At 67.6% G+C, this 113059-nt stretch carries 102 protein-coding genes and 16 pseudogenes (2 of these 118 only partly in view); 77 read left to right on the top strand and 41 right to left on the bottom strand.

The features are described from left to right. On the top strand, window positions 1-547 hold the 3' portion of the coding sequence (locus tag ACIPWY_RS31795; RefSeq protein WP_393705959.1) for an FAD-dependent oxidoreductase. The gene continues 5 nt to the left of window position 1, outside the view; the window shows 547 of its 552 coding nt (coding positions 6-552); the start codon falls outside the window, past its left edge; it ends in the stop codon at window positions 545-547. Window positions 548-573: 26 nt separating this feature from the next. Here ACIPWY_RS31795 and ACIPWY_RS31790 read toward each other — a convergent pair whose 3' ends face one another. Next, window positions 574-1209: an ATP-binding protein gene (locus ACIPWY_RS31790; protein WP_393705958.1), complete on the bottom strand. Its 636-nt coding sequence runs from the start codon at window positions 1207-1209 to the stop codon at window positions 574-576. Window positions 1210-1427: 218 nt separating this feature from the next. Here ACIPWY_RS31790 and ACIPWY_RS31785 point away from each other — a divergent pair, with 218 nt between their 5' ends. The 3 genes from ACIPWY_RS31785 (at window position 1428) to ACIPWY_RS31775 (ending at window position 2592) form a co-directional block, all read left to right on the top strand. Then, entirely contained in the window at window positions 1428-2024 is a 597-nt protein-coding gene (locus ACIPWY_RS31785) for a TetR/AcrR family transcriptional regulator (protein WP_362909074.1), read from the top strand. A 125-nt stretch (window positions 2025-2149) separates the two neighbouring features. Next, window positions 2150-2380 carry a hypothetical protein gene (locus ACIPWY_RS31780; RefSeq protein ID WP_362909073.1) on the top strand — a complete coding sequence of 77 codons (231 nt, stop codon included), beginning with the start codon at window positions 2150-2152 and terminating at the stop codon, window positions 2378-2380. Beyond that, entirely contained in the window at window positions 2377-2592 is a 216-nt protein-coding gene (locus ACIPWY_RS31775; protein WP_362909071.1) for a hypothetical protein, read from the top strand. The genes ACIPWY_RS31780 and ACIPWY_RS31775 overlap by 4 nt, the downstream gene beginning before the upstream one ends. Before the next feature lie 504 nt (window positions 2593-3096). Here ACIPWY_RS31775 and ACIPWY_RS31770 read toward each other — a convergent pair. Then, complete coding sequence (locus ACIPWY_RS31770) at window positions 3097-3993, bottom strand: LysR family transcriptional regulator (RefSeq protein ID WP_393705957.1); 897 nt, start codon at window positions 3991-3993, stop codon at window positions 3097-3099. 83 nt (window positions 3994-4076) lie between these two features. Between ACIPWY_RS31770 and ACIPWY_RS31765 the strand changes: the two genes are divergently transcribed. From ACIPWY_RS31765 to ACIPWY_RS31750, 4 genes are all read left to right on the top strand, one after another. Continuing rightward, complete coding sequence (locus tag ACIPWY_RS31765; RefSeq protein ID WP_393705956.1) at window positions 4077-5237, top strand: serine hydrolase domain-containing protein; 1161 nt, start codon at window positions 4077-4079, stop codon at window positions 5235-5237. A gap of 1 nt (window position 5238) precedes the next feature. Further along, window positions 5239-6663 carry a cytosine permease gene (locus ACIPWY_RS31760; RefSeq protein ID WP_362909065.1) on the top strand — a complete coding sequence of 475 codons (1425 nt, stop codon included), beginning with the start codon at window positions 5239-5241 and terminating at the stop codon, window positions 6661-6663. A gap of 215 nt (window positions 6664-6878) precedes the next feature. Next, window positions 6879-7112 (top strand): haloacid dehalogenase-like hydrolase, encoded by a 234-nt coding sequence (locus ACIPWY_RS31755; protein WP_401536093.1) that lies wholly within the window; start codon window positions 6879-6881, stop codon window positions 7110-7112. Window positions 7113-7185: 73 nt separating this feature from the next. Next, complete coding sequence (locus ACIPWY_RS31750; RefSeq protein ID WP_393705954.1) at window positions 7186-7563, top strand: hypothetical protein; 378 nt, start codon at window positions 7186-7188, stop codon at window positions 7561-7563. Window positions 7564-8210: 647 nt separating this feature from the next. Here ACIPWY_RS31750 and ACIPWY_RS31745 read toward each other — a convergent pair. Beyond that, window positions 8211-9248, bottom strand: a complete 1038-nt coding sequence (locus tag ACIPWY_RS31745) for an NAD(P)/FAD-dependent oxidoreductase (protein ID WP_401536091.1) — start codon at window positions 9246-9248, stop codon at window positions 8211-8213. Between the two features lie 234 nt (window positions 9249-9482). Between ACIPWY_RS31745 and ACIPWY_RS31740 the strand changes: the two genes are divergently transcribed. Next, on the top strand, window positions 9483-9761 hold the full coding sequence (locus ACIPWY_RS31740; RefSeq protein ID WP_393705127.1) for a hypothetical protein: 279 nt from the start codon (window positions 9483-9485) through the stop codon (window positions 9759-9761). Window positions 9762-9766: 5 nt separating this feature from the next. Here ACIPWY_RS31740 and ACIPWY_RS31735 read toward each other — a convergent pair whose 3' ends face one another. Continuing rightward, on the bottom strand, window positions 9767-10444 hold the full coding sequence (locus ACIPWY_RS31735) for an alpha/beta hydrolase (protein ID WP_393705129.1): 678 nt from the start codon (window positions 10442-10444) through the stop codon (window positions 9767-9769). 155 nt (window positions 10445-10599) lie between these two features. On the opposite strand from ACIPWY_RS31735, the gene ACIPWY_RS31730 reads away from it, so the two are divergent. Together ACIPWY_RS31730 and ACIPWY_RS31725 are read left to right on the top strand one after the other, a co-directional pair. After that, on the top strand, window positions 10600-11604 hold the full coding sequence (locus ACIPWY_RS31730) for a GntR family transcriptional regulator (RefSeq protein WP_401536087.1): 1005 nt from the start codon (window positions 10600-10602) through the stop codon (window positions 11602-11604). Then, complete coding sequence (locus ACIPWY_RS31725) at window positions 11511-11717, top strand: substrate-binding domain-containing protein (protein ID WP_393705279.1); 207 nt, start codon at window positions 11511-11513, stop codon at window positions 11715-11717. Before ACIPWY_RS31730 ends, ACIPWY_RS31725 begins: the two co-directional genes overlap by 94 nt. 1273 nt (window positions 11718-12990) lie before the next feature. Here the strand turns inward: ACIPWY_RS31725 and ACIPWY_RS31720 are convergent. Then, window positions 12991-13941 (bottom strand): LysR family transcriptional regulator, encoded by a 951-nt coding sequence (locus ACIPWY_RS31720; protein WP_393705131.1) that lies wholly within the window; start codon window positions 13939-13941, stop codon window positions 12991-12993. Between the two features lie 89 nt (window positions 13942-14030). Between ACIPWY_RS31720 and ACIPWY_RS31715 the strand changes: the two genes are divergently transcribed. From ACIPWY_RS31715 to ACIPWY_RS31700, 4 genes are all read left to right on the top strand, one after another. Then, window positions 14031-14951: a zinc-binding dehydrogenase gene (locus ACIPWY_RS31715; RefSeq protein WP_393705133.1), complete on the top strand. Its 921-nt coding sequence runs from the start codon at window positions 14031-14033 to the stop codon at window positions 14949-14951. Then, a complete protein-coding gene (locus ACIPWY_RS31710) occupies window positions 14948-15940 on the top strand; it encodes an alpha/beta fold hydrolase (RefSeq protein WP_362910690.1) in 993 nt (330 codons plus the stop codon). Before ACIPWY_RS31715 ends, ACIPWY_RS31710 begins: the two co-directional genes overlap by 4 nt. Then, on the top strand, window positions 15937-16683 hold the full coding sequence (locus ACIPWY_RS31705; RefSeq protein WP_362910688.1) for an SDR family oxidoreductase: 747 nt from the start codon (window positions 15937-15939) through the stop codon (window positions 16681-16683). Before ACIPWY_RS31710 ends, ACIPWY_RS31705 begins: the two co-directional genes overlap by 4 nt. A 388-nt stretch (window positions 16684-17071) precedes the next feature. Then, window positions 17072-17704 carry a hypothetical protein gene (locus ACIPWY_RS31700; RefSeq protein ID WP_362910686.1) on the top strand — a complete coding sequence of 211 codons (633 nt, stop codon included), beginning with the start codon at window positions 17072-17074 and terminating at the stop codon, window positions 17702-17704. Window positions 17705-18262: 558 nt separating this feature from the next. On the opposite strand, the gene ACIPWY_RS31695 is transcribed toward ACIPWY_RS31700, so the two are convergent. The 4 genes from ACIPWY_RS31695 to ACIPWY_RS31680 all read right to left on the bottom strand — a co-directional run bounded on the left by ACIPWY_RS31695 (window position 18263) and on the right by ACIPWY_RS31680 (window position 20205). Beyond that, window positions 18263-18751 carry a hypothetical protein gene (locus ACIPWY_RS31695; RefSeq protein ID WP_401536083.1) on the bottom strand — a complete coding sequence of 163 codons (489 nt, stop codon included), beginning with the start codon at window positions 18749-18751 and terminating at the stop codon, window positions 18263-18265. A 75-nt stretch (window positions 18752-18826) separates the two neighbouring features. Next, the gene (locus ACIPWY_RS31690) at window positions 18827-19177 is read right to left on the bottom strand and encodes a PRC-barrel domain-containing protein (protein WP_362910683.1); all 351 of its coding nucleotides are present in this window, start codon (window positions 19175-19177) and stop codon (window positions 18827-18829) included. Between the two features lie 357 nt (window positions 19178-19534). After that, window positions 19535-19708, bottom strand: coding sequence for a hydrophobic protein (locus tag ACIPWY_RS31685; protein WP_393705143.1), 174 nt, complete (start codon window positions 19706-19708; stop codon window positions 19535-19537). Window positions 19709-19881: 173 nt separating this feature from the next. Then, window positions 19882-20205: a transposase gene (locus ACIPWY_RS31680; protein ID WP_401536142.1), complete on the bottom strand. Its 324-nt coding sequence runs from the start codon at window positions 20203-20205 to the stop codon at window positions 19882-19884. Here ACIPWY_RS31680 and ACIPWY_RS31675 point away from each other — a divergent pair. Beyond that, window positions 20197-20862, top strand: a pseudogene (locus ACIPWY_RS31675) (IS5 family transposase); the annotation flags it as partial. The gene ACIPWY_RS31680 and the pseudogene ACIPWY_RS31675 overlap by 9 nt on opposite strands. On the opposite strand, the gene ACIPWY_RS31670 reads toward ACIPWY_RS31675, so the two are convergent. Next, window positions 20863-21675 carry a hypothetical protein gene (locus ACIPWY_RS31670; protein ID WP_393705287.1) on the bottom strand — a complete coding sequence of 271 codons (813 nt, stop codon included), beginning with the start codon at window positions 21673-21675 and terminating at the stop codon, window positions 20863-20865. 788 nt (window positions 21676-22463) lie between these two features. Between ACIPWY_RS31670 and ACIPWY_RS31665 the strand changes: the two genes are divergently transcribed. From ACIPWY_RS31665 to ACIPWY_RS31650, 4 genes are all read left to right on the top strand, one after another. Beyond that, entirely contained in the window at window positions 22464-23306 is an 843-nt protein-coding gene (locus tag ACIPWY_RS31665) for a hypothetical protein (protein ID WP_401536080.1), read from the top strand. 265 nt (window positions 23307-23571) lie between these two features. Next, window positions 23572-23805: a hypothetical protein gene (locus ACIPWY_RS31660; RefSeq protein ID WP_393705147.1), complete on the top strand. Its 234-nt coding sequence runs from the start codon at window positions 23572-23574 to the stop codon at window positions 23803-23805. A gap of 232 nt (window positions 23806-24037) precedes the next feature. Continuing rightward, the gene (locus ACIPWY_RS31655; RefSeq protein WP_393705149.1) at window positions 24038-24448 is read left to right on the top strand and encodes a hypothetical protein; all 411 of its coding nucleotides are present in this window, start codon (window positions 24038-24040) and stop codon (window positions 24446-24448) included. Window positions 24449-24768: 320 nt separating this feature from the next. Continuing rightward, a complete protein-coding gene (locus ACIPWY_RS31650) occupies window positions 24769-25305 on the top strand; it encodes a hypothetical protein (RefSeq protein WP_362910675.1) in 537 nt (178 codons plus the stop codon). 121 nt (window positions 25306-25426) lie between these two features. Here the strand turns inward: ACIPWY_RS31650 and ACIPWY_RS31645 are convergent, their stop codons facing one another. The 3 genes from ACIPWY_RS31645 to ACIPWY_RS31635 all read right to left on the bottom strand — a co-directional run bounded on the left by ACIPWY_RS31645 (window position 25427) and on the right by ACIPWY_RS31635 (window position 27528). After that, the gene (locus tag ACIPWY_RS31645) at window positions 25427-25618 is read right to left on the bottom strand and encodes a hypothetical protein (RefSeq protein ID WP_393705151.1); all 192 of its coding nucleotides are present in this window, start codon (window positions 25616-25618) and stop codon (window positions 25427-25429) included. A gap of 219 nt (window positions 25619-25837) precedes the next feature. Continuing rightward, the gene (locus ACIPWY_RS31640; RefSeq protein ID WP_393705153.1) at window positions 25838-27040 is read right to left on the bottom strand and encodes a M20 family metallopeptidase; all 1203 of its coding nucleotides are present in this window, start codon (window positions 27038-27040) and stop codon (window positions 25838-25840) included. Window positions 27041-27129: 89 nt separating this feature from the next. Further along, window positions 27130-27528 (bottom strand): hypothetical protein, encoded by a 399-nt coding sequence (locus ACIPWY_RS31635; protein ID WP_393705155.1) that lies wholly within the window; start codon window positions 27526-27528, stop codon window positions 27130-27132. Between the two features lie 783 nt (window positions 27529-28311). Here ACIPWY_RS31635 and ACIPWY_RS31630 point away from each other — a divergent pair. From ACIPWY_RS31630 to ACIPWY_RS31610, 5 genes and pseudogenes are all read left to right on the top strand, one after another. Then, window positions 28312-29268 (top strand): MerR family transcriptional regulator, encoded by a 957-nt coding sequence (locus ACIPWY_RS31630; RefSeq protein ID WP_401536074.1) that lies wholly within the window; start codon window positions 28312-28314, stop codon window positions 29266-29268. Window positions 29269-29358: 90 nt separating this feature from the next. Next, window positions 29359-29559 (top strand): annotated as a pseudogene (locus ACIPWY_RS31625) (FMN-binding negative transcriptional regulator); the annotation flags it as partial. 47 nt (window positions 29560-29606) lie between these two features. After that, a pseudogene (locus ACIPWY_RS31620) lies at window positions 29607-29852 on the top strand (2Fe-2S iron-sulfur cluster-binding protein); the annotation flags it as partial. 51 nt (window positions 29853-29903) lie between these two features. Further along, a complete protein-coding gene (locus ACIPWY_RS31615; RefSeq protein WP_401536071.1) occupies window positions 29904-30797 on the top strand; it encodes a dihydrodipicolinate synthase family protein in 894 nt (297 codons plus the stop codon). A 17-nt stretch (window positions 30798-30814) separates the two neighbouring features. Continuing rightward, window positions 30815-30928 (top strand): annotated as a pseudogene (locus tag ACIPWY_RS31610) (flavin reductase family protein); the annotation flags it as partial. Between the two features lie 263 nt (window positions 30929-31191). Here ACIPWY_RS31610 and ACIPWY_RS31605 read toward each other — a convergent pair. Next, window positions 31192-31692, bottom strand: coding sequence for a hypothetical protein (locus ACIPWY_RS31605; protein WP_401536069.1), 501 nt, complete (start codon window positions 31690-31692; stop codon window positions 31192-31194). A gap of 102 nt (window positions 31693-31794) precedes the next feature. Here ACIPWY_RS31605 and ACIPWY_RS31600 point away from each other — a divergent pair, with 102 nt between their 5' ends. Then, window positions 31795-32877, top strand: coding sequence for an integrase core domain-containing protein (locus tag ACIPWY_RS31600; RefSeq protein ID WP_401536067.1), 1083 nt, complete (start codon window positions 31795-31797; stop codon window positions 32875-32877). Between the two features lie 32 nt (window positions 32878-32909). On the opposite strand, the gene ACIPWY_RS31595 is transcribed toward ACIPWY_RS31600, so the two are convergent. Next, the gene (locus ACIPWY_RS31595; RefSeq protein WP_401536065.1) at window positions 32910-33320 is read right to left on the bottom strand and encodes an ATP-binding protein; all 411 of its coding nucleotides are present in this window, start codon (window positions 33318-33320) and stop codon (window positions 32910-32912) included. 357 nt (window positions 33321-33677) lie between these two features. Between ACIPWY_RS31595 and ACIPWY_RS31590 the strand changes: the two are divergent. After that, a pseudogene (locus ACIPWY_RS31590) lies at window positions 33678-34513 on the top strand (RNA polymerase sigma factor SigF). Between the two features lie 76 nt (window positions 34514-34589). Here the strand turns inward: ACIPWY_RS31590 and ACIPWY_RS31585 are convergent. The 3 genes and pseudogenes from ACIPWY_RS31585 to ACIPWY_RS31575 all read right to left on the bottom strand — a co-directional run bounded on the left by ACIPWY_RS31585 (window position 34590) and on the right by ACIPWY_RS31575 (window position 36403). Then, window positions 34590-35003 carry an FhaA domain-containing protein gene (locus ACIPWY_RS31585; protein WP_401536063.1) on the bottom strand — a complete coding sequence of 138 codons (414 nt, stop codon included), beginning with the start codon at window positions 35001-35003 and terminating at the stop codon, window positions 34590-34592. A gap of 370 nt (window positions 35004-35373) precedes the next feature. Then, a pseudogene (locus ACIPWY_RS31580) lies at window positions 35374-35930 on the bottom strand (VanZ family protein). A gap of 80 nt (window positions 35931-36010) precedes the next feature. After that, window positions 36011-36403 carry a DUF2267 domain-containing protein gene (locus ACIPWY_RS31575; protein ID WP_362910659.1) on the bottom strand — a complete coding sequence of 131 codons (393 nt, stop codon included), beginning with the start codon at window positions 36401-36403 and terminating at the stop codon, window positions 36011-36013. Window positions 36404-36985: 582 nt separating this feature from the next. Between ACIPWY_RS31575 and ACIPWY_RS31570 the strand changes: the two are divergent. Further along, window positions 36986-37181, top strand: a pseudogene (locus ACIPWY_RS31570) (sigma-70 family RNA polymerase sigma factor); the annotation flags it as partial. 283 nt (window positions 37182-37464) lie between these two features. Here ACIPWY_RS31570 and ACIPWY_RS31565 read toward each other — a convergent pair. Then, window positions 37465-38196 (bottom strand): GAF domain-containing protein, encoded by a 732-nt coding sequence (locus tag ACIPWY_RS31565; protein WP_401536059.1) that lies wholly within the window; start codon window positions 38194-38196, stop codon window positions 37465-37467. A 60-nt stretch (window positions 38197-38256) separates the two neighbouring features. Here ACIPWY_RS31565 and ACIPWY_RS31560 point away from each other — a divergent pair. Then, window positions 38257-38909 (top strand): annotated as a pseudogene (locus ACIPWY_RS31560) (ISAzo13 family transposase); the annotation flags it as partial. Window positions 38910-39810: 901 nt separating this feature from the next. On the opposite strand, the gene ACIPWY_RS31555 reads toward ACIPWY_RS31560, so the two are convergent. Both ACIPWY_RS31555 and ACIPWY_RS31550 read right to left on the bottom strand, forming a co-directional pair. Then, window positions 39811-40002 carry a hypothetical protein gene (locus ACIPWY_RS31555; RefSeq protein ID WP_401536057.1) on the bottom strand — a complete coding sequence of 64 codons (192 nt, stop codon included), beginning with the start codon at window positions 40000-40002 and terminating at the stop codon, window positions 39811-39813. A gap of 215 nt (window positions 40003-40217) precedes the next feature. Beyond that, the gene (locus ACIPWY_RS31550; RefSeq protein ID WP_401536055.1) at window positions 40218-43376 is read right to left on the bottom strand and encodes an RHS repeat-associated core domain-containing protein; all 3159 of its coding nucleotides are present in this window, start codon (window positions 43374-43376) and stop codon (window positions 40218-40220) included. 1541 nt (window positions 43377-44917) lie between these two features. Between ACIPWY_RS31550 and ACIPWY_RS31545 the strand changes: the two are divergent. Both ACIPWY_RS31545 and ACIPWY_RS31540 read left to right on the top strand, forming a co-directional pair. After that, a pseudogene (locus tag ACIPWY_RS31545) lies at window positions 44918-45601 on the top strand (phosphoesterase); the annotation flags it as partial. A gap of 101 nt (window positions 45602-45702) precedes the next feature. Beyond that, complete coding sequence (locus ACIPWY_RS31540; protein ID WP_401536146.1) at window positions 45703-46323, top strand: diacylglycerol/lipid kinase family protein; 621 nt, start codon at window positions 45703-45705, stop codon at window positions 46321-46323. A 329-nt stretch (window positions 46324-46652) separates the two neighbouring features. On the opposite strand, the gene ACIPWY_RS31535 is transcribed toward ACIPWY_RS31540, so the two are convergent. Beyond that, window positions 46653-46970 (bottom strand): hypothetical protein, encoded by a 318-nt coding sequence (locus tag ACIPWY_RS31535; protein WP_362910654.1) that lies wholly within the window; start codon window positions 46968-46970, stop codon window positions 46653-46655. A gap of 299 nt (window positions 46971-47269) precedes the next feature. On the opposite strand from ACIPWY_RS31535, the gene ACIPWY_RS31530 reads away from it, so the two are divergent. The 6 genes from ACIPWY_RS31530 (at window position 47270) to ACIPWY_RS31505 (ending at window position 52683) form a co-directional block, all read left to right on the top strand. Next, window positions 47270-48145 carry an STAS domain-containing protein gene (locus ACIPWY_RS31530; RefSeq protein WP_362910652.1) on the top strand — a complete coding sequence of 292 codons (876 nt, stop codon included), beginning with the start codon at window positions 47270-47272 and terminating at the stop codon, window positions 48143-48145. Between the two features lie 47 nt (window positions 48146-48192). Continuing rightward, window positions 48193-48555, top strand: coding sequence for an STAS domain-containing protein (locus ACIPWY_RS31525; RefSeq protein WP_393705185.1), 363 nt, complete (start codon window positions 48193-48195; stop codon window positions 48553-48555). Further along, the gene (locus tag ACIPWY_RS31520; RefSeq protein WP_401536052.1) at window positions 48539-49015 is read left to right on the top strand and encodes an ATP-binding protein; all 477 of its coding nucleotides are present in this window, start codon (window positions 48539-48541) and stop codon (window positions 49013-49015) included. Before ACIPWY_RS31525 ends, ACIPWY_RS31520 begins: the two co-directional genes overlap by 17 nt. A gap of 23 nt (window positions 49016-49038) precedes the next feature. After that, the gene (locus tag ACIPWY_RS31515; protein WP_393705189.1) at window positions 49039-50025 is read left to right on the top strand and encodes a SpoIIE family protein phosphatase; all 987 of its coding nucleotides are present in this window, start codon (window positions 49039-49041) and stop codon (window positions 50023-50025) included. Next, the gene (locus tag ACIPWY_RS31510) at window positions 50022-51284 is read left to right on the top strand and encodes a PP2C family protein-serine/threonine phosphatase (RefSeq protein ID WP_401536050.1); all 1263 of its coding nucleotides are present in this window, start codon (window positions 50022-50024) and stop codon (window positions 51282-51284) included. The genes ACIPWY_RS31515 and ACIPWY_RS31510 overlap by 4 nt, the downstream gene beginning before the upstream one ends. Before the next feature lie 250 nt (window positions 51285-51534). Beyond that, on the top strand, window positions 51535-52683 hold the full coding sequence (locus ACIPWY_RS31505; protein ID WP_362910646.1) for a globin domain-containing protein: 1149 nt from the start codon (window positions 51535-51537) through the stop codon (window positions 52681-52683). Window positions 52684-53011: 328 nt separating this feature from the next. Here the strand turns inward: ACIPWY_RS31505 and ACIPWY_RS31500 are convergent, their stop codons facing one another. Further along, window positions 53012-54184, bottom strand: a complete 1173-nt coding sequence (locus ACIPWY_RS31500) for a PP2C family protein-serine/threonine phosphatase (RefSeq protein ID WP_362910645.1) — start codon at window positions 54182-54184, stop codon at window positions 53012-53014. 578 nt (window positions 54185-54762) lie between these two features. On the opposite strand from ACIPWY_RS31500, the gene ACIPWY_RS31495 reads away from it, so the two are divergent. Beyond that, complete coding sequence (locus tag ACIPWY_RS31495; RefSeq protein WP_393705196.1) at window positions 54763-55236, top strand: MarR family transcriptional regulator; 474 nt, start codon at window positions 54763-54765, stop codon at window positions 55234-55236. 175 nt (window positions 55237-55411) lie between these two features. Here ACIPWY_RS31495 and ACIPWY_RS31490 read toward each other — a convergent pair whose 3' ends face one another. The 5 genes and pseudogenes from ACIPWY_RS31490 to ACIPWY_RS31470 all read right to left on the bottom strand — a co-directional run. Further along, a complete protein-coding gene (locus ACIPWY_RS31490; RefSeq protein ID WP_401536047.1) occupies window positions 55412-56020 on the bottom strand; it encodes a hypothetical protein in 609 nt (202 codons plus the stop codon). 416 nt (window positions 56021-56436) lie between these two features. Next, the gene (locus ACIPWY_RS31485) at window positions 56437-56940 is read right to left on the bottom strand and encodes a MarR family winged helix-turn-helix transcriptional regulator (RefSeq protein ID WP_393705199.1); all 504 of its coding nucleotides are present in this window, start codon (window positions 56938-56940) and stop codon (window positions 56437-56439) included. A gap of 610 nt (window positions 56941-57550) precedes the next feature. Continuing rightward, window positions 57551-57640 (bottom strand): annotated as a pseudogene (locus tag ACIPWY_RS31480) (hypothetical protein); the annotation flags it as partial. A gap of 35 nt (window positions 57641-57675) precedes the next feature. Further along, a complete protein-coding gene (locus ACIPWY_RS31475; RefSeq protein WP_401536043.1) occupies window positions 57676-57960 on the bottom strand; it encodes a hypothetical protein in 285 nt (94 codons plus the stop codon). Between the two features lie 176 nt (window positions 57961-58136). Then, window positions 58137-58394, bottom strand: a pseudogene (locus ACIPWY_RS31470) (maleylpyruvate isomerase N-terminal domain-containing protein); the annotation flags it as partial. Window positions 58395-58565: 171 nt separating this feature from the next. Between ACIPWY_RS31470 and ACIPWY_RS31465 the strand changes: the two are divergent. The 3 genes and pseudogenes from ACIPWY_RS31465 to ACIPWY_RS31455 all read left to right on the top strand — a co-directional run bounded on the left by ACIPWY_RS31465 (window position 58566) and on the right by ACIPWY_RS31455 (window position 61136). Continuing rightward, on the top strand, window positions 58566-59468 hold the full coding sequence (locus ACIPWY_RS31465; RefSeq protein WP_393705200.1) for a hypothetical protein: 903 nt from the start codon (window positions 58566-58568) through the stop codon (window positions 59466-59468). Window positions 59469-59595: 127 nt separating this feature from the next. Then, window positions 59596-60671 (top strand): annotated as a pseudogene (locus ACIPWY_RS31460) (IS630 family transposase). Between the two features lie 33 nt (window positions 60672-60704). After that, window positions 60705-61136, top strand: a complete 432-nt coding sequence (locus tag ACIPWY_RS31455) for a DUF6003 family protein (RefSeq protein WP_401536041.1) — start codon at window positions 60705-60707, stop codon at window positions 61134-61136. 79 nt (window positions 61137-61215) lie between these two features. Here the strand turns inward: ACIPWY_RS31455 and ACIPWY_RS31450 are convergent, their stop codons facing one another. The 3 genes from ACIPWY_RS31450 to ACIPWY_RS31440 form a co-directional block, all read right to left on the bottom strand. After that, the gene (locus ACIPWY_RS31450) at window positions 61216-62109 is read right to left on the bottom strand and encodes an RNA polymerase sigma factor SigF (RefSeq protein ID WP_393705283.1); all 894 of its coding nucleotides are present in this window, start codon (window positions 62107-62109) and stop codon (window positions 61216-61218) included. Window positions 62110-63395: 1286 nt separating this feature from the next. Next, complete coding sequence (locus ACIPWY_RS31445; RefSeq protein ID WP_393705201.1) at window positions 63396-63764, bottom strand: STAS domain-containing protein; 369 nt, start codon at window positions 63762-63764, stop codon at window positions 63396-63398. Between the two features lie 380 nt (window positions 63765-64144). Continuing rightward, window positions 64145-64663 (bottom strand): transposase, encoded by a 519-nt coding sequence (locus tag ACIPWY_RS31440; protein WP_393705202.1) that lies wholly within the window; start codon window positions 64661-64663, stop codon window positions 64145-64147. A 14-nt stretch (window positions 64664-64677) separates the two neighbouring features. On the opposite strand from ACIPWY_RS31440, the pseudogene ACIPWY_RS31435 reads away from it, so the two are divergent. Beyond that, window positions 64678-64934: pseudogene (locus ACIPWY_RS31435) on the top strand (5-methyltetrahydropteroyltriglutamate--homocysteine methyltransferase); the annotation flags it as partial. Between the two features lie 336 nt (window positions 64935-65270). Here the strand turns inward: ACIPWY_RS31435 and ACIPWY_RS31430 are convergent. Then, on the bottom strand, window positions 65271-65393 hold the full coding sequence (locus ACIPWY_RS31430) for a hypothetical protein (RefSeq protein WP_393705203.1): 123 nt from the start codon (window positions 65391-65393) through the stop codon (window positions 65271-65273). A gap of 51 nt (window positions 65394-65444) precedes the next feature. On the opposite strand from ACIPWY_RS31430, the gene ACIPWY_RS31425 reads away from it, so the two are divergent. Both ACIPWY_RS31425 and ACIPWY_RS31420 read left to right on the top strand, forming a co-directional pair. Continuing rightward, window positions 65445-65675, top strand: a complete 231-nt coding sequence (locus tag ACIPWY_RS31425) for a hypothetical protein (protein WP_393705204.1) — start codon at window positions 65445-65447, stop codon at window positions 65673-65675. Window positions 65676-66153: 478 nt separating this feature from the next. Further along, window positions 66154-66973, top strand: a pseudogene (locus ACIPWY_RS31420) (IS5 family transposase). 102 nt (window positions 66974-67075) lie between these two features. Here the strand turns inward: ACIPWY_RS31420 and ACIPWY_RS31415 are convergent. Beyond that, window positions 67076-67450: a DUF427 domain-containing protein gene (locus ACIPWY_RS31415; RefSeq protein WP_393705205.1), complete on the bottom strand. Its 375-nt coding sequence runs from the start codon at window positions 67448-67450 to the stop codon at window positions 67076-67078. Between the two features lie 42 nt (window positions 67451-67492). Further along, window positions 67493-67849, bottom strand: coding sequence for a VOC family protein (locus ACIPWY_RS31410; protein ID WP_393705206.1), 357 nt, complete (start codon window positions 67847-67849; stop codon window positions 67493-67495). A gap of 199 nt (window positions 67850-68048) precedes the next feature. Here ACIPWY_RS31410 and ACIPWY_RS31405 point away from each other — a divergent pair, with 199 nt between their 5' ends. From ACIPWY_RS31405 to ACIPWY_RS31390, 4 genes are all read left to right on the top strand, one after another. Then, window positions 68049-68768, top strand: a complete 720-nt coding sequence (locus tag ACIPWY_RS31405; RefSeq protein ID WP_362910412.1) for an SDR family oxidoreductase — start codon at window positions 68049-68051, stop codon at window positions 68766-68768. Window positions 68769-68807: 39 nt separating this feature from the next. Beyond that, entirely contained in the window at window positions 68808-69554 is a 747-nt protein-coding gene (locus ACIPWY_RS31400; protein ID WP_362910414.1) for a glucose 1-dehydrogenase, read from the top strand. A 107-nt stretch (window positions 69555-69661) separates the two neighbouring features. Continuing rightward, a complete protein-coding gene (locus ACIPWY_RS31395; protein ID WP_393705208.1) occupies window positions 69662-70516 on the top strand; it encodes an alpha/beta fold hydrolase in 855 nt (284 codons plus the stop codon). Between the two features lie 183 nt (window positions 70517-70699). Beyond that, window positions 70700-71284: a TetR/AcrR family transcriptional regulator gene (locus tag ACIPWY_RS31390; RefSeq protein WP_393705209.1), complete on the top strand. Its 585-nt coding sequence runs from the start codon at window positions 70700-70702 to the stop codon at window positions 71282-71284. Window positions 71285-71488: 204 nt separating this feature from the next. On the opposite strand, the gene ACIPWY_RS31385 is transcribed toward ACIPWY_RS31390, so the two are convergent. After that, on the bottom strand, window positions 71489-72091 hold the full coding sequence (locus ACIPWY_RS31385) for a TetR/AcrR family transcriptional regulator (RefSeq protein ID WP_362910420.1): 603 nt from the start codon (window positions 72089-72091) through the stop codon (window positions 71489-71491). Window positions 72092-72253: 162 nt separating this feature from the next. Here ACIPWY_RS31385 and ACIPWY_RS31380 point away from each other — a divergent pair, with 162 nt between their 5' ends. The 3 genes from ACIPWY_RS31380 (at window position 72254) to ACIPWY_RS31370 (ending at window position 75379) form a co-directional block, all read left to right on the top strand. Continuing rightward, complete coding sequence (locus ACIPWY_RS31380; RefSeq protein ID WP_362910422.1) at window positions 72254-72655, top strand: nuclear transport factor 2 family protein; 402 nt, start codon at window positions 72254-72256, stop codon at window positions 72653-72655. A 198-nt stretch (window positions 72656-72853) separates the two neighbouring features. Further along, window positions 72854-73852, top strand: a complete 999-nt coding sequence (locus ACIPWY_RS31375; RefSeq protein WP_393705210.1) for an LLM class flavin-dependent oxidoreductase — start codon at window positions 72854-72856, stop codon at window positions 73850-73852. Window positions 73853-75121: 1269 nt separating this feature from the next. Continuing rightward, window positions 75122-75379 carry a hypothetical protein gene (locus ACIPWY_RS31370; protein WP_393705211.1) on the top strand — a complete coding sequence of 86 codons (258 nt, stop codon included), beginning with the start codon at window positions 75122-75124 and terminating at the stop codon, window positions 75377-75379. Between the two features lie 14 nt (window positions 75380-75393). Here ACIPWY_RS31370 and ACIPWY_RS31365 read toward each other — a convergent pair whose 3' ends face one another. Continuing rightward, window positions 75394-75603: a hypothetical protein gene (locus ACIPWY_RS31365; protein WP_393705212.1), complete on the bottom strand. Its 210-nt coding sequence runs from the start codon at window positions 75601-75603 to the stop codon at window positions 75394-75396. A gap of 262 nt (window positions 75604-75865) precedes the next feature. Between ACIPWY_RS31365 and ACIPWY_RS31360 the strand changes: the two genes are divergently transcribed. The 16 genes and pseudogenes from ACIPWY_RS31360 to ACIPWY_RS31285 form a co-directional block, all read left to right on the top strand. Next, window positions 75866-76162 (top strand): hypothetical protein, encoded by a 297-nt coding sequence (locus ACIPWY_RS31360; protein WP_393705213.1) that lies wholly within the window; start codon window positions 75866-75868, stop codon window positions 76160-76162. A gap of 464 nt (window positions 76163-76626) precedes the next feature. Further along, window positions 76627-78102, top strand: a complete 1476-nt coding sequence (locus tag ACIPWY_RS31355; RefSeq protein ID WP_393705214.1) for an amidohydrolase family protein — start codon at window positions 76627-76629, stop codon at window positions 78100-78102. Beyond that, a complete protein-coding gene (locus ACIPWY_RS31350) occupies window positions 78099-79211 on the top strand; it encodes a M20 family metallopeptidase (protein ID WP_393705215.1) in 1113 nt (370 codons plus the stop codon). Before ACIPWY_RS31355 ends, ACIPWY_RS31350 begins: the two co-directional genes overlap by 4 nt. A gap of 130 nt (window positions 79212-79341) precedes the next feature. After that, window positions 79342-80193, top strand: coding sequence for a GNAT family N-acetyltransferase (locus tag ACIPWY_RS31345; protein ID WP_393705216.1), 852 nt, complete (start codon window positions 79342-79344; stop codon window positions 80191-80193). After that, the gene (menC, locus tag ACIPWY_RS31340) at window positions 80190-81296 is read left to right on the top strand and encodes an o-succinylbenzoate synthase (protein ID WP_326773172.1); all 1107 of its coding nucleotides are present in this window, start codon (window positions 80190-80192) and stop codon (window positions 81294-81296) included. Before ACIPWY_RS31345 ends, menC begins: the two co-directional genes overlap by 4 nt. A gap of 76 nt (window positions 81297-81372) precedes the next feature. Beyond that, complete coding sequence (locus tag ACIPWY_RS31335; protein ID WP_362902041.1) at window positions 81373-83028, top strand: helix-turn-helix domain-containing protein; 1656 nt, start codon at window positions 81373-81375, stop codon at window positions 83026-83028. Between the two features lie 140 nt (window positions 83029-83168). Then, complete coding sequence (locus tag ACIPWY_RS31330; RefSeq protein WP_362902039.1) at window positions 83169-84425, top strand: MFS transporter; 1257 nt, start codon at window positions 83169-83171, stop codon at window positions 84423-84425. 74 nt (window positions 84426-84499) lie between these two features. Continuing rightward, window positions 84500-85393, top strand: a complete 894-nt coding sequence (locus tag ACIPWY_RS31325; protein ID WP_393705217.1) for a serine hydrolase — start codon at window positions 84500-84502, stop codon at window positions 85391-85393. A gap of 140 nt (window positions 85394-85533) precedes the next feature. Next, window positions 85534-86925 (top strand): serine hydrolase domain-containing protein, encoded by a 1392-nt coding sequence (locus tag ACIPWY_RS31320; RefSeq protein ID WP_393705218.1) that lies wholly within the window; start codon window positions 85534-85536, stop codon window positions 86923-86925. After that, window positions 86922-87821, top strand: coding sequence for a serine hydrolase (locus ACIPWY_RS31315; RefSeq protein ID WP_393705219.1), 900 nt, complete (start codon window positions 86922-86924; stop codon window positions 87819-87821). The genes ACIPWY_RS31320 and ACIPWY_RS31315 overlap by 4 nt, the downstream gene beginning before the upstream one ends. Further along, window positions 87818-89407 carry an ABC transporter substrate-binding protein gene (locus tag ACIPWY_RS31310; protein WP_362902031.1) on the top strand — a complete coding sequence of 530 codons (1590 nt, stop codon included), beginning with the start codon at window positions 87818-87820 and terminating at the stop codon, window positions 89405-89407. The genes ACIPWY_RS31315 and ACIPWY_RS31310 overlap by 4 nt, the downstream gene beginning before the upstream one ends. Continuing rightward, window positions 89407-90399: an ABC transporter permease gene (locus ACIPWY_RS31305; RefSeq protein ID WP_362902029.1), complete on the top strand. Its 993-nt coding sequence runs from the start codon at window positions 89407-89409 to the stop codon at window positions 90397-90399. Before ACIPWY_RS31310 ends, ACIPWY_RS31305 begins: the two co-directional genes overlap by 1 nt. Then, complete coding sequence (locus ACIPWY_RS31300) at window positions 90399-92330, top strand: dipeptide/oligopeptide/nickel ABC transporter permease/ATP-binding protein (RefSeq protein WP_393705220.1); 1932 nt, start codon at window positions 90399-90401, stop codon at window positions 92328-92330. Before ACIPWY_RS31305 ends, ACIPWY_RS31300 begins: the two co-directional genes overlap by 1 nt. Next, window positions 92327-93319 carry an ABC transporter ATP-binding protein gene (locus tag ACIPWY_RS31295; protein ID WP_393705221.1) on the top strand — a complete coding sequence of 331 codons (993 nt, stop codon included), beginning with the start codon at window positions 92327-92329 and terminating at the stop codon, window positions 93317-93319. The genes ACIPWY_RS31300 and ACIPWY_RS31295 overlap by 4 nt, the downstream gene beginning before the upstream one ends. Further along, window positions 93316-96672: a serine hydrolase gene (locus ACIPWY_RS31290; protein WP_401536023.1), complete on the top strand. Its 3357-nt coding sequence runs from the start codon at window positions 93316-93318 to the stop codon at window positions 96670-96672. The genes ACIPWY_RS31295 and ACIPWY_RS31290 overlap by 4 nt, the downstream gene beginning before the upstream one ends. Window positions 96673-97169: 497 nt before the next feature. Continuing rightward, window positions 97170-97608 (top strand): annotated as a pseudogene (locus ACIPWY_RS31285) (integrase); the annotation flags it as partial. Between the two features lie 250 nt (window positions 97609-97858). Here ACIPWY_RS31285 and ACIPWY_RS31280 read toward each other — a convergent pair. The 4 genes from ACIPWY_RS31280 to ACIPWY_RS31265 form a co-directional block, all read right to left on the bottom strand. Then, window positions 97859-98341, bottom strand: coding sequence for a hypothetical protein (locus ACIPWY_RS31280; protein WP_401536021.1), 483 nt, complete (start codon window positions 98339-98341; stop codon window positions 97859-97861). Between the two features lie 113 nt (window positions 98342-98454). Next, complete coding sequence (locus ACIPWY_RS31275; RefSeq protein ID WP_401536019.1) at window positions 98455-100332, bottom strand: alpha/beta hydrolase; 1878 nt, start codon at window positions 100330-100332, stop codon at window positions 98455-98457. Window positions 100333-100334: 2 nt separating this feature from the next. Further along, window positions 100335-100781, bottom strand: a complete 447-nt coding sequence (locus ACIPWY_RS31270) for an amino acid ABC transporter permease (protein WP_401536017.1) — start codon at window positions 100779-100781, stop codon at window positions 100335-100337. A gap of 198 nt (window positions 100782-100979) precedes the next feature. Then, entirely contained in the window at window positions 100980-101414 is a 435-nt protein-coding gene (locus ACIPWY_RS31265) for a hypothetical protein (protein ID WP_401536015.1), read from the bottom strand. 193 nt (window positions 101415-101607) lie between these two features. On the opposite strand from ACIPWY_RS31265, the gene ACIPWY_RS31260 reads away from it, so the two are divergent. The 5 genes from ACIPWY_RS31260 (at window position 101608) to ACIPWY_RS31240 (ending at window position 105583) form a co-directional block, all read left to right on the top strand. Continuing rightward, window positions 101608-102063, top strand: a complete 456-nt coding sequence (locus tag ACIPWY_RS31260; RefSeq protein WP_401536013.1) for a hypothetical protein — start codon at window positions 101608-101610, stop codon at window positions 102061-102063. 185 nt (window positions 102064-102248) lie between these two features. After that, window positions 102249-102527, top strand: a complete 279-nt coding sequence (locus ACIPWY_RS31255) for a hypothetical protein (RefSeq protein WP_401536011.1) — start codon at window positions 102249-102251, stop codon at window positions 102525-102527. A 1101-nt stretch (window positions 102528-103628) separates the two neighbouring features. Next, a complete protein-coding gene (locus ACIPWY_RS31250) occupies window positions 103629-104540 on the top strand; it encodes a helix-turn-helix domain-containing protein (protein ID WP_401536009.1) in 912 nt (303 codons plus the stop codon). Between the two features lie 155 nt (window positions 104541-104695). Beyond that, the gene (locus tag ACIPWY_RS31245; protein ID WP_401536007.1) at window positions 104696-105193 is read left to right on the top strand and encodes a hypothetical protein; all 498 of its coding nucleotides are present in this window, start codon (window positions 104696-104698) and stop codon (window positions 105191-105193) included. 45 nt (window positions 105194-105238) lie between these two features. Next, complete coding sequence (locus ACIPWY_RS31240; RefSeq protein ID WP_362928364.1) at window positions 105239-105583, top strand: DUF2750 domain-containing protein; 345 nt, start codon at window positions 105239-105241, stop codon at window positions 105581-105583. On the opposite strand, the pseudogene ACIPWY_RS31235 reads toward ACIPWY_RS31240, so the two are convergent. Then, window positions 105580-105990 (bottom strand): annotated as a pseudogene (locus tag ACIPWY_RS31235) (transposase); the annotation flags it as partial. The gene ACIPWY_RS31240 and the pseudogene ACIPWY_RS31235 overlap by 4 nt on opposite strands. Before the next feature lie 283 nt (window positions 105991-106273). Here ACIPWY_RS31235 and ACIPWY_RS31230 point away from each other — a divergent pair. The 5 genes from ACIPWY_RS31230 to ACIPWY_RS31210 all read left to right on the top strand — a co-directional run. Next, window positions 106274-108544 (top strand): DUF262 domain-containing protein, encoded by a 2271-nt coding sequence (locus tag ACIPWY_RS31230; RefSeq protein WP_401536005.1) that lies wholly within the window; start codon window positions 106274-106276, stop codon window positions 108542-108544. Between the two features lie 447 nt (window positions 108545-108991). Then, the gene (locus ACIPWY_RS31225) at window positions 108992-109492 is read left to right on the top strand and encodes a hypothetical protein (protein ID WP_401536003.1); all 501 of its coding nucleotides are present in this window, start codon (window positions 108992-108994) and stop codon (window positions 109490-109492) included. A 132-nt stretch (window positions 109493-109624) separates the two neighbouring features. Next, on the top strand, window positions 109625-110494 hold the full coding sequence (locus ACIPWY_RS31220) for a nucleic acid/nucleotide deaminase domain-containing protein (protein WP_401536001.1): 870 nt from the start codon (window positions 109625-109627) through the stop codon (window positions 110492-110494). 47 nt (window positions 110495-110541) lie between these two features. Then, a complete protein-coding gene (locus ACIPWY_RS31215; protein WP_401535998.1) occupies window positions 110542-112131 on the top strand; it encodes a hypothetical protein in 1590 nt (529 codons plus the stop codon). A 100-nt stretch (window positions 112132-112231) separates the two neighbouring features. Then, a protein-coding gene (locus ACIPWY_RS31210) for a nucleic acid/nucleotide deaminase domain-containing protein (RefSeq protein WP_401535996.1) crosses the window boundary here: on the top strand, window positions 112232-113059 show its 5' portion. 690 nt of this gene lie beyond the right edge of the window; 828 of the gene's 1518 nt are visible here — the first part of the coding sequence; its start codon is at window positions 112232-112234; the stop codon falls past the right edge of the window.

Here is a 113059-nt window from a genome sequence, read left to right as displayed (position 1 = left end):
CCTCGCCGAGGCCGGGAACATGCTGAACAGCGTGGAGTTCGACCCGCCCCTGCCCGAGACCAAGCGGACCGCATCGCAGGACCGGCACGCGGGCGCCGGCAGGAAGTCCTTCGAGAAGGTGAAGGGCGACACCGGCAATTTCAGCGTGCTCGCCCCCGAGGCCCAGGCGGTCAACTGGGCGGTGACCTACGCCCGCGATCCACAGGGGACCTGGCTGATCGTGTTCTCCGCCAACCCCGAACGCCTGCACATGAGCGCCTTCGACGACACCGCCGGCATGCAGGAGGCACTGCAGCCGCTGCTGCCCGGCGTCGAGGTCGAATCCGTCGTCGGATGGGACTGGGCCAGCGACCCCCTCGCCCTGGGCACCTGGTGCATCTACCGCCCCGGACAGCTCGCACAGGTGCTGCCCGACCTGCGCACCACCGAAGGCCGGCTCTTCTTCGCGGGCGCCGACTCCACGGCCGCCTGGCGGTCCTTCATCGACGGGGCCATCGAGAGCGGCTACCGCGCCGCCCGCGACATCGACAGCCACCTGACCGGCTGACGCCGGCAAAAGCAGCCGAGACCAGCTCAGTCGGAGGCAGACGAGCTCTCTGGTGGAGGCGTCTGCGTCAGCATTTCGCACCACGTGGTCTTGCCGGTGGCCGTACGGGTGCTGCCCCAGGCGTCCGCGAGCAGGTCGAGGAGTTCCGTGCCGCGTCCGCCTTCTGCGTCGATGTCGACGACGCGGCGTACGGGGCCGCCGGGGTCAGTGTCCTCGACCTCGCACCGCAGCCGGGAGTCGCGCACCTGCAGGTTGAGCCGCAGAGGGCCTCGCGTGTGACGCAGGGCGTTGGTGACCAGTTCGCTGACCAAGAGCTCGGCGGTGTCTGCGAGGTCCTCCAGATTCCAGTCGCCCAGTTGGGCGGTCACCTGGTGCCGGGCCTGGCGGACCGAGGTCAGTTCCCGCGGTACAGGCCATGAGGCGTCCCAGGCGGTTGCGCGGGCGCGGGGCCTGTCAAGCGGCCGCAGAGGCTCCAGGGTGCGCGACCAGAGAGCCAGGTTACGGGCGACCCACGATGCGCCTGCGCCCTGCGGAGACGAACCCTTCCCCTGTGCCGAATCCGCGGCGCCCTTCCGCCCCGACTCCTCAAGTCGGCGGCGGTAAAACCGGGCAAAGCATCCCCGGTGAGAGGTCGTGGAGGGGGCGATGGCCTGGGAGGCCATACGGATCAGTCCCTTCTGAAGCCCTGGCCACCATGGCCGCCAGGCAGGCGCAGGGCCGTCGATGACCGGGCCGGGCATGCACCAGATCCTGCGTCACGTAGCACTCGCTACGCTTACGAATATACACGTAGCAGGTGCTACAGTAAATACCTGGCGAAAACTTACGAATCAGGCATTCGGGATTGATTCGTCTCGCGCAGCTGCAGCTGGGAGCCTTCATGCCACGCCCGCCCGACCCGGCCAGACGACGCGCCCTGCTGAACCAGGTCCGTGACTACGTGATCCGCAACGGCCTGGCCGACCTTTCCCTTCGCCCGCTGGCCCGGGCCCTGGGCACCAGCGACCGCATGCTCTTGTATTACTTCGGAACCAAGGAACGCATGGTCGCCGAGGCACTCGCCCTCGACGAGAGGCGACCGCTCCTGCGCGCCCGGAATCTGCTCAGCCCCACCACCTCCCCCGAGAACCCTGCGCGGCTCCGCCGCTTCGTGGAGCAAACCTGGCGGGAACTCAACGCCCCGGACATGCGCGCCTGGCTCCCCCTCTACCTCGAGATCATGACCGTCAGCGTGCTCCATCCCGACCGGTACGGGCCCGTCATGCGCGACGTGCTCACTGAGTGGACGGGCCTGTTCAGCTCCGTCTTCCGCGGCCTGGGCATGACGGAGGCCCGAGCCCGAACGGAGGCCGACCTCCTGGTCGACGCGACCTTCGGCCTGCTCATTGCACCGCTGACCGACGGCGACTGGGACCGAGCTGACGCAGCCTTCTCCACCCTTCTCGACCGCCTCGAACCCGGCTGGCACAACACCTAGAGAAGGCCGGCAGCCGACTGGCCTTCTCGCCGTGGCATAGGGCCATCGGCGCAGGCGCAATCCGAGACGCGCAATGCACTCTGTCTCTTTGCCTTCGAATTCGAACATGCGATCTACTCGAAGGCATGGACCCCAATACCTTCCCTCGCGACCTCGTGGAGGCCCAGACGGCCTGGTACGACGCGTACTGGCAGCTCGCCAGCGCCTCACCCGCCAACGGCACCGCTGCTTACCGCCGACGCCTGCAGGAGCTGTCCAGGATCATCGCCGGGCACCCGTACTGGCAGACGCCCGCCGGCACGCCTGCGGCCCGCATGGCCCTCAAGGAGCTCGCCCGCATCCAGGTGCGGCCGTGACGCTCACCGACCGCCAGATACGCATCATCCGCAGTGCCCGGGAGTGGATCACCCAGTACGGAGAAGCTCCCTCCGTCCGCGACCTCGCCGCGGCGGTCGGGGTCTCCTCCTCGTCGTCGATCGCTTACCAGTTGCGGAAGCTGCGCGAGCAGGGAATTGAGGTGGAGACCCGCGGCCGCCGCAGCGGGCGATGCCCGTACTGCGGGCACTGATCCTGGGCAGGCATCCGTCAGGTCCACCTACGTGCCCTCACCTGATGAAGTCACCGCCGCGCAGACCCGATGGCGGCTGGACGAGGAAGCAACTCGCCGATTGGGGAGTGCCGTGGCCGCCGCCCCAGGGTCGGCGCAAGCATCTTGAGGCCAAGTGGCGAGGCGAGGACGTTTCACCGCTGCAGAACCCACAAGACCCCGATCAGGACGCCCTGTTCTGGATGCGCCTCCGCCAGAGCCTGTCAGCATTCCGCTGCACCCGACGTAGCGGTCCTGCGTGCGAATCTGCGGACTGACCAGCCTCCCTTTCCCCTAGCTTTCCGCTTTGGCTTCGATCACTTCTCGCGACAGCGTTTGTTAACGAGTTTTGACGGCATCGTCCGGTCGGGGGCTTCGCGGATCGTCATGAGTTTTGAAGGCACCTGCTGATTGAGGTGAGTCGGGTCGGCGGCCAGGCGCTGACCGTGCTTGCCTCAGCCCTGGCCGCGCACCCGGCCCTGCGCCTCAGATCGCTTCGGCCTCGGGGCGGACGACCTGCTCGGCAAAGGTGCCGAGTCGCGTGGCCAACTGCTCGAGCGCGGCGGCCGCGTAGTGGTCGGGGCTCCAGCATGCGTGGATGGGGAGCTGGACGGGAGCGCCATCGGTGTCGAGGACGAGGACGGGACGAGTTCCGAACCGCGGCAACTCGGTCCCGATCGCGACGCCACGCCGCCCTGCAGCCAGGGCGTGGCGCATCTGTTCCCACGGGACCTCTGTGTGGCGTTGATACCGGAGTCGGGCCGCGATGACAGCTGCGTCGAGAACGGTGCGTGTCGGGTCCGTTCGGCCCGGAAGGAGGAGAGGCTGCTCCATCAGCTCGTCCAGCGTGACGCTGGTGTCGCGGGCCCAGGGGTGGCCCGGGTTGACGTAGGCGTGGAGCGGCACGCGGGTGAGGTGTTGCCAGGCAAGGCCGCCCGCGGGGGGCACGTTCGCGGCGATGCCGAAGTCGTGTCCGGCGGCGACCGCCTCGTGCACCTCGTCGCCGAGGACCGAGACGACGGCGATGAACGGGTCGTCGTCGTCGAGGGTGGCGACGAACGGAGCGAGGACGTAGTCCAGTGTGGTGGGGGCGGCCACGCAGGAGATCCGGGTCAGTTGTCCGTCGGCCAGCTGTCCCGCGACCGTCGTCAGCCGGTCGGCCCGGGTGAGCAGGTCGCGCGCCACGTCGAGCGTGTGGCGGCCCGCGTCCGTGAGGGACAGCCGATGGCCCTTGCGGCGGAAGAGCGTGACGCCGAGGTCGCGCTCCAGGCGCTGGATCTGGCGGGACACCGCGGGCTGAGCGATGTGCAGTTGGTCGGCGGCGGCCGTGACGGTACCGAGTTGCGCGACAGTCAAGAAGCACCGCAGGTGTCGTAGCTCCATGCCTCATCATGCCGAAACAGCATCATGATGGGTAGTAGTTAGGTCTTGGACAGCAGTAGGTGACCGGGATCACCATCTCCTCCATGGCCTCCTCAGACATCTCGTCCGGCAACTGGCTCACCCCACCTCACCACCGACTCGGTCTGCACCGGGTCGAGGACGTGGTCCCCTGCACGGCCATCGCTCGCGGTGAGGCACCGGTACGCATGCTGGTGCCCGCGAGTGAGCCCTTGGACTGGGACCTTCTGACCGTTCCGGGCCCCCGAGGGGGGCCGATCAGCGCAGAGGAGTTCCTCGCTGGCACGCACACCGACGGCATCCTCGTGCTGCGCGGCGACACGATCCTCGCGGAGCGCTACTTCGGTGAGTTCACCTCCGCGTCTCACCACATCGTGATGTCCATCTCGAAGTCGTTCGCCGGCATGCTGGCCGGGGTGCTGGCCGCCGCCGACCTCCTCGACCTCGAGGCGACCGTCCCGACGTACGTCCCGGAGCTGGCGGCGGGTTCGTACGCCGGTGCCACCGTGGGGCAGCTGCTCGACATGACCGCGGCGCCGCACTACGACATGTCGTACCTGGAGCCCACAGCAGAGGTTCACGCGGGCGACCGGGCTGCCGGATGGCGGCCGCGCCGGCCCGAGGACGTGGTCGGCACCCGGCCGTTCCTGGCCCAGTTGCGCGGCGCCGGCCGGCACGGCGCCGACTTCCAGTACTGCTCGGGGACCACCGACGTCCTCGCGTGGGTGCTCGAACGCGTCGGCGGCGCGGGCTACGGCGAGCTGATGCGGCGACATCTCTGGTCGTGGATCGGCGCCGAGGACGACGCCTTCGTCACGGTCGACGACCACGGAACGCCCTATGCGTGTGCCGGGATGGGGATGCGACTGCGCGATCTCGCGCGATTCGGGCGCCTGATTCTCGACGACGGGTGGCGCGAGGGCACACCCGTGGTGCCGGCTGACTGGATCGCGCGGACGCGCCGCGGGGGGCACTTCGCGACCACCGCTGAGTCCGACTCGGCTGCGGGTGGCACCTACAAGAACCAGTGGTGGATCCCAGGCGACGACCACGGGTCCTTCTACGGTGTCGGCATCTTCGGCCAGTACCTCTGGCTCGACCCGCAGAGCGACGTCGTCATCGCGAAGTTCTCCGCCACCGACCAGCCGGTCGCCGACACACCCGCTCACCTGGACGCGCTGGGCGCCATCGCCCGCGCGGCCGCCCTGACCCAGCAGGAGGCGTGAGATGGACCGCAACCGATCACGCGGCGAGTCGATCGAGCAGCACTCGATCGACTACGTCCCGCCCGAGGAGCGCCACGGCAAGCCGTGGCACCTGTTCACGGTCTGGTTCTCCAGCAACGTGCAGATCACCGGGTTCGTCACCGGCGTCCTGGCGGTCACCCTCGGACTCGACCTTCCCTGGGCCGTCGCCACGATCCTGATCGGCAACCTCGTCGGTGCCGTGTTCATGGCCTACCACTCGATCCAGGGTCCCCGTCTGGGCGTGCCGCAGATGATCCAGAGCCGTGCGCAGTTCGGATTCCTCGGCACGCTGCTGCCGGTCGTGATCGTGCTGTGCATGTACATGGGATTCGGCATCGAGGGTGGCGTCATCACGGGGCAGGCCTTCGCGAACTGGGCCCACATCTCGTTCACCTGGTCGGTGATCATCCAGGGCGCGGTCCCAGCGGTCATCGCGATCGTCGGGTACAAGGTCATCCACCTGTCGACCCGGGTGGTCAGCGTGGTCTCGGCTCTGCTGTTCCTCGCCCTCACCATCGCGTTGGCCGGTCACCTGCCGGAACACCTGCCGAGCGGCCCGACTCCGTCGTTCGGCACCGTCCTGCTCGTCATATCGATCTTCGTCTCGTGGCAGCTGACCTGGGCGCCGTACGTCTCGGACTACTCGCGCTACCTCCCCGAGGACACCCCGTCGCGGACCACGTTCCTGTGGACCTACGCCGGCTCAGCACTCGGCTCCTCGTGGGTGATGATCCTCGGCGCGTTCGCCGCCACGATCAGTGCCGAGGCGGTGGGCAACGATGCCATCGGCATGCTCAGCCAGCAGATCCCGGCGTTGAGCTCAGCCATCCTGCTCGCCATCGTCATCGGCATCGTCCCTGCCGGCGTGTACGGCTACTACGGTATGTACCTCACCGCGATCAGCGCCTTCTCGGCCAAGGGCCACGGCTCAGCGACGCCGCTGGTGCGCGCCGTCTTCATCGTGGTGAGCGCCGCGCTCACGATCGCAGCCACTCTGATGGCAAGCGGCCACATCCTGAGCACTGTTGAGCACATCACGTTGTTCCTGCTGTATCTGCTGGTGCCGTGGACCGCCATCAACCTCACCGACTACTACGTCGTACGGCGCGGCCACTACGACGTCGGCGAGCTCTTCCGGCCTCGGGGCGCGTACGGCTTGGTGAACTGGCCGGCCGTCGTTGTCTATCTGGTCGCCATTGCGGCGCAGATCCCCTTCATCAGCAGCAGCCTCTACACCGGGCCGCTGGTCGACTACCTGGGCGGCGCTGACATCTCCTGGATCGTCGGCCTGCTGGTGGCGACGGTGCTGTACCTGGCCAATACGCGGCGTACTCGAAAGGTCTCGCAACCCGTCGGCGCGCGGGCATCGGCACCCGGCTCGGACGCGCCGCTTTCGGTCGACTGAGCGTCCAAGGTCTGCGCAAGCCGCGACGGGGCTGCTCGCCGGCGAGGTCAGGCGAAGGGATCCCGATGGGCGTCGATGGGGGCCGTCGCGTGCTGCGTGCGGGAATGGGGGCTGCTGCTGGTCGTGACGGTGTGACCTTGGCAGGATGCTCCGGATCGTCGTCACCGTCCGATCGGGCCGGCGATGCGAAGCTGGTCAGGTCTCGGCAGTGCGTAGTGCCGAGCACGACGAACCGCAGGGACTTCGAGCGTTTCGCGCAGGCTCTCGCCAAGCAACACAGTCAGCATTCCGGGGTGTTGAGGGAGCGCGGCTCCGCGCTGCCCGGCGCGGCCGCGGCCCTTGACGCCCTCAGCGCTGCGCATGTACGACAGACCGTAGTGACTGGCAACGTCCGCGCAGTCGCACAACTCAAGCTGAACGCCTTCGGCCTCGACACACACATCGACTGAGACGCTGGCGCGTACGGCGAGGACGCAGACCTCCGACCCGCCCCAGGGCGAGCTGCTCAAGCTCGGCCACCACGTGGGCACTTCCACTATCCGCAGTGTCCTGAGGCGCCAGCAGATACCCCCGGCACCCCAGCGGCAGACCGACACCACGTGGCGGCAGTTCCTGCGCTCCCAGGCCTCGACCATGCTCGCCGTCGACTTCTTCCACGTCGACTGCGCGGTCACCCTGCGGCGGCTGTGTGTGTTCTTCGCGATGGAAGTCGGCAGCCGCTACGTGCACATCGGCGTGACCAGCCATCCGGACGGCCGTGGACCACGCAACAGGCCCGGAATCTCATGGCCGACCTCGGCGACCGGGCATCCAAGTTCACGTTTCTCGTGCGGGATCGGGCAGGTCAGTTCAGTGCGTCGTTCGACGCTGTCCTGGCGGACGCGGGCATCGCCGTGGTGAAGATCCCTCCACGTAGTCCACGGGCGAATGCGTACGCGGAGAGGTTCGTGCTCACCGTCCGCTCGGAGGTTACCGATCGGATACTCATCTTCAGCCAGCGGCATCTACGGCTGTCCTGGACGAGTACGCCAAGCACTACAACGGACGCCGACCCCACCATGGACAACAACTGCATCCGCCACGGCCCGACCACCCCATCGCCAGTCCTAGCCACAAACGGATCAAGCGCCGACAACGCCTCGTCGGCCTCATCAACGAATACGAGCGGGCGGCATAGACACGCAGCTCAGCGCAGGTGACCCTGTTCTGGAACCCAACAGGTACTCGTTGATCAAGCCCCCAGGACGGACCGTCTCCGTCATGCCGCAGTGCCAGCACTTCCGCGTCCTTGGCCACGCTGCTGCACAGCACCGCAGCAGGCACCGTGATCAGATTCCGGACCAGCGCGGTGACAACCGCCAGCGACATCCGCAGATCGCCCCAGAGCAGTCGAGCCCGCTTCGCCAGGATCAGCAAACGTACAGGCCACAGCAGCGAATCATATGTCCGAGCGGGACAGGTTCGTGCGCTTCCGGGCCGAGGACTGGCCCCACTGACTGGAGCCACTGAACTCCGACCTTCTTGATCAATTTCGTTGAGAAGTGCTGTCAGTGGGCGTGCGGGCGACAACGTCTTAGCTCGGGGGCTGACCTGCCGGTCACGAGTTCGTCTGCGATGAGTCGTCCGGCGGTGGGCGCCAAGGTGATGGCGGAGTGCATGACGGCGACGTAGACGGATCGATCGTGTGTCACGTATCCAATGACGGGTCCGTGCGCAGGCATGGGGCGTTGGCCGGTGCGGTAGCCCAGCAGGCGGCACTGGTCGCTTCCTTGGAAGGTCGTCTTCAGGCGCTGGAGCGCGTCTTGCGCTGACTGCTCCAACGCTGTTGTGCCTTCAACGTGCGGCACGACTAGCAAGAGGTCGCCGTCCCGTACCTCTCGGACCTCGAAATCTGGGCTGGCCACAATGGTCTTGACCAATCCAGGCGGTGCTGTGACCCGCGCGAGGGTGGCCGGGGAGGCGGCAATGGCCAGGTCGGCCGATAGCGGCTCGCAGAGCTCGGGGACGCCTGTTCCGGCTGTGAGCACGACGGTTGCGGCGGTGTGGAGTCCGTTCGAGGTCAGCACTCCCTCGACGCGTCCGTTGGTCACCTGCAAGGAGGTGACCGCGGTGTTGTGGAGCACGGTTGCCCCGTGGTCGCCGGCGGCTGCCGCGAGTGCGTGGGCCAGTGCCGTTGGGTCGACGCCTACGTCGCTCGGGGTGTGGATGGCCTGGTCGGGTGGGTGTCGGAGGTTGGGCTCCAGGGCTGCGATGTCACTTCGCCCGATGCGGAACTGGCCTGGCCCCGCCCGTGAGTCCTGCGCCGGTGTGTCGGACCAGGACAGCGAGCCGGTCCGGCGGACGTCGATGTGGGGCAGTTCGTCTTCCAGGCGTCGGTAGTCCGCCCGGACGTACTCGCGGAGGTCTTGTGCTCCACCGGGCCAGTGGCCTCCCGAGCTGCGGATCCACGCGAAGGAGTCTCCGGTGACCCCGGTGGCCGGTGCCCTTCCTTGCTCGATCAGAGTGACCGGGACGCCCCGACGTGCCAGGTGGTAGGCCACTGAGGAGCCGACGATTCCCGCACCGACAACAACAACGGCAGACATGAGGTCCCTCTCGACAGGCCAACGACCGTTCAGGCTGTGGCTGCAGCCGTTGAAGCACAGTCAGGCCGCTGCCGGGATAGTGCAACGGGATTTGCTGCGACTCGTCTTGTTCAGCCGGCTCCGGCCACGGCCCACCCAGGGCCCGACGGACGGTCCTCCATGTCACGTTGAGCCACCCCACCTGGATCTTCTAGCACCCACCACTCGTTTGATGAAGTGCAGAGAAGGAAGAAGGTGCGGCACTCGGACACGGTCGACGCGGACGTCGTCGGGTACGTGGGCCCGGCGTCCCGGCCACACCGGGTGGCGGTGCAGCTGCCGGACGGAAGCCTCGTGCCGTCGCAGGCGTTGACGGCTCCGGTCGCCTCGGAGGAGGACTACAAGAAGCGCCACGCGGTGGAGTGCGGGATCAGCAGACTGCAACGGAACCGGACGGTGGCGACCAGGTACGAGAAGCTGGCCGTCCGCTACGAGGCTACGGTCACCATCACAGCGATCAACGAGTGGCTGTGATCCGTTCAGCTCCCCTGCGGAGACATCGAGGAAGCGAGCAGTTCCTGCACGAGTTCCACTATGAGATGGGGCTGCCCGACGAACGGAGAGTGCCCCGTCTGCCACTCGTGCACGTAGGTGCAGCGCGTGGCCAACGTCCGCTGCAGGCCCGGGTCGATCGCTCGGTCCTGAGCGCAGACGACGTAGGTGGAGGGAGTCTGCTTCCAACCCTGTTGCTCCGGGATGCCTCGCCCGCAGCCAGGAGCCTGCGCACGCAGCAGGCCAACCGCCCGGGCTGCGAGGGGTTCGGGGCTGTCGCCATAGAGAACGTCGGCAGCCCCGTCGGGGTGCAGACTCGTCGATCCGTCGGGCCCGGGGCAGATCGCTTCCTGGAGCTGCCGGGACGCCCCACCCAGACTGGCGGCGCTCTCGCCGGCATCCGGCACGAAGGCCGCCAGATAGACCAGGTGTCCCGCTCCTCGCAACCCGGTGATCACTGACCCGCCGTAGGAATGACCGAGCACAATCGGAGGTTCTTGCAGCCCGTCGACGACCGCCTGAACCACGGCGGTGTCAGCGGTCAATGATCCCCGGTGCAACTCGGGAACGACCGCGCTGGTTCCTGTGGCTCGCAAGCCTTCGGCCACCGCAGCGAAGTGCTCGGGGCGGTGATACAGGCCGTGAACCAGCAGTACAGCGGCCACTTCGCCCGCCCCTCAGGTCGACATCAAGGCAGTGATCCTAGTTCCTGGCGGTACCCGGTGGTCATCCACAGCCTTGATCCACTTTCCCAACATGGCCTAATCTTCAGGGAACTCGCCCTCTGTCCCGATGATCACGCACCGTCCAGAATGCCCCCATGGCAACCGGCGCACCAATCAAGTACCTGCATCTAGCGACAGAATTGAGACGCGGGATTCGGGGAGGAACCTGGCCGCCCGGCAGCAAACCGCCGACCGAGGTCGAGCTGGCCGCGCCGCACGGCCTATCTGTCAACACCGTGCGGCGCGCCTTGGAGGTACTGGCTGCCGAGGGGAGTGTTGAGCGGCGCCAGGGTGTGGGAACGTTTGCGCGGCCGGCACCCCGCCCACCCGGCGCGCGGCGGCGGATCGCGGTCGTGCTGCCCGAACGCGACCGCTACTTCCCGCCCGTGATCGCAGGAATCGAGGCGGCCGCCGTCCACACCCGAACCACGATCGACCTGTACACCACCGGCTACGCCGACCGCGGCTGGGATCGGCTCACCCACCTTGCTGATCACCTGGCAGGGGCGGAGGGACTCCTCATCACGCACCCGGGCCCCGCCGACGCCGCTACCCCCGCACACACACGCCTGTTGCGGAAGCTCCCGTTGCCGTACGTCCTACTGGAACGAACCCCCTCTGGAATCGACGACCCCAGCGAACACGTCTCCACCGACCACGCCGGCGGCGCCTACCTCGCCCTCGCTCACCTTGCCGCACTGGGCCACCGCGATGTGGCGCTCGCCTGCCGGACAGACTCTGCACCCAGCCACGGCATTTCGACAGGTTTCATACAAGGCGCCGCCACACTCGGGCTGAGCGTCGCTGCCCGGTTCGACTGGCCGTCTATCACTGGGCGCGCCAATTTCGAGGACGTCCTCGCCGCCCAGCCCCTGCTCGCGGACGCCGCCCTGGACAGTGTCCTCGGCAGCGGCGCGACCGGGCTGGTCTGTTTCGGCGATATGGAGGGATCCGCCCTACTGGCGCCGCCCGCCGGGCCTGGGTGTGCATCCCCGGCGACCTCGCCCTGGTCTCTTGCGAGGACCGGCACGTCGCCACCGAGCAGGTGCCGCTCACTTCGGTCGCGCCGGAGAAGTTCCGGCTCGGCGGGGTGGCCCTAGAAACCCTGCTACGTCGCCTAGACGAACCGGGCGCCGAGCTGCGCCAGGTTTGGCTGCGGCCCCGGCTGACCGTCCGAGAGTCCTGCGGGGCGCGGGCCGCCAATCCTTCTTGATTCCGTCCGCCGGACTCCGGAAGCGTTCCGCACATGCCGACAGAAACTCATCGTGCACGTGTCGCTTTCCGCTTTTGCCCGGTGTCTTCGCTGTCTGCGTGGGTGCGTGGCCATATCAGGAAACGGCCGCGTGTCCGCGCCCCGCGCGCCACCGTGACCGACATGTTGACTGCTGCCGTGCTCGGCTCGGACCCATCCGCCGCCACCTTGCTCGGACAGGGCCGTACCACCCAGAACAAGGCGCTGATACTCCAGCAGAACTCTGGCCTCAGTTGACCAAGTAGCGCGCTAGATGTAATGCCCTGGAGCGTTGTTGGGTCTGCTACAGGTTTGGGTGACACGTTGGCCTGCCCCACCCCTCAGGTTCTAGTTTTGGTGGCTAACTGACGGCCTTCACGAAAGGCTGCCGGACATGCTCCGCGCCTGCCCCGCTGAGTTCCGCGCCCGTGCCGTCGTGCTGGTGCGGCAGGAAAAGAACAGAAGCAGACGGCCGTTGACCTCGGCATCCATCCGGTCACGTTGTCGAAGTGGTTGCGTCAGGACGGCGTCGACAACGGTCTCCGGCCCGGCAGGGTCTCGGAGGAGTCTGCAGAGCTGCGTGCAGCGCGGCGGCGGATCCGCGAGTTGGGAACCGAGCTTGAGATCGTCCGCAAGGCCGCCAAGTTCCTCGGCGCGGACAAGCCGGCCCCGAAATTCTCTACCCGGTGATCGACCGTCTCGTCCATGCCGGTGCACCGGTCGACCGATGCTGCCGGATCCTCGGCGTCGCCCGGCAGAACTACTACACACACAAGCGCACCCCTCCACACCGCGGCAGTTACGGCGGGAGTGGCTGATCGGGCTGGTCCCCAGGCGTTGACGGCTCCGGTCGCTGCCGAGGTGGCCCGACATGTTCTCGAAGGTGGGCCGGGGCGCAGGGCGCGCACGTCGGCGGGTGAGGCTTACGTGACGACCGGGGGCGGTGTCGTGGTGGAGGTCCTCGCGGGGACGACCCGGCACACTGTGATGTTCCCTGTCGAGTTCCTCTGTTCAGCCCGTGAGTTGTCTCTGAGGGAGGGGCAGATCGGATGGGGGTGCCCCGGCGTGGAGAGGGACACCGGCGAAAGGTGTCCGGCAGTGCCGACGAAACTGGCTCACTTGATCACGATGAGCCCGTTCCCCTACGAAGGTGCCCGCCCAACTCGGCGCCGATGTTCACCGGCCGTGGCAGCCTTGCCCGGATCGGGCCCGGTTCTGCACACGGTGGGGAGGGCAAATTTGGGGCAGTTACTGCTCAATGCTGCTTACTCCCGCGCCGGGGATGGTTCGTGGGTGGTTCGGGCAGCCAGTCGCGGGTCGGGTCGTACTCCAGCCATCGGCTTCGCCCTGCTTCCTCAGCGCAGGCGGCGGCGAGGCCGTTCAGCCCTGGGTGGCCGTTTCCGGTGCGCCACAGCAGTGACCAGGCGTATAGCGGCGTGGGATCGACCAGGGGGAGGGAGCGCAACCCGGGGACCTGCGGCAGTGGCACATCGGCAGGCATCAGCGAGAAGCGTCGCGGGGCCGCCGTCACCTCGGCGAGGAAGTGGGCGAGCCCCAGGTTGACGCTCGTGGCCGTGTTCTGGATGTCGAATCGGTCGGCGAACCGGTGGAGGAAGTCGAGCCGGTCCAGCGCGCCGGGTGCCCACAGCGTGCTGTCGCGCAATTGGTCGGGCCGCAGAGCCGGTTCGGCTGCGAGCGGATGGTCCGCACTCAGTACGGCGTCCACCGGTTCGAGGCGGACGAAGCGGTGTGCAAGGCCGGCCGGCAGCAGGGGGTGGACGCGGCCGAAGGCCGCGTCGATGTCGCCGTTCAGCAGTGCCGTTGTCACCGACGGCAGATCGCGCCCGTGCCCCAGCGCCAGTTCCCCGGCTCGTCCGGCGACTTGGGCCAGCGTCCGCATCGGCGCGTAGAGGTGTCCCCAGACGTCTACGTGCAGCGGGCGTACCTTGTCGATTGCCGCCGCGACTGCGGTGTCGGCGGCGGCCACGGTCTGCCGGGCTGGTGGGAGGAAGCGCTGTCCGGCTTCGGTGAGGCGTACGCCGTTGCCGCCGCGCTGGAACAGCTCGGTGCCGAGCAGAGATTCCAGCCGCGCGATCCTCTTGGACAGGGCCTGCTGGGAGATGCCGAGCGTCCCGGCCGCCCGCCCGAAGTGCAGTTCCTCGGCGGTGCGCACGAAGGCACGCACCTGCGCCACGTCGAGATCCATGGCTCCCACCATAGGTGACAACCAAAAGTTGTCGGCTTTGCTGAGCTGTTGTTGGATCGCGGGGCGGCCACAGGGGTTGCATCATCTCCATGCAAAGACTGATTCCCACGGGAGACGCGGCGCGCCCGGTCGCCTTCGCCGAGGTCCCCCAGCCCGTGCCGGAGCCCGGTGAGGCACTGATCAAAGTCGAGGCGTTCGCCCCGAACCGGGGCGAGACATTCCTTCTCGAACAGCCCCGGCCGGAGCTGCTGCCCGGCAAGGACATCGCAGGGCTCGTTGTACAGGCCGCAGCCGATGGCTCCGGCCCCGGCATCGGCGCCCGCGTGGTCGGGCACCCGGCGCAGGGCGGCTGGGCCGAGTACGCCGCCGTGCCCACGCACTCGCTCGCGGTGCTCCCGGACAGCATCGACAGCGCGAGAGCCGCTGCTCTGCCCCTGGCTGGGATCACTGCTCTGCGGCTGCTGCGTACGGCCGGTTCCCTGGCCGGCCGACGGGTACTGCTGACCGGCGCCTCAGGTGGCGTCGGCCACTACGTCACCGAGCTTGCGGTTGGGGCAGGAGCCGAGCTGACCGCGGTGACGTCCACGCCGGTGCGCGGCGAGCGGCTCGCGGAACTGGGTGCGAATGTGGTTCACGCGGTCGCGGCGGCTCAAGGGCCGTTCGATGTTGTGCTGGAGTCCACGGGTGGGCCCGACCTGGCACTCGCCCTGTCGAAGGTGCGCCCGGGTGGCCTGCTCGTCTGGTTCGGTCAGGCGAGCCGCACCCCGGTGTCCCTCGACTTTTTCCAACTCCTTGGCGGACCCGAGCGGGTCACGATCCAGCACTTTCACTACGCCGGCGCCCCGTACGGCTTCGATCTCTCAGCACTGGTGAGCCTCGTAGAACAGGGCCGGTTGCACCCGGAGATCAGCCGCACCACCGACTGGGTACAGACCGCCAACACCCTGGTCGACCTGCGGGAGCGCCGGATACGCGGCAAGGCCGTCCTGCTGACCGGAGGAGGACGATGAGCACCACCGAATTCGCCGCCGCGCAGTGGACACGCGCCACCGGTGCGGGCGTGGACCCGCACGAGTACCAGCGCGTCACCGATGGCCTCACCTCCGTCGCCGACTGGGGGCCGGCCTTCCTGCGCACCGGACAGAGTTACCTCCAGCGCGCGGAGGACGCGGGATCGCCCCGCTCAGCGGGTGAGTACCTGCTGATGGCGGCCCGGTGGTTCCACCTGGCCACCCTGGCGCCGTACGCGGAAGCGCATGGTGCTGCCGTCGAGGCCGATCACGCCTTGAGTAGAGCTCTCACCGTGTTGGAGCCTGGTGCGCGGCGGGTGAGTGGTGAGGGATTCACCGGCTGGCTGCGTGGCCCCTCCAACGCGCCGGGGACCGTGGTCGTCGTCCCCGGCCTGGACTCGGCCAAGGAGGAGTTCCTCGATCTGGTGTCCGCGCTGCTGACCAGAGGGCTGGCGGTGTTCGCGATGGACGGCCCCGGACAGGGCGTGCTCGCGGCCACCACGACCTTCGTGCCGGACTACGAGCGGATCGTGGGCCGGGTCATCGACGCCCTCGGCGTCACACGCATCGGGCTTGTCGGCCTGAGCCTGGGCGGCTATTTCGCTGCCCGGACCGCGGCGCTTGAGCCGCGCGTGGCAGCCGTCGCCACCGTCAGCGGTCCCTTCCGCCTCGACTGGGAGGAACTACCCCCGCCGGTACGGGACATCATCGCCCTACGCGCCGGAGGAATCGACGCCGCCCACGAGTTCGTACGTCACGTGGACCTCACCGCCCTAGCCCCCCGCATCGCTACCCCGCTGCTTGTCGTGGACGGCGACCAGGACGTCATCGCCGGCGTGACGAACGGCGAGCCCCTGGCCCGACTGGCGCCCCACGGCACCCACCTGTCCGTCCCCCACGGAGACCACCTCCTCGGCAACGCGCGGCCCGACTGGCTGCCCCACCTCAGCGACCACCTCACGCACACCCTGACGGGAACATCAGCATGAACCGCTTCACTGACAAGACCATCCTCATCACCGGCGGCACCAGCGGCATGGGTCTGGCGACCGCACACCGCCTCGTCGCCGAAGGCGCCCACGTCATCGTCACCGGCCGCACCCGCGCACGGGTGGACCCCGCAGTCAAGGAGCTCGGCTCCAACGCCTCGGGGATCGTGGCCGACGCCGCCGACCTCGGCGCGGTGGAAGCGCTGATGGAGACCGTCCGGGACCGTCACGGCCAGTTGGACGGCCTCTTCGCGAACGCGGGCACCGGCACATTCCTGCCGTTCGAGAACATCACCGAGCCGGACTTCGACCACGGTATCGACGTGAACTTCAAGGGCGTGTTCTTCACCGTCCAAAAGGCGCTGCCGCTACTGGCGGACGGAGGCTCGATCGTCATCAACGCCTCCTGGACCCTCCACCGGGGCAACAGCGTCCTGACCCTCTACTCGGCGACCAAAGCCGCCGTGCACAACCTGGCCCGAACCCTCGCTGCCTCACTCGCCCCGCGCGGCATCCGCGTCAACTCCGTCAGCCCCGGCTATATCGACACCCCGATGTACCCCGCCGACGCACTGACCGAAGCGGAGGCAGCGGCGGTCACCGGCCAGGTTGTCGCCGGCCGCTTCGGACGCCCGGAAGAGGTCGCTGCGGCTGTCGCGTTCCTCGCCTCGTCCGACGCGTCCTACATCAACGGCCAGGATCTCGTTATCGACGGCGGCCTGGTCGGCGCCGTACCCGCCTGACGGTCGGCAGCGCAGCCCCCCGCAGCCAGCCAGCTTTTGTGCGCCAGGCGTTCACACGCCACGCTGATCCCTTCAATGCCGGCCATGATGGCGCTTCCTGTGAGCGGCCTCGGTATTCAGGGGTGACCCCAGACCTGCTCACTGATCTCTCAACCACAAACCCTGACCCGTGGTCGGGCGGTCGAGCGGCGAAACGCTGCCCTGTTCAGCATTCCGCCGCCTGAGTTTCCTCGATTCCCCTGGTGCGAGGCGATCGAGTGAAACAGGCACTACACCCGTTATCCGGCCAATCAGCAAGGCGTTCCCGGTGTTGACCTCCCGCCTGAACCGCGCTCCACCCTGCGCGGCTCGGGCCGAGGGAGACCTTCACGGACAGGAGAAACTCGGAATGGAAAAGCACGGATTGAGACGGCGGATCTCCGCGTTCACGACGGTACTGGGGCTCGGCATCGCGCTCCCGTTTGCCGCCGGGGTCACGCCCGCCCAAGCTCAATCGTCTTTGAGCGTCGCCAAGAGCCACGAAGGGAACTTCGCACGGGGAGGGCAAGGCGTCTACACCATCACGCTGACGGAGAGCGGTGGTGGTGAGAGCGGCGCTGTGAACCTCACGGACAGCCTTCCCACCGGCCTAACGGCCACGAGCCTCGGAGGCTCTCTCGCGTCCTTTTGCGAGATCGCTAACGGCGGTACGACGGTCCTCTGCGACGTCTCCTTCATCTCTGGCTCCAACACAATCACCATCACTGTCAACATCGCCGACAACGCACCGTGCACCGTCACCAACACCGTCACTGGAACCGAGGCCACCGCTGAAGGCCCCTTCCCCTTCTCGGCCAGCGACCCGACAACGATCACCGGCGGAGACTGCAACGGAGGAAACGGAGGCGGAGGGGGCTCGATCCTGCCGATCAACCTCAACGGTGTCATCCCGATGTTCAACAACATCGCCATCAACCACAACATCGACAGCCCCGGTGCGAGCAACAACAGCCGCCAGAACTTCGGGCTGAACGCGCCCTGAGCCGTCGGCTTCCATGCCCCAGCGTGACGCAAGCTGAGCTATCGCTGGGGCAACTGCAAACGTGCACCGATCCGCTGCCATCTCCTATCGCCCCGTTCCGCGCGATGGTGGCATCGGCCTGTGAAGGCTGGACGGCGGCAAGTCCCCGTTCCGCAGGGGCGGCCTGCTCACGCCTTCGTGTCAAGGCACGCCTTGAGTTCGCCCCCACGACTCGTCCGCGGCCTGCTCGGCCAGTGCGACGCGGGCGCTCGGCGCGCTGCCATAGCTGCCGATCCATGACCGGAACTTCCCCTCCCCGGTCTCGCGGGTGGACCACTCGCCCTGTGCGGAACTAAAACGGCCCACCGGCCATGCCTCGGCAATCACCGACCGGCGATCATCGAGGCATGCCGGCCTGCGAGGCACCGTCCCAACCTGGCTCCGCACCCGCCCACTATCCGCCGCCCGCGTTCCACCGGTGTTCCTCACTGCGTCTCCCTGGCGTTCCTGGGACGTCTCCCGCGTGTCGACCGGCCAGCCGACGCCGGAACCGCGATGCCCGGTCGCGCAGCACGCCGCTTACTCGGCACCGGTGGCGTGCCGCCTCCTTCGGCGAGGAGACGGCACGGGTCTATCAGGAATGAGGGTCTGGTCCGTAGTCGGTGGTGACACCGGCGGGTAGCCGCCCACGATCTTGATTTTGCTGCCCGCCGGTGAACTACCCGGCAGGCAGCAGACGTTCCGGTGGAGCGCATCGCCGAAGCCGCTGACAACGGTGGTCCCCGCATGGTGTGGACGGCCCGTGACGAGGACTCCACGGGCGACTTCTGGAAGCGTGGTCTCCTTCAGTCCCTCGCCGCCCGAACCACGTCGAACTCCGTCGACGGCGTCGGCCGGACTGGGGTCGTATTCGCGGGCGCCGAGGTGGGTGAGGTCGGTCGGGTCGGTAGTGCCACCGACGTAGCCGCGGGTGCCGGGAATGGCGTCGGCCTGTTCGGCGCGGAGCTCGCCGCAGGGGAGTTGCTTGCGGCGGCTGACGGCGAGGGTGGCCATGGTCACGGCTGCCATGGATGTGCACGAGAAAAGCGGGGGCCGACCGGAGTGTCTCCGGCCGGCCCCCGCTAGTGGGGTGGTGCGGTGGGGTCAGGGGCGGCGGCTGGTGTAGTAGCTGCCGACCTGCTCGTGGTACCCAGCGTCACCGACGTGCTTGTCCCTGTCGAACTCGGGGGAGCCCTTGATCTGATCCTTGGTGAGGTCGACGAAGACCTTCCGCTCGGCCTGGTCGACTGTGCGTACGGTGCCGGCGGGCAGCAGAACGTGCTTACCGAAGATCCAGACACCGGTGTCGACGACGAGGTACGCGGAGTTGACGTCGTCCGAGTGCTTGTCGACCTTGCCGATGCTGCCGTCGGTGGCCTCGACCTTGTAGCCGATCAGGTCAGTCCCCGCAGTGTGGCCGGCGGTCGGCTGGTAGCCCCAGATGCTGTCGCTCATAAATCGACTCCCTCATCAGAATTTACTGCTCCACAGATGAAACGGTGGAGTCGGATTGGCGTACCCAGAAATGCGGTGACGCGCTCTCTTTAGACCGCATGCCCTGAGTATCGGACTCCACACATTTACACGTCGGGAAATTATGTGTGGCCGGAGGCGCCGTCCTGGAGGTCAGGTTCCTGACAGCGCATCCGGCCACGCATCCCGTATGCCCTTGACTGTGCGCACCATTACTTCTCATTACTTGCGTCCCACACGAGACTCGATGCGGTCGGCGGCCGACAGCCGACATGCGGGTGGGCCGCGACGAAGGTTCGTCGCGGCCCACCCGCAAGGAATTGTGCTGTTCAGGCTGGTTTACCAGCGGTACCAGCGGCCTCGTGGCTTGCCAGCGCTTGCAGCCGGACGGATCACGAAGCCGAGCAGCCACACCACCAGCACGATGACAGCGATCCACCATAGGGCCTTCAACGCGAAACCGGCACCGAAGAGGATCAAAGCGAGCAGAAGAACAAGAATAATGGGAACCATGATTATCAACCTCCGGGCACTCATGTGCCCCGCCGGAATCCCACCATGCCTCAAAAACTGGTCTGTTTACTCAGGCCTCACGCGGGAAGTGGTATTCGCCCCAAAGCGAGGTCGTACATGGTGCGGAAATCGCCTAGGCTTATAGATACCGGCGGATGAGCAGGACAGCTATGTCACGGGCGCGCTGCGTGAGCGAGCCCATTAGCCTTGTCCGGGAGGGTGCAGCGGATCCCCCGGCGGCGCAGGTAGGCGCGGTTCCCGCGGGAGGCGTACACCTTGTCAGCCCGCACGCGATTGGGACGGACACGCGGCCGACCCACCCCGACACGGGGCACGCGGACCACTTCCAGCATTGGCTCGAACTGCGGCGAGTCCCCACGCTGCCCGGCCGTCACCACGGTCGACATGGGCTTTTGGCCCTGCTCTACGGCCAGGTGCAGCTTAGACGGTGTCCTACGTGGTGAGGCTGGGTAGTAGTGCTCCTCAACATGGTTCAGGGGACGTGGAGTTGGATTGTTCCGGACGGGTTGTGGGAGATCGCCAGGCCGTTGATTCCGGCGGATCGGGTGCGGCCGCAGGGTGGCGGAAAGCAGAACACGCCTGATGAGACGCTGTTCGCCTCGATCATCTACGTACTGGTCAGTGGCTGTGACTGGCGGGCGTTGTCGCCCTGTTCTGGGGTGTCGAAGTCGACGGTGCACCGGCGGTTCATGATCTGGTCGAGAGCCGGTGTGTGGGGTCGGCTGCACGAGGCGGTTGTGCACCGGCCGGACGATGCCGGCCTCGTCGATGTCTCCCATGTCGTGCTGGACTCCGCGCACGTGCGGGCGAAAGAAGGGGGCGAACACACAGGTCCGAGCCCCGTGGACCCGGGCAAGCCCGGTTCCAAGATGCACATCTTGTCGGACGCGAACGGACTGCCCCTCATTATCGGTCTCTCCGCCGCCAACGTCCACGACAGCCTCGCGCTGGAGCCCATGGTCGCAGGTCACCAGATGAGACATGACCCCTATCGCGGACGCTACTTCAAGCCACAACGCCTTCACGCCTACAAGGCCTACGACACCCCTCACCTGCGGCGATGGCTCTGGGGCAAGCACATCGGGGTCCGCATCGCCCGCAAGGGTGTCGAGACCTGTGATGGCCGGCAGAGGTCACGGCCCTCCAGTGATGACGCTGAAAACGTCGATAGCGCGCCTGAAGGTGCGTCCGAAAGCGATGAGCAAACCGGTCATCAGCACGATCGGGTAGACGAACGGTTCGGCGCTCTCTGGGACGGCGCCAGTGAGCGCCAATCCAGTTACGCCGCCAGCTCCAAGCACGAAGGCGGTGAGGTACCGCAGCACGTCCCAATTTCGAGTGGGTGCCACGGCGGTGAGTTGTTCTTCGTCCAAGAGCTGACTGAGGCGGGTCTCGCAGTAGCGGTCAGAGATGGTCAGCAGAGCTTCGGCGATGTCGCGGAGCGCTTCACCTGGGGCGTGATCCAGTTTGGATTCAAGTGCCGCCAACGCCGCAGATACGTGCCGTTCGTGGATTTTCAGCGGCTTCCTGCGGTGAGACCAGCGGGCAACGGTTCCGCGGCTGTGGTGTGCGTCCAGTACACCGCGTCGGACGGTCTTCAGTCGCTTGGCGAGCTTCTTGAGCTGCGCCGGCTTCTGCTCGCCACCGCGTCGGGCCTGCGCGCAGGCGTGGATCGCCTCGGCGCACTGCGTGACGAGGGCATATCGGCGCGCGATGAACAGCCTTGCCACCCGGCTGGTTGTACGTCGGGGATTGATCGAGAACAGGTCTTCGCCGAATGTGTCCAGTGCGATGTAGAGGGCCATGCCGACCACCAGAGCCAGCTGGAGGATCGACAGGGCCTGCTGCCATGGGTCTGACGAGGTGAGGTCCATAGACAACACGCTGTCGTCGCTCTCCTCCGGCAGCCAGCTCTGATGAATCCACAACTGGCTGAAGGTGGCCACCGCAAGCCCTCCTGCCCCACAAAGCCCCCAAATGAGCGTGTCCCGCTTCCAGCGCTGAAGGCGGAGGCGTCGCCGCAGAGCCACTCTGACCCGAAGAGACACCTGGCGTTCGACACCGAGCGCGGCGCAGTCTCGCTTGAGCTGGTCAATCGACTGATCGAAAGGGCGGCGGGCGCTGTTTGGCGAGTCGTCAGAGCGGTCACTCGTCGCGTGACACGGCGTGGCCCCCAGCGGTTCCGGTCGGGTCGTCATGGCGGGTCATCCTGCCAGGAATGAGGCGGGCGGGGGACCCGGCCGCAGCGAGGCCGCTGTCTCGTCGACGAGGCTCCAGGTTGATGGGTTTCTTAGTCCGGAAAGCCAGTTGTGTTCGGTCTCCTGGCATCGCGGCCGGCCCCGTCCGCACAGCCCAGCTCCGGCCCAAGCTGGCCTCGTGCGGCTAGGTTCTGACTCTCCGATCACGCTGGGTATCCGGATACCAGCCACTGGCCGGCCTGCAGCCTGGAGCTGATGTCGACCACCGCGGCACGTGCTTCACGGCCCAACTTCTCCACGAGCCCCTCCGCGCTCTTCGTGACCCTGGCACCGGACAACCTCACCTTGGCGACGCCTGGTTCGAGTCGGCGACCTCCGAGGACGACGCCTGGTTCGGGGCGGCGACCTTCAAGAGTCCGGTTGACGTTGGGCCGTTTGTGTGTGCCGGAAGGGTGTCGTTGAATGGTGCGGTGTTCGACGGCCCGATGACCATGTCGTGTGTGGCACGCCGGGTGGAGTGCCGGCGAACCCGTTGGATGTCGACAGCCGAACTGCGGCTGCGCTACACAACGGTGGACTTCTCCCATGCCGTCTTCGAGTACCCCCTCACGAGTGCGGGCGAAGCCGCCCCCTTCCTGCTCACCGACGGCCAGGAGCTGGAGAAGCAGGCTGTTGCTGTTGGGACCGATGCCACGGTGCGGATGGCCTCGATGCGTGGGGTGGACGCGGCCCATCTGGTCCTCGCCGACGTCGATCTGTCGGGATGCCTGTTCGCGGGGACCGTGCACCTGGACCAGATACGGCTGGAGGGCGCATGCACCTTCGGCACGGTCCCGCCCGCAATGCATTGGCGGGGCGGGCGTCCGATCCGGTTCACCCAACGCCGCACCCTCGCCGAAGAACACCACTGGCGCGCGAGCCAACCAGGGGCCATCCCAGGCTGGAACGTGGCCGTGTTCGGTGCCGGGGGCGTCGGGCCGTTGCAACTGGCGCCGGTGTACCGCGCGCTTCGCAAAGCGTTCGAGGATGGCAAGCACGAGCCTGGGGCCGCCGACTTCTATTACGGGGAGATGGAGATGCGCCGCCACGCCGACGACATACCTCAAAGCGAGCGGGGTCTTCTGACTGCTTACTGGGCACTGTCTGGCTACGGCATGCGCGCTTCCCGGGCGCTGGCGTGGCTCGGCACCGCCATGCTCGTCACCATCGTTCTGCTGATGGGCCTCGGTCTCCCGAAGGACGCCCCGGAGCAGGCAGCGACCGGCACCGTCCCGGCCGGCGGCGGCAAAGTCACTTTCAAGATCAAGAAGGACGATCCGACGATCCGCAGAACCCCACCGGGGACAGGTTCACCAGCGACCGCTTCGACAAGGCCCTGAACGTCACGCTGAACTCAGTGGTGTTCCGCTCCGCCGACCAAGTCCTGACCACTTCCGGCACCTACATCGAAATGGCGTCCCGTGTGACCTAGCCCGCCCTTCTGGGCCTTACGACCCTGCCCGTCCGCAACCGTGTCAAACGCTGACTCAACGGGAGCAGAAGAACCCCTACCCGGGCTCGGGCACCGGCGAGGCGCGCAGCGAGCGCCGCCCGCGCAGCCTGAGCCAACGCGTATCCGTGGCTCGGCCGCCACAGGCAGGCCAGGTGGAGTACCCCGTCACCATGGCCCTCGCCGAGGCCGTGCCAACGCTGCCCCGCGGCAAGGGCTGGTGGTACGAGATCAAGTTCGACGGACACCGCACGGTCCTGCGGCGCGATGCCGAGACCGTCCGGCTACAGGCCCGGTCCGGGCGGACGGTCACCTCCGCGTGGATGGATCTGGCCGTGGCCGGCATGAACTCGCTACGCCCCGGACGGTCCTCGACGGGGAGGCGGTGATCTACAACGACGGGAGGGTCGACTTCGCGGCCGCGCCGTCCCGCGCGGCCTCCGGCCCGGTCCGTGCTCGCGAGCTCGCCGCGGTGCTCCCCGCCTCTTACGCAACGGGAGTGCGCGCGGGTTCCTCTGGCGCCCCCACGGGCACGATCACGGATGTCAGCAGGTGAGAGACCCCTGTTCGACGCATCCCTCGACAGCGTGAGGTTTTCGCAGTTACTCGCAGATTCCAGGAGTGACGCTCGTAATCTGCGACTCCGTGGGGAATTTCGACACCCGCACCCCGAACTCTGGACCGCCGCCGGACGGGCTGGCGGAGGTCTTCTCACTGCACACCCACCGATCGGGCCGCTCCGGACAGCAGGACGAGCGGTCGTACTTCTTCGACACGCTTGCGGAGTACCAGTGGGCACGTGACGCGGTAGGCCTGATGCCGTCCACGATCGACCAGCTGGCGAAACCGGTACTTGAGGTCTGCGAGCACTACGACCTGGTTCCATGGCAGCTCACGCCGACTCTGCTGGACCGATACTTCGCGGGGCCCGGCATGCGCCGGGACCCGCATCAGCACGCGATGAACGTCCGGCAGCAGTACGCCAGCGCCGATTTCGCAACACGCCCCAGGCCCTGTCTGATGGGTCGGTGACGAGCCGAGGAGCCCGTCCCTTACCTGACGGAGTATCAGCACACAGTGGCTCGTCTGCGGTCGTTCGGCGAGGATTGCTTCGCCGAGCCGGCTGGCCAAAGTGGGTGAATATCGGCCAGGTCCGGCAGGAATGGGAGTAGTTGGCGGACCGGCGGAGAAGCCTCCTTGCACCAAGGTCATCTGCGTCTGGCAGAGGTCAACGAGGCGAGGAGCTGGCTGTGGCGGATGGCGAAAAGACACCAACGGAGGAAGTAGCAGTGGGCTCGCCGGTGAGGGCCGAGCTTGTGGGCCGGGCGATGAGGGCGCAGACGGAGCTCCAGGTGTCCAAGGAGGCCGTAGTCGCACTTCGGAGCGCCTTGACCTGCCTACTGCGGGAGATCGTTGACGGAGCCAAGGCGGCTGCCGAGTTCGATCTGCGGCAGAAGGTCGTGCCCAAGCACGTCCAACGGGCCATTTCGATGGATCCCGAACTGGGGTCACTGGGTGCCCAATGGCTGCTGGGCATTGCCCCCTCCGAAGTCCGCAAGTCGGGGCCCGAGGAGCAGCCAGTAGCTGGGGAGGCCGAGGGCACCCGTAAGCGGGGCGTCACGTCGCACCAGTTCCTCTCTAGCATCAAGCGGGTTGCTGGTGAGAAGGGTTGCGTTCTGGCTGCGGATGGCGCGGACACGCTGGCGGCCGTCGCCGCCGAGATCACGGGGGACCTGACCCGCCGGGCTGACGAAGTCGCTCGGGCGAACTCAAGGGAAATGCTCAGGGCTGAGGATGTCCGCGCGGTTGTGGAGCTGCATCTGAAGGGCGAGCTGAAGGTCTACACGCTCAGTGCGATCGATACCACCATGGCGGAGGCCGCTCAGTAAGTGTCGTAGAGCGCCTGCGTGCGCTGTGAACGAAGGAGGATGCCTTCGGCCTGCTCCGGGGGCGTCTCCTTTGCGTTGGGCCACGGGGCGATGCCGTGGGGGAAGTCCTTCACGATCGGCTTCAGCCTGGCCCCCTCCGCGTCACTGAGATCTCCCAGTCGCAGATGCCTCCGAAGGCGTTCTCCTCTCGGTTCGTCACCGACCCATCAGACAGCGGGCTTCCGTGTGGGATCTCCTCGCCCATCCTGAACTGGGCGACGTCCGCAGCCGCCCGTACACCGAGCGGCGCGCCCTGCTTCTTGATCTGCTTCACGATGTACCGCCTCCGATCCAAACCGTCCGGCTACCGACGATCCCGATGTCGCGCTGCTTTGGTACGACACGCTCCGGAACCAGGGGATCGAGGGGGTCTTGTAGCCAGAGTTCGTAGCTGACCAACTGACCGATGCGCAGCACGATCTGGTCCAGGCCGGGCCGGAGGTCAGATCCTCACGTGCCACGAATCAAGATCATCTCACCTCGTAGAGCTCCGTCAGGAACGATGCTGTTGAGCAGTGGACAGGGCCGCCAACCGATGAGTCAGGAGACCGGTCATGGCGTGCACACCGTGGCCGATCGCGCGCTCGTCGGCCGCGAAATCAGGAGAGTGTGGCGCACCGTCGATCCCCGAATCTGCGTCTGCAACGCCGAGGCAGAGCTGGGCGCCCGGAGCCTCGTTGAGGAACAGGGCGAAGTCCTCACAGTTGTAGGGCCACGCTGCGCGGGCCCACAGGACGGACTCCGGCCCCAGCGCCGTGCTCAGGTAGTCGCCGGCCGCCGTGCTGAGTTCCTCGGAGTTCACCATTGCGGGGAACGGGACGCCCTGGAACTCGGCGCGTCCGCCGGCGGCCGCCGCAAGCTGCTCGACCTGCGCGCGCACCTCCGGCACTCGTTCCTGCGGCCAGACGCGCAGCAGGATGCCGACGACCGGCTGCCCGTCGGACCCTGGTTCGATCCACGTGGCGACGGACACGGATTCCTGGTGGGACACGGCCACTTCGGGGTCCAGCAGGGCATGGAAGCCCGCGTGGTATTCGGTGACGTTCTGCGGGAAGGTGACCGTGCCGAGTGCCTCGACCTCGGCTGCGACGGCGGCCGCCGCGTCCCCGCCACCCTGAAGCACGATCCGGATCTGGTCGAGCCCGGGCAGCCCATAGCCCGGGGACACCGCAATGGTGCCAGTGGGGAACGGGCTGCAGTGCAGTGCGTAGAACTCGCGCGGCGCGAGCCGCTGCACCAGTCCCGTGTCCAGCATCGCGCGTGCGCCCTGCAAGGGCTCCTCGGCCGGCTGGAACACGAACACCAGCCGCCCACGTACCTGCTCGGAGCGCCGGGCCAGCTTCCTCGCCACGCCGACACCGATCGCGGTATGCAGGTCGTGCCCGCACAGATGCGCGACACCAGGGACACGCGAGGCGAAGCCCTCGTCGTACACCCGGCCCGAGCGCGGGAACGGCAGAACATTCCTCGTCGCGTCCACGGCGTCCATGTCCGCCCGGTACGCCACCGTCGGCCCGTCTGCCGAACCGTCGAGCACGGCGACGACCCCGTGCCCGCCGACACCAGTCGTCACCTCCAGCCCCGCCGCACGCAACTGCTCCGCGACCAGCCCGGCTGTCTCCCGCTCCTCGCCCGCGAGTTCAGGTCGGCGATGGATCTCCCGGCGAAGCTCGATCAGTTCCTCATCCAATGCCATGAAGAGAAGATCGCGAGGCTGAGGACCGGCGCGCAACCGAATTGTTGGACCGCAGTCGCGGAGGACAACAGCGACCGCCGAAGTCGCTGTCAGCGTGGCCGCTGGACCAGCGGGGTGACGGAGTGGGCTTCGTGCAGTGCCGTTCGCAGACGGTCGTTGTCCACGCTGAGCCGTTGGACGGCGGCGATGGCGAGTTCGAGCTGTTTGGTGAGATCGCGTTTGTCGCGGCGCAGGCGGGCGTTGTCGGCCTGCAGCGTGCTGTAGGCGTCGGAGGCCTTCTGGGCGGATGGTGTGGCCGTGGCTGCGGCCAGCTCGGCACAGATGTCGGGGTAGTTGCGGCGGAAGGTGGTGTCGGCGAGCCCGAGGCGGGTGGCGAGGGCCAGCACGCTCGGGCCGCGGCCGGTCTCCGCGGTCAGGGCGTCGGCGGCGGCGCGGACGGTGGTGCGACTCGCCGCTACGCAGGGCCATCGGCACAGACGCGAATGCACTCTGCCTCTTTGCCTTCAAATTCGAACATGAGAGTCGAGGAACAGAAAGCCTCGGCTCTTGGGCTCAATGACGCGCTCACTCACGGTGTGGTGCCCCCCAGTTTCGTCGCGGATATGGGACGGGGTGGCCGCCGCGGCCACCCCGTCCCGCAAGTCCGCGGCGATGCGCACGAGCACGGTGATCTTGGCGGACACAACGATGCCCAGCCGAACTTGGAGGGTCCCCCACTACCTCGAGCCGGGCTCGCTCGCGACGCCAGTCCCATCCACGAGGCGGGCGAAGAAGTCCGGCCTGTGCCGCAACCGGTTCCCCTCCAGCCCCTGCCAGGACAGTGTCAGGGAGCCATGTCGGCGAGCTGCGCACTGACAACTGCCTTGAGACAAGACAGGCGAGCGATCCGGCTGGGATCAATGGGCTTGGACGTCACGGCGTCGATGTCTCAATGGTCTTGTCAGCTCAGGCGAGCGCCGACCAGGCAAGTGACAGAACCACAGAGACCCCGCGCGGTGGATTCTCATCGATCTTGTCAGTTTTTCGAGCCAACACCGCCTCATCGGAACATGGCCTGGCCGCAGAACGGGCGCTCCAACGCGGCGCCATGCGGCATGAGCGGAGTCCACGCTGGCCTTCCAGGTCCTCGGCGCCGTCGCGATCATCGGTGCGAGCACGGCACTGCTCACGGTCAACCCGCCCCGTGAGGCCCAGCGCGTCCTCGCCGGCCGGAGCGACGCTTGACCTTGCCCCAGAGGGCAAGGTTTAACGTTGAAGACGAGGTGAGCGGCATGAAGATCGGTGAGCTTGCACGTCAGGCACACGCGACGACCAAAGCAGTGCGCTACTACGAATCGCTGGGGTTGATCACACCCGAACGTCTCGCCAACGGCTACCGCAACTACGACGAGGACGACGTACGCCTCGTACGGGAGATCAGGATCCTCCATCAGCTGGGGATCCCCGTCGAACGCACCCGCCCGTTCCTCGAATGCCTGGCCGCCGGAAGCCTGCACGCCGACGACTGCCCTGCGTCGCTGGCCACCTACCGCGACTCCATCGACGAGCTCACCGAGCGCATCGAAGCACTGACCGCTCGCCGCGCAACCCTGATCAACAACCTGAACACAGCCGCTCACCGCGGCAGCAGAGTCGTACCGACAGCAGACACAGGAAGCGGAGGCGAGGACTACGTGACGCTCCCCCTAGACCTCCCCAGGCCCGCGGACGACGGCGCCGCCGACCACCTGCCCGGCCTGAAGGCCCCCGGGATCACCCTGCGCAACACCGCGGGCAAGGCCATCGAGCTGGACGCACTCGGGCCGCGCCGCACGGTGATCTACATCTATCCCCTCACCGGCCGACCCGGCACCGACCTACCGGAAGGCTGGAACTCCATCCCCGGAGCCCGCGGCTGCACCCCCGAATCGTGCGGCTTCCGGGACCACTTCCAAGACCTCCTCGGAGCCGGCGCCGGCCGCGTGTACGGGCTCTCCAGCCAGGACACCGAGTACCAGCACGAAGTCGTGGAACGGCTCGGCCTCCCCTTCGACATGCTCTCCGACCCCAACCTCAACCTGGCCCACACCCTCGGCCTGCCCACCTTCGAGGTCGACGGGACAAGGCTGTTCAAGCGGCTGACACTCGTCATCCGCGACGGCGAGATCGAGCACACCTTCTATCCGATCTTCCCACCCAACGAACACGCCCAGCAGGTCCTGACCTGGCTGCGCACCAACCCCCTGTAAGGCAATCGCAAGGACCCGGACACGCGCCGGACCCTCCAGCCGCCATGCCACAGCAATCAGATTGATCCACATCTATCCGAGAGATCGATCATGTACGTTCCCGAACACTTCGTGCCCAGCGAGGACGCCGTCTGTGACCTGCTGACCTACCACCATGCTTCCGACCTCATCACCGTCACCGCGCAGGAACTCCTGTCCAGGCTGCTGCCCTTCGAGTGCGACCCGGACACCGGCGAGCACGGCGCCCTGATCGGCCACATGGCACGCGGCAACGACCAGTGGGAGGAGCCCGCGCAGGGCGATCTTCGCGCAGTACGCCTACCTGCCACACGTGGCTGGCGAAGACAGGCATCACGGTCACCGTGCCACCCGACACCTCGGTCCTCGAAGCCGTCGAAGCCGTCGAAGAGGCCGGCGCAAAGGTCCCCACCTCCTGCCGCGGAGGCATCTGCGAGACGGACGTTCTGGACGGCATCGTCGACCACCGCGACTCCGTCCTCACCAGCGAGGAACAGGCCGCGCACGACACGATGATGGTCTGCGTCTACCGCGCCGCCTGCCCACGCCTCGTCCTCGGCCTCTGACACCACACCCGGCCACCCCGCCCGGCGGCCGCCTGCCCCCTGGAGACCCACATGTTCCGCGGCCTCAGCGCCTTCCCCCTCACTCCGACCACCGAGCACGGCGTCGACGAGCAGGCGTTCAGCACCCTCGTCTCCCGTCTCGCCGCAGCAGGCGTCGACTCGATCGGCGCTCTCGGATCCACCGGCAGCTACGCCTACCTCACCCGCGAACAGCGCGCCCGCGTAGCCGCACTCGCGGTCGAAGCCGCCGATGGCGTACCGGTCATGATCGGCATCGGCGCCCTGCGCACCACACAGGTCCTCGCGCTCGCCGAGGACGCGCAGAAGGTCGGCGCCTCAGCCGTGCTCCTCGCCCCGATGACCTACCAGACCCTCACCGACGAAGAAGTGTTCGGCCTGTACGAAGACGTCACCCGCGAGCTCTCGGTCCCCCTGTGCGTGTACGACAACCCCGGCACCACCCACGTCACGTTCACCGACGAACTCCACGGCCGCATCGCCCAGTTGCCGAACGTCGCCGCCATCAAGATCCCCCCGGTGCCCGACGACCCCACGCAGGCCAAGGCCCGCATCGACGCCCTGCGCACCCACATCCCCGACACCGTCACCATCGGCGCCAGCGGCGACTGGGCCGCCGCGAACGGACTGAACGCGGGATGCGAAGCGTGGTACTCGGTCGTCGGCGGCCTGTTCCCCACCGCTGCCCTGGCCATCACCCGTGCTGCGCAGGTCGGAGACACCACCGAGGCCACCGCCCTGTCCGAGCGGCTGGAGCCACTGTGGCAGCTCTTCCGCCGGTACGGCAGCCTGCGCGTGATGTCCGCCGCCGCCGAACAGCTCGGCCTGGCCGAGGACTCCAACCTCCCGCGCCCCCTCCAGGGCCTGCCGCTGCCGGCACGCCAGGAACTCGCTGCAGCCCTCGCGGCTACGGGCCTCACGGCCTGAACCAGGACGCGTACTCCATGACCGACACCCACCGGGGAATCCGTCCCAGCGTCCTCTGCTTCGGCGCACCCGTCGTTCTGCTCACCACGCAGAACGAGGACGGCACGTCCAACCTCGCGCCGATCTCATCCTTCTCGCTCGGGCCCTGGCCAGGGCGGCGGCATGGCTCTGGTCGGCCTCGGCACGGGTCCGGGGCTCCAGGTTCTTGGCTGCTGAGCGACTGCTCGCTGACTCGGAACTGAGGGGCGAGCAGAGGAACGAAGTTGTTGCGCGCTGGTGCAAGCCATCGCATCAGGTCCAGACCCCGCCGTCCCTTCGGATGCGGGACCGTCACGGCAACCTAGATCGCCGCTACCGCCGCCTCTGGTGGCATTGGGCCATTCCTGGAACTTCCCTAGTTCAGACGGGTAACAGAGGGGTCGTTGTGTCGGGCCCTGCCTCTACGAAGAGGCGGGGGGATGCGCTGGGTGCCCACGCCGGTGACGGACGGCCACCACTGACCGTCGTCATCGCAGAAGCGGACCTCGACCGTGGCCTTGCGCGGCAGCTCCCGCAATTGGTCGCCGTTGTCGTCCAGAAGCCACACGGCGACGGTCATCCTCTCGCCGGGGTGTAGCGGGGGCCGGGACAGGCTGGAGAGCTGGCGGCCGACGTTCGGGTTCGGCTTCCACGAGCGCCAGGGACCTGCGTCCGTCGGCGTAACGTCCAGCAGCTCCACGTCGGTCACGACCCGGAGGGCGTGGTTGGTGACCTGAACGGTGAGCGATCCTCCGTCCGAGCTGACGACGAGCCGCACTTTCTCAGCTTCACGCTGTGCGGCGCTCATGGCCTCGGCTGCCTCGATGTGCTCCTTGGAGGCTTGCTGGGCCATCTGCTGCCGGGGCAAAACCTGCATCGTCCCACCGCCATCCCGTAAATCCTGTGGGGCTCGTAACGTCATCGCTGCAGGTGGGAGCCTACGTGCCAGGCCCTCCGCGGTGGCTGGGATGCTGCGCGTGTGATCACCTCGATGCTGTACCGGGCCACCCGGGCGCTGCTGTCCATACCCGCGATCCTGCTGCACCGGGACACGGCCAAGGACGCCGAACTGCTGGTGCTGCAGCACGAAAACTCGGTGTCGCGACGACAACTCAACGGTCCGGTCCGCTACGAGCCCGCGGACCGGTTCTGGCTGGCCGCGCTGTCGTCGCTGATACCGCGCCGCTGCTGGAGCAGCATCTTCGCGGTCACGCCCGGGACGCTACTGGCCTGGCACCGCAGGCTGATCGCCAAGGAGTGGGACTACTCCGACCGACGCCGACGCACCGCGCGTCCACCCACGGCGGCCGCGCTCAAGAAGCTGGTGCTGCGCCTGGCGCAGGAGAATCCGCGGTGGGGCCACCGGCGGATCCAGGACGAACTGGCCCGACTGGGCCACCCGATCACGCCGTCCACGGTCTGGGAGATCCTGCACAAGGCCGGCATCGACCCCGCCCCGCCCCGCACCGGCCCGAGCCGGCGCGAGTTCCTCACCGCGCAGGCCGAGGAGATCATCGCGGCGGACTTCTTCCACGTCGACACGATCACCGGCAGCCAGCTGTACGCGCTGGCGTTCCTCGAACACGGCACCCCCAGACTCCACATCACCGGCGTCACCGCCCACCCCACCGCACAGTGGGCGACCCAGCAGGCGCGCAATCTCGCCGATGACCTGGGCAGCCGCATCGAGTCGCTGCGCTTCGTGCTCCGCGACCGCGACACCAAGTACACCGGCCCCTTCGACGCCGTCTCCGAAGCCGAAGGCATGGACGTGCTGCTCAGCGCACCCCAGGCACCACGCATGACCCACTGCGAGCGCGTGATCGGCACGATCCGCCGCGAGGCACTCGACCACGTTCTGCTCCTGAACGAGGCCCACGCCCAGCAGGTCCTCGCCGAGTACCAGGACCACTACAACAGACATCGGCCGCACCAATCCCGCGATCAACGACCGCCCGAGGCCCAGAAACAGCCAGCAGTCCTGGACGGTTTCGAGCCCCGCAAGCTCTTGCGCACCCGGATCCTCAGCGGAGCAATCAACGAGTACCGACATGCCGCTTGAACTGCAGCGATGACTTCTCGAGCCCCACAGGGCTACCGGGGCAGGTCTGCCCGGATCTTCTTACCCTTGGGGCCGCAGGTGACGTGGATGGCTCGCGCCAGGGTCTGAACCATCGCCCAGCCGAACCCGCCGGTTCCGCCAGTGAGGTCGGGAGTCCGCTCCCGTGGCGGTTTCGGGTCAGCGTCGGTCACTTCAATGGTGATGATGTCCGGGCTCGCCCGCAGCTGGAGTGTGCATGATGTGCTGCGGGCGTGCCGCACGGCGTTGGTGATGAGTTCGGAGACGACGAGTGTGACGCTTTCGGATGCCTGAGTGTCGATAGCCGGGCTGAGGTTGCCTACGAATGCTCGGGCGAGGTCTCGCGCATCCGCGACGGCCTCAGGACATGTGTTGAAGACAGCTCGGTCCGAGGGCCCGGCATGGATTCGCATCTGCCGCTCCATAAGTCCCTCCTCATTCGGATTGGCCTGTCTGCGGTGAGCACTTGCCCCGAAGCGGCAGCTTTAACATCACCTCGGAGTGAACCGCGAAAATGCCTCATCCAGGTTTGCTCGAACCCAGATACTTGTTCAACCTGCAGATTCGCCGTATACCAGCGCATCAACTGTGCGTGGACCAGGGGTCATTGTACTTCCGCAGGCGCCTTGCACGCGGCGCCGATCAGGCTCGTGACGGGCGTTACGGGCCTTGAATGGGTCAATGGGAGGATGAGGCCGCGAGGCGGGGGTAGACGGTCGTGCACGGGTCTGCCGGGACCACGGCAGCAAGCCGGCGGACTGGGGCTGAACACGATGGCGGCGATGACGACACCCACCGGGGAACTCGCAGACTCCGGCATCACTGAGCTGCCGGAGATCGCCGACCCGCAGGCGGTCGCGCCGAGTGACGCCCGCGACATGTCGCAGCTTTTTCTTCAGCCGGCTCGCCCCGCTGGAAGAGGGCACGCCCGGCTACCAGTACGCGCGCAACACTCTGGTCGAGATGAACATGACGCTGGTCCGCTACGCGGCCGGGCGGTTCCGCCACCGCAGCGACGAAATGGAAGACATTGTTCAGGTGGGCATGATCGGCCTGATCAAGGCCATCGACCGCTTCGACCTGTCCCGCGAGACGCAGTTCGCCACCTTCGCGGTGCCCTATATCGTCGGCCAGATCAAGCGGTTCTTCCGCGGCACCTCCTGGGCAGTCCACGTTCCACGCCAGCTACAGGAGGCCCGTGTCGAACTCGTCAAGGCCACCGAAGAGCTCAGTAGCCGGCTCGGGCGCGCCCCGAAGGTCAGCGAGCTGGCCGCCTTGATGAACCTCACCGAGGACGAGGTCATCGAAGCCCGCATGGCCTCCAACGGCTACAACTCCACCTCCCTCGACACCGCCGTCCACGGTGACGGCGAAGCGGCCCTGGCCAACTTCATCGGCGAGGAAGACCCCGCTATGGAGCTCGTGGAGAACTTCCACGCCCTCGCCCGCTCATCGCCGAACTCGGCGAACGCGACCGGCGCATTCTCCACCTTCGATTCGTCGAGGAACTCACTCAGTCCGAGATCGGCGAGCGTCTCGACGTCTCCCATTGCACGTATCTCGCCTCCTGTCCCGCACCCTGGCCCGCCTCAGGAAGGGAATGCTCGCGACCCACTGACCCGGAGTTCGCGGCCCGGGGCTCGCGGGGTGCAAGCCCGTCCCCGCGAGCCGGCGCGCAAGGTCGAGGCGGCGAGTCAACGCCGTTCTTGAAAGCCTGTGGGACGGGGCCGCCTCTCGATCGGTGCGATCCGGCTATGAACACGGAATCGCTCAGTCGTCTCGCGATGTGCCGGACGGAGGTCCACGGCCACGGGCCCGGCAAAGGTGTACCCCTGCTCAGCTGCGCGCCGCCGCACCTGGTTCACCAGGTGCGGCTCGACTGGCAGTGCATGTGTCGTGAGCTTGCGATGGGTATCGGGAAGCAGATCGATGACGAAGACATTCGGCACGACCACGCGCTGACGGGCCACAATCAGGGCATTGTCGTCGCACTCACGCCGGAGCACCGCAACGACATCCCCCGGCCGCCGCTTCGGACGAAAGAGTATGCCCCACAAGGTCGCGGTCCATCGCTCCATGGCAAGCTCGGCGGTCTTGAAGGGTTCCATCGTGTTCGCCTGCCTGCCTCCCCCACACACACTCTCACCCATGCGAGTGGCCCTGCGGTCCTGCGCGTTTCGCGCCGACGTGGAGTCCTCTCGCAACATGGTCCACGAACCTGGTCAGCCAGCGACGGTTACGCACCAGCCGCGCCCCGTGCACAGGGGCACGCGTGGCCTGCTGGAATTTACGATGCCGCAGATCCAGCAGGCCGGCACACAAGCAGCACGACACCGTCAAGCGGAGCACTGAGCACCCAAATGAGGGGCGCGCTCGACTCGTTCCTTGGTACGGGGTGGCCAACGGAATTATCGCCCGGTCCGGCTGCTTGCCTTGGTGTCTCCCTACCTTCCGTCAAGGAGCCGACCTAGCCGCGACCTAGCCGTCCTCCGCGGCCGGCTTGGTAACGCGATGCCACCAGTGGGCGCGCCGGGGGTGCACGGCGCGGCCCAGTCGCCGGCCGAGCAGCAGGTACGCCAGCAAGGCGACCGTTGTGGTGAGCAGGACGTCATCGATATCGAAGGCTCGGCCGGTGATGAGAGCACCCTGGGCCAATTCGCCCAGCATCATCACGAGCGCGGCGATCGCCACCACACGAACAAGCCCGCGGGCGCGGGGCGCGAGCACGGGCAGCAGCATGCCGAAGGGCAGGCCGAGAACGATGTTGCCGCCGAGCTGCTTCACCGTGTCACGGAATGCGGGCTGCATGAGATAGCTACGATGGAATCCCCCGTGCGCAGGTTCGTGTGCGTCAAGGGTACAGAGGCGGCGGAGGGTTCCAGCGTCAGGCGGGCCAGCAGTACCGCGAAGACCACTGTCCCCGCGAACGCCGTAAGCATCGCCAGCGCACGCCCCTTCCTGGATAGGGGCGCCTTGCCGGGAACGCGTCTTTCTGATTCCTTCGCGGGCTTGTCGTGCAGAACGGTCCGTGCCATAAGGGGCCCCAGTCAGGGATTAGGTCCGCGTTCAGGTTCCATCGCACTCGTGGCGGGGCGCCTATGGCGCCGCCGGTGGCTTACACGGGGTCCGTGCGGCCGAACAGTCCGGCGTGTCCCGGCGGAAGCTGGGTGAGGATGCGGCGTAGCAGCGCGTCGTCGGCCACGTCCGCGACGGTGGCCAACACTGCGGTGACGGCGCGGCGAGCCTGCCCCACCTCGAGGTCGTCGCGTGCGGCGACCGCCTTGACGAAACCCGACGGCGTCAGAGGTTCGCTGGCAGGTGGGACGTCTGTGATCAGCGGGCCGCATGACAAGGGCAGTAGGCGGGCGAGGTCTGTGCGGTCGTCGCCCACCAGATGTGCCCCCAGCACCTCCAAGACGCTCTGCACCACGCCGGCCGCCTGCTGCCGTGCTGCGTAGCCCCCGCGGTCCTGAACCTGGTCAAGCAGCACTTCAACGGTCGCGTCCATAACCGCTCCTCCTCTTAAGTCCCTCCACTGCGTGAACTCCCAGGCTGGGCTGCCACGCAGGGTGACCGTCCAGATACCCAGCAAAGGGGGCCATAATCCTGCCCTGCCTCAGCTGTGGGCCACATGGCCGCGCCCCGAGCGACAGGTACCGCCGAGAAGGGAGGGGGTGCGACCTGCGATGAAATGCGATCCGCCCGGCATGCGAGCTGTGCTGCCGCGGTGAACCCCTGCGCCTGAGCCACGGTGGCCGAAGGTGCAGGGAATGTCTCCACGGGTAACAGGCCGTCACATTGAGTTAGCTACCCTGCCGCAGATCCTCAAGCGAAGCGGAGTACGTGATGACGAGTCCGGGAGAGACGATGCACGCAGCCTGTCCCTGAAACGACATACCGACGGCCGCACTCTCGCCCCCGGGGCCGGTCGCGCCGTCGGCCCTGCCCCGTCCCGGGGCCAGCATCGGCGTTGCGTCGGCTGACGGCCCTTGTTTGTCCCAAGCGCTGCTCGCTCGGCTGGACGCTCTGGAGGAAGGCACCGCCGAATACGCCTATGTGCGTAACACGCTGGTCGAACTCAATATGACCCGAGAACCTCGTCGCGCTCAAGCCGTTGATCGAGGGGGTTGCCGGAACGCGACCGGACGATCCTGGCGCTTCGGTTTATCCACGATCTGACCCAGGCGGAGATCGGGGCCGAACGCGGCCTCTCTCAGATGCACGTCTCCCGCCTTCTGGCCCGGGCGCTGACCCGACTGCGCAGCAGACTGCCAGCTCCGAGGTAGTGACAGCGCGTCAGGCCGTTGGCTGCGGGATGGAGGCTCCCTTCGCTCATCTCGCAGCCAACGGCGTGAGCCTGCCTGTAAGTACTGCCGCTGGGACGGCGGTTGCAAGAGGGCGAGGTCTCTTGGCCGCAAGATCGCACCAGCGGCCGACGTTCATCCGAACCCCTGACGTCCTCTTCTCGCTCGCAGCGTCTGTGTAGGGGCCTGGCGGTCCTTCAAGCGGATGGGACCTCGGGGATGGGGATGCCCCTGCCCTTCCCAGCACTCCATTCCTGCCCGGCATTCACGCCGACTCTGAGACCAGTGCCTGCAGGGGACGGGGGCCCTCCGCGTTGAGCGATTCCTGATGCGCCACTGCCGGCTGCAGGAAGGCGTCTGCTACGTCGAGCAGCGATAGCCCCTCACGCGTACTGACTTCCTGGAGCCGTGCCAGGCCATTGACTGCGGCACTGTCTTCGCGCGCCGCGACCAACTCCGCTGCCTGGTGGATACGCTCCCAGCGTGCCGCACGCGTGTCGGTGGTCCACACCGGCCGCGGGCAGGCGGGGCTTGGGTGTACGGGCCGCCAGCGCAGCAGTTCCTCCAAGGCGAGATTCGCGGCCCGTTGAGCGTGGGTCACGAGAATGTCGGTCAGTTGGGTGCGCTGCGTGTAATAGAGGCAGATCACACCGATCGGCCTGTGCCGAGAGTGCAGCGGGAGTGCCAGCACCTGCTGGGTGTCGGGGAGTTCCTCGGACAGGCGCGGGGTGCTGCGGCAGCGATCTTCGCGTAGCCCGTGCTCCAAGACAGGCCGCACTTCGAGTGCGGCGCTGAGCGAGGGGCCATTGGCGCAGGTGAACTGTGCGGCCTCAGCCTGCAGGGCCCGCTCGTCGGTGGCATGCAGCAGCTGCCAGTCCTCGAGTCTGGGCAGGAAGGACAGGGCCGCCCGCTGCGCGCCGAGTGCCTGCATAAAGGCGTGGCAGAGCCGGTTCGGCAGGGCACGCCGTCCCACTGCCGCCGCGAGCGCACGCCACATTCCTAAGGGTTTGCAGGGGATCAAGGTGTTGCTTCCCGTCCTGAAGCTCGTTGGTGTGGTATGCGCATCCCGGACGAGACTCGTCACCAACTCGTGGTGAAATTCGCGGTGTTGTTGCCGCACCTGGGCGAGCGGCAGCGTCGGCTGTTGATGGCTGCCGAGGCCCGTGTCCTGGGCCATGGCGGCGTTCGGGCCGTCGCGCTGGCGGCCGCGGTGAGCGAGACGACGGTCCGCAAGGGCGTGTTCGAGCTGGAGGCCGGCGAGGGGCCCTTGGGCCGGGTGAGGCGTCCGGGAGGAGGCCGCAAACGGGTTGCGGAGCTCGATCCGGAGCTGCGGCCGGCTTTGCTGCCGCTGGTCGAGCCGGATATGCGGGGCGATTCCATGTCGCCGCTGCGATGGACGGCGAAGTCGACCCGCGCACTCGCGAGGGAACTGACCCGGGCCGGGCACCAGGTCAGTGCCGACACCGTGGCAGATCTACTGCGGGAGGAGGGCTTCAGCCTGCAGGCCAACGCCAAGACGCTCGAGGGCAGCCACACGTGGACCGGGACGCGCAGTTCCGTTACCTCAACGAGCAAGCCCGCGATCACCGGGACGCCGGTCAGCCGGTCGTCAGCGTGGACACCAAGAAGAACGAGCTCGTCGGCGAGTTCAAGAACGACGGCCGCCAGTGGCGCCCGGTCGGTGATCCGGTGCCAGTGAACATGCATGACTTGTGGGCGGCTGTAGCGCTGCCCTCCTGCCGCCAACCTATCCGCCAATTCAGATTCGAGACTCCCGGTGCTGGCTCCCCAAGCCGGGGTCTAGTAGATCGCCTGTCCGCCTACTTCCGAAGCGTCGAAGGTCGGATCCGCAGCAAGGCCCAGCGTGGCTTCATGCTCGAATCCAACTGCCACCCAGCAGCAATTCCAGCTACATCACCCCACAATGCCTTTCGCGTCACCTTCCACCAGATGATGCAAAACCCTGGGTACCGTCTCCGATAGGGCCCACTCGGATACCTATGCCAAACGTGGCTACTCGACAACAGAGCCCCACGGCAGCGAACACGAGGGCCCCCAATCGGGGAGTGCGGCTGTACTACGCCCCACTCCCGAGGTGGTTCGCAGCTGAAACCTCCAGGCCCGGCACACCAACAGCGTGACGCACCCCGAAGAGCACGAGGTCACTACGGACGAGCCATCTGGTCGATCACCGATCGACCCCGCTGACGAATAGAAGCTAATTCCTCACCGCTTCTTGGTGGCGGTGCCATACGCGCCGGACTCTGATCAGGGCATACACGAAGATCAGCACCTGTAGGACCGTCCACGTGATATTGCCGATGCTGTCACCGTCGATCACTCGCCAAGCCAGAAGGGGGAGTGCGACGATGAGCATTGGCCAAAGAAGCCATGGCGCCCAGCGCACGACCTGTACCGTTCCTGGCGGCAGTAGCCGTGGTCTTGATTTCTCTGCCCTCACTGCGCTCCCCACCCGGTAAGTCCACTGACCTCTGCCTCTTCGGCTCCATTTGCTCGGTGGCTGCCTCCGACAGCTTCAGGACCTGAACCCGCATCTTTGGCTTCGAATCATCAGGAATCAAAGCGGAATGTCTGCGACTAATTGATGCCGTCAGGTACTCTTCTTTGATTTAGGGCCACGGATCATGAGAGCAGTCAAAAGTACCCCGGAGGCAATCACCACGATGCCCGCCGAGAGCATTACATAATTCTCACCACTAAGACCAAAAATTGCGGCAAGCACCCCACAAATCATACCCAAGACAATAAATGCTACCAATTTACGCTTGGAGTTCTTATCCATCGGATTCCTCTCTACATTGACAGAAACTTCTAACTAAATGACACCTAGCCCGCGCAATCAGCCAATGGTGGCGAGCCCGTGAAGACTCGCCACCGGAGCGCGGTCACAGAGTTCAATTCCGCTGCAGTTGAGGTCTAACTGGCCACGCTCACCCCGTTAGGCTCTGAGCAAGGGTGACGACATGAAACACCGGCGCATAACGCACGCACGTTCCCTCATCCGTAGCTCAGAACATCGGCATTTGCCTCAGCGGCTACCACACCGACCCCACAGGCGAAGAGGCCGGCCCCTACGGTTCCCGCAGGCCCGAGTGTGCTGGCGGCCAAGACGATGCCGCTTTCTGATGCTGCTCCAATCCCGGCAATGCAGCCAGCAACATCTCCGACGATGCGGCCGCCTACGTCGAGAACGTCGGAGAAGCTGAAAAGTCCGGTGGGGTCGATGCGGTTGACCGGGTCGCCTGCGGCGTAGAGGTAGGGGTTCTGTTCCTGGCCGGAGGGGTCGGGAGTGGTGAAGCGCCCGATGTTGGGGTCGTAGTAGCGGGCCTCATAGTGGTAGAGGCCGGTGGGGTCCTGGTAGCCGCCGGCGAACCGGTAGGGCTGTGGCACCGTTTCGCTCCCGGTGGTGCGCTGAACGCCGCGGGGGCTATAGCCATAGTTGTTGACCTTCGTGCCGGTCTCGTCGGTCATGGCGACGACGCTGCCGAGCGCGTCGGTCAGGTAGTAGTAGTTCTTCCCCCCACGGGTCATGGAATTCAGCGTGCCCCCGGGTTCTCGGTTGAACCCCGTGTCCACTCCACCAGTTGAGGTGCCGGCCAGGCCGATCGGCCCGTTGTGGAAGAAGGTGTCACCGAGCTTGATCCGCTCGGACTGATCCGTGGAGCCGTACTGGCCCGCGTACGTTTTCCCAGCGACGGTGAGGGAGGTCAACTGGGAGTAGTCCGACCACTTCTCGCCCGTGCGGGTGCCCTCGGGGGTGGAGGCTGCAGCGGTCTCGTTGCCGATCTTGTCGTAGGACCAGTTCGCCGTCGAGCCGTCCTTCGCGGTCATCTGCTGGGCGTCGTTGATCGTGTAGGTGGTGCCGCGAGGGCAACCGGGGTCTACGCCCTGGGAGGTTAGGTTTCCCGCGAGGTCGTAGCAGTATTGCCACGAGCTCCGCAGGGTGGTGCCCTTCCCTTCCTTGGCGTACGAGAAATGGCCGGCGCTGTCGTAGCTGTAGGACGTGTTGTATCCGGTGACCGCGTCCGCGCTGGTGCGGATCTTAGTTCCGTCCTTGCCTGCGTTGGCGTAGGAGTAGGCGAGGTCGACCAGGGTGCCCTTGGGTGATGTGGCCTTGATCTTCTCCGGGCGGCCTGACTGGTCCGGAGTGACCGTCTGGACGGTGCTTCCGGGATATGTGGTCTTGGTGCGGACGTCGTTCTTGTCGTACTCGTACGACGTGGTGTTGCCCTTGGGGTCCTTGAGCTCCTTGAGTTTGTTGACCTCGTTCCAGGTGTAGTCCGTGGTGCCGGCCGGGTCCTGGTACGTGTCGACGTTGCCCGCTGGGGTGTACGTCAGGAGGGTCTGGGAGCCGTCCTGCAGTGTGCGGACGGTTTCCCGGGAGAGCGGGTCGAAGTCGTACTTGATGACACCGGTGCCGTCGGAGCGCTGCTTGAGGTTCCCGTCACCGTCGTAGGTGTACGTGACCGTGGCGTAGCCGGAGGTGTCGACCTTGATGACGCGGTCGCGGTTGTCGTAGGTGTACAGGGTGGTGACGCCGCGGGGGTCCTTGGCCGTCAGGGCACGGCCGAGGTCGTCGTAGGTGTAGGTCGTGGTACCGAGCGGGGATGGCGGGGTGACCTTGGACAGGTTGCCCTTCGCGTCGTAGGTGAACGCGGTGGACACCGACTTCGCCGATGTCATTTTTGTCGTGGCCTTGCACCGCTGACCTTCGAACCCGCCACAGGTGGGGGTGGCTGGGTTGTATTCGAAGGTCTGGTTGCCTCCGCCCGCGCCTTCCACGGCGACGGATTTTGTGTTGCCCGCCGTGTCGTAGGTGTAGTCGGTCTTCTCGCCGTCAGCCGTCTCCATCGTGCCCGGCAGATCGGCCCCGGAGATCGTCTGATAGCCCGTCACCGAGGCTGAGGCGCCGGTCGGGAGTGTCTGTGAGGTCGGGTTGTTGCGGCTGTCCCACCCGTACTTCATGACGTTCGCGCCTGACCCGCCGACGCCCATGGCATCGGAGGCGGTCTCGACGTTGCGGTTCGTGTCGAACGTCTTCGATCGCTCGTGGCCGAGGGCGTCGGTGACTTTCGTGACCTGCCCGTCCCCGTCATGCTGGTACTTCGTGGCGTGCAGTTCCGGGTCGGTGACCGTCGTCGTGCCCGCCGCGGACGGTGTGGAGGCCGAGTAGCCGTAGGTCCAGGTGGGACCGGTGTGCCCGTCGCTGTTGAATCCGGTGCCGCGCAGCATGGAGGTGACGCGGTTCTGGTCGTCGTAGGTGAAGACCGTGACGCGTCCTTCGGGGGTGGTGATCTTCGTCAGACGGCGGGAGGCGTCATAGCCGAAGAGGGTTGCTTTGCCCTCGGTGTCCGTGGCCTTGGCAAGGTCGCCGGACGGGTTGAGGTCGAAGACCGTCGTGCGGCCGGTGTGGTCCTTGGCCTGCCACTGCGACGCGTCCGTCTTGACCAGATCGATCCAGCGCCCGGAGCGGGTCTCGGTAAGCTTGAGGCCCTTGTTCTCCCCGCTTTCGTCGTGCTGGGTGACGGCGACCGCGCTGTTGTTGCGGTCGGTGACCTTCGTCAGGGTGCCGCTGGCGTTGTAGGTGTCCTTGGAACCGGACTTGCGGTCGGTGAGCGTGTAGGTGCCGTCCGCGTTCTTCTTGAGGTCCTGGGAGTACCCCTTGGGCGTGGCGAAGGTGCCGTCGCTGTTCTGGGTGAAGCGGACGGCCGCGCCGCTCGCGTCGTAGATCACGAGCTCGGAGGTGAAGATCTGCGCGTAGCGCTCGTACTCCTGCCACCAGCGCTGCGTGACCTTGCCCCAGGGGACTTCCAGGGAGTTGTACGTCCGTGCCAGGCGCAGGGACTTGCCGGCCCCCGCTACCTCGAAGTCGGTCGCGGCGAGCATCAGGTTGCCGTTGGAGTGGTTGACCCGGGCCACCAGGGAGTCGGTGATGCGGAAGTCGGAGATCTGATGCCACGGCACCGACCCCTGGCCTTCCGGCACATACGTCGTTATCTGCGCGTCGCCGGCGATGCGCGCCCCGCCGGCAGGCTTGGGCGCCGGGCGGGCGGCGCGCTGCCTCTGCTCTTTGCGCCATGCCGCGATGTCAGCGGACCGGCGCTTCTCCGTCCGGGAGGGCACCGGCTTCGTCGAGCCGACTTTCACTTGCGGCATCGTGAAGCGTGGACTGCCCTTTCCCCAGGCCGACAGCGGCCCCGGATCGGCTACCGGCGCGGCCGGTGCCGGGAGCGCGGAGGCGCCCAGCGCTGCGGACACCAGAGCTGCGGTCAGAGCTGATCTGGCACGTATACGGGCACGCCGAAACGGCGTGCCGGAAGCACGCAAAATCATGGATCCCCCCCAGGAACAAGAGACCCAGAGACCGATGCGGTCACTGGAGCATCACACGCTGTCACAGCACGGTTCACAAATGCTCCTGCCACTTCCCGTTGCCTGCTCATGACCCGTCAGAACAGGCCGATTTGCATGTCCGTTTCATCCCGCAATTATTCCTACATGGCGACAGTTCCCCTAGGGCAATGGTTAACAGGGGCGACACAAGCCGACCGAAAACCGACGGTCGCAGCGTTCCCCTCCTCGCCGTTCTGCGCCGTTGCGGTCAAGGTTCGACACGAGATGGCCAGCACGTGACGCCAGAGCAGCGCCATATGCATACAGATGAATCCGGTGCCGCTGCTCCAGGGCCTGCTGACGGACCATCACTCAGACACGGTGTCGACTATGGGACGCACCGCTCACACAGCTCTTCCGGGGGGACAATGACTGCCCGCGCCATGCCTGTAAGACCCGGCGGTTTCGCACGACTGAACCGGGCGGTCCGGTGGGCCGGACATCTGCTGTGCTGGTCGCATGCGATCGCGATGGCGCTCACAGCAACCGAAGCCCTCATCCATCCCACGGCCCCGTGGTGGCCATATCTGTGGATCGGCGCCTGGGCTACCACCGGTGCCTCCCTGCTCACCTGGGCCGGCCTGCGAACCGCACAGAAGTTCCGCCGCCGAGACGTTGGCGGCGACGGCAGTGATGGCAGTGATGGCAGTGATGGCAGTGATGAGCACAACGACCCTCAGAACACAGGGACCCGCACGACCCACAATCGGGCAGCCTGAACCGCCGGCTGCTCGCTGCTGTGGTGGCACTGCCTGCTTGAGCCGCCATGACCGAGGCCTCCACCTGTTCCGCGGAAGGCGACGATTCCACCGTTGCCAGACCCATTGCGCGCGCACGATGCATCATCTTCGCCTCGGTTGCGAAGACGGTGGCCTAGCCAGTCTTGTCGGTGAGCTCCCCGGCCATTTTGAGTGCATCGATCAGTGCGTTGCAGTTCAGGGAGGGGCCGTCGGCTTGCAGAGAGCCGATCTCCGGTCCTCCCCGCTCTGTGGCCGCTGTTGCCGGTGGTGCCCTCGCCGCTGCCGACGGCCAAGCTGAACCACCTCTGCGGACGGAGGCGTCAGGCGCCGGTAGGGATAGGCGGCGCTGCGTTCGGGCCCGGTCGTGCGCAGCGAATTCTATGTGCAGAGGTGTAGCAAGCGCATGAAGCGATCTGGACGGCTGTGGAAGATACCGGGAGCGGGCAACCGGTTGGCCGCGTCCCTGACGATGAAGCGTCCCGTGCGCGGGACTCCTTGACACGCCTGCTGCGCAGGGTTGCCGGGCACAATACCGTGCGGCTGGGTGCCGCCGCCGTGCTCGGGATGTCGGGCGGCAGGAGTGCCCGCAGGGCCGCGCTGCGGGGCATCGGCTCCGTGGCCATCGCCGCGGCGATCGATCGCACACTGGCCAAACCGCCGACTCGTAGCGCCCGTCCCGTCTTGGACGCGCTCCCCAGGATCGTTCCCCGCCCGAGCAGCGCTTCCCTGCCCTCCAGCCCAATAGCATCGGCCGCCGCCTTCGCCTCCGGTGTTGCCCTGGAATCACCCTGCTACGGCCTCGCCGTGCTGCCGTTCGCCGCAGGACAGGCCTACGTACGGGGCCGTGAGGGCCTCGGCCACCGGGGCCGCACGGCAGCCGGGGTGATCGTGGGCGTGGGTGCCGCACTGCTCACCTGCCGCTGGTGGCCGGTGAAGCCGGAGGCCGCGGCCGCCGCAGCTCCTCCCCGCAGGCCGGCTCCGGCGCTCGTGGCCGGCAAGGGTCTGCATCTGGTGGTCAATCCGTCGTCGGGCATCTCCTGGAGCCAGGACACTGCCGAGACCCTGCGCAATCTGCTTCCCGAGGCCGCGATCACCGTCTTCGAGCCAGGTGACGAGCTCGTGGCCCTGCTCGACGAGGCAGCGCTGCGCGCCGGAGCGGGCGGTGGTGCCTTGGGAGTGTGCGGCAGCGACGGCACTGTCAACGCGGGCAGTACGACGGCCGCCCGCCATCATGTGCCCCTCGCTGCCTTCCCCGGCGGTACGTTCAACCATTTCGCCGTAGACCTCGGGAACCAGACTCTGGAGGACGTGGCCCGCGCGCCCCGGGTGGGCGACGCGGTCACGCCGACGTGGGCCGGGCATCGTCACCCGAGCGTCGCGGCCGCCCCGACGGTGGTGCGCCGGACGGTTCACCCGACGGCTCGGCCGGCGTTTCGCCGAGCGGCGGTGAACAGCAGCTCTTCCTCAACACGTTCAGCATCGGGGTGTATTCGGAACTCGTCCACGCCAGGGAGCGTCTGGAGAAGCGCATCGGTAAGTGGCCCGCGTTGGCCGTGGGCCTGGCCAAGGTCCTGACCACCGGCAGCCCTATCTCCGTGGTCATCAACGGCCGCCCCCGCAGCATCTGGCTGCTCTTCGCGGGCAACGGGATCTCCCACCCTGCCGGTTTCGCCCCGACCTACCGCACCCAGCTCGACGACGGGCTGCTCGACGTCCGTGCCGTGGAGGCCGGTACCCCGCTGGCCCGGACACGGCTGCTCCTCGCCGTCCTGACCGGGACCCTGCACAGCTCCCGGGTGCTGACGACGGCCCAGGTGCGCCGGCTGGACCTGGAAGTCCTGCGGGGCGAACCGCACTTCGCCTACGACGGCGAAGTCACGCACGCCACCTACCGGCGCCTGGTCCTCGACAAGATCCCCAAGGCGGTCACCCTGTACCGCCCCGCCGACCAGGACCAGTGGCTGCGCTGACACCAGGCATCAGACGAAGGAAGGCGGCTGTGGCGACGGGAAGTTTCCGCCACCACAGCTGCCGTCGCGTACCCGGGTGTGCCGCGTTTCGCGTCCGTCAGAGTTTGCGCCAGCGGGCGTTGGCCCCGTGACGTCCAGCGAGCTCTTGTCGGAGTTCCCGCTTCCGCGGCCGTTGCCGCTCCCGCAGCCATGTTCCTGCCGGATGCCCCGGCGAAGGAAGCGATACATCGCGCCGACGCTCACCGCGTCAGCGCGCCAAGGAGGCTTCCGTCCTGGCGATACGACGCTTCCTCTGACCCACTGGGCCCGATGCGCACACCAGGTCGTTCCTATCCGTTGACCTGAATCTCGCCCAGGAACCAGCCGTTCACTTCGCCGAGTCCGATGCGGAACAGCCCGCCGTGCTCGGGGAAGGCGGCCGCTCCATTGACGACCTTGCCTCTGTTCAGATGGAGATAGTCGGCGTCTCGCTCGGGCTGCTCCTTCTCCCAGGCGAAGTCGGCGGAGAAGGCGCTCGCATGGCTCTCCGAATCGGCGAGCTGCTCGGCGATGTGCTCGGCCCAGACGTCATGCGGCACCACCTCGCCGGTGACGGTGGTGCCGTACACGATGAGCGTGATCGGAAGGGCGAGGCCCTCCCTCTGCACTCGGTCAGTCAACCTCTTCAGCAGGGGATCCACTTGGCTCATGTCCGGACACTAGCTCGGCGTCAGATACCGGGAAGCCGTCACCCCAGAAGCTGACGTGCTCTGGCTGCCGCCGTCGTGGTTGTTGTCCTGTTCATTGGGGTTCGAGCCGCGCTGCCAGGACTTCCCCCTGCGGGGGCAGCATGCTTATATTTGCCTCATGGAAACAGTTGCATGGCGGCTGTGGCCTGATATCCAGCATAGGCAGTCCACCGAGCGGCGCGTGCCGCTCATGGACCGCTCCGTCGAAGGGTTTTCGGGTGAGTAGCAGTGAGGCCGTCGTTCGGCAGCATGTGACGACGGCGCTGCACGGGCGTGCCGACGAGGTTGCTGATCGCTGGGTGCAGCTCCAGCAGAGCCAGCCCGGGCTTGGCTCGGGCATCGCCGAGCGCGAGCTGCGGGAGGAAGCGGATGCCCTGGTTGCCGCGCTCGTCGGCGGGATGGACAGTGCGCTCCCGGTGGACCGGATCGTGAATTCCCACGAGGAACTCCGACGGGCGGTCAGCGACTTTTCGCTGCGCCGGGCTCAGGCGGGCACGACACCCACTGCTGCCTCCCTCGCCGTCCTCTCCCTCAAGGAGGCGGTGCTCGAGGCTGTGCAGCAGAGCTCTCATCAGGACGAGGATCTGTTTGCTGCCGCGCTGCTGATCAACCGGCTGCTGGATGCGGCGGGTGCGCTGTCTTTCGACACGTACGTCGAAGGCCGGGAGGAGATCATCCGCAGGCAGAGTCGGCAGCTGCTCGAACTGTCGACGCCCGTTGTGCGGCTGTGGCGGCAGGTGCTCGCCGTCCCGCTGATCGGTACGCTCGACACCGCCCGCACGCAGGTGGTCATGGAAAACCTGCTTCAGGCGATCCAGGATCACGAGGCGCTGGTTGCGATCATCGATATCACCGGGGTGCCGACAGTGGATACGGCGGTCGCGCAGCACCTGATGCAGACCGTGAACGCGGTGCGTCTGATGGGCGCGGACTGTGTCATCAGCGGCATCCGTCCACCGATCGCGCAGACCATCGCCCAACTCGGTATCGACCTTTCGAAGATCCTTACGCGTGCCACCCTCGCCGATGCCCTGTCCGAAGCCGTCAAGCTCACGGGCAACGCTGCTCCCGAGTCCCCTGGGACAGCACGTTGATCGCGGGTCGGCCGACGGCGAGTGTCCCCATACTGCGGCTCGGCGATGTGCTGGTCACTGGGCTGCTCAACGAACTCGACGACAAGGCTGCCGCTGCCTTCACCGACGAGCTCACCGATCGCATCTCGGCAGAGAGCATCCGAGGGGTACTCATTGACATCTCGCGCCTCGAGATCATCGACTCCTTCGTGGCCCGCATGCTGATGGAACTGACAACCATGGCCCGGCTGTTGGGAGCGCGGGTGATCGTGGCCGGCATGCGGCCTCCGGTGGCCATCACGCTGGTCGAGCTGGGCGTCGAACTGGCCGGTGTGGAAACCGCGCTGGATGCGGAGCGCGGCATGTCGGCACTCGGATGGCGTCACAGTCCTCAGCCCCCGGAAGGGGCGCGACGTGACGCAACTCGCTGACAAGCCCGGTGCGGCAGAAAGCCCCGGGGCCAGACGCCCAGCACCCTCCGCCGCGATCGAGCCGACCGCTCAGACCGGGCTGCGTACCGAGGAGGACTTGCTGACGGTCCGGCATGCGGTGCGGGCAGCGACGCTGAAGATCGGTTTCGGCATCGTCGACCAGACGCGCGTGGTCACCGCGGCCAGTGAACTGGCCCGCAACGCTTACATCCACGGGGGCGGCGGCTCCCTGTCCATCGAGTACCTGCGCCAGGGCGACATGCGCGGAGTGCGCTTGACTGTCCGGGATGACGGACCCGGCATCCCGGACCTGGACGCCGCCCTCACCGACGGCTTCACCACAGGCACCGGTCTCGGCCATGGCCTGGGCGGCGCACGCCGCCTCATGGACAACTTCGAAGTGCATTCCATTCCTGGTCACGGCACCACGGTGATCGCCACGCGCTGGGCACGCCAGTGACACCTCAACCGGCGCCGGGAACCATGCGCGTGGCGATCGACCACTACAGCGCCGTTCACCTCGCCGCCTCAACCGCTCGCTCGCTCGCCGAGCAGTGCCGCTTGCCCGGTGCCATGCCGGACCAAGCAGCGGTGATCGCCTCGGAACTGGCCAGCAACCTCGACAAACACGCACGCGACGGCACGCTGTACATCCAGCCGCTGCCGCTCGGCGGAGGCCTGGAAATCCTGGCGGCCGACCGGGGCCCGGGTATGCCCGAACTCCAGCGATGCCTCACCGACGGCTACACCACGACAGGAACCATGGGCGCCGGCCTGGGCGCCGTGACACGCATAGCAACCGACCTCACCATCCGGACCGACAGCGAAGCGGGCACCCTCGCCTGCGCACGGCTCGCCCTGCCGGAGCAGACACCGGCAGCGCGGCAACCGGTCGGCCTGATCTGCGTCCCCGCAGACCGAGAGCAGCATTGCGGCGACGCCTGCGCCGTCATCGACACCGACGGCGCGCGCACAGCGATCGTCATCGACGGACTGGGCCACGGCCCGCACGCCGAAGAAGCCGCGCAGACAGCCCTGCGGTCGTTCCACGCCATCGCAGACCGCCCACTCCCACACCTGCTCACAGCCATCCACCGCTCATTGCGCCGAACCCGCGGCGCGGCCGTGGGCATTCTGCGCCTCGAGGCGGAGCGAGCCGAGTACTGCGGCGTCGGCAACATACGCGTGGCGGCCATCTCCCCCCACCAGGTCCACCAACGGCTGACCGGACAACCCGGCGTCGTCGGCTGGAACCTCCCCACGCCGCAAAGCCACTACTTCCCCCTGCGCGCGGGAACGACAGCCGTACTCCACAGCGACGGCATCGACAGCAGATGGACGCATGCGCCCTCGCGCTTCTTGTTGCGACTGCCCCCTTCGCTGCTCGCCGTCGCGGTCGCCCACAACCACCGCTCCACCCGGGACGACGCCGCCGTGCTCGCCGCCAGGCCCTGCCAAAGGCACTCATGACCACGAACTTCTTCTACGCTCTTCCTCAACTACGCGAAGCCACACGCCAGGTGTCCAACGACAACCGGCTGCCTCTGGAAGTCCGGGCGCGCCTGGTGCTGTCCGTTACCGACGCGGCCGCCGGCGAACTTGGGGCAGGTCGGCCCGTGGTGCTCAGCACGTCCCGGGAAGCCGGCTCGCACGACGACTCACCCGTCTTGGCAGTGGCCCTCAAGGCCCCACGAGCACGCCGGCCGCTCGACATCGCGAACCTGCCGCTGCCCGGCGTGGCGACCGGCCCGCACTGCGTCACCTGGCGCGTGCCCCTCCCCCGCACGCAGAGCACGCAACCGCCGGGCTTCGGCTCTGACAGCGACGACATCGCAGGCCAGCTGACCCTGGCCGAGTCCCAAGCCATCAACGAAGAGCTGCGCGCCGCCCTCGCCCGGGCCGACGCACTCGCGGCCGAACACCGCCGACTCAAGCACGAACTCGGCGAAACCAACGGCGGCGTCCTCGCCCTCTACGTCCAGCTCGAAGAACGCGACGAACAGCTCCGCAAGGCGCACGGACAGGTGCTGCGTGACCTCGAAGACGCGCTGCGTCCCCAGCCGGTGGACATCGACGGCCTGGAACTCGCAGTCCACTACGCCCCGGCAGAGACGAACGCCCCCACCGGCGGCGACCTCTACGACTGGTTCGCCCTGCCCGACGGCACCTTGCACATCACCATCGTCGACGCTCTCGGCCATGGCGTGCGCAGCACCCGCAGCGCACTCAACGTCACCCACGCCGTACGAACCCTGGCCCTCGAAGGCCACCCGCTGCAGTCGATCCTGGAACGCACCCACGAAATCCTCATGCCGTTCGACCCGGACCTCATGGCCACCGTGCTGCTCGCACGGATCGACCCCGCCACAGGCAAACTACAACTCGCCAACGGAAGCCACCCGCCCGCGCTGCTGCTCCGGGCCGATGGCACATCCGAATACCTCCAACTGCGCGGCCGTGGCATCGGCTTCCCGCTCCCGGGCAGCGAAGAGCTCCTGCACACCGAGATACACGCCGACGATCTCCTCATCCTCTACACCGACGGCCTCACCGAGAGCCGCAGGGACCCCGTGGAAGGCGAGCTCCGTCTCGTCGCAGCAGCCCGCCTTCTCGCCGGGAGCCCTCTCGCCGAACTCCCCGGCGCCCTAGCAGCACAGATGCACACCGTCATGCTGCACCCCGACGACACTTTGGCCCTGGTCATCCGCCGCACCGGCGCTTCTCCGTGACCGGAGGTCCCCGCGTCCGCTGGGTCACTCCACAGTGCCAGTCCTGCCGCCCGCTTCTCGCCGCTGAGCGCGGCCTTCTGCGATTGCGACGTGTTCCTCACATGCCCGTCCGGTTCTCCGTATGAAGCTCTTCTCTCACGGCAGCCGCCGTAGCCCGGACCAACCATGGCCGGGTCCCGGCCAAGGGCTCCAGCGGAGCGCGCCATCGGCAGTCGCGCCGCCTCCCCTGACCACGCACGAAGTCTCCCTTGTGCGGGCCGCACTGACCCTGGTCGAGTCTCAAACAGCTGAACTGACGGTCTACTTCTACACCATTCTCTTCACCCGCTACCCCCAGGTGAGGAACCTCTTCCCTGGCAACATGGATGTCCAACGCGGCCGTCTCCTGCGGGGCCTGCTGCGGATCATCGACCTCGCTGACGACCCAGACAATCTTGTCCGGTTCTGCACCCGGCTCGGCCACGATCACCGAAAATTCGGCGCGATCGAGGCCCACTATCCGGCAGTCGGCGAATGCCTTCTCGCCGCACTGGCCCGCTACAGCGGCAACGCCTGGACTCCCGAGATGGCCGCGGCGTGGACCCGTGCCTTCGCCGTCGCCTCGCGCGTGATGATCCTGGCCGCCGCTGACGACGCCCGCGTGCGCCCCGCCACCTGGGAAGCCCGGGTCGTACGCCACGTCGACCGAGGCCACGGCATCGCCGAGATCACCGTGGAACCGGACATCCCTTACCCTTACGCGGCAGGTCAGTACGTCACCCTGGAGACACCCTGGCATCCCTTGGCTTGGCGGCACTACTCCCCCGCAAACGCGCCACGCCAGGACAACAGACTCACCTTCCACGTCCGGGCCGTGCCTCATGGGAGCGTCAGCAACGTCCTGGTTCATCAGGCATCTGTAGGGGACTTCGTACGTCTGGGACCTCCTCAGGGCGACATGACCCTAGACGTCGCAGCCGACCGCGACTTGGTGTGCGTGGCAGGCGGAACCGGGCTCGCCCCGATCCAGGCCCTTCTGGAGGAAACAAGCCGCCGGGACATGCACCGCCATGTCGACCTGTTCATCGGAGCCCGGACAGCCGACGAGTTGTACGGCCTGGACGCCATGCTCAGAATGGCTCAGCGTCACCATTGGCTTTCCGTTCGGGCGGCTGTCTCCCACCAGCGCATCCCCGGCCTGGAAGGTCAACTCCCACAAGTTCTACGGGAGTTCGGTCCCTGGGATCAGCACACAGCGCTCGTGTCCGGTCCTCCCGCCATGGTGACTGCGGCAGCACGGACCCTCCGGGAACACGGGATGCCGTCGGCCCACATCCACCATGACGCACTGGACGTGCCCGTGCTTACCGCTCCCCTCCTCCCTCCTGGACAACGCCAAGAAGACGACGCACCCCAGTGACCACACCCAAAGCTCTGCTCCCCTGGGATCAGTTCTCGCGGCGAGCCGCTCCACGTATGGCGACCATGTCGTGTCCCGCAGCGCATACGTACGTGGCCTTGGCTGGGGCGGCACGCCGTCGACCGGCGCAGCGTCTTCGGCTTCGGCGAGGTCTGGGTGTAGCGAGACAACGAGGGGTTCTTGTCGGTGTGGAGGACCGCATGTGTGGTGGCGGGGGCGAGACGGTGGCGATGCCGGGCGCGGCTTCGGGCCACACCAGCAGGACGGGCTTCGGGATTGGAATAGCCATTGTCGCTAGCCAGACGGCCATCCTCGCGACTTCACAGGGCTACGGACGGAAGTCGCGGCCGAACCAGTCAAGGCACACGACCAAGGCATCGTCATCGGCATCGGCATTGAGGTGCGCCGCGAGTTCCTGCAGGATCGCCCGAGGCACTGCGGCCGCCGGGAGGAGACCGGCGGCCTGGATCGCACGGGCCAGCTTCTTCTCGCCGTAGGCCTCTCCCGCCTTGGTCGCGGCGGCGTAGACACCGTCGCTGACGAAGACCAACCGGTCACCTGGCAGCGCCTCAAACTTCTGCGCGACATACTCGGTCTCTTCGAACATGCCCAGAGGGAGTTGCGCTTCGAAGGGCACCCGCTCCACGGTCTTGCCGCGCTGACGCCACAGCTGGGGGGAGCCTGCATCCACCACCTCTGCCTGTCCTGTGGCCAGGTTGAAGGAGAGCAGCAGGGTCGAGACATATTCCCTGCCTCGATGCTGCGCGTAGAGCGCCTGGTCGGCCAGGCATGCCTGGTCCGCGATACCGATCCCGGCCCGCCGCGCGTTGCGCAGGGCGTTCACTGCCAGATTGGTGAGCAGGGACGCCTGGATCCCCTCGCCCATGCCGTTGGTCACGCTCAGGGTGAGCGTCTCAGACGTGGTGGCCCAGTCGAAGTTGTCGCCGTGGATGTCGTACGCCGGCTCCAACTGTGCGCCGATCGCGTATTCCTTGCGGGAGCAGGCTCGCCCTGGCAGCAGTTGCCACTGCATCTCGGCGGCAAGCGTGAGGCGGCTGGCCCGCCGGGCCTGGAGGTAGAGATCGGTGTCCCGTTCGGCCACAACGATCTCGTGTCCGAGGAGTTCGGCGACTTCGGTGAGCTCTGCCACGGTGTCGGACGTGCATCTCTCCTTGGGGATCCGCACGGAGAGGATGCCGAGTCGGTCGCCGCGGACCGTCACGGGCAGGTACAGGTCGACGGCCCCTTCACGGCTCACGAACCGGCCGTAGGGCTCCTGGCTGCCGAACGCTCGGCCCTCGGGGCTGGATTGCACGGACAGGGCCTCAGCAGTGTGCGGTAGCTCGGTAACCGGCTGAAGGACGGTGAGGCTGTAGTCAGCCATGAGCAGCTCGACATCGATGGCTTCATAGTGCTCGGCCAGAGTGACACGCACCGTGTCGATGAGGTTGTGTGGTGCGGCCGTCCGCACAGCACGTTCCACGGCCAGGAAATTCGTCACGGTGAGGCCTTCTTCGTCAGGGAGTCGGGAGATGCTGAGCGATTGACGGGGCCGGGGACATCGGCCTCGGGTCGCTCACTGCCCTGGAAGAACGCTCCCGGCGGTGTACGTCCTTCGCTACCGCGGTGCCCGCATAGCGCGGCCTGCTGAGGCCGAACGGGAACTTCATGGAGCCGCAAATATTGCTGTGCGGCAATTATCGATTGTAGCGCGTGGCCATGCAGGGGCGACTGTCGTCGTTCCTGTCCCTCCAGAGCGCGCGAGCGGAGCGCCCGGCACTGTGGCGACAGGGGCGTCGTTCCGGTTTGGGTCTCACCGACTCAGCGCTGTCCGCGAGGCGGTGTCCCAGCGAGGCCGGGCGTACGGCACGCCCGCCCCGCGCGGGGATTCCCGGCCCCACCCGGAGGCGCTCGAACCTTCGGACGGGCATGCTGCTCACCGTCGGATCGACGCCGGCGCCCGTGCAAGGGATATTTTCAACGTAGCGGGCAGAAGACCAGGGCGAGCCTGGCAGCCGCATGGCCTGCATTCACTTGCCCGCGACGCGTGCACACCCTTTCACGGAGAGTGACGGCCGTATGGACCGCGAGGGACAAGGCGATCCCCGGCACGAGCTGGCCGAGGAGACGGCCGCCGCAGTGGAGACGCTGGCGTCTCTGTGGTGGCGGGCCTCCCAGGAGGTCTCTCCACGACTTTCGGCCTTGCAGTTGGACGCCCTACTCATCACGCGTCGCAACCCTGGTATCAACCTGACCGGTCTGGCGGTAGCGGTCGGCGCCGCACCGCCCGCCGTGAGCAGGCTGTGTGACCGACTGGAGGCCGCAGGTCTTCTGCGCCGAGAAGCGTCGCCAACGAGCCGTAGGGAAATCGAGCTGGCACTGACGCCGCGCGGGCACAAGATCATCGACAGCTTGTTCGCCCGGCGGTCCGAACTGCTCGGTAACGTACTGGGCCGCATGGCGGCCTCCTCGCAGCGGGAGTTGCTGGCGGGGTTGCAGGCATTCTCCGAGGCAGTGCGGGCCGGGCGTCTCGATGGCAGCGAGCTTTCCTGATGCCTGGCATCCGCCCGCCAGGCAGGGTCCGGGTGAGCCGGTCATGTTCTGCCCCGCCAGTCCAGGCAGACAACGGCGGCGTCGCTGGAAGGGTCGCTGTCATCGGCGAGTTGGATCAATCGCCTGACCAAGACGCGGGCTGCTTCGTCCGTCGAGGAATCGCGAGTTGCGGAGATCATGGCACGCAACGCGTCCTCGCCCGATCCGCCGCCTCCCGGCGCTGGGGCGCCCTGCGCGGCGCGGTGACGATGACGAGTCGGTCGCTCGGTGCGACACTCAGCGGCTGTTCGCGGTAGTCGGTGTCTTCGAACATGCCCAGGGGCAGCTGAGCCTCGAGTTCCTGCATTTCCGCCGCGAGCGTCAACCGTTGACGTCGGCGAGCCCGCAAGTAGAGGTCAGTGTGGCGGTCAGCGATGACGAGTTTGCGTCCGATCGTCGCAGCGAAGGCTCTCAGCTCCATCACGGCCGCCATCCCCAGGGACGACTTCGGGAGGTTCACCGACAACACGCCAACGCGATCGCCGCGGACGGTCACCGAAAGGTGCAACGTGACCGTGCCGGGAACACCGGCCTCCAGGGTCGGTGCTTCGGTGGCAAAAGCACGGGCCACTGGTGCCCCATCGTGCACGGAGATGACGCGCCCCGTGTGCGGCGGCGTTGTGACCGGACGCAGTTCTGTCAGGCCGTAATCCGCCAGAAGCAGCGCCACGTCGCGTGCTTGCGTGTGGGCAGCGAGCAGCTCCCGCGCGGTCGGCACCAATGCCTCGGGCGACGCCGAACGCAAAGCGTCCTCCGCCGACTTGAGCCAGCCTCCCCCATCTCCCCCACCGGCTTCCCGGCCACCCGGAACGGCCGGCCCCCTGCGGGGACCCGCACCTCGTTCCCCTCCAGACCAGCACGCACCGGCACCACCGAATTGCACGACTGAAGCGCCCTTTCCCGCTCCACCGGTGGCGCGCGTCGTTGACCGGTGCAGGGACAACCAGGCCCGACTGGGAACACGAAGGGATTCAGCTGCTGGCAGGGCGAAGTGCGGGACGCTGTCGCATCACGACCAGTCGCGGCCGCTAGAACCTGTCGTCAAGCTCCCGTCGTACGCCCGGAGGCGGGCCCAGCAGCGCCTGGCGCGTGCCGATCGCAAGGCGCCGGAGACTCCTCGATGAGGTCCCCATGGCTCTCAAGGCCCTGGGAGAGGAGCTCCTAGGCGATGGACGCCGTAGGGCCGTCGTCCGATTCCACTTCGCTCGGCAGACCGATGTGCGCGGCAGCTGCTGCTCGGAAAACTTCCAGCCCCTCGGCCAGGGTCGCCAGATGTGCCGGCGGCATCGATTGCAGCACGGCCTCTACCTCACGCGCGCGTGCGGTGCGGAACTCTTCGAGAACGACAGATCCGCGCCGGCTCAGTCGCAGATCGACTTCCCGGCGGCTGGTGGTGCTGGGGAGCCGTTCGACCAGGCCGGCTGCCTCCAACCGGTCGCACAGACGGCTTACCGCCGACGGGCGCGATCCGAGCGCGTCGCCCAGGGTCCGAAGATTTACCTTCTGCTGCTCCTGGATCACTGTCAGCGCCCGGAACTGCGAGGGCGAGAGGGGCCCTGAGGGCGCGGATTCCTGGCCGCGCCCCCACAACACCTCCAGCAGTTCCGACACACTGCACGCGGCGTGCGCCACCTGCTGGCTGCGGGACGGAAGGCTTCGGGGCATGCCAACACTCTCTCACTCGTACGTGAGCTTTGTCAGCCATGGGGTGGGCTGGAGAGCCCCTCCCGATCGGCGCCGGGAACGCATGGGCGGACGGGAGCGTCACAGGCCTGGCGGCGATCGCGCCGGCCTCCGGTTGGACGCCCCCGGGCTCGATCCGGGTCAGGCGTGCCGCCACCTGACCGAGCCGCATCCGGTCTTCACACAGCGGCAGAACGAGCACACGTACCCGCTCGGTCAGTTGCTCGTCGGACACAGAGGCCGTCGGTTCCGCCCTGTGCGATTGCCTGGATACCGGCGTGCGGATGCTGTCTCGTCGGTAACCGCCTCGGTCAGGCGACGGCGTGAGGTGACGTAACTTCTGAGCACGTCCGGCGCTCTCAGCATGCGGCTTCACGGTTGGGAGTTGCGGTGCCCAGGAGCGCCAGTGTCCCGGTCCGGAGATCCTGTCGCAGTAGCGGCAGATGCGGTCGATGATCTGATCTGCGGTCTTGGTCCACTTGAAGGGCCGAGCCTGTTCGTTCCAGGTCTTGATCCACTCTTCGAGCCCGGTCTTCAGTTCATCAAGTGAGCAGAACACGCCGCGTTCGAGGCAGCGTCGTTCCAGCTCGGCGAACCACCGTTCGACCTGGTTGATCCAGGACGAGTAGGTCGGGGTGAAGTGCAGGCGGAACCGGGGATGCGCAAGCAGCCACTTGTGCACCACCGGCGCCTTGCGGGCGGAGAGGTTGTCGCAGATCACTGGCCGGGATCGGTCTGGCGGTCGATCTCGTCGGGGAAGTCACGGAAGTCGACCGCGCGGTGCTGTGCGGACAGCTTCCCGATCACCTTGCCGGTGGCGGTGTTCAGGGCGGCGAACAGGTCCACGGTGCCGTGCCGGACGTAGTCGAAGCTGCGGCGCTCAGGGGTGCCCGGCACCGTCGGCAGCACCGGCGCTGTCCGTTCCAGGGCCTGGATCTGCGGTTTCTCGTCGACCGCGAAGACGGCCGTGTTCGCCGGCGGGGCGAGATACAGTCCGACCACGTCACGGATCTTGTCGATCAGCAGCGGGTCCAGAGAGATCTTGAAAGTTTCCGTGTGCCAGGGCTGCAGTGCTTGCAGGTCAGGAACGCCTTCGGGTCTTCGTAGACCTGGAGGCGGGGGTCGGCGACCAGCGCGCGTAGTGCGCGTTTGCCGAGGCAAGTCCCGGCGTAGCGGTCCTCCTCGGCACCGTCGTCGACGAAGGAGCCCGGCGACACCAGCGCCTTCTCCACCAGGACGTGGAAGGCGTCCGTGTCGGTCGCGGCCAGCAGCGCCGAATAATCCGTCCAGGCGAGATGCGCGATCTGGTGGGCGACTCTCCAGCCGGGCGCCGGGGTGGCGAGCGCCCACTGCTCGGCGCTCAACTCGGCCACCAGCCGGTCGAGTTCCTCGCTCTCCTCGCGCAGGTCGTCGAACACGGGCGTCGGATCGGACACGGGACGCTCCCCCTCGGGCATGGCAGCGCCGAAGAAAACAAGCAAACATGCTTGCATAATTGCGGCCGTTCGGTGCACGACCCGGGGCGAGGGCTGCGCGGACCCTGTGGGCTCAATACACTCGGCGATCGCGCCCATCGCGGCGCACACTCGCATATCGGGGGACGAACGATGAGCAACTGGAACCCGGGCGGACAGCCGCCCCAGGGGCCGCAGCCCTACCAGCCGCAGCCACCTCAGCCCTATCCGCCCCAGCCCTACGTGCCGCCCCAGCCCCAGCCGCCCTACCCGGGGCCGCCGGTGCCGCCGCCGGGCGGGCCGATCACCCGGCTGCGGCGGCGGATCGGCCCCATCCACACCGCGCGCAGGGTCTTCACCCCGTCACGGCCGGGCATCGTCTCGGATCCTGAGGTGGCGCGGATGCGGAAGATCAGGACCCTGGTCGGCGTGGGCGCGTTCCTGTGGATGTCCTACGCCTACAAGCTCGCCCCCAAGCTCAGCGATGCGGCGGACGAGCAGGTCGACAAGTCGTGGACCAGCGCCCTCATGCTGGCGGCGACCCTCCCGGTCGTCGTCGGCGTCCTGTACGGCCTGGCCGCTCCGGCGGCGCGACGGGACCTGCTGCGCCGGGCGGGGCGGTGCTTCGGCGCGATCGTGGCCATGATGGCGGCGGCCTCCGTCTTCCCGATCGTCGTGCTCTCAGGGTTCTTCGAGGGCCAGGAACCCCTCGTGGAGGGCCACTTCACCGTGACGAAGGGCCTCATCCTCGCGTTCACCCTCTTCGTCCTCTTCTGGGTGACGCCGTTCGTCGTCTGGGGCGTGGGACTCGCCGTCCAGCACGTGTTCCGCACCGCGGACATCCACGAGACGGTGCCGCCGCTGCTGATCATGGCGTTGGCGTGGGAGATGGCACTGATCGACATGTTCACCGGCGCCCACGAGGGCGTGCCGACGGTGATCCGGTACGTGTTCATCCTGGGCGCCCCGCTCTCCGTCACGGCGGTGGGCCTGTGGGAGCTGCACCGGCTGCGCGTGCACTACGGGCTGGGGATGCGGGGACTGCTGATGCGCTAGGAACGGCGCCTCGCAGGACGTACTAGTGATCTGGTTTTGAGGTCGTGGGTCGCCACGTGAGGCGTCCCCTCTTTCAGATTGCGGCGTTCTGCTGCGGCGGGTAGCGCGCTCGCGCTGTGCTGCGTGGATGGGCGATACCCGGCTGGAACCTGTCGTGTTGTCGGAGGCCGAGCGGCTGACGCTGGAGAGCTGGTCCGAGTGCCGCTCGACCGCCCAGGGACTGGCCGTTCGCGCACGCATCGTGCTGGCGTGCGCGAACGGCTGGAACAACACCGTGGTCGCCGCGCGACTCGGTGTCGGCAGAGATACCGTGCGCCGCTGGCGCACACGGTTCCTTGCCCGGCGACTGGACGGACTCGCCGACGAGCCGCGGCCCGGGGTGCCGCGAACCATCACCGATGCCCAGGTGGAAGAGGTCGTGGTCCGCACCCTGGAGCAGACGCCGCAGGGCGGGACGCACTGGTCGAAGCGGGAGCTGGCCAAGGTCGTGGGGATCTCGCCGGCGAGCGTGCTGCGGATCTGGCACGCCTTCGGCCTGCAGCCGTGGCGGAGTGAGACCTTCAAGATGTCACCCGACCCGTTCCTGATCGACAAGATCCGCGATGTCGTCGGCCTTTACCTCGCCCCGCCGGCCAATGCCGTCGTCTTCGCGATGGACGAGAAACCACAGATCCAGGCTCTTGAGAGGACCGCACCGGTCCTGCCGATGATTCCGGGAGTGCCCGAGCGGCGGAGTTTCGACTACGTCCGGCACGGGACCGTCGACCTGTTCGCCGCACTGAACACCGCCACGGGCAAGGTGATCACGAAACTGTCCGCCCAACACCGGGCCGTCGACTTCCGCGACTTCCTCGACGAGATCGCTACCGCCAGACCGACAAGAGCCTGGCGGTCCACGTCATCTGCGACAACCTCTCCGCCCACAAGGCGCCCGTGGTGCACAAGTGGCTGCTCGCGCACCCCCGCTTCCAGCTCCACTTCACCCCGACCTACTCGTCCTGGATCAACCAGGTCGAACGGTGGTTCGCCGAGCTGGAACGACGCTGCCTCACACGCGGGGTGTTCTGCTCGCTCGACGACCTCAAGACCGCACTCGAAGAGTGGATCAAGGTCTGGAACGAACAGGCTCGGCCCTTCAAATGGACCAAGACCGCCGACCGCATCTGCCGCTACTGCGACAGGATCTCCGAACCAGATCACTAGTGTCAGTGCGCCGCTGATGTCCGATCGAAGGCGATGCCGCGATGGCCGATGACGCTTACTTGTTCCTGCTCCCCGACCGGCATCCACGGTTGGGGAGCAGCTCATGCCGCCGTGGGCCTTCTGGAGTGTGCGGAAACTCCCGCCGTACATGGTTGGTTGCAGGCCCACGGTGCATCAGCGACTTCCGAGCAGGTGCGGGTTCTTCCCGCTGAGGCGCAGTCCCTCATCCCTGCGGACGCGGAGCGGTTGCCGGTTCCGTTGAGCGAGGAGGAGACGCTGAGGGTCCAGCAGGAGTGTGCGCCCCAGTCCGTCACGGACGTGGAGGCGGAGTTGCTGGAATTCCGGGACCTGACGCAGGACTGGCAGGCTCTCGTACAGCGGGCCCTGACAGCTGGCATTCCCGCAGCGCGCATCGCTCGGCTGACCGGCTTGGACCCGCAGGACGTGGGCCGCCTGATCGTGTGACCAAGGCGCGAGCGCGCGGTACGGGCCCCAGGCTGAGGCCCGTACCGCGTCTGCATCCGTGGCTCGCGGCAGTGCAGCGTCAGACGAACATGCCGCTGCGGAGTTTGGCCAAGGTGCGGGTCAGGATCCGGGAAACATGCATCTGGGAGACGCCGATGGCTGCGCCGATCTCTGATTGCGTCATCTCCTGCCCGAAGCGCATCTCGATGATGCGGCGCTCACGCTCGTCGAGGCCTTCCAGAAGCGGGGCCAGCGCGTGCAGGTTCTCCACAGTGTCCATGGCCGGGTCGGGGTCACCCAGGACATCCGCGAGCGTTCGTGATCCATCGGGCCGGGGCTCACTGGGATCGCACGGCATGTCGATCGACCCCGCTGTATAGCCGTTGGCGGCGATGATCCCTTCGACTGTCTCCTCCTCGCTGAGTCCCAGATGCTCGGCGAGTTCCTTGACGGTCGGATCGCGGTCCAGTGCGGTGGAGAGCTCGTCCTTACCCCTGGCAAGTTGGACACGCAATTCCTGGAGTCGGCGCGGCACATGGACGGCCCAGGTGGTGTCGCGGAAGAACCGCTTGATCTCGCCGACGATGTAGGGGATGGCAAAGGAGGTGAACTGAACCTCGCGGGTCAGGTCGAACCGGTCGATCGCCTTGATCAGGCCGATCGTGCCGACCTGGATGATGTCCTCCATATCGCCGCTGCCACGGTTACGGAAGCGGGATGCCGCGAATTGAACCAGGGACAGGTTCATCTCGATGAGTGTATTGCGGGCGTCCTGGTACCCCGCGGTCCCCTCTTCCAGCGCCTGCAGCCGTTCGAAGAACACCTTCGACAGATCCCGCGCGTCCTTGGGCGCGATCTTTCCTGCGTCCTCGACCCACGGCAGTTCACTCCCCTCATGACCGATGCCAAGGCCAGGAGTCTCCGTTGCCTGCGCTCTCACACCTTCATGAGCGTGCACCGATGTTGCCGTCATTTCGCTGCCTTCCTCTGCGTCTCTGCCGACGCCTCGTCGCGCCCACAGGCTCTTGGTGTGCTCGATGACCGTTTGCACCTTCGCCTGCTCCGGTGCGTTACCGCTTCCGGCCTGACCCTTGGGCGTCTTGACGGTCATGTCGACCTGCTGGCGCCGGATGCGGCCCTTGTCGTCAAGCCACAGTTCCATCGGGAGGGTGGGGCCAACCTGCTGCTTCAGTTATTCGCCGTTGGCCAGTTGGGCGACATCAACCTCGACCCTGTATCGCGCGGTCCGCGCGCCCCCGATGGTGGCGGTTCCGATCTTCTTGACGTCCTGGTCGGTGACGCCCTGGCGAATGCCGCGGACTGCGCAGGGTCGCCGGCCTGATCGCCGGCGGCACTGTTCCGCTGGGCCTTCTTCAGGTCGATCTTGATCCACGGCTTCTTGCCGGGCACACGCGCGCGTTGCTCCGCAGGAGCCTTCTGATAGAGGACCTGGTCCACGACCCGCTGCTGAATCTTCTGCCCCTGGGTGACCACGGTGAGGTCACTACGGCCGTCGGTGAGGTAGGTCGATGACGCCCTGCCCCTCCACCGTGAGTGTCTTCCCACCGACCGAGGCCTTCGACCGTAGAGTCAGCCGGGCCGTGTCGACTGCAGCGGTCTTGTCGAATGCGGTGCGGTCCGCTGCCGTGCCTTCCTCGCGGGCACCCGGGCTTGACGCGGCCGCACCGTTCCCGCCTGCGGTATTTTCGTCGTTTTCACAGGCCATGAGCGTGGTGCAGGCGAGCGTGCCCACCACGCCGACAGCTGTCAATCGGGCCCCATCACGTAAACCGATCATGCGCGCGACTCCCCTGGTCGAAGAACGGTGTTGCGGCCAATAATCGGCGGTGAAGGCATCTCGATTACCCCACCATTTGTCCAAAATTCTGGCCTGGTAGGGGAATTGCGATAGAGCGCCCGATTCCACGGACGTCACGGCCGGCAAGAGCGGGCAGGGACTCCAGGGCCCCGTTGGACCAGACCCGGCCTACGAAGCGTCGCGGAGCACCTGGTGGTGCGGCTTGGACAACCACGGAACATCGACCCTTCGACTCACATACGGCCGTCATGCGCCGCAGGGGCCTCGTGACCGCTGAGGAACCGCCCGCACCGAAGACCCAAGCACACCGGCAAACTATTACCCTGAGGCAAATATTGACACACGTGACAGGTTCGGGGAACCCCACCCCGTGCCAGGCTCCGGTTGCCCACCGGACAACGGGCGGCCACTCAAGCCTCTCGCCAGCCGCCACGGCCGCTCTACGTGGGGTCTTCGGCAGCTGCGTCGAGAGCGTCAGAGACGGCTGGATGGAGCGAGAGGAACTCGCCCAGCCCGGCAATCTCGAGCAGCCTCTGGAGCTGGGGAACGAGAGGGCCGGCGAGGTGCACCTTCTTGCGACTGGCCCAGAGCAGGAGGTTCAGTGCCGTGGAGTCGGCAAACGTCACACCGGACAGATCCAGAACGACCGACCGGCCGGAGCGGAGTGCGGCCCCAAGCGCCGCTCGGGCGTCGGGCTCCGTCTCAATGTCGATCTCTCCGACGAGCGCGACCACTTCAACTGCGCCTTGATCGGTGCGGTCGTTGCCGCCCGACTCGCTGTTCCACTTTGGAGCACCAACAGTTGTCATGTGGCAATACTTCCACGAGGCCTCCTCGGATACGAGGGCACTGACCGCGGAACGCGGCGCAGTCTCCGCTCACCTCGGCTCTCAGCGCCCGCAGCGGGCGCCGCCAGCCCACATCCGGAGTCGGCGTGCCCCTGAGATGACACTGACCGTGCACCGCATGCGACACGGACCGGGACCCGGAAGCCAGAATCTCCGGGCTTCAGGCCCAGGAGCGGCCCCGAAGCCGGCACTGAGCCCCCGTTATCTTCTTCGCGGTCCTGCAAGCCGCTGGCCTCCGGGCCCGGCATGACTGTTCCCCCCTGTCGAACCGATGACCTGGGGAGTGGTGTCACCGGGCTTCAAGAGGCGCCGTTGGAGACGCTGATGAGTGCCTCTGTGTGTCAAGTGACAGCAGCAAGCGTCGTGTGGCGGTCGCGTTTCAGGGTGCGGTAGACGACGTTCGACAGGCGTCGTTTCAGCGCCCGACGGGCTTCGGACGGGGTCTTGCCTTCGGTGATCTTCCGCAGGTAGTAGTCCTGGCCGCGACCTCCGTCGCGGATTTGGCAGACGGCGATGATGTGCAGCACGGAGTTCAGCGCCCGGTTGCCTCCGGTGTTGAGGCGGTGGCGGGTGTTCTTGCCGCTGGAGGCGTCCAGGGGCGCTGTGCCGGTGTAGCTGGCGAAATGGTGCTCGGTGGGGAAGCGTGCGACGTCTCCAACGTGCCCGAGGAGTTTGGCAGCGAGCACGGTGCCCAGGCCGGGGAGCTCGGTCCGCGCAGTGCGGGCGGCTGCCAGCGCGTCGCGCATCTGGGCTTCGTTGTCGCGGACTTGCCGGTCGACGCGTCGCAGGTCGGCGAGAAGGTCTCGAGCGAGATCACCGCGGCAGCAGTCGGTGGCCGTTGCAGGGCGGATGCCCTTCATCAGGACTGGCCGCCGACCAGCTGCCGTCCGGGGCCCGGGTGTTCGTCGGCGTCACCGACCCGATCGACCCCCGCGTCGAGACCCGCGAGGAGGTACGCGACCGCGTCCTGGAGGCCGCCCGCCACATCCCGGTCGACCAGCTGGGCACCTGCGACGACACCGGCTTCACCCCTACGCCGACGACACCTCCACGTCGCGGGAGCTGGCCTTCGCCAAGATCGAAGCCCGCTTGCGCGGCACCGAACTCGCCGCCCAGGACCTCGGCCTGTAGGCGTCGCCCATTCGCGGAGCAGGTCAGCGGCATCCACCTGGATCGTCGTCAGGTTGATGACCTGCGGCTTTGTCCGGATCGGGGAGCGGCTCAAGTTGCATGGGATGCACTTCGTCTCGGACTCGCACGAAACGGACCGGGTGGCGGTAACGGCCGGCGTCAACGGCGGTGTCGGCGACGAACTCGGCGACCAGGTCCGGCTGGACGAGCCGGTACTCCAGCTCGGTGCGGGTTCCCCATCCGGCTCTGAAGTGCCGCCCGTGCCAAGGGTGTTCGGGCCGCGCGGCCTTCAGCTGCGGGGCCACATCGCGGCGGGCCGCCGTGGTGAGCGGGCCGCTACGACGCGGCCAGACGCAAGCGGCCGGCCGCGTCGTAGCGGCCCAGCAAGAGGGTGAGCGGCGTCGTCACGGTGCTGGTGACGGCGGTGATCACCGCTTCGGTCGTGGTGTGGGCGCGCACCTTGATCCAGGCTCGCCTGCCGGGTGATACGACTGCGTCGCCTTCGTGGTCGTGGCGCTCAGAGCAAGCACGACCGCGGGATCAGTCGTCGCCGGCGGACTGGGAGCGGTGGCGGCGGGTCTGTCGGGCTACGTGAGCAGGACGTTCGTGCGGTCGCAGGAGGCGTCGGCTGGCCATCTGCGTGCCTACTTTGATCAGCCCTTGGAGTTCTCGCGGTACCTCGCCGCCGAGCGTCTCGTCGCCGACTCGAACTTGAGCGACGAACAGCGCGCCGAGTCGTGACGGAACTTGCGAAGGCCATGATCGCCGGGCCCACCCCTCCAGCAGTGGATACCGCTAGTGGCCCGAACGGTGATGCTGGAAACGCGAGGGCCTAACTACTGCGAGGGGAGGCGGCCGCAACCGCGCGCGATCGAGCCCCCGACCAGTCTGGACGGGGGCTTCGTCGTGACGTGTGCGGCAGGCGTTCACACGCCACTCTGTGCGCTTCCGTACAGGATCACCCTTCGCTATCCGGCCCTGAACAGGGCAATCATCAATCCCGCGAACAGCACGGCAGACACCATGCTAAGGACGACGTAAATGATCCTGGACCACCGCTCAGGACTCAATGAGCTCCCCCTCCCCGGACAACCAAGCCCGGTAACTCTAGGGCCGCGTCAGCCCAGACGCACGGGTGCCAGAAGAAGCGGAGCCTTACTGGCTCTAACAAAAGCTGTTGATCATGTGGCTGTTGGCTTGTCGGGTCGCTGGTCTGTTCATGGCGAAACGTCAGTCGCGGCCATGGATCGTGTCGGACGAACTGTGGTCGCTCATCGAGCCGTTACTGCCCAAGCCGGGCCCGAGCTGGTCGAGGGCCGACCTCGGGTACCGGACCGGCAAGCGTTCTGCGGGATCCTGTTCGTCCTGCACACCGGCATCCAATGGGAGTACCTGCCCCAGGAGTTGGGCTTCGGATCAGGCATGACCTGCTGGCGGCGCCTGGCCGCCTGGAACGAGGCCGGCGTGTGGAATCAGCTCCACGCGGTGCTGCTGAAGGAACTGCGGTCGAAGAACCAGCTGGACTGGTCTCGGGCGGTGATCGACTCCTCCCGCGTCCGGGCGGCCCGGCGGGGCCCCAAAGCGGTCCCAGCCCGGTCGACCGCGCACGTCCGGGCAGCAAGCACCACGTCATCACCGACGGGCAGGGAATCCCGCTCGCGGTGTCGCTGACCGGTGGAAACCGCAACGACGTCACGCAGTTGCTGCCCCTGCTCGACAAGATCCCCGCCGCCGTCGGCGGGGTCGTCGGCCGGCCACGGCATCGGCCCGACCTGCTCTTCGCCGACCGCGGCTACGACCACGACAAATACCGGCGCCTGGTGCGGGCACGCGGCATCCGCCCCGTGATCGCCGAACGCGGTCAGCCGCACGGCACCGGTCTGGGCGCCTTCCGCTGGGTCGTCGAGCAGACGATCTCCTGGCTACACGGCTTCCGCCGCCTGCGCATCCGCTGGGAAAGACGCGACGACATCCACGAAGCCTTCCTCGGCATCGCCACCTGCCTCATCACCCACCGCCACGTCCAACGCCTCTGTTAGGACCTCTTAGACGGTGGTGGTGCTCATGCTCGGCTCATCTAGCTGAGGGCTGGGGTGGTAAGGGGCGCCGGCCCGGGCGGGCCCGGCCAGCGCCTTGGCGGTTCAGGCGCCGACTTGGACGTCCACGTGGTCGGTGTAGAAGGCCACGTGACCGGCGATGGGTGCGACCGCCTCGTACGGCTCGCGATAGGTCCACACGACATCGGCCCGCCCGCCCGCGGGCAGGGTGACGTGGTAGTACGAGGCGTCGCCCTTGTAGGGGCAGTACGTGTGGGTGTCGCTGGCGGTGAGCAGCGACTGGTCGACGTCGTCGAGCGGGATGTACTGGATCGGCGGGTAGCCCGCCTCGCGCAGCGTCAGGGCGCGGGTGGTGTCGGCGACGACCTGTGATCCGATACGGGCCACGACACGCCCGCCGGTGGGCTCGATGGTGATCGGGTGGTCGGGGCCGGGGATTTTGGGTTCGTGTGTCGTCATGGGTCGTTGCTCCTGAGTCTAGGGATGGGCAGGGCGCTCGGCTCAGCCGGCGGCGATGAGGTCGAACTCGTTGCCCTCGACGTCGGCGAACGTGGTCCAGCGGGCGCTGCCCCGCTCGACCTCGTGGAGCTTGCTCGCCCCGAGCGCGAGCAGTCGCTTGCTCTCGCCCTCGTAGTCGCTGGTGATCAGATCCGGGTGGAACCGGTTCTTGGTGTGCTTGGCCTCGGGGACCTGATGGAAGGCCAGCCGCGGCCCGCCGGCGGGCCCACCGGCCTCGATCACGGCGTCGTGCGCGTCGGCCCCGTCGGCGACCTCGCGGTCCAGGACGGCAGCCCAGAACGCCGCGGCACGTGCGGCGTCGGCGGCATCGAACGACGCCCCGAAGAACGTGGCGCTCATACACCTCTCCTTGCCTGAATATTTGACTAGAACGGTCTGTCTAATCGACACGAAAACCGTAGGCAGCGCGCTCTGCGACTGTCAAATTACAGGGCAGAGCACTAGGCCATCCCACCAATTTGACGAGACCGGATCGACCTGCTTAGCTCGATAGCAGAGCAGACAGACCGGTCTACTCATTTCGTAGGGAGGTGCCACCATGTCGAACACCCGCACAGCTCTGGTGACCGGCGCGACGTCCGGCATCGGCCGGGCGACCGCGAAGAAGCTCGCCCGGGACGGCTTCAAGGTCCTGGTTCATGGACGCGACGCCGACCGCGGCGCCGCCGTGGTCAAGGAGATCGAGGGCCTCGGCGGCCAGGCCGAGTTCCACGCTGCCGACCTCACGGACATCGCCGCCCTCAAGCAGCTGGCCGAAACGGCCCAGGGCGTCGAGGCCCTGGTCAACAACGCCGGGTTCTCCTGGTTCGGCCCCACCGCGGACCTCGAGCCGGACACCTTCGACGCGCTGTTCGATGCGAACGTGCGCAGCGCCTACTACCTCACCGCCGCCATCGCGCCGCAGATGGCCGAGCGCGGCGGGGGCGCCGTGATCAACCTGGGCAGCATGGCCGGGCAGATCGGCCTGGCAGGTGGCGCCGCCTACGGCGCCACCAAGGCCGCGCTCACCTCGCTGACCCGTGCCTGGGCCGCCGAGTACAGCCCGCGAGGAGTGCGGATCAACACGATCGCCCCCGGCCCCGCCTACACCGGCGGCTCCTCCCGGGAGAGCCTGACCGCCCTGGGCAAGACCACCCTCCTGGCCCGCACCGCGGAGGCCGAGGAGATCGCCGACGTCATCGCGTTCCTGGCCTCGCCGGCCGCCGGCTACGTCACCGGCGCGGTCATCCCCGTCGACGCCGGCCGTACCGCCGTCTGACCCCCCCCACCCCGTCCCCCTGAAGAATCGAGCAAGACCATGGATAACTCTGTTGTTCTGATCACCGGCGCACTCACCGGCATCGGTCGCGCCGCCGCCGTCGCCTTCGCCAAGAAGGGCGCGAACGTGGTTGTCGCCGGACGCCGCGACGAGGCCGGCAAGGTCCTGGCCGAGGAACTGCGCGCCCTGGGCGCCGAAGCCGAGTTCATCAACGCCGACGTCCGCCACGAGGACGACGTGCGCACGATGGTCGACGAGACCGTCGCCCGCTTCGGCCGCCTCGACATCGCGGTGAACAACGCCGGCACCGAGGGCCGCCCCAGCCCGATCACCGAGCAAAGTGCGGACACCTACAACGCGACGTTCGACACGAACGTCCTCGGCGTCCTGCTGAGCATGAAGCACCAGGTCCGCGTCATGCAGGAGCAGGGCCGCGGCAGCATCGTCAACATCTCCTCGACCTATGGGCACGAGGGCGCGGCGGGGGCCTCCGTCTACGTCGGCAGCAAGCACGCGGTCGAGGGCATCACCAAGTCGGTGGCCCTGGAGGTCGCCTCTTCGGGGATCCGGGTCAACGCTGTGGCCCCCGGCCCCACGGACACCGGCATGTTGACCCGCTTCACCGGCACCCCGGAGAACAAGGCCGCCCTGGCGAGTGAGGTCCCCCTGGCGCGCCTGGGCCTCTCGGAGGAAGTCGCCGCCGGGATTGTGTTCATCTCCTCGCCCGACGCCTCGTACGTCACCGGCCACATCCTCAACGTCGACGGCGGCCACACCGCCAACTGACCCACCCGGCACAGGGGCCCTTCCGCGCCGAAGGGCCCCTGTGCGGCCGCCGAAACCGCCCACCGGCCCAGCCCCCCGTCCCGCTGATCCAAGGAGAAGCGCCGCCCATGACCGACTACACCCACGACACCGCCCCGACCCAGTTCGTCGAGGCCGGCGGCATCCGCTTCGCCTACCGGCACTTCGGCAACACGGCCGCCGGCCGCACCCCGGTGGTGTTCTTCCAGCACTTCGTCGGCAACCTCGACGACCACGACCCGGCGATCAGCGACGGCTTCGCCGTCGACCGTGAGGTCATCCTGTTCAACAACACCGGCGTGGCCTCCACCAGCGGCACCGTCCCGGACACCATCGAGCAGATGGCCACCGACGCTGGCGCCTTCATCGACGCCCTCGGCCTGACGAACGTGGACCTGGTCGGCCACTCGATGGGCGGCCTGGTCGCCCAGCAGGTCGCCCTCCAGCGCCCCGATCTGGCCCGCAAGCTGGTTCTGGTCGGCACCGGCCCGCGCGGCGGCGTCAGCATCGGCGAGATGCCGGCCGAGACCGCCGCCCTGTTCGGCGTCACGCTGGACCAGCAGGAAGACATGTGGCTGCCGGTCCTGTTCGCCCCGAGTGAGACCAGCCAGCAGGCCGGCCGCGCCTACGTCGAGCGGATCCTGGCCCGCAAGGACCGTGACGCCTCCCCGTTCGGCGAGCAGGTCTTCGCCGGTCAGGGCACCGCGATCCACACCTACGGCACCACCAAGGACCCCGCCTACGCGATCCTGAAGAACATCACGATCCCGGTCCTGGTGGTCAACGGCAACGACGACATCATCATCCCGACGATCAACTCCTACATCCTCCAGCAGTTCCTCCCGGACGCCGAGCTGATCCTCTACCCGGACGCCAACCACGGCGCCCACTTCCAGTACCCCGACCGGTTCGTCACCCACACCACGCTCTTCCTCGACCGCTAGAAGCAGAGCCCACGAACCAGCAGGCCCGGCGGGTGGGGGCGGTCACCGTGCTGTGGTGACCGCCCCCACCCGCCACTTGGGAAGACAGACCTGTCTAGTCTTGTTGTGCAGGCTGGGAGCGGGAAAGCCCCCGAACGGAGCCGTAGACTGGACCGCGAGTCCGAAATGGAAAGAGAGCGCGCCGTGCCGACCAAGACTGCTACCGCACCGAAACCATCCGCGCGCGAGCGTCTGCTGGCCGCCGCCGACGAGCTGTTCTACAGCGAAGGCGTGCAGAGCGTCGGCATCGACCGCATCGTGCAGAAGGCCGGCGTCGCCAAGGCATCCCTCTACAACCTGTTCGGCAGCAAGGAAGAACTGATCCAGGCATACCTGGACGCCCGCCACGCCAACACCCGCGAACAGGTCGAACGCGCCCTGACCCGTTTCCGCACCCCCCGTGAACGACTCCTGGGCGTCTTCGACGCCCAGGGCCAGCTGTTCACCGAGCCCGACTTCAACGGCTGCGCCCACATGACCGCCAGCGCCGAGGCCCAGCCCGGCAGCCCGGTCGAATGCGCCGCAGACCGCTACCGGCAGTGGGTACGCGCCATGTTCACCGACCTGGCCCGCGAGGCCGGCGTCGCCGACGCCGAGGGCCTGGCACGGCAGCTGCACCTTCTGTACGACGGCGCCGGGGTCTCGGCACGGATGGACCGCGACCCGTCCGCGGCGACGACCGCCCGCGCGGCAGCCGCAGCGCTGTTCGACGCCGCAGCCAGGGACTAGGAACTGGTGGACGCCGGGCAGTAATCCGGTGAGAAATCCGGTGAGACTCCGAAGCCCCCGCAAAGGACCAGCTCACCCGGGGCGCCCGAGGGCCATCCTCTGCGGCCCCGAAACGCTGGGCGGTGGAAGCACCGACGGATCCTGACGTCCACCCCCGCGCTCATTCACGGATGAAACACCGCGAGAAGACCACCTATCGCGGCCTTACGCGGTACTGGTGCGGCTGCGTAGGTCGGTGCGTGCGCTGTCGAGGATTTCGTCGGCGAGGGCCGGGTCGGCATCGGCGACGGCGCGCGACAGCAGCAGGGCACCGGCCATCTCGCTGAAAAGTGCGATGGCGCGCGCTCGCCGCTCGCCTTCGTCGAGTCCGGGCGCTTGGACGATCTGCGTGAAACGGTCGAGGTTGGCCGCCAGGCCCTTCGCGTAGTGGGCGCGGGCGGCCGGGTCCAGTCGGCGGGCGTCGCCGGCGAAGCCTGTGTTGGGGCAGCCGTGCTCGATGTCGGCACGGTGCTCAGGCGACAGGTACCAGTCGATCTGTTCTGCGAGCGGGTCGCTGCCGCGGGTCTGGGATGCCGTGATGGCTCCGTCGAGGTTGTCGAACCCGTCCGCCATGGCCTGGGTGACGACCGCGTCGACGAGCGCATCTTTCGAGGCGAAGTGGTTGTAGAAGCCGCCACGCGTCATTCCGGCCGCGCGCATCAGCTCGACGAGGCCGACGGCAGCGACGCCGCGCTCGCGGAACAGTCCGTCCGCGGCGGCGATGATCGCCTCTCGGTTCTCTGCTACTTGCTGCTTCGAGACGCCCACGGTCTCCTCCCGAGCTCAGTCTTGGGAGGACTGTAGCGAGCCGGACCGAAGATCTCAATGTCGATCGTCATTGACATCGCCAACGCAGTGGGCGTAGAAACAATGTCGATCGACATTGTAATGTGGGCGATGGGTCCCATCGGTTACCTCGTGGAGGCCGACATGACTACACCCGAACAGAACAAGACACTGGTCCTGAATGCATTCGACACACTGTTCAACCAGCGTGACTACACCGCCGCCGAAGACTTCTGGTCCGAGCGCTACATCCAGCACAGCGCGCACATCGCACCAGGGCGTGCGGGGCTGTTCGACCTGATCCGCTCCCTGCCGGACACGCTGCGCTACGAGCACCAGCTCGTGCTCGCCGAAGGCGACCACGTCATGCTCTACGGCCGCTTCACCGGCAACGGCAGCCCCGCCGCCTCGGTGGCGGCCGACGTGGTGCGCATCGAGAACGGCAGACTCGCCGAGCACTGGGACGTCCTGCAGGACGAGGCCACCCGCGCCGAGTCCGTCAGCGGCCTGCCGATGTTCGGCGACCAGTTCCCGCCCGGCAGCTGACCGGTAGAGCCGCATGCACAGACGGTGCTTCAACCGTTCCACTGAGTGCCCCGGCTGACGCCGGTCACCCAGGAACCCGGCCGTTCGCGGAACGTGCAACAGCAGCAGCGGTTCGTGGACGCCAAGTCCCGCACGGCTCGGAAGCCCGGGCACCAGCCCGCGGGGCGGCGTTGCCTTCCTCTCCAAGGAGCCTCAACGATGGACGTGTCCTGTCAGTTCGCCACCTCCTTGCACTCTCCCGAACACATCACCGTCGCAGAGCAGTTGGGATACCACCGCGCCTGGCTCCACGACACCCCCGCCCAAAGCCCCGACGTCTGGGCGATGCTGGCGCTGGCTGCCGAACGCACCCACCGCATCGGCCTCGGACCCGGCGTCCTCGTCCCGACACTGCGGCATCCGATGGTCAACGCCTCTGGCGCCGCCACACTCGCCGCCGTCGCGCCTGGCCGTGTGGCCCTCGCGTTCGGCACCGGGTTCAACGGCACGCGCGCTCTTGGAGCACCCCCGGCCACCTGGTCCTACCTCAGCAGGTACGTCCGAGCCGTACGGGGCCTGCTGCGCGGTGACACCGTGCAATGGGACGGCGCCCCCATCCGCATGTTGCATCCCGGTGCGAATGCACCGCGGCGCCCCATCGACACCCCGGTGCTGGTGTCCGCTCTCGGCCCCAAGGGTCTCGCTGTCACCCACGAGATCGCTGACGGCCTCTTCACCGTCAACGGCGAAACCGCTCACGCCCACGAGTTCACCTGGTCCGCCCTGGGCATCCATGGCACCGTCCTGAGCGAGGGCGAATCACTCGACTCCCCCCGCGTCCGTGCAGCCGCCGGCCCGGGCAACGCCCTCGCCTACCATGCTGCCTACGAATTCGGCGGTGACGCCACCTCCCTGCCCGGCGGACAAGCCTGGCTGGACAGCATCACCGCGCGTCCCCACAATGAACGCCATCTCGCCGTACACGATCAGCACCTCACCGACCTCAACGCAGCCGACAACGCCGCCTGGAACGCCGGAAGCTGGCAGGCAGTCACCGCCACCACCGTCACCGGAACGCCCGACCGCATCCGCGACCAGCTCAGCGCCTACGCCCAAGACGGCATCACAGAAATCGTCTACCAGCCCACCGGCCCCGACATCCCCGGCGAACTCACACGCTTCATCGCCATCGCCGGGGCAGTCCCGACGACGGTGTAACTCGGGCGGTGTCAGTTGTCGGCGGCCGACAGAGAGTTGACTGTCGAAGGCGCTGTCGAAGGCCTGGAGCGCGGGCTTCCAGCGTTTGCGTCCTTGTCCGGTGAGGTCGAGGCCACGTGATGTGAGGCAGCGCCATCAGGAAGACGACCAGCGAGGTCATCGTGATGGCGAAGCCGATGACCGAACAGGTCGACCCGGCGGGCGATCTGACGGAACCCGCTCTCCGCAGCCTCTCGCGGTGGGTCCCTGGGGCTGGTGATGGCGAGTCCGCCGACCACCCCGCCGCGTATCAGCGGCGCGTCGTGTCTGCGGAGCAGCGCGCGGGGCGGGGAGGGCGAGTCGCCGTCCGGGAGACGGGTCCAGGCCGGGCCGCCGAAAATGGACTCCCAGTCGTTGGGTGGCAGGTCACCGCACTCGCCCTTGCCTGGCTGGAAGTGGAATCGCTTGCGCAGCGCGGAGCAGGGGCCTGCCTGCACCGCCCTTTGAACCACTCGCGCTGGTCGGAGACGTGGTTGGGAACAAACGCGTGGCCAAGAAATCGAAATGGGGCCAGTGGCCCCGAGTGGGAGCAATCCGTAATGGGGACTGGGAGGGAGCGTGCTCCCTCCCGTCGCTCCCAGGGAGCGGGCCCCGGGAACAGAAAAAGGGCCGTTCGGAAACGGCCCTTCACCTGCGACGTTCGATACGTTCGAACTGTCGGGACGACAGGATTTGAACCTGCGACCCCTTGACCCCCAGTCAAGTGCGGGTTGCTCGGGCAAGTTGTGTGCTCCGTTGAGCGACGTCGCTCATAAATGGGAACGCAGCAAATGCCGTTCGCCACCTGTCTACGCTCTTCAAGGTTGCCACGCGCGGGCGGTGGCTCTTCGATTCCTTATCCGCCTGTCAGGGCTTTGCGCGTCCGTGGAGCGACTCCCCCCGGCCCAGAGGGACTTCCCGGCGCCCCACCACGGGCAACCGCTCTGCGAAGCCGAATGACGCCGGTCACCGCTCTACGCGCGCCATTCGCCGGCCGCAAGGGCCACTGCCCGACGCTACCCGCTCCAGCTAGGGTCAATGCGACTCTGGCCTTCCCGCGTACCCCTGCGAGCGTCGGGCGCGTGCGCGGCGGGTAGGCCCTCGGGACTGGTGGGCTCGCATGTTGACGCGTCGCGTATTCCTCGGTGAGGTCAGTCGTGGTGTCACCGTGTGTGGTCGCCGAGGGTGCCATCGTTTACTGGCAAGGCCCCGGTCGTCCGCTGCCTCTGCGCCGTTCCCTACCATCCGCTGGTGATATTCCGTCTTCTCTCCACGCCACGCCGCCGAGTCGCAGCCGTGCTCACCGTGACGGCCGCCGTCGTCGCGTTCGGCTCGTGGGCGCTGTGGCCGGTCTACGACTCATCGTGCGTCGTCTACTCCGGGTCCTACATCCCCCTGAATGCGCCGAAGGCCGAGATCGACGCCGCCGTGCAGCGGCGCTACGACAAGGCCCTCGCCGACGGCGCGTGCGGGCCCAAGCGGGCGCGCTTCCACAACTGGACTCGGTGAGGTCGGTCCTGGCGTCACCGTGCGTGGTCACCGGGGGCGTATCGGCTCCAGGTTCCGCCGGCCTCCGTGACGAGGTGGACGGTGGTCTTGTCGTGGTAGCCAAGGGCCCGGGCGACGACGGGTGCGGGGGCTTGAAGGACGAGGTGGCGGATCGCTGAGGCCCGGCCACGCTGGGCTGGAACTCCGGCGGCTCGGAGTTGGTCGAGCAGGCTGGTCGGGTCCATCGGGTGCCCGGGCTGCCGGCCGGGGAACAGCCAGGCCGTGCTGCGGCTGCTGGCGCGGGTGAGCCGGGGCTGTTCCGCAAGGTAGGCGCGAACGAGACTGGCGACGGGTCCGGGCAGCGACGACGGCGGTCTCCGAGTCGGACGATGAGGGCGTCACCGTCGTCGATGACGTCCTCGGTGGTCAACCGGACAATGCGACAGACGGGTTGGGCATAGAGCAGGACGAGCGAGGCCGCAATTCGAGTTCGCAGCGCAGGGTCTCGTGCAGGACACCGCGGAGGACGGCGAGGCGGCGGTGCTGGTGCATCGGGGCCTGGTTCTGCTTGATCACGTGGGGCGGCAGGCCGAGCCGCCGCCCCGACTTCCGGCAACCTGGGCCATGACGCTCCTCGTCGTCCTCCACGCCGCACTCACGCTCGCCTGGATGCGCAGCTACGTGTTCCTGCTGTCCAAGGGCGAGCGGACCCTCGAGAAGCCGCGGATCCGCCGCGCTCCGGGGCGGACCACAGGCGTCGTGCTGATCGGCTTCGGCCTCGCGGTCGCGACCGCCTCCGTCTGAGCTCGGACCGGGGTTTTCCCCACCCCGTACCGGACTGCAGTAGCCGAGCACGATGCGCTGGGAAGCACTCCTGATGGCCGCCACTGGTCTCCGGCTCGGCGCCGGCATCGCCTGGACCACGCTCATTCCCCTCGCCCACGGCCTCACCGGTGCCGCACCTCAAATCTCCGCCGGCGCGGCGGTCGCCTTGGTGGCCGACACAGTCTTCCTCGGCCTGGCTGCCACCGGTCTGCCCACGCGTGCGCTGCTCCGCGACCACCCCACGGAAGCGGCGGCCGGACGGCAGTGGCCGTTCACGTGCGACCCGGGGCATTCGCGGTGCTCCGGGCCGGGTTCGTCGGCGCGTATGAACAGGCGGCCACGGATTCGTCGGCATGGACCAACAGCGGTGCCTGATCCCCCTCCTAGGGTCGCACTGGAGACCAGCAGGTGCTCCAGTGCGTCCTCGACGAGGAGACGAAAGCGTGCAGACACTTTTGCGTGGCGGCCGTGTCATTGATCCGGGAACAGGGTTCGACGGCATCGCCGACGTCCTCGTGTCCGACGGCGTGGTCAGAGCTGTGGCCGCGGGGCTCGACGTGCCACCGGGATGCGAGGTCGTCGACGTCACGGGGTTGATCGTCGGTCCGGGGTTCGTCGACCTGCACAGCCACGTGCACTCCGTCGCGGGGCAGCGGCTGCAGGCCATGGACGGTGTGACGACGGCCCTCGACCTGGAGTCGGGCCTCATGCCCATCGGGCGTGCGTACGCCGAGGCCGCCGCGGACGGACGCCCGCTGCACTACGGCTTTTCCGCCTCGTGGGGCGGCGCCCGGGCCCAGGTGCTCGCCGGTATTCAGCCCGACGCACAGATCGGGAGCGGCCTCGCGGTGCTGGGAAACCCCGCATGGCAGCGCTCCTCCACCGATCGTGAACTCGCCGAATGGCTGGCCCTGATCGAGGGTGAACTGGCCGCAGGAGCGCTCGGTATCGGAGTCCTCCTCGGGTACGCGCCGCACAGTGATCCGGCCGAGTTCCTCGCCGTCGCCCGGCTCGCCGCGAAGGCCGGTGTGCCGACGTACACCCACGTCCGTGAGCTGGTCGAGGTGGATCCCGGCACTCCGGCGGACGGCTCCGAGGAGATCGTCATCGCCGCGGCCGAGACCGGCGCCGCGATGCACCACTGCCACGTCAACAGCACGTCGGGCCACCACATCGACCGGGTACTCGGCGCGTTGGACGGCTCACGGCGGTCGGGATCCCGGGTGACGGTCGAGGCCTACCCCTACGGGGCGGGCAGCACCGCGATCGGCGCGGCCTTCCTCGACGCCGAACGCCTGCGGATGAAGGGCCTGTCCCCGTCGAGCGTCGTGATGCTCGAATCGGGCGAACGCATCGCCGACGAGGGGCGCCTGCGGCAGTTGCGCAACACTGACCCCGGGGCGCCCTGCATTCTGGAGTTCCTCGACGAGGGCAACTCGTGCGATCTCGCGATGCTGCACCAGGCGCTGGCCTTCCCGGACGCGATCGTCGCCAGTGACGCGATGCCGGTCTACTGGCCCGACGGCAGCAACGACAGCACCGAGTGGCCGCTGCCGCCCGGGGGAACGACGCACCCACGCACCGCGGGAACGTTCACCAAGACGCTGCGCGTGATGGTGCGGGAGAGCGGCGCCTGGGACTGGCCGGAGGCGTTCCGGCGCTGTGCCCACCTGCCGGCGCGCGTCCTCGACGACGTGGCGTCGGGCGCGCGGGGGAAGGGACACCTCGGCGTCGGCGCGGACGCCGACATCGTCGTCCTCGACCCGGTGACGATCACCGATTGCGCGACCTACTTCGACTCCACGCGGCCGTCCGTGGGCGTGCGGCACCTGTTCGTCGGTGGTGTTCCGGTGGTCAGTGCGGGGGAGCTTCAAGTCGACGCGCTCGCCGGACAGCCGCTGCGAGGTGAGCCGCGATGACGGCGACGCGTTCCGAAGTGACGGTGGAGGCGCTCCTCGCCGACATCGAGACCCTGGTGCGGTGCGAGTCGCCGTCCTCCGATCACGAAGCCGTCGCCCGCAGCGCAGACGTCGTGGCGGCGCTGGGGCGCAGGCTGCTGGACGCGGAACCGGACCGCGTGGTGATCGACGGGTGTACGCATCTGAGGTGGCGCTTCGGCGAGGCGCCGCGTGTGCTGCTGCTCGGGCACCACGACACCGTGTGGCCCGCCGGATCGCTGGAGACGCACCCGTACTCCGTCCTGGACGGAGTGCTGCGCGGGCCGGGCTGCTTCGACATGAAGGCGGGCGTCGTGATGGCGCTGCACGCCGCCGCGGCCGCCGGGAACCGCTCGGGTCTTTCGGTCCTCCTCACCGGCGACGAGGAGATCGGCTCCCCGTCGTCGCGGCGCCTGATCGAGGATGAGGCTCGCGGCTGCGAAGCGGTCTTCGTGCTGGAGGCGTCGGCCGACGGCGGAGCGCTCAAGTGCCGCCGCAAGGGCGTCTCCTTGTACCGGATCGACGTGGACGGCCGGGCCGCGCACGCCGGGCTCGAACCGGAGAAGGGTGTGAACGCCGGAGTGGAGGTGGCGCACCAGATCCTCGCCGTCGCCGCACTCGCCGACGCCGAACGGGGTACGACCGTCGTGCCGACGGCCCTGTCCGCCGGTACCACGACCAACACCGTTCCCGCGCGTGCCGGCGTGGCGGTCGACGTACGTGTGTGGGACGAAGCGGAACAGCGGCGGGTCGATCAGGCCGTGCGGGACCTGAGGCCCGTACTCGACGGCTCGCGGATCCGGATCTCGGGTGGCATCAACCGCCCGCCGCTGCAGGCGGACGCGTCCTCGGGGCTGTTCGACCTCGCCGCGACGCTCGCTGCCGAACTCGGTCTCGGAAATCTCACCGCCGCCGCTGTCGGCGGTGCCTCGGACGGGAACTTCACCGCCGGACTCGGGGTCCCCACCCTCGACGGCCTCGGTGCCGTGGGCGGCGGTGCGCACGCCGACGACGAACATGTCGTCGTCGCCGAACTGCCGCGGCGCACTGCCCTGTTGACCGCCCTGATCGACGCCGTGTCGGCGAAATGAGCTCCGTGCGCCACGACGAACGCGGCGGACAACCCTGGCGCGGCACCACCGTGGCCCGCCAGGCAAGCCCGGAAAGGACAGTCCCGTGACCGATCTTGCGACACATGAGTCAGCTCTGGTTTCCCCGGCTGTGAGTGCAGCCGCGCTGGCCGCCGCGACCGCTGCGGCCGCCGCCTCACGTGTGGAAATCCGGGACCTGACCGAGGTGTCCGACCTGACCGAGGTCTGCCGGCTCTTCGCCTCGATCTGGCAGCCGGGCGCCGGTGCCCAACCGGTGACGACCGAGCTGCTGCGGGCGATGGCCGCGGCGGGGAACTATGTCGCGGGGGCGTATGAAGGGGACGAGCTCCTGGGAGCCTGCCTCGGCTTCTTCGGCAGCCCGGCCAAGGCGAGCCTGCACAGTCACATCGCCGGGGTCGCGCCGCGAGGCCTCGGCAGGGGCATCGGGTTCGCCCTCAAACTGCACCAGCGCGCCTGGGCGTTGCGCCAGCACGTCTCGCTGATCACCTGGACGTTCGATCCCCTGGTCCGGCGGAACGCGCATTTCAACCTGGCCAAGCTCGGCGCCGGTCCGGCGCGCTACCTCCCCGACTTCTACGGGCCGATGCGCGACGGCATCAACGGCGCCGGTGACACCGACCGGCTGATGGTCCGTTGGGACCTGTCAGGCCCGGCGGCCTCCGCCGCCTCGCTCGGTGAGCCCGCCCGGGTCGATGCCGCCGCGCTGCGGGAGCACGGTGCGGCAGCCGCCCTGTCCGTCGCACCTGACGGGGGCCCGCTGACCGCAGTGGCCGACGGGCCGGTCGTCCTGGTGGGTGTGCCGCCGGACATCGAGACACTCCGGCGCACGGACCCGGGCCGGGGCCAGGCGTGGCGCGTCGCGCTGCGGGAGGTGTTGGGAGGCCTGATGGCGGAGGAAGCCAGGGTCGTCGGATTCGATCGTGCCGGATGGTACGTGGTCTCAAGGGAGAAGCCGTCATGAAGCCCAGTGGTGTGGAACTTCTGCGTGTGCAGATGCCGTTGGTGGCACCGTTCCGGACGTCATTCGGTACGCAGGACGTACGGGAACTGCTGCTCGTACGCGTCGTGACGCCGAACGGCGAGGGCTGGGGCGAGTGCGTCACCATGGGAGGGCCGCTCTACTCCTCGGAATACGTAGACGGTGCCGAACACGTGCTGCGGAACTTCCTGGTCCCGGCCCTGATGGAGGCGGGCGAGGGCACCGCGAGCCGGGTCGCGCCCCTTCTGGCCAGGTTCAAGGGTCACCGGATGGCGAAGGCCGCGCTCGAAATGGCCGTGCTCGACGCCGAACTGCGAGCACACGACCTGTCCTTCGCCGCCGCGCTCGGGTCCGCACGGGACTCCGTTCCGTGCGGGGTCTCGGTCGGCATCATGGACTCCGTCCCCCAACTCCTTGATGTGGTGGGCGGCTATCTCGACGCCGGCTATGTGCGGATCAAGCTGAAGATCGAACCCGGTTGGGACGTCGAGCCGGTGCGAGCGGTGAGGGAGCGTTTCGGCGACGACGTGCTGCTGCAGGTCGACGCCAACACGGCGTACACCCTGTCCGACGTGTCCCAGCTCGCCCGTCTGGATCCCTTCGAGCTCCTCCTCATCGAGCAGCCCCTGGACGAGGAGGACCTCCTGGGCCACGCCGAGCTGTCCCGTCGCATCCGCACGCCGGTCTGCCTCGACGAGTCGATCGTGTCCGCCCGCTCCGCTGCCGACGCGATCACGCTCGGCGCCTGCCGCATCGTGAACATCAAGCCCGGCCGGGTCGGCGGGTACCTCGAGGCGCGGCGGGTGCACGATGTCTGCGCCGCCCATGGGATCCCCGTGTGGTGCGGTGGCATGATCGAGACCGGGCTCGGCCGGGCGGCCAACGTCGCGCTCGCCTCGCTGCCCGGGTTCACCCTGCCCGGAGACACCTCGGCGTCGGACCGGTTCTACCGGACCGACATCACCGAACCGTTCGTCTTGAAGGACGGACACCTGCCGGTGCCCCAGGGGCCGGGCCTCGGTGTCACGCCGATTCCCGACCTGCTGGCGGAGGTCACGACCTCGAAGGTGTGGCTCGGTTCGTAGCACGCGACGAATTCGCCGTGAAATCCGGTCGGATCGGACCAACAGGTTTCGGTGCGCCCGGAGTTACCTTTGGGCGGTGCTGACACCGACGTCTGGCAAGCCACACACAAGCCTGGCGCGCGTCCTCGACGACCTCGGGGACGTGCTGCTGGAGTCGATCGCCGGCGGCGGGAGCACGCGCCGGCAACTGAGCGGCGTAGTCATCCACGACCCGCTCGACGAGGCGCAGTTCCCGGCGCGGGCAGTCGTCCTGGGTGTGGGCGTCCACGAACCGGACGACGTGGTCCGCCTCCTGTACGACCTCGGCAGCAAGGGCGCGGCAGCGCTCGTCGTCCGGTCACCGTTCACCGCGACCGTGGAGATCCGGCGGGCCGCCGACGAGTCCGGCGTCGCCCTGCTCGGACTCACCCGCGGAGCCTCCTGGGCGCAGGTCGCCGCCATGCTCCGCACCCTGCTCGTCGAGGGAGACATCGGCGACATCTCACCGCAGACGCTGGGCGGCATGCCGTCGGGCGACCTGTTCGCGCTGGCCAACGCCGTGGCCGCGCTCCTGGACGCGCCGGTCACCATCGAGGACCGCAGCTCACGCGTGCTCGCCTTCTCCGGCCGCCAGGACGAGGCGGACCAGTCCCGCGTGGAGACGATCCTGGGGCGCCAGGTACCGGAACGGTTCACCCTGGGCCTGGCGCGCAACGGCGTCTTCGAGCGACTTCATCGCGGCCATGCGCCCGTGTACGTCGATCCGCTCCACGACGAGTCGATGACCGTTCCCCGGGTGGCGCTCGCTGTGCGGGCCGGCGACGAGATCCTCGGCTCGATCTGGGCCGCGGTGCCCGGGCCCCTGTCCAAGGAGCGGACGCAGGCGCTGATCGACGCCGGAAAGCTCGTCGCGCTCCACATGTTGCGCCTGCGCGCGGGCGCCGATGTCGAACGCAGGCTGCGCGCCGATCTGGTGAGCACCGCGCTGGAAGGCGGCACCGGGGCACCGGAGGCGATTGCGCGGCTCGGGCTCGTGGGACAGCCCGCGATCGTGCTCGCCCTGGGGCTGTTCGGCGGATCGGAAGCCGATCCGTCGACGGAGGACGGTCTGCGCCGGGTCGCGGACCGCCAGCGCGTCGCCGACGCGCTGGCCATGCATCTGAGCGCGGTCCAGGCGCGCTCGGCCGTGGCGCTGGTGGGCGACGTGGCCTACGGCATCGTGCCGATGCCGGGGAGCCAGACGGACTGCCGGGAGCGGTCGGTCCGCGTCGCGTCGACCTTCCTCGAGCGCACCGGGCAGCGCGTGGACGCGGCGATCGGCATCGGCCCGCCCGCTCCCGACGGCTCCGTGCTCAGCCGCTCGCGTGACGGCGCGGACCGCGCGCTGCGGGTGCTGCTCGCCAACGGGGGCGCCCGGCGCGTGGCCACGGCGGAGGAGGTCCAGGTCGACGCACTCATGCTCGACCTCGCCGACCTGGCCGCCGCGCGCGGGGACGTGGCGACCGGCCCCGTCGCCCGCCTGCTCGACTACGACGCCCGGCACCAGTCGCAGCTCGTCCACACGCTCTCGTGCTGGCTGGACGCCTTCGGCGACGTCGCCGCCGCTTCCGCCGCGGCGTACGTGCACCCCAACACCTTCCGGTACCGGCTGCGACGGGTCGCGGAGGTCGGTGAGATCAATCTGGACGACCCCGGCGAGCGGTTCGCGGCGATGCTGCAACTCCGGCTCCACCCTGCTCGCCACCACGAGTAGAAGCCGGAGGCCGCACCAGGACAACGTTCGTCCGCACCGCCCGAACACCACCTGAAGGTTTGTGGAACTCCACGAACCCGCTGCGTCACCTGATGTCCAGGATGGGCCATCAACCCCGACGCAACGGTACGGAGGTAGCCATGACGGCGGTGATCACCGAGGACACCTGGACACCGAAGCGGGTCAACCGGACGGCAACGATCACGATGGTGGTCATGCTGTGCGCCTGGTCGATCGACTACATCGACCGTTTCTCGATCAGCATGGCTCTGCCGTCGATCGGAGAGGAGTTCCAACTCGGCAAGACGGCACAGGGCTCGCTCGTCACCGTCTTCGCGCTGGTCTACATGATCTGCCAGATACCCGCCGGTTTCCTTGCCGATCGGTACGGCTCCCGCGGACCCATGCTGATCACGCTCGTGCTGTGGTCGCTGTTCACCGCGCTGACCGGGATGGCCGGCACATTCGGTCTGCTCCTGCTGTTCCGCGGTCTGTTCGGTGCCTGTCAGGGCGCTTTCCCGGCGGCGTCGTTCAAAGCCATAGCGGAACGGACGACACCGGCGAGACGGGGGACCGCCACGAGCGTGATGCTGTCCGCCAGCGGGATCGCCGGCCTCGCGCCCCTGCTCGTCGCCCCGCTGCTGACGGGCATCGGCTGGCGGCACACCTTCCTCTGGATGGCGGGTTGCGGCGCGGCCATCGGCATCGGGTTGTGGGCGCTTCTGCCCAAGGCACTGCCGGACCGGCTGAGCCGGCTTCCGCAGACGACGGCGACGACGCCCGCAGTCTCGCGCGCACAAGTACTCAGGTCCCCGGCGGTGTGGAAGTTCGCGGTGCTGTTCTGCGCGATGAACATGCTCAGCTACGGCCTGGTCACCTGGGTGCCCAGCTATCTGCTCGAGGCCAGACACCTGTCGCTGAACGAGACCGGGGTGCTGTCGGCGATCCCGAGTCTGGTGGGCTTCGCGACGACCATCTTCGGCGGCTGGCTGTTCGACCGGTACTTCCATGACAGGGCCAGGTGGTACCTGGTGTCCATCGCGACGGTGACCGCGGTCCTGCTCGTTCTGATGGTGTCGGCGGGCAGCGCGGCGACGTTCACTCTCTACGAGACCTTGGCCGTCGGCGTGTTCGGGATGGCGACGATGTGCGTCTTCGGCCTTCCGCTGCGCGTGCTTCCCACGGCGGTGGCCGGCCTGGGCTCCGGGATGACGAACTTCGGCGGCCAGGTCGCCGGCGTGATCGCGCCGCTGGCGATGGGCTGGCTGGCGGACGCGTTCTCCTACACCGCCGCGTTCGGCTTCCTGATCTGCACCACGCTGCTCACCGCGGTGATCGCGTTCTGGGTCCCGCAGCGAGCCGAACAGTTCAACTTCCCGCCGGCCGCCACGAAGTAGCCGGCCGGCGCTCCCAACGGACAGATCCAGTCCGGACAGAAACTCCACCCCCGACAGACAGAAGGTATCGCCCCATGGTCACCGAATCGGAACTGGTCGAGACAATCACCGGGCGGGCGGCGGAAGCCGGCGTCCAGGTATGGCTGCACGCGGCCGATCTGGACAGCCCGCGACACGTGGGCATCGACGCCGACGAGCCGGTGGTCACCGCGTCCGTGTTCAAGGTTCCCGTAGCAGTGGAACTTGCCCGGCAGGCGGCCGACGGTGAACTCGACCTCGCCGAGCGGATCACGGTGCCACCGGGACATCCGACCGCCAGTCCGTACGGCCTCGCGACGTTCCGCCACGACGTCACGATGTCCTGGTACGACCTCGCCGTCCTGATGATTGGCATCAGCGACAACGTCGCCACGGACCTGATCCTCGGGAAGGTAGGAAAGGCCGCGGTCGCCGGGACGCTGCGCCGGCTCGACCTCCCGCACACGGCCGTCCCCCACGACTGCGGGGACCTGTTGCGCACGATCGGCGAGGACCTCGGGATCGACTACCAGGACGACGAACGGATCCTGGCCGCGATGCCGGCCGAACAACTGGCCAAGCTGCGCGCGTTGACACCCGAAGAGACCTGCCGGACCACCGCCGCGGAGAGCACCCGCCTGCTGGGCCTGATCTGGCGTGACGAAGCGGCACCCGCGACGGCGTGCGCCGACGTCCGGCGCTGGCTGGAACTGCAGGTGTGGCCGCACCGGCTGCGCTCCGGCTTCGCGGACGACGACGTCAGGATCAGCGGCAAGACCGGCACGCTGCCCTCGCTGCGCAACGAGATCGGCGTGGTGGAGTACCCGGACGGTGGCCGGTACGCGGTCGGCGTCTTCACCAAGGCCGTCGACGCCCGTTCGAGAGTTCCCGAGCGTGACGCCTTCATCGGTTTCGCCGCCGCCCGGGCGGTGGACTGGCTCAGGCGGTAACCCATAGCGGCGGCCGGGCGTTTCGTCGGTCGCGATGAAGGTTTCGGCAATTCTCGTCGTTTCTCACGAATCGGCCATGAGCGCACAGGTCATACCCTCCCGGAATCACCCGTTCTCCCTCTCCGAGACAAGAGGTGCACATGTCCGAACTCAATGAACTCCATGGCTGGTTGGAAAGTCGCCTTCCCGAGTTGCTGGCCGAACACAAGGTGCCGGCCGCGTCGATCGCCGTATACGCGCACGGAGAGATGATCGACCGTGCGGCCGGGGTGCTGAACAAGCACACCGGCGTCGAGGCCACCGCGGACTCCGTCTTCCAGATCGGGTCGATCACCAAGGTCTGGACGACCACGCTGGCGATGCAGCTCGTCGACGAGGGCGCGCTCGACATCGACGCCCCGGTCCGGGCGTACCTGCCCGAATTCGCCGTCGGTGACGAGACGGCCTCCGCGAAGATCACCGTACGCCAACTGATGTGCCACACCTCGGGGTTCGAGGGCGACGTCTTCCTCGACACCGGTCGCGGGGACGACGCGGTGCACAGGCTGGTCACCCTCCTCGCCGACGTGCCCCAGCTGTTCGCGCCGGGCGAGATGTTCTCGTACAACAACGCCGCCTTCTGCGTACTCGGTCGCATCGTCGAGGTGCTGCGCGACAAGTCGTACGACGACTGCCTGCGCGACCACCTGTGCACGCCGCTGGGGCTGACCCACGTCGCCCCCAGCCCGTACGAGGCCGTCAGGTTCCGCGCCGCGTCAGGGCACCTCACGCCCGACCCCGACGCCGAGCCGCAGCCCGCGCAGGTCTGGGCGCTGCCCCGGTCGAACGCGCCCGCCGGATCGATGCTGGCGATGCGGCCGCGGGACCTTCTGACGTTCGCCCGGATGCATCTCGACGGGGGCAGGGGGCCCGACGGGACGGCGGTGCTCACTCCGGAGAGCGCGCTCGCCATGCGGCGCCGCGAGGTGGAACTGCCGGATCTCGGTCTGATGGGCGACGGCTGGGGACTGGGCTGGTCGCTCTTCGACTGGCCCGGCGGCACGGTGGTCGGCCACGACGGAGGCACGCTCGGCCAGTCGGCCTTCCTGCGGGTGGCTCCCGAACACGACATCGCGGTGGCGTTGCTGACCAACGGCGGCAACCCGCTCCCGCTGTACGTCGAACTCGTCGGACGCGTGCTGCGCGAGCTGGCCGGAACAGAGATGCCGGCGCTCCCGGTGCCGGACGCCGACGCCCCCCGTGTCGAGACAGCGAGGTTCGTGGGCACGTACGCGTCGTCCGTCGGCGACACCGTCGTCAGCGAGGACGCCGACGGCAGGCTGTGGGCCGAGCGGACCCCGAAGGGAGTGTTCGCCGAACTCGACGGCGGTCCGCCGGAAAGGATCGAACTGGTCGCGTACGACGGCGACAGGCTGATCCCCGTGAAGCCGCAGCGCGGCATGCACATGGTGCACGCGTTCGTCGGGGACGACGGGACCGGGCGGGCGCGGTTCCTGCACACCGGCCGGGCCGATCGGCGGGTGAGCCGGTGAACGCCATCGCCGACGAGATCGCCGCGGTCTTCGCCGAGGCGGGAGCGCAAGGATTCCTGCACGCCCGTGAGATCGGGGTGACCGACGGCCCCGAGGTCGCCGTCGGCGCGGACGCCCCGGTGGTCCTGGCGTCGGTCTTCAAGATCCCGGTCGCGGTCGCCTACGTCCGCGAGGTGGCCGCCGGACGGCTGAACGAGACCGAACGGACCCGGGTCACCGCGCGCTACCGCGTCGGCGGGATCGGCACGGCCGGGTGCGTCGACGACGTGGAGATGAGCTGGCGCGACCTGGCGCTGTTCATGCTGACCATGAGCGACAACGCGGCCACCGACGTCGTGTTCCACCGGGTCGGACAGGACGCCGTGGACCGCGTGCTCACCGACCTCGGGCTGTCCCGAACGGGCATCCGCGGCTGCTGCGAGGACCTCTTCGCATCGTTGCTGTCCGACCTCGGTGCCGGCGAAGGCGACGACGCGGAGGCCGTGCTCGCCGCGGCCACCCCGGAACAGCTGTGGAAGCTGGCGGTGCTGGACCCGGCCAGGACGACGTCGTCCACCCCGCGGGAGATCACCCGGCTGCTCGACGCGATCTGGACCGACCGCGCGGCCGATCCCGGGGCCTGCGAGAAGGTCCGCGCGATCATGGGACGGCAGATCTGGCCGCACAGGATCTCGTCCGGCCTCGACACCGGGGTCCAGGTGGCGGCCAAGACGGGCACGCTTCCCGCGATCCGCAACGAAGCAGGTGTGCTGACCTACCCGGACGGCAGGCAGTACGCCGTCGCGGTGTTCACCCGCGCGGACTCCCTGGAGGACCGCCGGCCCGCTGTCGATACCTCGATCGGCAGGGCCGCCCGGCTCGCCGTGGACCATCTCCGCCACGGAGTGACGTCATGAGGCGCCGGGTCGTGCTGCTCGGCGCGCTGGCGCTGACGGTGAGCGCGTGCGGGGGAGTCTCGCAGTCCACACCAGGGCGGACCGCACACCAGAAACTGGCGGACGGCAGGACCTTCACGCAGGCGATCGCGTCCGACCCCGGAAGCCTCGACCCGCAGATGACGGTCCTCTCGGTCGCCATCCAGACCGACCGCTACCTCTACGACTCGCTGCTCAACGTCGACTCCACCGGAAAGCCGGTGACGGGACTGGCGGCCAAGTGGCGCGCCACGACGACGAAAGCCACCTTCAGCCTGCGGCGCGGCATCACCTGCGCCGACGGCTCGCCGCTGACCGCCGCGGACGTCGCGGCGAACATCAACTTCGTGGGCGACCCGGCGAACAAGTCCCCGTTCGCGGGGGTGACCATCGCGCCCGGAACGAAGGCGACCGCCGACAACGCGAGCCGCACCGTCACGCTCACCAGCGGAGCGCCGGACGCGTTCCTGCTGCGCAACGCGGGCCGGCTGCCGATGGTGTGCGCCGCGGGCCTGCGGGACCGTTCGCTGCTGGCCAAGGGCGGCGCGGGCACCGGCATGTTCACCGTCACCGAGGCCGTACCCAACGACCACTACACGCTCACCCGGCGCAAGGACTACACGTGGGGGCCGGGCGCGTGGAAGACCAACCAGCCGGGGCTGCCCGACAAGGTGGTCGTGCGGGTGGTCCCGAACGCCACCACCTCGGCGAACCTGCTGCTCTCCGGCGGCCTCAACGCCGCGGCCACGGTCGGGCCGGAAAAGAAGCGGCTCTCCGCGCAGAAGCTGTTCCACGCCGACTACCTCGCTCCGATGGGAGAGTTGTTCTTCAACGAGGCTCCCGGTCGCTCCGGCCGGGACGAACGCGTCCGCCGCGCCCTGGTCCAGGCACTCGACCTGACGCAGCTCGGCAAGGTGCTCACCAGCGGCACCGGCACACCGGCCACAGGCATGGTCACGGCCGAACCCCGGGCCTGTACGGGCGACACCGTGAAGGGCAACCTTCCCGCGCACGACCTCGCCGCGGCCAGAACTGCGCTCGACGCGGCGGGCTGGCGCGTGGGCCCGAGTGGCGTGCGCGTCAAGGACGGCAAGCGGCTCGCCCTCACCATGATCTACGCGACGCAACTCGGGCCGACCATGGCGCCCACCGCCGAGCTGGCGCAGCAGACCTGGAAGAGCATCGGAGTCGACGTCAAGCTGAAGGGCGTCGACAGCTCCGGGCTCAACCAGGCGCTGTTCACCACCGGAGCGTGGGATGTCTCGATGGCTCCCTTCGGCTTCGAACTGCCCAGCCAGGCAGTGCAGTTCATGTCGGGCAGGACGCCGCCGCAGGGCACCAACTTCGCGCACATCCGGAACGCCGGGTACGACTCTCAGGTGCGCCGGGCGTCGGCGCTGGTCGGCGACGACAGCTGCCGCGCGTGGCTCGCGGCCGAGACGTCGCTGATCAAGCGCGTCGACGTCGTCCCCTACGTCCACTCGGTCATCCCGTTCTTCGGCACCGGAGCGCGGTTCGAGGTCAGCGCGGGCTCCATCACGCCGTCGTCGATACGGATGTACGGCTGATGGCCACCGCTGCGGTGCCGGCCGCCTCGCGTGCCGGAATCCGGGGCGGCCCGTGGCTGCCGTTCGCACGGCGCAGGCTGCGGCGATTCCTCGTCGCGCTGTGGGTGCTGCTGACCACGGCATTCCTGATGATCCACCTGGTCCCGGGCGACCCGGTCCGGGCGGCGCTGGGAATGACCGCACCCACCGAGCTGGTCGAGGCCCGGCGCCAAGCACTCGGCCTGAACGACCCGTTGTGGGTGCAGTACGGCCACTACCTCGGCAACCTGTTCACCGGCGACTTCGGTACGTCGATGACGAGCAACCTGCCGGTGGCGCAGGTGATCGGCGACCGTCTGCCCGCGACGCTCGCGCTGGCCGTGCCGGCGTTCGTGGTGGTGGTCGCCCTGGCGATTCCGCTCGGCGTGCTGTTCGCGGTGTTGACCAGGGGCGGCAGACGGCGGGGCGTCGAGCTGGGATTCACCTCGGTGAGCGTGTTCCTGGCCGCCGTCCCTGAGTTCCTCGTCGCCGTCGGCCTCGTCGCGTTCTTCGCCGTGCGCCTTGGCTGGTTCCCGGTCGCCGGGAGCGGCGGCGCGAGCACGTTCGTGCTGCCGGTGACGGCACTGGCGACCGGGGCGACGGCGGTGCTGGCGCGGATCGTACGGGTGGAGATGCTGTCTGTGCTCGGCGACGACTTCGTCCGCACCGCCCGGGCGAAGCGGCTGCCCGCCCGGCTCGTGTACGTCCGGCACGCCCTGCCGAGCGCGCTGACCGCCACGCTGACGTTGGGCGGGCTGATGCTCACCGCGATGGTCGCCGGGACGGTGCTGGTGGAGAACGTCTTCGCCTGGCCCGGGCTCGGCTCGACGATCGTGCAGTCGATTCTGGCGAAGGACTATCCGACGGTTCAGGGCATCGTGCTCGTCTACGGCATCGGGGTGCTGCTGGTGAACCTGGCGGTCGACGTGCTGCTGGCGCTGCTCGACCCGCGCTCGACCATCCGGGAGAGCTGATGACGTCGACATCGCAGTGGAGAAGGCGCGGCTCGGCCTGGTCGGCGGCCGCGCGCACCCCGATGGGGGCGTGCTCACTGGCGCTGTCGGTCGCGTTGGCCGCACTCGCCATCCTGGGACCGGTGCTGTGGGGCGAGCAGGCGGCCGCGGTCGACACGAATGCGATCGGCCAAGGCCCCTCCGGGGCACACCTGTTGGGCACCGACTCGCTCGGCCGCGACATCTTCTACCGCACGCTCGTGGCCACCCGGTTCTCGGTCGAACTCGCGGTGATCGCCACGGCGGTAGGCGTCACGGTCGGGTTCCTGCTGGGTACCTTGCCATCGGTGCTGCCGCGCCGGGCCGGCAGGCTGATCACCTCCGCCGTGGACATCGCGGTGGCGTTCCCGGGGCTGCTTCTTGCGTTGTTCTTCGCAGTCATCTTCGGCGTGGGAACCCGAGGCGCGGTCCTTGCGATCGCGTTCGCGACGGCGCCGGGCTTCGCCAGGCTGGCGCAGACCCTCGCCGCGTCGGTGGCAGGGCGGGACTACGTATCGGCGGCGCGCATCGCGGGCGTCAGCCGGCTCCGGTTGCTCGTCCGGCACGTCCTGCCCAACATCGGCGAACCGCTGATGGTGAACGCCACCATCAGCGCGGGCGGCGCACTGCTCGCGTTCGCCTCGCTCTCCTTCCTCGGCATCGGCGTCCAGGCACCCCGATACGACTGGGGGCGGCTCCTCGGCGACGGACTGGACGGGATCTACGTGAACCCGGCGGCCGCGCTCGCTCCCGGCGCGGCGGTGGTGCTCGCCGGTCTCGCGTTCAACCTGGTGGGCGAGACCGTCGCCGCGGTGGTCGGCGTGCGCACCCCGACCGTGCGGATCCCCGCCCGGCCGGCGCCGCCCGCCCGTCCCGCCGCGGCCGAGGAACCCACGGCGAAGCCGGTGCTGTTGGTGGAGAACCTGCACGTGGCGTTCCCGCGTGCGGACGGGTGGACGGTCCCGGTGCGCGGCGTGAGTTTCACCGTGCGCGACGGTGAGGCGATCGGTGTGGTCGGGGAATCCGGATCGGGCAAGAGCCTGACCGGACTGGCGGTTTCGCGGCTGATCGAGACGCCGGGTGTCGTGACCGCGGACCGGCTTGAGTTCGCGGGGACTCCGCTCCTGACGACCCCGGAGCGGGAGTTGCGCGAGTTGCTCGGCACGTCGCTGGCGATGGTCTTCCAGGATCCGACGAGCTCGTTCAACCCGACCCGGCGGATCGGCCGCCAGCTGGCTGAGGCATCGGAGCAGCACCACGGCCTCAACAGGCGCGAAGCCTTCGCCAGAGCCGTGGACCGGTTGCGCGAGGTGCGCATTCCCGCCGCGGAACGACGTGCCCGGCAGTACCCGCACCAGTTCTCCGGCGGGATGCGGCAGCGCGCGATGATCGGCATGGGGCTGATGGGCGAGCCGAAACTGATCATCGCCGACGAGCCGACGACGGCGCTGGACGTCACCGTGCAGCGCCAGGTGCTGCGCCTCCTCGCGCGGACGAGGGAGACCGAGAACGCGGCCATCCTCCTGATCAGCCACGACATCGCGGTCGTCGCGCAGACCTGTGACCGGATGCTCGTCATGTACGCGGGCCGCGTCGTCGAGGACCTCCCCACCGCCGACCTCATGTCTGTACCGAGACATCCCTACACCCGGGCGTTGCTGGCCGCGACGCTGGAACTGGACACCGACCGCGACGAGCCGCTGGCCGTGGTCCCCGGCCGCCCGCCCGAGCCGGACCAGGTGCCCGAGGGTTGCGCGTTCGCCGCCCGCTGCCCGGTGGCGACGGACCGGTGCCGGAGCGAGGACCCGGTCCTGGAGCGGGTCGACCGGGCACACCGGGTCGCCTGCTGGCATCCGAAAGGCGCCGTCGCGCGGGAGTCCGGCCGGGAAGCCGCCTACGGAGGTGCCGAATGAGCGCGCTGGTGTTTGACGAGGTGAGCGTGCGCTACGGCGCCCGGCGCGGAGGCCTGACCGCAGTGGACCAGGTCAGCCTGACCGTGCCCAAGGGACAGGTGGTCGGGCTGGTCGGGGAGTCGGGATCAGGCAAGTCGACCCTGGCACGGGCCGCGGTGGGCCTTGCACCGGTGAGCGCGGGCCGCGTCCTGCTCGGCGGCGTGGATGTGAAGAGCCTGCCGCGAAGACGGCCGCTGCAGATGGTGTTCCAGGACCCGTACTCCTCGCTGGACCCGCGGATGAGCATCGGTGAGTCGATCACCGAGGCCCTGCCGCGCAGTGCGCACGCCGGGGCGGCAGACAGACGGGCCGAGGTGGCGAGACTGCTCGAACTGGTCAACCTCGACCCGGACCGGGCGGGGATGCTGCCGAAGCACCTGTCAGGCGGGCAGCGGCAACGTGTCGCGCTCGCCCGCGCGTTGGCCGGGCAGCCGCAGGTACTGATCGCCGACGAGATCACGTCCGCGCTCGACGTGTCGGTGCAGGGCGCCGTGCTCAACCTGGTCCGCACACTGCAGCGACGACTGGACCTGTCGATGCTGTTCATCTCGCACAACCTGGCCGTGGTGCGCTATCTCAGCGACGTGATCGCCGTGATGTATCTCGGCCGCATCGTGGAGATGGGCCCCGCCCAGCAAGTCCTCAACGACCCGCAACACCCCTACACGCGCGACCTGCTCGCCGCGGCCCCGTCCGTCCATACCGGCCTGTTCGACGTCTCCGGTGACGGCATCGGCGACACGGAACCGCCCGACCCGCACCACCCACCCACCGGTTGCCGCTACCATCCCCGCTGCCCGATCGGCCCGCTCACGCACACCGAGCGCACCGTCTGCCTCAGCTCCGACCCGGCCGACGACGCGGTGACCCGCCGGCACCGAGCGGCCTGCCACTTCTCCCCGAGCGCCAGCGAACAGCCCGCAATCCCACGAGGAGGCCTCCTGCGATGACCCGACGCCTTGGCATTGATGATCTGTACGAGTTGACAGTCCCCGAGCAGCCGAGCGTTTCGCCGGACGGAAGCCGGATCGTGTACGTGCTGCGCGCCGCCGACCGTGACGGCGACCGGGACGTGCGGGCGCTCTGGCAGGTCGCCGCCGCGGGCGGCGAGGCGCGGCAGCTCACCCGGGGCACGACCGACACAGCACCGACATGGTCGCCCGACGGCACGCGTATCGCGTTCCTGCGTGCCCGGGACTCGGCCCCGCAACTGTGGTTCCTGCCCACCGCCGGGGGCGAGGCCGAGCAGGTGACAGAACTCCCGCTGGGCGCCGGCGCGCCGGTCTGGAGCCCGGACGGCAACAAGGTCGCCTTCGCGGCGCCGGTCGACCTCGCCGCGGCGGACGGCGAGGACGCAACCGCACGCGCACGCCGGGCGAATGCCCCGGTCGTGACGGACCGGCTGGACTTCAAGGCCGACGGCACAGGTCTGGTACGGACCCTGCGCAGGCACGTGCACGTCCTCGACGTAGGCACACGGGAGATCCGGCAGGTCACATCGGGGGACTGGAACGCGGGCGATCCCGCCTGGTCCCCCGATGGCACCCGGCTGGCGTTCCCCGGCGCCCGCGAGCCCGACGCCGACCTCACGCTGCGGTCCGCCGCCTACGTCCTCGACCTGAGCGAGCGCGCCGCCGAACCGCAGGTGACGGGCTCCGGCGACGGCACGGCAGCCACGGTCACCTGGACCCCTGACGGTCGGGCGCTGCTGGTCGTCGGGCGGGGGGACACCGAGATCGGGAACACCAAACTACTGCTGGTGCCGCTGGACGGCGGCGACACCATCGACCTGACGGCTGCCCTCGACCGGAACGTGATGCCGGGCGGCCCCGGCTATCCCGGCGCGGCGCCACGCCCGACAGCGGACGGCCGCGTGCTGTTCTGCGTGCGGGAGCGCGGCTGCACCCACCTCTACTCGGTCGACCTCGACGGCGGCGCGCCGCGACCAGTCGTCGGGGGCGCGGGGAACACCGTCGGCGACCTGGCCGTCGCGGGCGACACCGTGGCGATCCTCCTCGCCACGCCGTCCTCGTTCGGCGAGATCGCGACGGTCGGCCCCGCCGACGGGACGGTCGAGGCGCGCACACACCATGGCGAGAGCGTCGCCGACGTGGAGCTGTTCGCCTGTGAGGAGCGGGAGTTCACGATCTCCGACGGCACCGTGGTCCATGGCTGGCTGGTCCGTGACCCGGCCCGTACCGGCCCTTCGCCTCTGCTACTGGACATCCACGGCGGCCCGCACAACGCATGGAACGGCACAGCCGACGCCACCCACATCTACCACCAGGTGCTCGCCGCGCGCGGCTGGGCGGTGCTGCTGCTCAACCCACGCGGGAGCGACGGCTACGGCGAGAAGTTCCTCACCGCGGCGCTCGGCGCGTGGGGACAGGCGGACGCGCCTGACTTCCTCGAACCACTGGATCACCTCGTCGCCGAGGGGGTCGCCGACGCCGACCGGCTGGCCGTGTCCGGCTACAGCTACGGCGGCTTCATGACCTGCTACCTGACGAGCCGCGACAACAGGTTCGCGGCTGCGGTCGCGGGCGGGGTGGTCAGCGATCTGACCAGCATGGCGGGCACCTCGGACGCAGGCCACTACATGAGCGTGCGCGAACTGGGCGGCACCCCGTGGGCCGAGGAACAGCCGTACCCGCAGCAGTCGCCGCTCACCCACGTCGACCAGGTCCAGGTACCGACGCTCATCGTGCAAGGTGCTGATGACGTGCGCTGTCCGGTGGGGCAGGCGGAACAGTGGTTCACCGCGCTGCGCGAGCGGGGCGTTCCGGCCCGGCTGGTGCTGTACCCCGGCAGCTCGCACCTGTTCATCCTCGACGGCAGGCCGTCGCACCGGGCGGACTTGAACCGACGCGTCGTCGACTGGGTGGAGCGGCACGCAAGGCCCAAGGGGAGCGCGGCGCGGGTGCCGATCGACGCCGCGCACTGGCAGCGGCGGCTGAGCGAACTGGCTTGCGTACATCGGGTACCCGGAGCGGCGCTCGGCATCCTGCGCATCGGCGGCGACGGCGCCGACGAGCTGGTGCAGGCGAGCCACGGCGTCCTGAGCAAGAACACCCGCGTCGAGGTCACCGACGACTCGCTGTTCCAGATCGGCTCGATCACCAAGGTGTGGACGACGACCGTCGTGATGCAACTGGTCGACGAGGGGCTGCTCGACCTCGACGCGCCGATAGCGGACGTCCTGCCCGAGCTGCGACTGGCCGATCCGGGGGTGGCGAGGCAGGTGACCATGCGCCATCTGCTGACCCACACCAGCGGCATCGACGGCGACGTGTTCACCGACACCGGCCGTGGCGACGACTGCCTGGAGCGCTACGTCGACCAGCTCGCGGGCGTCGGACAGAACCACCCGCTCGCGGCGACCTTCTCCTACTGCAACTCGGGATTCGTCCTCGCCGGCCGGGTCATCGAGAAGCTGACCGGCAAGACCTGGGACCTCGCGATGCGCGAGCGGCTGTTCACCCCGCTCGGCCTGAGCCACACGATCACGCTGCCGGAGGAAGCGCTGCTGTTCCGCGCGGCGGTCGGCCATGTCTCCCCCGGCGGCGGCGAGCCGACGTCCGCGCCGGTCTGGGGGCTGCCGCGCTCGGTCGGTCCCGCCGGTCTGGTCGGCGCGGCGACCGCGGACGTCCTGGCGTTCGCCCGGCTGCACCTGACCGGCGGGCTGGCACCCAACGGCGAGCGCCTGCTCGCGCGGGCGTCGGTGGACGCGATGGCCGACAGGCAGACGAACCTGCCCGATCCGCACAGCATCGGCGACTCCTGGGGCCTGGGCTGGATACGTTTCGACTGGGACGGGCACCAGGTCATCGGCCACGACGGCGCCACGATCGGCCAGGCGGCGTTCCTGAGGCTGCTCCCCGAGCAAGGACTCGCGGTGGTGCTGCTCACCAACGGCGGCAGTCCACGCGACCTGTACGAGGAGCTGTACCGGGAGATCTTCTCGGAGCTGGCCGGGGTGGCCATGTCGCGTCCACTCGAGCCGGCCGCCGAACCTCCCGCCGTGGACGCGCGGCGGCACGCCGGTGTGTACGAGCGGGCCGGGGTGCGCGCCGAGGTTCTGCTGACCGGGGAAGGGCTGCGCCTGCGCCAGACCCTCACCGGTCCCCTGGCCGAACTCTCGCCGGATCCGACGCAGGAGTACGACCTGGTACCGGTCTCCGACAGCCTGTTCGCGTTCCTCGCGCCGGAATCACGGACCTGGACCCCGGTCACGTTCTACACGCTGCCCACCGGCGAGCCGTACGTGCACTACGGGGTGCGGGCGGCCCCGAAGGTGGCCTGACCGTTCACGGCCGGCGTCTGCGGCTGCGATGTGGAAGGGCCCGCTCGACCAGCCGTCCTGTCGACTGGTCGGGCGGGCCCGCGCGGACGCCCTGGGAGGAGGTGAACTCATGGAGAGTCCGCTCGCATGACGCGGAGGGACCGGCCGCACCGCCGTCGAGCAGGGGCGGCCTTTGTCGTACGTCCACCGTGAATTGCCTACGCTCATCAACGACGAACGACGAGGACAAGACGACGACCAACAGCCCTGGGAACATCCGCAGGTCGCCGCTCACCTGGGTACCAGTGCCAGAACTGCCCCCACATCCGCAAGAGTCGAGGCGTTCTTCCAAAACCCGACGACACCAGGTCGGCGGACCGGCCACGTGGAAACCCGCCACCCTTCAGGACTGGAAGCCCGCCGGTCAGGGGTTTCGCAGCGTGTGGGGCTCGTAAAGTCATCGCTGCAGGTGGGAGCCTACGTGCCAGGCCCTCCGCGGTGGCTGGGATGCTGCGCGTGTGATCATCTCGATGCTTTACCGGGCCACCCGGGCGCTGCTGTCCATACCCGCGGTCCTGCTGCACCGGGACACGGCCAAGGACGCCGAACTGCTGGTGCTGCAGCACGAAAACTCGGTGTTACGACGACAACTCAACGGTCCGGTCCGCTACGAGCCCGCGGACCGGTTCTGGCTGGCCGCGCTGTCGTCGCTGATACCGCGCCGCTGCTGAAGCAGCATCTTCGCGGTCACGCCCGGGACGCTACTGGCCTGGCACCGCAGGCTGATCGCCAAGGAGTTGGGACTACTCCGACCGACGCCGACGCACCGCGCGTCCACCGACGGCGGCCACGCTCAAGAAGCTGGTGCTGCACCTGGCGCAGGAGAATCCGCGGTGGGGCCACCGGCGGATCCTGCACAAGGCCGGCATCGACCCCGCCCCGCCCCGCGCCGCACCGGCCCGAGTTCCTCACCGCGCAGGCCGATAGTGGGGATTCTGTGTGTGGCCGGATGTGGCCCAGCACGACGAGGTTCTGGGGGGAGTTCCAGGACTTCATCCGCACAGTTCACTCGGATACGAGGACGCGAGCTTAGCAATGGGCTTCTTGAGTAAATGGACCGGAACGAGGGTCCCTGATGGCCATGTCACCCCGAAGCCGGTGGCAGATGGTTGAGGCCAGAACTCTCCCAGCATGCCAGCGCGTCAATTTAGCCTGCACTGGGCGAAACTGTGGAGATAGGCTCCTTTGATGACCAGAAGTCGGAGTGCACATTGGGCTCGGGGACCGGATAGTCGTAGTTAGGACCCTTTGGCGGTGTTGTTGGATCTGCCACCTTCGACTTCTTGGCGCACGGGGAGTCGACGGAGAGCACCACCTGCCCGGCCTTCACCACGAGCAAGGTGATGCCGAACCCGTCCGGCGACTGAGCAAAGACGGCAGGGAACTTCTGGCTCTTGTTGACCGATTTGATTTCGTAGCCGTTCTTCTCCCAGAACCTCTGTACTACACCGATGAAGTTGCCCCTCCTCTCCTTCGAGATGACGGTCATCACCGTGCGTTCCCGGGACACGTCGCATTCACCCTCGGACGCGCCACTATGGGTCCAGTTGACCTCCGGCTTGATGGCGTTCAGTGTCGCGTCGAGCATCGCATCCGCGCGTTCTGCCGCCTCTTGCATGGTGATGTTCATAGTGGGCCCCCTGCGCTCGCCAGTCGGGGAGTTGCCATGCCCGTTGGCGAACCCGCAGCCGACCAGTAGAGAAGCCAGCATGGCAACGGTTCCGGCAATCCGAAGGTGATTACTCATCGCGGACGCTCCGTAGAAATTTCCTCAGGAACTCCGGCAACGATACGCGCAATATTGTTGGCAGATTCCTTGTCCTTTTCTGGACTGAAGTAGTTCGAATGGGCAGGCGCTGGGTCATGGGGATCCTTGAACGCCGGCGGCCCATCGTCCACGAGGAACCGGTGAGCTCCAAAGTCCTGGCTGGCTGGGTCCGTGCCAAACCACCGTAGATCGGGATCACCGGCCATCCCTCCGACGATGAATCCGGTAGCTCCTCCGGTGACTCCGCCCACGACACTGCCTATGAAGCCGCCGGGACTGCCTGGGGGGCCGGCGGCGTAGCCGCCGCGGGTGCCTTCGCGGAGGGCGCCGTCCAGCATGCCATGTGCTTGTTGGTGACTGGGGAGTTTGGTGACGGGATCGTTGTCAGCCGCCCCAACGAAGACGTGGTCCTTGCCCACGTTCAAGTCCGCTGCCTTGTCGGCCCCTGTGCCGGGGCTACCGACGAGCACGATGTCGTCGGCTCCGGGGATGCCGCCGTCCATTTGGGCTGCCTGTCCGACGGTGTACGAACCGTAGGAGTGCCCGACGGCTGTAACGTGCGGATCACTGTGTTCATTTGTGGCCGAGATGCCAGCCATGAACTGGTTGTAGGCGGGGGCTCCCGCCTTTGCGTCGTCCGCCGTCATCACATCGGCGCTCTGCGGCGCGTCATAGCCGAGCCACACGATGGAAGCGCTCGACGGATTGTAGTTTTGCGCATCATTCGCAGTGTCTGCGGCCCGGCGAAGGTCGCCCGTGGCAAAGGACTCATCGAGGGCCGTGCCCAGGCCGGGAACATACGCGGAAACATTCGCGGCGGCGTCGGGATTGCCGTAGCTCACGATCGCCCGGCCGTTGCCCTGATCTCCGATGCCCAGCAGATAGGGCTTCGGATACTTCGGATCGGGGTGCTCCAACTGGCTTTGAATCTTAGTCAGCCCGGCCAACATCGTCTTGGACTTCTCATCGTCGCGCCCGTCCATCTTCCCGATGAGTACTTGGAGGTTTTCTCGGTTGGCCTCATCACGCACCAGAGCCGGAATCCCGTCCATGTTCCCGATCAATTCCGGAAACGCGGCGATGTACTCCTCGCGCTGCTCCTTGCTGAGATGGTCCCACCACTCCTTGCGCTCGGCAGGCGTCTTGTCCAGTGGGAGCTGCTTGCCTGCTACGTCACTCACCGCATCGACGTCTGACGCTACATTCGCCCAGGTTGCGGCGTCGACGTCCAGCCCGCGTGCTGCCTTGAGCTTCTGAAGGGTGCGACTGTATCGATCATCGATCTCACGGGCTTCGCGCACGGAGTGGGCGACGCGATCTGCGATGTCCTGGGCTTTCGCACGGTGTGGGTTCGGGCTCTTCAGCTCCGGGGCATCCGGTCCCATACCTGGCGTGTACTTCGGGCCTCCGCCTGAGCCGAGCATGCCGTTGTTGCCCGCGACGGTCCCGCCGGCCACCTGATCACCCGTGACTTCGTTCTCGCCGCCCGGCGGATAGGTGATGCTGCCGTCCGCATGGACGGTGTAGCAGTACGCCGCAGCGTCGCTCAGTGCCTCGCTCAACCGCTTCTGCGGCGCTGCCAGTTCAGTCGCCAGCCCATCGACGGAGCCACGAATCAGCCCGCCCTCGGTCTGGATGTAGTGGTAGTTCTCGCCAAGGCGCTTCAATCGCTTGACCGCCGACTTCGCCGACTCGCTCTCCTGCGTCTTGGCGAGCTTGCCGCTCATGTCACCGTCAACGCGCTCGCGTGCCGCATCCGCACGGCGCGACAGTGCAGCCCACCCGTCAGCCGCATCGGTCAGCTCGGACAACTTGAGGTCTTGGAGTTGCTGCCAAGTAAGTCCAGATGCCATGGCTACAGCCCCATTCTCGTGCCGGGAACCTTCACGCCCTTGGTCATGGCACCCACCTCGGCGTCCACCTCTCCGAGGTCTACCGCAACTTGACGCAACTTGGGTTCGAGCGAACTGCATTCTTCCCGAACCGACTGGAGGCGCTCTTCCCAGGAGTTGAGCACGATCTTCAACGAGCCTAGGCTGGCCAGTCCTTCAAGGCCGCTGCCCATGCCTTCATGAGCGGAGCGGAGCTCGACTCTGCAGGTGCTCGTGGTGGTCTGCAGGTCGTCAGCCGTTCCGGCAGCCTTGGTCCAGGGGCCGCTCTTATGCTTGAGCCTGCCCGCTCCGCCCGCAGTACCTGATGGCTTCGCATATCCGCCCTCGCCCTGCAGACTGTTGATCTGCATGTGCGTGGTCTGGCGCTGCGCCGCGTCGGCTTTGAGCTGATCCCACTCGTCCCACGACATGTCCGAACTCCTCCCCGTGTCCCGGACACTGCCCGGTCAAGCATCCCAATGCGTCCGTCGCGCTCACTGAGATTGATGTTGTAGACGTTACGGCCCGGGTGCGCTGCGTCACGTCCGCACGATCACTCAAACCGGCACTGAGTATCTGTACCTAGTCCTGAGAGCGCGTCAGCGCATGTGCGCCATGGCTCAAAATAATCACCACCCGTCGGCGGGACCCTGGCTGGTCGGGCGGCGAGGTGGCGGCGCCTCGTACACCGGGCCCGGCTGCGGAATCTGACCGGATGTTGCGGGCCCGTACATGGCCGGTCCGGGCCTCCGCCGGCGCCGCACGACAACCCCGGCCGCCACCACGCCGAGCATCACGACCGCGCCCGCGCCTACGGCCACCCCGAGCACGGTGCTCCCGCCGTCATCCTTCGCAACGGTGGCACCTACCTGTTCGTGTTCAGCGGCTGGCGTCGAGGGGGAAGCCGGCGTGGCCGCCTTAACGGGGAAGTCGGGCAACGGGTACGTGTCAGCCGGGCCTGGGTCGCCTGGCTTGGGCAAGGCGATACGAGGGCGCACGATGCCGTAGCCGATCGAGTCGGTGCGCTTAGCGCCGTCGACCGGACCACCGATCGTGTTCAGCATGACGCGCAGCACCTGGTTGTTGGTCCAATGCGGGTGCTCGGAAGGCCTGCAACACGACTCGGCTGTCGCATCAACTCGCCAGCGCCAGGGATACCAACGCCTCCTCAGGCACGACCGTCTCAGAGCTATGCTCCATCGGCCCCTCCGGTACAGGCGACGCGTCAGCCTGCCTATCAGGCTCTGCCAAGGCGGCTTGTCAGCCGACGACGCGAAGGGCGAAAGCTCGGGAGTGTTGGGGGCGCTTGGCGCGTCTGCTGCGGCTGCCGCCGGTGCAACCGCCGCAGCAGCGAAGGCTATGGGCGTCGAGGGCGAGACGCTGTCGAAGTTCAAGCGCCGGGTCGACACCCAATTGCGTGACCTGGAGAAGTCGCACGCGGCGCCGTCGGAGATCGCGACGGGGACGCTGAGCACAGGACGCCTTGGGACGTTCGACGAGGCGGACGCGCTGCACTCTTCCTACACGCACATGCACACGCAGCTGGAGAACCTCTCCAAGATCCTGGGCGCTTCAGATCGAGGGGCTCGTCGTCACGGTCGACGCGTCGAAGACCGGATACGACAACCTCGACGAGGACGTGCGCGCCCGCCTGAGCCGCGTCCGCAGTCATGCCGACGCCCTGACCGGCAGCTCCAACGCCAAGTCGCCTGAGAAGCATCCAGGTTCGACGGGCGGAGAGCCTGACGAGCCAAGCCCCAAGCCTACGGACAGCGAAGCGGGCCGGCTGTGACGCAGCGAGCGCAAGACACCGAAACTGCCGCGGCAGCGGCCAGGTCCGAGCAATGCGAAGCCGAGGGCGAAGCATGAGCGGCGGTCTTGGATCCCGCATGTGGGGCATGGTCAAGCACTACCGCTTCGCCGTTCAAACTCCCGATCAACTGTGGGCGATGGTCGAATCGGCGGACGGCTCGACGCCCGCGGATCTCGGGGCGCTGCTGACGTCGGCGGCGAAGACGATCAAGGAGATCGGTGACGACCTCAAGACGCACAGCACGGCCCAGCCGACTCCGGCAACGGACCTGGATTCCCGTCACATCCGACGACGACGGGTTCTCGGTGACTTCATCGACCGCCATCGAGAACCGGCCCCCGATGGCCGGCGAGACCCAGTCTGACTGCCGCGAGCCCCCTGCCCCCACCTGTGCAGTGTCCCGCAACAGCGTTCAACGTCTCGATGCCGCGCACAACGGCCCGGACAGAAATCCGACATATGGGGTCTCTGGAATCGGAGATGGGGCCAAGATTTCGCATGGCCCCATATCGTCGGTTCCCGTTATGGGGACGTCGCTCCCAGCCCCGCTCCCACTGGGAGCGAGTGTGACCTGCGCGAAGAGCGCAAGCCCATACCCATAAGAGCCCCCGAACGACGGGGAGCCAGCGGCCACAAAACGGACACGGATGTGAACGTGTGGCCAAGAAATCGAATATGGGGCCAGTGGCCCGAGTGGGAGCAATCCGTAATGGGGACTGGGAGGGAGCGCGCTCCCTCCCATCGCTCCCAGGGAGCGGGCCCGGGAACAGAAAAAGGGCCGTTATGAAAACGGCCCTTCACCTGCGACGTTCGATACGTTCGAACTGTCGGGACGACAGGATTTGAACCTGCGACCCCTTGACCCCCAGTTGGGCGGTCGCTCCCGCATTGGCCCTCGAAGTCTCCAGTGCGCCGTTGAGAGTTGCTCGCGGCGACCGCACCGAGGTTCGCGGAACTACACGCCCAGGGCTCACAGTTCGGCCCTCCCGACAGAAGTCCCCAGCTACTCCCCACAGTACGCGCCGTTAGCGGGCTATCAATCCCCGTCTCATTCCGAGGCGCCCTGGACGACTTGCCGCTCTCGGGCCTGCTGCACGCCGTTGCGCAACGCCATACGTCGATGCCGGAGGTTGCCAGCAGAACAACACCCCTGCGCCCTAAGGGTATATCGCTGAACCAATGGCCGAGACTCGAGAATCAGGCCAACTGCACCGCGCGTCACGTCAAGGGCCCAACGCTCGCCGGAGCCAGATTCGCCTCCGGCCCTGCCGTCCCTCGGCCTCCGCCTCAGATCTCAATAGCAGAAGCCTAACCAAGACAGGCTGCGCTTCCTCAATACGAAGCGTTCAGTCGGATGCAGCGCTTACGGTGGCGTCCCGCGCGTCACAGGCACGCAGAGCCATCCAATGACGCGCCATGCAGGCAGCACCTGCTTCGTCATCCGGCAGAACGGAGACCCGCGCCCATGCCCGAGCCCGCTGGAGAACACAACAAGCAGCAGGCCACGGAAGGCGACCAGACGCCCATGCAGCGTCTCCGCGCCCTCGACCATCTCACGCCCCGCGAAGCCGCCAAGCGCTGGGGCGTGCCCAGGGATGCGACCACCTCGGTCGCTCGGCAGATCACCTACATCCGTGAAGGGCTCTGGGGGCAACTCGCCCCAGACCGTGAACGGTGCCCCGTACCCGTCGCTTCGTTCTATGGCTTCCCCTGCAAGAATCCGGTCGAGGAGGGTCGCGCCTCCTGCGCCATGCACCGCCAGGCAGCCGAACACCCGGGCCCCACCCTGTCCGAAGAAGCTCTCGCTATCGTGCAGTCCCGTCCCGGCTGGGAAGAGCTGCGCGAACGAATTTGGAAATTGGACAAGCGGGCCCTTCAGAGTGAACGGCTCCGACTCGCCAAGGCGCTGCGCTCCTACGCATCCCTCCCCGAAGAGGACTACCGGCTAGCCGCACTTCTGCTGCCGTCCGACGATCCGGCCACTCAAGGCCGGCGAGCTATGGGCCTGCCCGGCCCCAACGACGGACTCGGTGATGCCGCTCGTCTCCGCGGGCTCGGCGTGCTCCTTGCCGCAGTGGACGCGGCCGTCCTCGGTCTCCCAGTTGAAGCCCCGCTCGCTCGCCCGCGAGGAAGACGGACCACTGCATCAGGAGACGACGTCTCTCCGAGAGCGAAAAAGGAAGAGCCTCTCCTCTACAACGTGCAAGAGGCCTCGAAGCGCCTCGGTATTTCTGCCGCCTGGCTCCGCGACGAATCCGCCCGCGGGAACGTGCCGTACAGGTCGATCGGTTCACGCCGGATGTTCAGCGAGGAAGACCTGGAACAGATCGTCAAAGACGCCTACCGGGCGCCCCACCAACGACGAAGAAGCTGGTGACCGCAGCTCCCTCGCCCTCCTACGGTCTGGTCACGCGTCCCGGCCGTGAGATTTTCGACCATGCCCGGATGGACGGGCATTGACACCTTCTCGCGGCCACTTCTGGTGAGTAGGGCTTGCCAACTGCCATGCTTCATCGGAGAGAAGGGGGATCAATGTCCATCGAGCGAGACCGGGCCGGAAATGACGCGGACAGTCGTGAGCCCGTTTACAACGGACCCGTTTTCAACGCAGATGTCAGTGGTGCCGTCTTTGCCTGGGTGACCACGATGGCGGCAGCGCCGTTCCTACAGTCGGTGGCGTCCCACTTCGGCAGCCGGCTGGCAGGAGCAATCGACAACGGCACACGGTCAGCGCTACGCCGGTTTCTGTTCCGTCAGATCCCTGAGGGCGGCGGAGCACCAGTACCTTCAGTCGTGTTGACGAGCGAACACGGCTGGTGTGTGACCGTGCGTGATGACCTTCCCGCAGAAGCGATTGGACAACTCCTTGCACTGCACGACGCAGATGCCCCGAATATCGTCATTGACCTTGCCATGCCCGCACGGTTGACATGGGACAACGGGCGATGGCTCCTCGCCGGACGCTCCGCCAGCGGCGTGGCCATCTATCGATGGGATGCACAATCAGATAGTTGGGCTGAGGTCTCTTAGAACCACTAACGAAATGAGTAACGGGGAACGCTAGGCTCCCGGGGCATGAGTCAGAGTGGTTCGCAAGCGGCAGCGTTCTTCCGAGAGGCCCGCCAGAGCGGAGTGGTCTGGTTTGTCCGGGATGACGAGGGAAGCCCCGCTCCCCTCTCCGCGGACGGCACACGAAGTCTTCCCTACTGGTCGACCATGACCCGCGCCCAGAGGGCGGCGAAGATCTGGGGGCACGGGCTACGTGTTGAGTCGATGCCCCTGGACGCCTGGCGCGATCGCGATCTGCCCGATGCCACCCAAGAGGGATACATGATCGGGATCAACTGGAGTGGACCGCGCCTCGTCGGCTGGAGCTTCACCCCGGTGGAAGTCCTCAACCGACTCGCAGCGGGTGATTAGCCTACGGCGCCGCTCAACACAGAGCGCAGCCGCCGCCAACAGATAAGAGCGCATCCGAGAGTGAGGAACGCTTCGTGGATGTCGTCGCGTATCTCCCAGCGGATCCGTAGGCGGCGGAACCAGTGCAGGTGAGTGAACGCGCGCTCCACGACCCAGCCTTGGGTACCCAGGCCGGAGCCGTGCTCGATGCCACGGCGGGCGATCAGCGGTTTCACGCCCAGGTCCCACACCAGGCGGCGGTACTTGTCGTGATCGTAGCCGCGGTCGCCCAGCACCACGTCAGGTCGGCGTCGAGGTCGGCCACGCTGGCCGCGCACGGGCGGCACGGCCTGGAGGAGCGGGATCAGCTGGGTGACGCCGTTGCGGTTGCCACCGGTCAAGGTGGCTGCAAGCGGGATGCCGGGCCCAGCACAAGAGGCCATCCTCGAAGCCTTCGGCCGAGGGGCGACGGTCAAGTCGTGCGTACCGCCCTGCAGTACGGGCCTGAGGCCAGGACCTGTCCGTAACACCGGCCGGCATCACTTCCGCGCCCAGCAGCCCAATGGTTTTTGTCCAGCTCTGTCAGCGCTTCGAAAGACCAACTCGACCTAAAACCGGCGCACATATAGCGGCAGTTGATAGAAAGCAGTACGCGGCCACCGTCACGGGACGATGGCGTTGCCCCCGTTCCGGTCACTGGAGGTAGTGAGTATGGCGGCCACGCTGTACCGAGACACCGGCTACGTCCTGTCGCATCTGATCGAAGAGATCAAGCACGGCAGCGTCGCGCTCCCGGACATCCAGCGTCCGTTCGTCTGGTCGACTGCCAAGATCAGGGACCTGTTCGACTCGATGTACCGAGGCTATCCGGTCGGCACTCTGATGTTCTGGGAGACCGGCGCCGAGGTCGGGACGCGGCAAATCGGCGGCCGAGACAACGATCGCGTCCCCCGACTGCTGGTCGTCGACGGACAGCAGCGTCTGACGTCCTTGTTCGCTGTGCTGACCGGGGAGCAGGTGATCACCAAGACGTTCGAAAAGCGGCGCATCCGCCTTGCGTTCCGCCCAGCCGACGAGACGTTCGAGGTCACAGACGCGGCCATTGAGAAGGACCCCGAGTTCATCGCCGACATCACAGCGCTGTGGGACGGCGGCTACAAGTCCACCGTCCGCACCTTCTTGAACCGGCTCGCCGAAGGCAGGGACGGCGAGCTCAGCGACCGCGAGCAGGACCTGCTGGAGGAGCGGGTCGACCGAGTCCGTGATCTTCGCGATTTCCGCTTTCAAGTGATCGAACTCGGAGCCACCGCCGACGAGGAACAGGTCGCGGAGATCTTCGTCCGCATCAACTCCGAGGGCGTGAAACTCAACCAGGCTGATTTCATCCTCACCTTGATGTCGGTGCACTGGGAGAAGGGCCGCCGCGAGCTGGAGGTCTTCTGCCGAGCTGCCGTCGACCCCGCCGTGACTGGCCCCTCCCCGAGGAACCCGTTCCTGGAGCCCAGCCCTGACCAGTTGCTGCGGGTCGGGGTGGGACTGGCCTTCAACCGCGGCCGGTTGCAACACGTCTACAGCATGCTGCGCGGCAAGGACCTGGAGACCGGGAACGTGAGTCCCGAGCGGCGCACGGCGCAGTTCGAACTCCTGCGACATGCCCAGGACGACGTCATCGACCTGACCAACTGGCACGAGTACCTGAAATGCCTGACCGCGGCAGGGTTCCGGGGCCGCAGGATGATCACGTCGGAGAACGCGGTCATATTCACGTACATCCTGTGGCTGCTCGGGCGCCGCCGCTTCGGCTTGGACTACCCGGCCCTGCGGGCGATTATCAGCCGCTGGTTCTTCATGGCCCACACCACTGGCCGCTACACGACCTCCCCAGAGAGCCAGGTAGAGGCCGACCTGGCTCGTATCGCCGCGCTTGAGCCCGGCAACCCTGACGCGTTCCGCACAGAACTCGACCGGATGGTGCGGTCAAATTTCACAGGGGACTACTGGGAGATATCCCTGCCCAACCGCCTGGACACATCCGCGTCCCGGTCCCCGGCGTTGTACGCCTACTACGCCGCCCTTAACCTGCTCGATGCCGAGCTGCTGTTCAGCAGATTGAAGATCCGCGATGTAATGACGCCCGACGTGGTCACACCACGATCGGTGGAGCGCCACCACCTGTTCCCGAAGTCCTTCCTGGCCGGCCAGGGCATCACCCATGGCAGGCAGGTCAATGCGATCGCCAACATGGCGTTCATGGACTGGCCGGAGAACATCAAGATCGGTGCCGACGACCCGCACGACTACTGGGCAGCCATGACCCACGATCTGGGGTCTGGGCGACTGAAACAGCAGACGTACTGGCACGCGCTGCCTGTCGGCTGGGAACAGCTCGACTACACCACCTTCCTGGAACGACGCCGAGGACTCATGGCCCAGGTCATCCGCGACGGATTCAGCCGTCTCTGGGACGACCGGCCCTTCTCACCCTCTGCAAGTGTCGAAGACCTGATCGAAGCCGGCGAGTCCCAGACCATCGAGTTCAAGTCCACGGCACGTTGGAGCGTCAGGGCCGGGCAGCTCGACCGCAAGCTTGAGCACGTCATCGTCAAGACCGTGTGTGCCCTCCTCAATGCCGAAGGCGGTGCTCTGCTCATCGGTGTCGACGACAACGGAAACATTCTCGGTCTCGACTCGGACTGGAAGACCCTCGGACCGCGGGGCACTCGGGACGGCTATGAACTCTGGCTCCGGCAGCTTCTGGACACCAACCTGTCCCAGCAGACTGCCGGCGTCGTCCGGATCCGCTACGAATCCGTCGACGGCAGGGAGGTCTGCGCCGTTTCCGTCGCGGCTTCCGGGAAGCCGGTGTTCGCCAAACCGGACGGTGGACGAACAGCGACAGAGTTCTGGGTGCGCATCGGTAACGCGTCCAAACAGCTCCACGGCGACGACATGGTCAACTACCAGACACGGCACTGGGGGTAGTAGTCATGCGCTGGTCACGGATGGCCTATGGCTGATCCAGCCCGGCAGGGGCACGTTGTGTGGACGGCGGGGTTTCACGCGACAGAGGTCGCCGTCGGACTTGCGCCAACTCTCCTCGCCCGAAGCGAGATCATCGACCGGCTCCGCCAGCTGAACCACCAGGTGTACGCCAGCGAGATGTTCCTCGGGCTTCACAAAGGCCGAAGAATCACCCGCACATGCCCCCGGCTTCTGCCGGAGCCCACCGGAAGAAGGCAGAGCAGAAGAAGCCCGGCGACATCCTCGACTTCGAGTACGTCGGACTCCCCCGCCCCGAGGGCACTATCTTCTGACCCCCGAGCACCACTCCGCGTCGGTGGCCTCACCACCCCCGCCGACGCGGTGTCCCGCACCCCAAGGCCGCGCGCAAGCCACCCCACGGGCCGTACCGAACACCGAGGCAGATCCATGTCGACGACCCAACACATCCTCGACCACCGCCGCGTACAAACCGCCGTCATCGGCCACAAGAACTCCGACCTCCCGGTCCTCCTGCCCATGGACGCTCACGAGCTGGACCTCTGGCGCAAGGCCCATCCCAGCTACAGCTACTGGTGCGGACACCACCTCGGCGGATGCGGCGGCGAGTTGAGTGACCGTCGCTACACCGAGAAGGTCTGCCACTTCGCCCACCACCCCAGCGCCCCCGTCTGCCACCGCACAGCCAACGGCGAGTCCAGCGCGGACCACCTGTTCATCAAGCGCGGCGTGCAACGGCTCCTGGGCAAGCAGCAGATACACGGCGACGTACAAACCCGTGACCTGGGGACCGGGCCCGGCGACGCCGTCGACGTCTACCTTCCACACACCAGCCGCATCATCCGCTTCCAGCTCAGCCACTGCGACTACCCCGCCTGGCGCCGCCACACACGAGACGAGGCGGGGCCAATGATTATCGAACTTCGCTGACCTTGCAGCTGTTCGTAAGCCCGCCGCTCTGCATGATCGCCCCCAACCGGTGATGGCGCCGAGCCGGCGGGGTCCCAAAGCGCGGGCGGATAGGCTGCTCGAGATCAACCACTGACGGGGAGGCGTTCGTTCATGCCAGATCAGACTCCGCATTCGGCCGCTGACCACTTCGGCAGAGACGGGATGCGGCGCCTGTCGCTGTCGAATCTTGGTTCCACCGTGCAAGAGGATGCGCGTGCTGTTCTGGAGCAGGTCGGCGTGCCTCTGGTAGTGGCTCCATACTTCGCTGCTGCGGGCGAGACAGACGGTTTGACGCTGGGGCTGTATGCCGGGCATCAAGGGCTACGCTGCGATGAGTCGCAGGCCCATTGGGTGCGCGTAGGTGCGGACGGGCTGGCTCACATCGCGGTCAGTGCGGACGGCGTTGTACACGCGGTCTTCTTGGATCGGATAGAGCCGGGCATGTTCGTGAACTCGGATGTGTCTGCGTTCAGTCAGTGCCTGGCGGTCCTGGATCGGCGCTTGGGTGTGATCGCTGCCTCGACGGATCTTGCCGGTGGGGCGGCTGCGTTCCGGGAACTCAACGCGGAGCTGCGTCTCATTGACTCAGGCGCGTTCGAAGGACGCGAGAACTGGTGGCCGCGGGTCTTGGACGATGTGCGGCATGCTCTCAACATCGCCTTCTCGGCGGCGATCGAGCACGTCGACGCGCGCGGGCAGAAGCACATCGTCACGGACGCCACCGGTCCAGGGAAACTGCATCCGGAAGAGCTGATCTGGCAGCAGCTCCAGGACGCCGGCGTCGATGGGCAGCAGGTCACACGCGTGTACTGCGAACTGGAAGCGTGCATGATGCCCGGGCACTACTGCGCGGCGTGGATGGCACGGGAGTTCCCCAATGCTCAGTTCACGCACAGCTTCGACTACGGGGATACGGCTGAGTCGCGGGAGGAAGGCCTTAAGGAGTTGATCCGCTTCGCGGCGGAGCGGGCGCGCCAGTGACCCCGCAGGCATGGCCTCCGCCGCCGGCGGGGCGGGAGCCTGCTGGTGTGGCGATTCTGGGGTGGCTGGGTGACCCACGTGCTCCGCGCGTCTGTGTGATCAGCGGTGATGAGGGTTGCGGTAAGTCGCTGTTCCTGGCGTGGCTCGCCGAACAGGCGACGCGGCCGGATGTCGTGGTGGAGCGTCGCGTCCACGGGCTCGTTCCTCTGGCCGGGCAGTCGGCGTTGACCGCCTCTTGGATGCTGGCCGAGCAGTTGGGCTCGGCGGCGCGCACGCCGGGTGATTTGATCGCCACAGTGGCTGCTGACCGGCGTCGGACCGTGATCGTCTTGCCCGACTTGCATCACTCCGCCGCACCCGAGGCAGTCGAGGAACTGATCTGTTCGCTGGCCCGGTTCGAGCAGGTTCGGCTCATTGTCGAGACGCGCGAGGTGTCTGCGGAGCTGTCGGCCTTGAGCCCTGCTGTCATGGATCTGCGGGCGGCTCAGTGGCGGGACGAGGAGCGCTACGCGGCGTGGGTGGCGTCTGCACCATCGCCGGAGCCGGATGCGCCGTCGGGCGGCCAGCAAGCTGCTCCTGACCTTGATGACCCCAGCTCGGTGTGCGGCAGCGATCCTGGGCAGGTCACGGCCCTGTACGAACTTTCCGAGGAATCTCACCGAGGGTTGCGTGCCGCGTGGCTGCGTGCTGGTGGTGCCCTGACGCGGCCCTGCTCACCAGCCGAGAGGGCCCTGGTGCTGTGGGCAGCCTTGGGAGACGACGCTGATCCACGGTTGGCGGACGAACTTCAGGCGCTGGCCCACAGTGCAAGGTGGGCCGTGTGCTGGAAGCGGATGCGCGGTGATATCAGTCCGCCCTGGCCTGGGCCCGCGTTGGCTCTGGGCGTCGGCGTGTGCAAGACGTCCGGCAGTGTCGCGGTACTCGATCATCAGGGCATTGTCCGTCTGGTCGCTGCAGGGAATGGCGAGGCTCATGGCCGGCTGCCGCACGCAGTGCCTGGGGCCACGGCGGCGGCCTTCGGACGGGACGGCGGCCTTACTGTTCTGGACGGCCACGGGCGCATGACTCTGCAACATAGTCCGACGGTGCCGCGCTCTACGGGGATCGCCAGCTTGCTGGAGACAGAGTCGAAACCGCTGGAGCAGCTTGTTGCCGCTGTCGAAGCATCCGCTACGGCTGTCGCCTGTGTTGGTGGTGCTCTCGCGTATGGGGACGGCACCGGCACCGTGCGGGTGATGACGCTGAACGGTGACACGATCGATGTTGCCCACGAGACTCTGCACGAGGGGGCGGTGACGGGCCTGGCCGGGCTTGAGTTGGCCGAAGGGGCCGCGCTCGTCTACAGCGGAGGCCAGGACGGTCGCGTGCGCATGTGGGCGCCAGGCCAAGCACCGCTGGCGTCTGCGCTACGGGAGAGGGCCTGCGCCGTGACGGCTCTGTCCGCGGCCCGGACACCCGATGGGCCGGTGCTGGTGATCGGCTGGGAGGACGGCTTGGTGGAGTACTCGTCGGTGGAGGCCGAGCCTGCTGAGCGGTTCTTCCGGCCCGGGGCGCCCGTGCGATCAGTGGCTGCATTGGCAAACGGGGACGTCATGGTGGGAACCGACGAGATGTTGGTTTGCCTCACGCCGTCCTGAGGCGGGTTGCTTGGCCTGATGTGGTGCCAACTGTGTTGACGCCTCGTCACGTCATGGCCTAAGCAGGGAATACTTTTGTTTCACGGGGGAGATGAAACGCGTGGGCAAGACGCTGCCCGATGATCTCGTTGAAGTCCTTGACCTTGTCGGCGTCAACTGGCCGAACATAGACGAGGACGAGGTCCGAAGCACAGCCAAGGACTACCGACACCTCGCCGAAGGCATCAACGATGCGATCACACAAGGCAATCGGGCCTGCTCCTACATAGTCGGCGGCAAGAGCAAAGGCAAGACGGTCCATGCCATCGACCGGCGCTGGGGCAAGCTGAGCACCAGAGATCTCGCGACGTTCTCCAAAGCCCTGGACGACCTGGCCGAAGCACTCGATGACTGCGCCGGCTTTATCGAGGGCTGCAAGGTTGTCTGCATCACCGAACTAGGTGCGACAGCTGCGACCGCCACAGCAGGCGTCATCGGCATGTTCTTCACCGTAGGACTCAGCGGGCTGCTGAGCGCAGCCGCGATCGCTGCATGCCGTTTCGCCCTACATGAGGCGATCGACTATGCAGTAGGCCAGATCACGCAGATTGTGACCGACAAGATCGAGGCAAAGATCCTCGGCAAGATCGAGGACCTGTTCACCGACGCGCTGGATGCCCACGACGACGGCAAGGCCGGTAGCTACATATCGGGGTCGGCGGACATGGCAACGGACTTGGCGATCGAGTTCGACGACTTCGAGAAAGCCTCCGGCGGCTACGACGAGACGAAGCGGGACTTCGACAAGAAGAAGCAGCTGCACAAGACCGGCGGCGGCAAGCGGCGCAGCTCGGTGAAGAAGGACAGCCGCTTCCACAAGCTCGCCACCGTCATGGACAAGGCCGAGGACGCCGTCGACAAGAAGGCGGACGAGACCGTGCACGTGCTG

The sequence above is a fragment of the Streptomyces sp. NPDC090032 genome (genome assembly GCF_044748025.1).
Taxonomy (GTDB): domain Bacteria; phylum Actinomycetota; class Actinomycetes; order Streptomycetales; family Streptomycetaceae; genus Streptomyces.
This window is presented reverse-complemented; position numbering and strand designations above follow the sequence as displayed.

Excerpts from the sequence above, each read along its gene's own strand:
- ACIPWY_RS31790 (WP_393705958.1), bottom strand. The coding sequence starts at position 1,209 with ATGGCCTCCCAGGCCATCGCCCCCTCCACGACCTCTCACCGGGGATGC.
- ACIPWY_RS31785 (WP_362909074.1), top strand. The coding sequence starts at position 1,428 with ATGCCACGCCCGCCCGACCCGGCCAGACGACGCGCCCTGCTGAACCAG.
- ACIPWY_RS31780 (WP_362909073.1), top strand. The coding sequence starts at position 2,150 with ATGGACCCCAATACCTTCCCTCGCGACCTCGTGGAGGCCCAGACGGCC.
- ACIPWY_RS31770 (WP_393705957.1), bottom strand. The coding sequence starts at position 3,993 with ATGGAGCTACGACACCTGCGGTGCTTCTTGACTGTCGCGCAACTCGGT.
- ACIPWY_RS31765 (WP_393705956.1), top strand. The coding sequence starts at position 4,077 with ATGGCCTCCTCAGACATCTCGTCCGGCAACTGGCTCACCCCACCTCAC.
- ACIPWY_RS31760 (WP_362909065.1), top strand. The coding sequence starts at position 5,239 with ATGGACCGCAACCGATCACGCGGCGAGTCGATCGAGCAGCACTCGATC.
- ACIPWY_RS31745 (WP_401536091.1), bottom strand. The coding sequence starts at position 9,248 with ATGTCTGCCGTTGTTGTTGTCGGTGCGGGAATCGTCGGCTCCTCAGTG.
- ACIPWY_RS31730 (WP_401536087.1), top strand. The coding sequence starts at position 10,600 with ATGGCAACCGGCGCACCAATCAAGTACCTGCATCTAGCGACAGAATTG.
- ACIPWY_RS31720 (WP_393705131.1), bottom strand. The coding sequence starts at position 13,941 with ATGGATCTCGACGTGGCGCAGGTGCGTGCCTTCGTGCGCACCGCCGAG.
- ACIPWY_RS31715 (WP_393705133.1), top strand. The coding sequence starts at position 14,031 with ATGCAAAGACTGATTCCCACGGGAGACGCGGCGCGCCCGGTCGCCTTC.
- ACIPWY_RS31710 (WP_362910690.1), top strand. The coding sequence starts at position 14,948 with ATGAGCACCACCGAATTCGCCGCCGCGCAGTGGACACGCGCCACCGGT.
- ACIPWY_RS31705 (WP_362910688.1), top strand. The coding sequence starts at position 15,937 with ATGAACCGCTTCACTGACAAGACCATCCTCATCACCGGCGGCACCAGC.
- ACIPWY_RS31700 (WP_362910686.1), top strand. The coding sequence starts at position 17,072 with ATGGAAAAGCACGGATTGAGACGGCGGATCTCCGCGTTCACGACGGTA.
- ACIPWY_RS31695 (WP_401536083.1), bottom strand. The coding sequence starts at position 18,751 with ATGGCAGCCGTGACCATGGCCACCCTCGCCGTCAGCCGCCGCAAGCAA.
- ACIPWY_RS31690 (WP_362910683.1), bottom strand. The coding sequence starts at position 19,177 with ATGAGCGACAGCATCTGGGGCTACCAGCCGACCGCCGGCCACACTGCG.
- ACIPWY_RS31685 (WP_393705143.1), bottom strand. The coding sequence starts at position 19,708 with ATGGTTCCCATTATTCTTGTTCTTCTGCTCGCTTTGATCCTCTTCGGT.
- ACIPWY_RS31665 (WP_401536080.1), top strand. The coding sequence starts at position 22,464 with ATGTCGACAGCCGAACTGCGGCTGCGCTACACAACGGTGGACTTCTCC.
- ACIPWY_RS31640 (WP_393705153.1), bottom strand. The coding sequence starts at position 27,040 with ATGGCATTGGATGAGGAACTGATCGAGCTTCGCCGGGAGATCCATCGC.
- ACIPWY_RS31630 (WP_401536074.1), top strand. The coding sequence starts at position 28,312 with ATGAAGATCGGTGAGCTTGCACGTCAGGCACACGCGACGACCAAAGCA.
- ACIPWY_RS31615 (WP_401536071.1), top strand. The coding sequence starts at position 29,904 with ATGTTCCGCGGCCTCAGCGCCTTCCCCCTCACTCCGACCACCGAGCAC.
- ACIPWY_RS31605 (WP_401536069.1), bottom strand. The coding sequence starts at position 31,692 with ATGCAGGTTTTGCCCCGGCAGCAGATGGCCCAGCAAGCCTCCAAGGAG.
- ACIPWY_RS31595 (WP_401536065.1), bottom strand. The coding sequence starts at position 33,320 with ATGGAGCGGCAGATGCGAATCCATGCCGGGCCCTCGGACCGAGCTGTC.
- ACIPWY_RS31585 (WP_401536063.1), bottom strand. The coding sequence starts at position 35,003 with ATGGAACCCTTCAAGACCGCCGAGCTTGCCATGGAGCGATGGACCGCG.
- ACIPWY_RS31575 (WP_362910659.1), bottom strand. The coding sequence starts at position 36,403 with ATGGACGCGACCGTTGAAGTGCTGCTTGACCAGGTTCAGGACCGCGGG.
- ACIPWY_RS31565 (WP_401536059.1), bottom strand. The coding sequence starts at position 38,196 with ATGTGGCGTGCGCTCGCGGCGGCAGTGGGACGGCGTGCCCTGCCGAAC.
- ACIPWY_RS31555 (WP_401536057.1), bottom strand. The coding sequence starts at position 40,002 with ATGGATAAGAACTCCAAGCGTAAATTGGTAGCATTTATTGTCTTGGGT.
- ACIPWY_RS31550 (WP_401536055.1), bottom strand. The coding sequence starts at position 43,376 with ATGCCGCAAGTGAAAGTCGGCTCGACGAAGCCGGTGCCCTCCCGGACG.
- ACIPWY_RS31515 (WP_393705189.1), top strand. The coding sequence starts at position 49,039 with ATGCGCGTGGCGATCGACCACTACAGCGCCGTTCACCTCGCCGCCTCA.
- ACIPWY_RS31510 (WP_401536050.1), top strand. The coding sequence starts at position 50,022 with ATGACCACGAACTTCTTCTACGCTCTTCCTCAACTACGCGAAGCCACA.
- ACIPWY_RS31495 (WP_393705196.1), top strand. The coding sequence starts at position 54,763 with ATGGACCGCGAGGGACAAGGCGATCCCCGGCACGAGCTGGCCGAGGAG.
- ACIPWY_RS31485 (WP_393705199.1), bottom strand. The coding sequence starts at position 56,940 with ATGCCCCGAAGCCTTCCGTCCCGCAGCCAGCAGGTGGCGCACGCCGCG.
- ACIPWY_RS31465 (WP_393705200.1), top strand. The coding sequence starts at position 58,566 with ATGAGCAACTGGAACCCGGGCGGACAGCCGCCCCAGGGGCCGCAGCCC.
- ACIPWY_RS31455 (WP_401536041.1), top strand. The coding sequence starts at position 60,705 with ATGCCGCGATGGCCGATGACGCTTACTTGTTCCTGCTCCCCGACCGGC.
- ACIPWY_RS31450 (WP_393705283.1), bottom strand. The coding sequence starts at position 62,109 with ATGACGGCAACATCGGTGCACGCTCATGAAGGTGTGAGAGCGCAGGCA.
- ACIPWY_RS31445 (WP_393705201.1), bottom strand. The coding sequence starts at position 63,764 with ATGACAACTGTTGGTGCTCCAAAGTGGAACAGCGAGTCGGGCGGCAAC.
- ACIPWY_RS31440 (WP_393705202.1), bottom strand. The coding sequence starts at position 64,663 with ATGAAGGGCATCCGCCCTGCAACGGCCACCGACTGCTGCCGCGGTGAT.
- ACIPWY_RS31415 (WP_393705205.1), bottom strand. The coding sequence starts at position 67,450 with ATGACGACACACGAACCCAAAATCCCCGGCCCCGACCACCCGATCACC.
- ACIPWY_RS31410 (WP_393705206.1), bottom strand. The coding sequence starts at position 67,849 with ATGAGCGCCACGTTCTTCGGGGCGTCGTTCGATGCCGCCGACGCCGCA.
- ACIPWY_RS31405 (WP_362910412.1), top strand. The coding sequence starts at position 68,049 with ATGTCGAACACCCGCACAGCTCTGGTGACCGGCGCGACGTCCGGCATC.
- ACIPWY_RS31400 (WP_362910414.1), top strand. The coding sequence starts at position 68,808 with ATGGATAACTCTGTTGTTCTGATCACCGGCGCACTCACCGGCATCGGT.
- ACIPWY_RS31395 (WP_393705208.1), top strand. The coding sequence starts at position 69,662 with ATGACCGACTACACCCACGACACCGCCCCGACCCAGTTCGTCGAGGCC.
- ACIPWY_RS31380 (WP_362910422.1), top strand. The coding sequence starts at position 72,254 with ATGACTACACCCGAACAGAACAAGACACTGGTCCTGAATGCATTCGAC.
- ACIPWY_RS31375 (WP_393705210.1), top strand. The coding sequence starts at position 72,854 with ATGGACGTGTCCTGTCAGTTCGCCACCTCCTTGCACTCTCCCGAACAC.
- ACIPWY_RS31365 (WP_393705212.1), bottom strand. The coding sequence starts at position 75,603 with ATGGACCCGACCAGCCTGCTCGACCAACTCCGAGCCGCCGGAGTTCCA.
- ACIPWY_RS31350 (WP_393705215.1), top strand. The coding sequence starts at position 78,099 with ATGACGGCGACGCGTTCCGAAGTGACGGTGGAGGCGCTCCTCGCCGAC.
- menC (WP_326773172.1), top strand. The coding sequence starts at position 80,190 with ATGAAGCCCAGTGGTGTGGAACTTCTGCGTGTGCAGATGCCGTTGGTG.
- ACIPWY_RS31330 (WP_362902039.1), top strand. The coding sequence starts at position 83,169 with ATGACGGCGGTGATCACCGAGGACACCTGGACACCGAAGCGGGTCAAC.
- ACIPWY_RS31325 (WP_393705217.1), top strand. The coding sequence starts at position 84,500 with ATGGTCACCGAATCGGAACTGGTCGAGACAATCACCGGGCGGGCGGCG.
- ACIPWY_RS31320 (WP_393705218.1), top strand. The coding sequence starts at position 85,534 with ATGTCCGAACTCAATGAACTCCATGGCTGGTTGGAAAGTCGCCTTCCC.
- ACIPWY_RS31310 (WP_362902031.1), top strand. The coding sequence starts at position 87,818 with ATGAGGCGCCGGGTCGTGCTGCTCGGCGCGCTGGCGCTGACGGTGAGC.
- ACIPWY_RS31305 (WP_362902029.1), top strand. The coding sequence starts at position 89,407 with ATGGCCACCGCTGCGGTGCCGGCCGCCTCGCGTGCCGGAATCCGGGGC.
- ACIPWY_RS31300 (WP_393705220.1), top strand. The coding sequence starts at position 90,399 with ATGACGTCGACATCGCAGTGGAGAAGGCGCGGCTCGGCCTGGTCGGCG.
- ACIPWY_RS31295 (WP_393705221.1), top strand. The coding sequence starts at position 92,327 with ATGAGCGCGCTGGTGTTTGACGAGGTGAGCGTGCGCTACGGCGCCCGG.
- ACIPWY_RS31290 (WP_401536023.1), top strand. The coding sequence starts at position 93,316 with ATGACCCGACGCCTTGGCATTGATGATCTGTACGAGTTGACAGTCCCC.
- ACIPWY_RS31280 (WP_401536021.1), bottom strand. The coding sequence starts at position 98,341 with ATGAACATCACCATGCAAGAGGCGGCAGAACGCGCGGATGCGATGCTC.
- ACIPWY_RS31275 (WP_401536019.1), bottom strand. The coding sequence starts at position 100,332 with ATGGCATCTGGACTTACTTGGCAGCAACTCCAAGACCTCAAGTTGTCC.
- ACIPWY_RS31270 (WP_401536017.1), bottom strand. The coding sequence starts at position 100,781 with ATGTCGTGGGACGAGTGGGATCAGCTCAAAGCCGACGCGGCGCAGCGC.
- ACIPWY_RS31265 (WP_401536015.1), bottom strand. The coding sequence starts at position 101,414 with ATGCTGAACACGATCGGTGGTCCGGTCGACGGCGCTAAGCGCACCGAC.
- ACIPWY_RS31255 (WP_401536011.1), top strand. The coding sequence starts at position 102,249 with ATGGTCAAGCACTACCGCTTCGCCGTTCAAACTCCCGATCAACTGTGG.
- ACIPWY_RS31250 (WP_401536009.1), top strand. The coding sequence starts at position 103,629 with ATGCCCGAGCCCGCTGGAGAACACAACAAGCAGCAGGCCACGGAAGGC.
- ACIPWY_RS31245 (WP_401536007.1), top strand. The coding sequence starts at position 104,696 with ATGTCCATCGAGCGAGACCGGGCCGGAAATGACGCGGACAGTCGTGAG.
- ACIPWY_RS31240 (WP_362928364.1), top strand. The coding sequence starts at position 105,239 with ATGAGTCAGAGTGGTTCGCAAGCGGCAGCGTTCTTCCGAGAGGCCCGC.
- ACIPWY_RS31230 (WP_401536005.1), top strand. The coding sequence starts at position 106,274 with ATGGCGGCCACGCTGTACCGAGACACCGGCTACGTCCTGTCGCATCTG.
- ACIPWY_RS31225 (WP_401536003.1), top strand. The coding sequence starts at position 108,992 with ATGTCGACGACCCAACACATCCTCGACCACCGCCGCGTACAAACCGCC.
- ACIPWY_RS31220 (WP_401536001.1), top strand. The coding sequence starts at position 109,625 with ATGCCAGATCAGACTCCGCATTCGGCCGCTGACCACTTCGGCAGAGAC.